Raw genomic sequence first — 115,343 nt, forward strand, 5'->3', positions numbered from 1 at the left:
AGAGATAACTATAACCAACTAACGTCTCAACTGAATAAACATATTGAAGTTGAATGGGGAAAATTCCCTCTGATAAGCTCAACAAAAGAGTTCAGCAAGCAGATGGATTTCATCAATGGACTGCTCGGAGTTGGCAGATACACATTGGAGATTCCTGAAGACAAGGCGATGCGTGATCTGTCTCGTCAATTATTGGATACCATTACGTGCTTCATACCTGAATATATTCATTTGACGTCAAGAGTAGGTTCGGCTTCAATCCATCTAGGTTTGGCGCATGGTATTACCGGAATACTTGCACTGCTTGTCACTGCCCTACAAAAAAAGATCGAAGTTGAAGGAATACATGAGGCTATAAAACATATAGCCGATTTTTTGCTTATTCAAATTCAGGAGGATCAATATGGTTTGTATTGGCCTGTAAACTCTCAAGTGGCTTCAATAAACAAGATAGAGAACAAAGAAGGAATGAGAGAAATTGAAGGCTGGTGCCATGGAACCTTTGGAATAGCCTGGACTCTATTCAGAGCAGGAAATGAGTGTAGTAATGAAGAATGGAAAAAGATAGCGGAAAAAGCTGTGGAATCCATATTTTGCTTAGATGATGAGCTATTAAATGCGTTATCCCCCACTTTCTGTCACGGATTGGCGGGTTTGCTTCATATGGCTCATAGATTCTATTACTTAACCGGTAATATAGCAGCGTTACACTTTGCCGATCAGATAGCATTAAAGTTAGTGAATTTATACGATGAAGAGCTTCCGTTTGGATACCAGGATTTGGAGGGGACAACTCATGTTCATAATATAGGAATATTGCAAGGGGCAACAGGGATTGCATTAAGCTTGTTGGACTATGGAATAGGGAAGGAACAACCTAAATATTCAGGGAGATGGAGTGAATTGTTTCTAATTTCGTAGCGGCTCGGTCTTAACTGCTTTATCTGAAGCATTGGTTTTGGGGGGATTAGATGAAACATAAATTTATGGTTATATCATCCTTTAAGAAAATTAAGCATTTTTTTGAGACTTTAAGAACTCCAGAAAACGTTCAAATCATGTTTTATGATTCGCTTTACCAGGCTCTACCGGAGATTGATGAGCAGTGCATCGGTGTAGCTTTGAATCAGGATCATGTAACGCTAGAGGATTTGTCTTACTGGCACACCGTTAAAGAAAAATTTACGGTCCCATTTATCTTCCTGTCCTATCATTGTGATGACAAACGGCAATTGGATCTCCTCAACCAATTGTTTTCCATGGCTTCATCTGAATATGGAATGGAGAGAGACCAGGAGGTAATTAGTTTATCACCCAATGTCATTTTTGATCCTGCTGGAAAGGTTATTTGGAAGCAAGGGCATGAGCACATGCTGACTATGATGGAATTTCGATTATTAATGTATCTCCTTACAGCGAGAGAGCGTGCATTGACGATTGATCACATTATAGACAGAGTATGGGGGGTTGATGCTTTTACTACATCTAATACGGTGTATGTGCATATTCGAAAATTGAGAGAGAAAATAGAAGATGATCCAAGTCATCCGAAAATTTTAGTAACATGTCATGGAATCGGTTACAAGTTGAATATATTTCCTGAAAATTTGGAGGTGGTCAGTTGTGAAGAGCCAACTGCATTACACTGATACTCATAAACTACATAAAGAAGAAAGAGTTAAGGATGAAAGGTGGTTCAGTGCATGTGATTTCTTTCTATTCAGAGCCCCATTACTACCGATAGATCAATATTTTCAGGTATTTTCGGGCCAAGATTTGGACAGCGAGCTTACTTTGGAGGAAATAACTCGTAAACTAAAGCTGGTTTCCCAGGAAGCTGTTATTCAAGAAGCTATATCATTAGCCTCTCCGTCCCTTATGCAGTTTCTACACTACTTGAACGATGACAATGCATTGGATGATAAAGGAGAGTTACAAAAGTATGAGAAGACGTTGAACAGCTTTTATCGTTATTTTATTAGGATGACTACCCGAACGACCCCTTTTGGTTTGTTCTCGGGAGTAGGGCAGGGGATCTGCGGCAAGTCTACCCACTTGGATATCGGTACCTATAATAAGCATCTTAAGAGAGCTAGACCTGATATGGAATGGATATATAAACTTATTCAAAAAATCGAAGCTGATCCAGCTATATTTAATCAATTAAAAGTCTCCTTAAACAAAACGGTTATGATCAAAGGAAACCGAGCCAAATTACCTTTTAGACCTAAGCATGGAGCAGCAGAAGCTGATGATTCTACAGAAATTTTTAGCTCCATTCATCTCTCTGATGTCGTTCGCCTGACGTTCGAAGCTACAGAGTTTCCAATTCAGGTAATGGAACTAAAAGAAATACTATTGAAAGCATTTCCTGACGCTACTATGGAAATCATCGTTAATTATTTGCGGCAACTTGTAGAGCAAGAATTTATTTTGAGTGAGCTTAGACCTCCGTTAATGGATCATTCGTCCTTTCATTACATAATGGAAAAAATTAAAAAGTTGGATGTTACCGATCAATGGATTCATAATTTACATGAAATCGATACTTTATTACTTCGATATAATCAATGCACTATTGGGGAAGGAGCAGATGTCTATCGGAAGTTAAGTAGCAAAATGCTGAATATAATTTCTGTGAAGACACCTGTACAAGTTGATGTCAAACTGGAAAAAGAGGTCACTCTGCCGCGACATGTGTTGGATGATGCTGCAATAGGTGCTGAGATCATGTGTAGATTGTATGCACCTCCCCAAACTTATGAATTGGCAGAATACTTGAATCGTTTTTTGGAGAAATACGGTGTGTATCAGGAGGTCCCAATTAATGAATTGTTTGATGAGGATTGGGGACTCGGAATACCGGAGATGTACCGTACAAATATAGAGAAAAGTTCAATGGAGGATGTAGGGGCGTTTAAACGCAACGCTATTCTTTTTCAATGGGTTGCGAATGCAATTTCTAACCATGAAATAGAGCTTATCCTGACAGATGAGCAGGTAGAGGAACTTACAGTTTTTGATAATTTTGAAGCTTCTCCTGAAACGATGGAGATCTATTATAGCATTTATGCTAATTCCCCTGAAAAGGTTGATTCTGGCGATTATGCGTTGTTACTTGGAGCAAGTGCTGGTTCCAATAGAGCGGGTAAAACTTTTGGTCGTTTTCTGGATATGTTTAATGAGGAATTTGTCCAAAAATTCTCTGAAGTATATGATCATCACCGATGTTTCCATCCAGAAGCATTGTTGTCAGAGATGGTTTTTATGCCTGAACAGGGAAAAATATCAAATATATCACTAAGTAAAAATTTAATGGAATATGAGATTGTATCTGGAACTACCTCTTCTAAAGACAAGGAGCATACACTACACATTGATGACTTGCTGGTGGGTGCAACTCTTGACCGTTTCTATGTCAAATCCAAATCTTTAGGTAAAGAAATAATCCCCTTGCAAACACATATGCTTAATTATAAGCTTTCACCACATATATTCAGATTCCTAACGGATGTTACCAATAAAGAAATTGGCATGTGGTCCTATTTTAACTGGGGACCATTAGAGCAATCACCTTTTTTACCAAGACTAGTGTATAAAAAGGTTATTATTAGTGCTGCACAATGGAAACTGAGCAAGGCCACATTGAACATTTCAAAACTAAGTGAACCAAAAAAAGGAGAAGAGCTTTTTCATACATGGAGACAACAATGGAATGTGCCGCGCTATGTTTATTTAACGATGGGTGATAATCGTCTTTTACTAGACTTGTGCAATCTCTTTCATGTGAAAGAACTGCTTCGTGAGTTGAGCAAGACACGTGATGGACAGGCGCTTCTACTTACTGAATGTCTGGGTGACCCTTCCCACACTCCATTACATGGGGCAGCAGGTAAATATATGGGGGAATTTGTGTTTCCATTAAAGAAAAAAAATATAAAGGTGAAACCTGGTATCCCTAGTTCACATAATAAGATTGCACTCCAAAATTCTACTACCCATACTCCTGTCAGCATGAATAGAGGGATATTTCCAGGAGGGGATTGGTTATACCTTAAATTGTACGGAGTCAAGGAAAGAGAGACGGACCTTATTGGTTTAAGTTTGGGTCAGCTATTATACAAGCCCGATTTTGAGGACTGGAGTGAAAAAGCCTATTTTATACGGTATGTTGATCCTGAACATCATATCCGTCTACGATTCCAGGGAGACCCTGATAAGCTGTGGACAACTGGTTTAGCGCAATTAAATCAGTGGGCAGTCCAAATGCGTGAAGAAGGACTTATAACGAATATGATTTTGGACACATATCTTCCTGAAATAGAGAGATATGGGGGACAGACACTTATGGAACTGGCAGAACAAGTTTTTGACATAGACAGTAAATGGGTCGTCTCCTACTTGGGGGGAGTTCGTTCTAAATTTTTTAATTTGGACGTAGAGATTGCGGCGGTTATTAATATTATTCATTATCTGAGTGGCTTTGGTTTAACAATTCAACAGCAAGTCGACTGGCTTGAAGAGAGAATTGACAGCAAGCCGCATATGAAGGCATTCAGGGATATTAAAAAAACATTGATCACCTCTGTAGAATCGAACTATGAATGGATTCGGCAGGCAGATATGGTCTCACAGACCGCTTTTTTGGAACTTGTAGAAAAAAGACAAGCCAGCATTGAGCGGTATGCTCAAGCAATAACCCTTGCTAAAAATAATAATGTGCTCACTAATCATCCGAATGATATTTTGGGCAGTGTAATCCATATGCACTTGAATCGTCTGCTTGGTGTTAATAGGGAGCGGGAAATGAAATGTATGGCTTTAGCAAAGCACACACTAGCTAACTTGTTGCACCGGAAAGGGGTAGGCCATGTCACAGTCTAATGGGCAAAAAAATGATTTGGTGTCATTGTCTTATAAGAATATATTTCGTACTTTTTTATTTTGGCCTCGTATATTCAGATTACTATGGGATACTCATCCCGCCTTTCTAATTGCTATACTCATTACTAATTTGTTTAAAGGTGCGATTCCTGCTGTGATTCTTTTAGCTACGAGAGAATTGATCAACAGTGTGGTGGGAGGGGTGTCAGGAGGAAGCTTTCAACCTGTTTTTATTGCTTTTGGCGTCTTAATAGGCATCAACATTGTGTATGATTTGATAAGCATAGGAGAAAGTTTTTTTCGAAAAATGTTTCAAAGTCAACTATCAAACCAAGTTAATATCAGACTTATTGAAAAAGCACAGAAGATGTCTTTGCAGTCGTTTGAGGATGCAGATGTCCAAAATATGCTTCAACGGGCTCAGGGAGAGGCAGATTACAGGCCTTTTGAAATTTTTACTCAAATCCTGGCCATTATTAGTAGTGTTGTAACCTTATTTTCAGTGGGCGCTATTCTTATAGCGTGGAAATGGTGGGCGTTCTTATTTATTTTTCTTATTCCCTGTTTATCATTCTATTCTTTCTTACGCATCGGACAAAGAGAATTTAATGTTCATTTTCAAAGGGCAGGAAGGCAACGCGAATCCTGGTACTTGTCTTTTTTAGTTACCAGAGATAACAGTTTTAAAGAAGTAAAAATTTTTCAATTGGGAGACTATTTGCGAAAAAGATATAAGACTATACTTGAAGGATTTTACCGTGAGGATAAAGTTCTAGCAGTTCGTAGGTCATATACTTCTCTTGTATTTCAAATTGTAAACCAGGGGGCAGGTGGATTTATTATTTTCATGGCAGTACAAGCTACTTTTGTAGGCCAAATTTTAGTAGGGAACTTGGTAAGCTTAATTCAGGCTATAACGTTAACACAGTCAACATCCCAGAGCATCGTACAGGGAATTTTAAGCTTGTGCCAAAACAATTTATACATTAAGCAGCTATTCGACTTTTTAGATATGCCTGAGGAAGCGGAGACACAAACAATAAATCAGAGTTTGTCCGCCATTCAAAGTATTGAATTTCGCAATGTTTCGTTTAGGTATCCAAATACTGAGGTAAATGCAATTTCAAATGTTAGCTTCACTCTTTCTCAAGGAGAGAAGCTAGCCATTGTAGGAAGAAATGGTTCGGGTAAATCAACCATCGTTAAGCTGTTGACTCATTTGTACTCAGAATTTGAAGGGGAAATTTTAATTAATGGGCACTCTATACATGAAATGGATAAAGATAGCTTCAGAGAAAAGATAGGAGTTGTTTTTCAGGATTTTGTACATTATGAGATGGCTGTTAGAGATAATATAGGTTTTGGAAATGTGTCTTCTAGAGAAATGGATGAGGACATTTGGACAGCTATAGACAAAGCTGGAATTACAGATTTGGTAGTCAGTCTGCCCGATAAAATTGATACCTTGCTTGGAAAATGGTTTGAAGACGGACAACAGCTATCTGGAGGACAGTGGCAGCGTATTGCAATAGCAAGAGCTTTCATGAGGAACGCCGATGTATATGTCTTGGATGAACCAAGCTCGTTTTTGGACCCACACGCAGAGAAAGAGGTTTTTCAAAAGTTTGATCAGCTTGTAAATGAGAAATTAGGAGTGTTTATCTCTCACAGATTGTCCTCTGCACGCATGGCGGATACCATCATTTTAATGGAGGAGGGCAAAATCATTGAGGCAGGGAGCCATGAATACTTACTGGATATGAACGGGGTATATGCTGAAATGTTTCGGCTACAAGCCTCGTCGTATCTTCCACAACGAGAATGTGACTTTCAGGAGGAAAATACGTCGCCCTCTTTAGTAAGGACGTCAGGTGGATAATAATAAAGGACAAATACCCTCCTGTGTTGTAGGAGGGTAATTTCTATCCCATCCACAGCTGTCGAATTATAGCCATACTCACAATACCGACAATAATGGTAGCCAGCAGGTTTTTGCTCCATAAGGCAGTCACCAGTGTAGGAAGGATCGCAATAAGTACTTGCCAATTAAAAGTGACGGAGCCTTCCGTTCGGACGAGCAGATGTTCCATGACGAGCGCCGTAAAAATGCAAATAGGGATGTAGGACAGCCATTGGAGCACTGGTTTGGGCAGCGCCAGCTTTTGCAGTACGACGAAGGGAATGATTCTCGGGATGGCTGTGACGACCATGCCGCCGATAATGATGTACATGACGTTGGGATCAATGTTCATTTGTCGGTTAACACTCCAATCGTTGCGGTCATCACAGTAGCTACAATGACGGCGATATGCGACGGCACCCACCAGGACAAAAGGTACATCAGCACAGCCATACACAGCACGAGCAGCAGACGGTGCTTGAGCTTGGAGATCTGGACGCTTTGCAACTGGGAAATAAGCAGAGCTAGAAACATAGCTGGCAAGGCAAAATCCAGACCAAATGCCTCCGGCCGGGAAATCCAGTTTCCGAGAATTCCTCCTGCCACACAGGAGGCAATCCAGACGAGATATGCGGTGATATTAAGCCCGTTCATCCAGCGATCGCTTACCTGCCCGCCTTTAGCCAATTTATCCGACGCTACCCCAAAGGATTCGTCTGTCAACAGTACGCCGATGCCTATGTTTTTCCACAATGAATATTTTGAGAAATAAGGAGCCAACGATGCGCTTAACAACAGGTGGCGGGCATTCACAATGAATGTCGTTAAAATAATGACAGAGGGGGGACTGGACGCAGCCAGCATCGAACACATAATAAATTGGGAAGCTCCTGCGTACACAAGCGCTGACATCAGGGCAATTTCCATCGTGCCCACACCTGACGAGGCCCCCACAATGCCTGCCGCGAAGCCAATGCACACATAACCGAGCAACGTAGGGATACAATCCTTGACTCCTTGTAAAAAGTGGAGTGGATCGCGCTCCGTTTCGCTCAACCCCGAAGCTATAGACATTTCAACCTTCCCTCCATTCTAAATTTCATTATAGTATATAACGGAACCTCGAAATTGATCAATATATTATACAATTGTATGTTATGATGAACATCAACTTGATAATAAAATGTCATACATCTATATCAAATAAAAGGAGGTGATGAAGCGACTGAGCAATACCACACAGTATCTGCTGTTATGAACGATTGAATAGTACGATCCAGAATGACGAATCTCTACATAAAAAGGTGTCCAACGACCTTAGGATCGTCGGACACCTTTTGCTTTCTTACGCTTCAATCCTTGATTCACCCTGCTCTACGAATCGCTTAACTTCCTCCATCGACGGCAAGGCTGCAATCGCTCCAACTTTGGTGCATACGATGGCGCCGACTTGATTGGCAAGTGTTACAAATTCCTGCTGCTGCTTCCAGTTGGTAGTAAATGCCTTAGGCTGACTCAGCTGGCTGATTTGATACAGCATAGCTCCGACGAAGGCATCTCCGGCACCGGTAGAGTCGATCGATTTGACAGCAATACTGCCGATTAGCGAACGGGAGACACCGCTTGAGATGAGTGTTCCCTCTTTCCCCAAGGTAACTGCCACCGTCTTGGCTCCCAACCCATGCAAAAGATCCAATGAAGCATTGCGGTCAGCCAGCCCTGTAATGATGTTTAATTCCTCTTCGCTTACCTTTACCAAATCCGCATTGTTTATTCCTCTTCTGGACAGTGCGATAAATTCCTCCAGCCTGTCTTTCCATAGGTCCCCCCGGTAATTGGGATCAAAGGAGGTGAATTGCCCATTGGCCTTCGCCTCGTCCAATAAAGATAAATACGCTTCCTGGAAAGGATCGGCGAGCAAGGCCGTTGCCGAGCCAAAATGCAGAATGGCAGCCTGCCGAGTCCATTCTCTATCAATGTCCAGTAGAGACAGCTGACGGTCAGCTCCACGGTTGAACACGAAATCCCGTTCGCCGTTAGCGGCAAGGGAAACAAAGGCCAGTGTAGTCGGCGTTGCCGGATCAAAAAGGAGCATGGACGTATCCACGTGCTGCTCATCCAGAGTTTGTTTCAGGTACATGCCGAACGGATCGGCTCCGACTTTTCCCAAGAATGACGCTTTTCCTCCGAGCTTGGCTACGGCTGCGCTCACATTTGCCGGAGCACCGCCGGCCTGCTTGGAGAAATGCTGACCCTTGGCAAGATTGACATCAATATCCGTGCAGAAAAAATCAATGAGCAGCTCGCCCACACATAGAACCGTTCCGACATTTTTCACTTTGATTCACCTCTTGGCAGATTTAGTTTAAAACAGGCGTCGAGTCCCGGTATACGATATCCGTTGCAACATGGGTCACTCGGTACGGCATGGTATTATCTTTGATTCTGGACAATAACATTTCGGCTGAAATAATACCCATCTGACTACTGTAAATATGTACGGTAGTCAGATGTGGCTCGACTACCCGGGATTCTGAAGCATCATCGAACCCGCAGACAGCAACATCTTCCGGGACTTTAATCCCCTTGTTTTTCAAAGATTTTATCACGCTGATGGCAATGAAATCATTGGCGCAAATAAAGACGGAGGGGCACTCCCTCAGGGCATCCAATTGCTGCTCCATCCAGTTCTCCTCTATAAAGAAATTGCGGTCCGGCGCTACAATGCTATGGGCAGGGTCCAAGGTGATTCCGGCTTCTGCCAGGGCCTTATTGAATCCCGTCCAGCGTTCATTGAAGCTTTTGCAGTGATTGTAATCGCCTACAAAACCGAAGCTTTCATAGCCATGATCTATTAATTTCCGGGTAAGACAGTATGTGCTATGCTCATTTTCCATTAATACCAGATCTGCCTTCAATTCTGGATACACCATATCAGCAGCGCAATCAATAAAAATGGTTGGGATGCCAAGATCCGTGATCAGCTTGCTGTATTCCTTGCTGAACATTTCGATGCAGAAAATGCCAGCCACATTCGAAGGCTCGAAATTACCGGGTAGGGTCATCGTATTGATATCGTTCTCACGGACAAAATAAATGGATAAAGTATAGCCCTGGTTGCTGATTTCCTTCTCCAGCCCGCTGATCAGCAGCGATCCAAAGTGTGAGCTATTGGGAAGATTACAGGTCAAAAGTGCGATATTGCCCTGTTTTTCAGAGGCTGTTTCCATATAAGAAAATTGTTTGTATTTAAGCTCCACTGCTTTTTTGATCACCTTGTCCCTCGTTACGGCAGGAATATTCTCTACTCCATTAAGCGCCTTGGATGCAGTGTTTCTGGAAATTCCCAAGGCATCAGCGATGTCTTGAATAGTAACCTTTGACTTTCTCGTCATATTGTTCCACCTTATTCTTCCGAATTAAGATTCTTCATATTTCTAAATATATAGTATTTTCATGCTTTTAACAATGAAATTATTCAAATGAACAAAATAAGTTTACATTTACTCATTAATATGGTGCATTTTTAAGTATTTTTTGCTTAAAATATTACATTCCTCTTTAATCATGCATTTTTAATGAATTTAGTTGCCGAAATGTATTGACTTATTCAATTCTCACCTGTTAAATTGTAAGAGAAAAAATGTTCAAATGTAAAATTTAAACCCATTCATCTTGGGGGAATGTAAATTTCTAGTCATGTTGGAGGTGGGGAAATTACCAGTAAGGTATTTGCAAAACATCTTGCGTAATTATGTCAGAGAGATGACATAACATGGCTTATAGCTGTCTTAATAATAAGCCGTGAACAGTAGGGGGGGAAAAGATTGGCAAACTCGATCGCTCAAAAAAGGGGAGTTAAGGATTCAGAAACAAAAAAAAGAAACCATTGGCTAAGTTACATGGTTCGAAATTATATATTGTATTTGTTTCTGGTTCCGTCCATAATTCTTACCGTCATTTTCAAGTATGTTCCCATGTACGGCTCGATCATTGCGTTTAAAAATTTCAGTCCAAGAAAAGGCATCATGGGCAGCGAATGGGTTGGATTTGAACATTTTCAGCGGTTTCTTTCATCACCGAATTTTTATGACATTTTAATGAATACGCTTAAATTAAGCGCTTACGGTCTTATTCTCGGTTTCCCAGTACCGATCATTCTGGCCTTAATGCTAAATCTGATCAGAGGAGCGAAGCTCAAGAAGAATATTCAGCTTATTGTTTACGCACCTAACTTCATCTCGGTTGTTGTTGTTGCCGGTATGCTGTTTGTTTTTCTATCGCCGGCTGGAATAGTGAACGCTTTGGTAACAACCTTCACCGGCAAGCCGATTTCTTTTATGACTGATCCCGCCTATTTCCGAACGGTATATATTTTGTCCGGTATATGGCAAACAGCGGGCTGGTCCTCTATCATTTATGTGGCCACCTTAGCCAATGTGGACCCGCAGTTGCATGACGCTGCAACAATTGATGGCGCTTCATTGATGAAGAGAATCTTCCACATTGATCTGCCAGCTCTCAAACCTGTCATGGCGGTCCTGTTCATTCTCGCTGCAGGAGGCATTATGTCGATCGGCTATGAAAAGGCTTACCTGATGCAGACGGCTCTGAACACGCCAACCTCGGAAATCATCGCGACTTATGTATACAAGGTGGGGTTGCAATCTGGCGATTATGCTTATTCTACGGCAATCGGGTTGTTCAATTCCGTGATTAATGTGGTCCTGCTGATTTTCGTAAATACCGTCGTCAAGAAGCTGAACGAAGGGGAAGGGCTGTATTAAAGAAGGAGGTATTTATGGATATTCATTACACCGGGAAGGACCGGATTCTGCTCATCATCAATTATATTCTACTTGGTTTTTTTGTTCTCGCTATTCTGTTACCGCTGGTCTATGTGGTGCTTTCGTCCTTTTTGACTCCAAATACCCTGATTACCAAAGGGTTTGCCATTACATCATCAGACTGGACACTCACGGGATATGCCAAAATCCTAAGCAACAGTGCCATGATCCGCGGTTTTTTTAATGCTATTTTTTATTCAGCAGCCTTTGCGTTCGCAACCGTATTATTTTCCGTCTTCGCGGCTTATCCGCTTGCGATTGAAGAGTTGGTAGGGAAACGGCCCATTATGATCTTTTTCCTGATAACGATGTTTTTCGGTGGCGGTCTGATTCCTACCTATCTGGTGATTAAGGATTTAGGCATGTTGAATACGGTGTGGGCCATTATTCTGCCCGGCTCGATCAGCGTATTCAATATTATTCTGGCAAAGACTTATTTCCAGGGACTTCCGAAAGAGCTGTTCCAGGCGGCGAGTATAGACGGAGCTTCGGAGCTCAGTATTTTCTTTAAAATCGTCCTGCCGCTTTCGAAGCCTATTATTTTTGTTTTAGCTTTATACGCTTTTGTCGGACAGTGGAATTCTTATTTCGACGCCATGATTTATCTGGATGATCCGAAGCTGTTTCCGCTTCAACTGGTGCTGCGCTCCATTTTGATACAGAATCAGGTTCAGCCCGGCATGATTGCAGATGCGATGGCACAAGCGGAGCTTAAGAAATTGTCTGAAATGATTAAGTACTCTGCCATTGTCATATCAAGTTTGCCGTTGATTGTCATGTATCCATTCTTCCAGAAGTATTTCGAAAAGGGTGTCATGGTAGGTTCGATCAAATAACAAACCGGGGGAATAGAGATGAAAAAAACATTACTAACCTTGTCTGTGCTGGTGCTTTCTACTTCGCTGCTTGCCGGATGTGGCGGTTCAGGCAATAATTCTGCGGCATCCGAAGATTACAAGCTGGAAAATGTCACTCTGCCGCTCAAAGAGAAAGTTACCTTGCATTTTATGACACAAAGCTCGCCGCTGGCACCTTCCGATCCAAATGAAAAACTGATTTATAAAAGACTGGAAGAAAAAACAGGGGTGCATATTGATTTTACCAACTTCACCTCCGATTCCTTCATTGAAAAAAGAAACCTGGCTGTTGCCAGTGGAGATCTTCCAGATGCCATACTGGATGCCGGCTATTCCGACTATGATTTGTTGAACCTCGGACAGGATGGAACCATTATCCCTCTGGAGGATTTGATTCAAAAATATATGCCGAATCTACAAAAGGTATTGAAGGAAGCACCTGAGTACAAATCCATGATAACCGCACAGGACGGGCATATTTATGCTTTTCCCTGGATTGAAGAGCTGGGGGCCGGGAAGGAGAGCATTCATTCTGTAAACGACATGCCTTGGATCAATGTGGAGTGGCTAAAAAAGCTGGGGCTTAAAATGCCAAAAACGACTGAGGATTTAAAAAATGTGCTGCTCGCATTTAAAAATGGCGACCCTAACGGAAATGGCCAAGCGGATGAAATCCCGCTGTCCTTTATGCTCAATAACGGCAATGAGGACCTGAATTTTCTGTTCGGTTCATTTGGTCTTGGGGACAATGGCGATCATACGGTAGTGACCAATGAGGGGAAAGTGGTCTTCACTGCCGATCAGGACGGCTATAAAGAGGGGATCAAATATCTTAATGAGCTGTATAAGCTGAACCTGATCGACGAAGAGTCATTCGAGCAGGATTACAATACGTATCTGGCCAAAGGCCAGAATGAAAAATACGGTCTCTACTTTCAATGGGATAAGGCGAATATTTCGGGAGACAACGATAAGTATGAATTGATGAATCCGCTCGCAGGGCCAAGCGGTGAAGTCAATGTGACCCGCACGAACAATCTCGGCTTTGACCGGGGGAGAATGGTGATTACCAGTGACAACAAAAATCTTGAGCTTACGGCAAAATGGATTGACCAGCTGTATGATCCCATCCAGTCCGTACAGGACAACTGGGGCACCTACGGCGACAAAACTCAGCAGAACATTTTTGAATACGATGAAGCGAGTCATATGCTGAAGCATCTTCCGCTTAAGGGAACGGCTCCTGTCGAACTGCGGCAAAAAACGAATATCGGTGGTCCATTGGCAATTCTTGACGAGTATTACGGAAAAGTAACGACCAAGCCCGATGATGCAGTAGGGCGGCTCAAGCTCATGAAAGAAAGACTTGTTCCTTATATGAAGGCTGACCACAATTTCCCGAAAGTCTTCTTCTCGCTGGAAGATCAGAAGCAGATCTCTACCTTGGAAACAGACTTATTTGCCTACGTTAACCGCAAACGGGCGGAATGGATCAAAACAGGCAAAGTGGAAGAAGAATGGGCGGAATATAAGGCCGAGCTTTCCAGACTTGGATTGGACAAATGGCTGGAAATCAAACAGAAAGGCTATGACAGATATCTTAAAGATCAAGGCTGAAACATATAAAAGGTGGTTGGGGCTGTTAAACACCTTATCAACAATCAATAGGAGAGTGGATACCATTAAAGACATGCACCTAACGAATGACAATAGCAGGAGCAGAAAAGGATTACGAAACAGTAATTACAGGGAGGCATACAGGCCTCAATTTCATTATTCACCGGAGAAAAATTGGATGAACGATCCCAACGGCTTGGTTTACTATGAAGGAGAGTACCACCTGTTCTACCAGCATACGCCCCATGATACGCAGCCTGACTTTGGCCGCATGCATTGGGGGCATGCGGTAAGCAAGGATCTAGTTCATTGGGACGAACTTCCACCAGCAATTCCGCCTGGAGAGGACGGAGCGATCTTCTCGGGAAGTGCGGTGGTGGATAAGAACAATACAAGCGGATTTTTCAACGAAGAAGGATCAGGATTGGTTGCCATTTATACGAATGAGGGCAACAGGGCTCAGCCTGGCAAGCCACAGGTGCAAAGCATTGCTTACAGCAAGGACAAGGGTCGAACCTGGACGAAATATGAAGGTAACCCGGTTTTATTCCCAACGGAAACGCTAGACTTTCGTGATCCGAAGGTGTTTTGGCATGATGAATCGTCGATGTGGATAATGGTCCTTGCTGTAAGAGACCGTGTAGAATTTTACACATCTCCAAACCTTAAAGAATGGTCTTTTGCAAGCGAATTCGGTTCCGACATTCCGGGTATCCACCGGGGAATTTTTGAATGTCCTGATGTATTTCGAATCCAAGTGGATGAGGACCCTAATACCAAGAAGTGGATTCTAATGCTAAGCGTGGGGGATAGAAATGGTGTGAATCCAGATGATCCGGAACCACCAGCAGGCGGTTCTGGTATGATGTATTTCATAGGCAACTTTGACGGTAAAGCATTTACTCTGGATGAAACGCTAGAATCTTTCGATGCTATTAAATGGGTAGACTATGGATCAGACTTTTACGCGGCCGTGACCTGGAATGGCATTCCAAACGAGGACGGACGAAAGATTTGGATAGGCTGGATGAACAATTGGCGTTATGCTGCCACGCTGCCTTCAGAGGAATGGCGTGGCAAGATGTCAATTCCCCGTGAGCTACAGCTTAGGACTTATGCAGAGGGACTTCGCTTAATCCAAGTACCCATAAGTGAACTAAGTCAGCTCAGAAAACCGATTTTGTCTCTGCAAGACTTGACAATTAAGCCAGGTATGAACGTGTTGTCTGATCTTTCTGCTGCAAAGGTAGAAATTATTGCAGAATTTGAAGTCAGTACAGCCGTGGAATTCGGGTTCAAAGTGCGGAAGTCTTCCAATCAGGAGACGATCATCGGATATAATATCTCGAATGGGGAGCTGTTCGTCGATCGGACGAAGTCGGGCGCCATTGATTTTCATTCCGATTTCACAGCGATACACAAGGCCCCTATGAAGCCAGAGCATGAACGGATACAGTTGAGTATTTATGTGGATTGGTCAAGTGTTGAGGTCTTCGGAAATCATGGAGAAACAATCATTTCAGACATGGTTTTCCCTGATTCGGAAAGTAGAGGGCTGGAGCTTTATACCATTGATGGAGACCTAAGGGTCGTATCGCTTCAAATTAATGACCTAGTAAGCATTTGGGGAAATGAGACTGTTTAGACTTTAGTTACCGTTATCATTCAAATTAAAATTATCTCACGACTTTACAAAAGGCAAGGCACGAACCTTCAAATGATAAATATAGTTTAATTAACCACGGGGATTACTCTGGTAATTCACGACGTGTAGAAAAAGTGTCACATTGAATTTTCAATTTGACACTTTTTTATATTGGATAAGATAATGAGTTTGTGTAGATAGCAAAAGGTCTGTTAAGACTTATGTGTAGATTATTTTCGAATGGACCTCTCCCAAGTGAAATTTTTTATTTTTTAGTGTAGGTGGTTGCCAATTAAGGATTTGACCTCAATTTTAGACACGTATAGATTTTTTGGATACAAGGAGGCAGGGTCTGTGGATTCAATGCAGTATATCATCGGCTCAAATTTGGCTCAAATCAGGAAGACTAGAGGACTTAGTCTGGATAAAGTGGCTGAAATGACGGGGGTCAGCAAAGGAATGCTGGCCCAGATTGAGAAGGGAAAATCCAATCCTACGGTGACCACACTTTGGAAAATTGCCAACGGTTTGCACGTGTCCTTTTCCACATTCCTCAAAGAGGACTCCCCGCAAATCACTAAAATCAGCAGGGAAGACCTGCATCCGGTGATTGATGAGAACGGCAACTATTTTGTGTACCCTATATTCCCGTATCATTCGGAAAAAAAGTTCGAGGTGTTCACCGTAAGCCTGAAGCCAGGTTTTACACATCATGCGGAGAAGCATTTGGGAGAGGAATCCATTCTCATGATCCGTGGGGAAATGTACTTTGAAATGCAAGGACAACGGCTTAAACTGAGCGCAGGAGATGCTGTGCAATTTCAAGTCACTGACCTTCATACTTACTGTAATGAGTCGGATGTGGATGCGGATTTTTATGTCTTGATTTATTATGCGGATTAGTGGGATGATTAGCACAGTCAGTCTAACACAGGCTTTCACTATATAAAAAGATAGCTACGAGGAAAAGAGAGGAAAGAGAACCCATGGAAAGCAAGTACATCCGAGAAACCTACTGCTTCAAGACGTCCCGTGTATTTCCCAACGATATCAACAATCATAACACGCTCTTCGGAGGCCGATTGATGTCGTATATCGACGATATTGCGTCTATCGCAGCCTCCAAGCTATGCCGCACGAATACGGTCACAGCGTCTACGGATTCAGTGGATTTTTTGCTGCCCATCCATCCGAGCGATTCAGTCACGTTGGAGGCGTTCGTAACCTGGACAGGCCGCAGCTCTATGGAGGTCTTCGTGAAGGTAATTCGTGAAGGACTAATGACTGGCGACCGGAAAGTCGCAGCCACCGCTTTCCTGACCTTTGTGGCACTGGACGAGAACAACGGTAAAGTGATCGTACCGCAGGTCATTCCGGAGACGGAAGAAGAAGTACAATTGCACCAGACCGCGCCATCGCGTGCAGCGATACGACGTCAGCGCAGGGAGGAAAGCAAGCAACTGGCGAGCTTCCTGACGACAGATTATCCGTGGGAGCTGTAACGCCCTGACGCGCCTCAAACCGATCTGGACAAGGGATAGCCTACGTACAGGTTCAACTATCATTTTATTACAAAAAGAAGCCGTTCTTCCGTTAGCAGAGATCTGCTGGGAAGACGGCTCTTTTGAAATAACTGAAAATCAGAGATTCTTGCTTCAATGACGATGGAAGATGTCCGTTCGACGTTGAAAGAACTAATCTACTTTCACTACACGAAAATGCTGATTGGTTCCGCCGTTATCTCCCCATTGAATCGCTTTGGCACCATCGGCGGTAGTGCCTTCGGAAATGTCGATCAGTTTGCCCGTTGCCCGGTTTTTCAGCTTGTAATAACCTCCCGTTACAGATACCAGTTGCCATTGCTGGCTGGACCAGCCTCCATCGCTCCACTGCTCGATGACTGCGCCGTCCGCAGTAGCTCCGTTTTCAACGCCGATCAGCTTGCCACTGTTGCGGTTGACGATTTTGTAATATCCGCCGCCCGCGTCCTTGAGCTGCCATTGCTGGCTGGATGCTCCCGAATCCGCACGCTGCTCCAGATCCGCTCCATCTGTGGTTGCACCGTCAATTACATTCAGCGGCTTGTTGCTCTTGCGGCTTACCAACTGATAGTATCCGTCCGGGTCAATGACGATTGGCGTGGTTACGCCTTGAACCACCCCGCTGGCAGTGTCGATGTTCATACTGTCGAACCAGTCCATAGCCAAAGAAGTTCCGGTTGGAAAACGCAGCGGCAGCCATACATATTGTGAATCCTGCACTGGACCGCTCCACGCTCCCGCCCAGCGGTCGCCTAAATACAGGTACGAGGTCGTCTGAGTACCTTCTACCGGAATGACATAGGCTGACTGTGAACCGTAGGTCGTGCTGTCTCCGAAGTTAATGGTGTTGCTCCACGTTCCCTCAATACTGGATGCAGTAGCATACTTGGCCTGGTTGGGATTCCAGCTCGTTGCCCCGGATGTGATCAGGAAGTAGACGTCTCCTTTCTTGAACATCGCCGGAGCTTCACGATATTGTCCCGGCCAGAGTGTGGTCACCAGCGATTCAACTTGCAGAAAATCCGGTGTCAGACGATAAATGTTCAAGTCGGCATTCACACGGGTAGCAGAAATCAGGTAAGCCGTGCCATTGTCGTTGTACACAGTCATATCCCGGGAATCGTAATCCAGAGGACGGAAGCTGCCCTGATAGGTGTAATCGCCGTCCACAGTATCGGAAGAGGCAACGGCCACCCGGGCTTCGTTGTAATTAACTCCATTTTCCTTGTGCATCCACAATACGTATTTACGTGTTTTTTCATTATAAATAACCTTTGGACGTTCAATATTCGAGACATTCAGCTCTACTGCTGAGCTGCTGGTTAACACGTTTTTGCGGAACTCCCAGTTTTTTAAATCAGAGGAACGGTAGGCCGATACCGCTTTGAACGTGCCGTTGGGGTTGCGATTTTCACCAAACCAGTAGTAGTAACCGTCTACCTTAATCATACCGCCCCCATGAGCATGAACCACGTTTCCAGCGCTATCTTTAAACTGAATGCCATTCACAACATTCGCTGGGGCCGCTGAAGCAATCTTCGGTGAAAACATCTGGAAAATGCTCAACGACAGCAAAACAGCGAGCATAATACACAGTAAGGTGGCAAAATCATATTTCATTGTTTCGTCCTCCTCTGTATGTTTTTAAAGCGCTTACAAAAGGATTTGTACTGAATAGCTCTCTATGCTGATGCCTATCACCTGTCTGATGATACGAAGTGAGCAGCAAGAGGATTATATCCCAATTGTATCCATATTGAATTGAAAGTGCTAGAGTAGTATATTGACCATGTACGCCGCAGATGATAAACTTCCAATGAATTTCCAATAGAGCGGTGAAGTTATGAATGGGCTGATATTTATTACGGTATAGGGGGCCGACCATGGAAATATATGCGATTGACACGAGCAAGCCGGAGGCAGACGGTCATTACGGGTCACTGATGAACCGGGTTTCGACTGAAAAGCGACAGAAGCTGGATCGTTTTTTACATCGGGAAGATGCTTTAAGGGGCTTATACGCCGATGTGTTGCTAAGGTGGTTGGCCTGTCGGCAATTGAAGGTATCCAACGCCAGTCTTCAGTTTACATATAATGCTTTCGGCAAGCCTTCCTTGTTGAATGCACCCGCATTCCATTTTAATGTTTCTCACTCGGGAAAATGGGTGGTATGCGCCGTGGATGATCATTCGCTTGGCATCGACATTGAACAACTTCGTCCTATTGATTTTGAGGTGGGAAGGGTGTGCTTTTCGGACACGGAGTATGATGCGTTGATGCACCAGGAAGCGGAGAGCCGCTTATCCTATTTTTATGATCTATGGACGCTCAAGGAAAGCTTTGTGAAGGCCGAAGGACAGGGATTAACGCTGCCGCTAAAGTCATTTTCATTCGATTTAAGTGAGCGTCCGCTGATCGGTTTTACGACGGAAGGCTTTACCACCGAGTATTGTCATTTTAAACAGTATGAGATCGATGAACACTATAAAATGGCTGTCTGTGCAACGCATGGCCACTTTGCCGATCTGGTGCAGCAGGTAGACATACATACACTATGTTTGGAATCGGCAGCACAGGCGTGATATGAAGCACCATCCGACTGCACAGTGGCGCTATAGTAGCTCTTTAGTTTGGTTTATATAGTTGAAAAAAAGGGAGATGAGCTGCGTTGACACTAACATTGTTCAAGCATGGCAAGCTGTATGGGGAATGGGCTGCCAAGGGAGATTCAATCATAGTACAAAATGGCATCATGCAGGCCATTGGACAAGCGCGGGAGCTTGAATTGCAATTGTCGGGTAAGGAATATGACACGGTGGATTGGGAGGACGCTTATGTGTTGCCGGGCTTGACCGATTCACATATGCATTTGTCCATGCATGGCATGAAGCTGGCGATGCTGGATTTTACGTCGGCTACCTCGAAGGATGAGATGCTTGATATGCTGCGCAAACGGGTTGCGCTCACACCGCCGGGAGAATGGATTTTAGGGCTGAACTGGAACGAAAATGCGTTTATTCCTGTTGAGATTCCGACCATCTCAGAGCTGGATGCCATTACGGATCAGCACCCGGTATATTTGACTCGTACATGCTTTCATACGTTTCTGGCGAATTCAGAAGCGTTTCGGCGTGCAGGTATTGGGGAGAACACTCCTGATCCCGCTTCGGGAGCCTACGGAAGAAATGCGGATGGACAGTTGAACGGATTGATTTATGAGGAAGCGTCCACTGCCTTTACAAGTGTGCAGCCAGAGCCGGATTATTCGGTTAAAAAAGATGCGATCCGTCGAGCCTGTCTGGATGCACTACGACTCGGTCTGACGGCTGCACACACGGAGGATTTGCGTTTTCTGGGCAGCGTGGACACCATGCAGCGGATTTACAGGGAGCTGAGGGAGGAAGGCATTGCCTTTCGCACGCATCAGCTTATCTATCATCCGTTCATGGAGGAAGTCAAAGCGAAAGGGCTGCGTGCTGGTGACGGAAATGAGTGGTTTAAAATCGGTGCGGTAAAAATGTTTGCCGATGGTGCGATTGGTGGAAGAACTGCGCTATTGTCTGCACCCTATAGCGATGCTCCGCATACCAGTGGCATGGCGATTCAACCGCAGCCAGAGCTGAATCAGATGGTGGCTGCTGTCAGATCCGCAGGTTTTCCGGTTGCTGTACATACGATAGGGGATGGGGCGGCGCATATGATTTTGACCGCGATGGAAGCCCATGCTCTAACGGAGGAAAGCGGCTTGCCGGATCGTCTGATCCATGGTCAGGTGCTGACTGCCGATTTGGTCAAGAGAATGGCGAAGCTGCCGCTGATTGCGGACATCCAGCCGCGTTTTGTAGCAAGTGATTTCCCGTGGGTGCTGGATCGGGTTGGCGAGGGACGTACTGAATATTTGTATGCCTGGAAGAAGCTGCTGGACGCAGGTATTCCATGTGCTGGCGGCAGTGACGCGCCGATTGAGCCTTTGGACCCTTTTCTCGGTATGCATGCCGCTGTGACCCGCACCAAGCCGGGAGAGACGCATGAGGGGTATCTTCCCGATGAAAAGCTGGACATTCACGCAGCGATTCATCTGTTTACCCTTGGAAGTGCAGTGGCTGCGGGAGAAGCGGATGAACGGGGTTCGCTGGCTGTCGGGAAAGCCGCTGATTTTACGGTTATTGACCGGGATTTATCGGAGCGTCCAGAGGCTTTGCTTGACGTTAAAGCACGTATGACTGTTGTGAACGGAATCGTTGCGTACCGGGCATAGACGGAAATAGGGATTTGTGCAAAAAACCTTCAACCTCACGCTAAAAGTGGAGTTGAAGGTTTCTTGGCTTTTACAAACCACGCTGTGCGAAACGGTCTGCATTTTTCACACTGGACCATAGATCAGAGCTTGCCCCGCCCGGATACCAGTAGGCGAAGCCTGCGACTCCTTTATCCTGTCCCAAACGGTATTTACGGGTGAAGGATCGCCCTTCCTCCAGCCATAGCTTATGAAGCTGAGTATCCTTGTAGGAAACGGTGTACTGCTGAATATCCTCATGCCAGACCGGTTTGGAGGTGGAACGGGATACAAACTGATTTTGCTCAATCAGTGAAATATCCGACGAAGCGACCGATTGACCACTCGCATTGAGGGTCCAGTTTCGTGTGAATAAAGGCAATGCCAATATGGCTTTATCCGGGTCGGTGGTTAGTAGAAAGCGCCGTACGCTTTCACGGAGCCATGGTAATGAGGATACGGAGCCGGGAGTTGAGCCGCCTCCCCAATGTTCGTCATATCCCATCAGAATCAAATAGTCTGCCGCAGCGCCAAGCTGCTTATAGTCAAAGGCGGCTGTCCAGTCTGTACCGTAATCAGGAGATACGCAGATCGCCAGCACAGCATTCAGGCTTTTTAACTTGGCTTTTAATTGTTGGATGAACAGCGTGAGCTGGGTACGATCCTGCCCATCCACATTTTCAAAATCAATCACAAGCCCATCCAGATGATGTGTAGATACGGCATTCGCAAGCTGAGTTATGGTTTTATTCCGTAAAACATCATTGGACAGGATTTGGTGCGTCATCGTTAGATTGGAACGGTTGCCTACCATCGCCCAGACTTTTTTTTGATGCTGTTTGGACCAGGTGAGGAGCGAGGTGTTTGTAAGATCGCTAATATTACCCGTTTCGTTTAGAAAAAACCAGCGCGGTGATAGGGTGTTGATGTTAGATTGAAGCACTGAGCTTTCAAACTGTTGAACGCTCTGATCATATTGCCAGCCTAGTCGGATGGAAGATGCTGTGGACGCTGTTTTGGAGGCATGCTGTGTTGAATACGTCAGTAGCCGTTCCAGAAGTGCTGCTGTTTCTTCGCGGGTCAGGGAAGATGTCGGGCGAAATTGGTTGTCTTCCCCTTTCATAAAGCCGTAACGGTTCACGGTGGTTACAGCTTCAAGAGCCCAATCTGCAATCTGGTCGGCGTCTGTAAAAGTGGAAACCGCTGCTCCTGATCCCGTCGAGCGTATGAGGCGCGCGATCATCAAGGCTGCTTCTTGCCGGGTTACAGGGCTGTTGGGTTGAAACGTGGCGGACGTTCCGCCCTGCACCACGTCAAGCTGGGAGGCTGCTTCAATCCATCCGTAGTACCAGGCTTGTTTGGATACATCCCGATAGGAGGAGACCGATGCTTGTACAGGCTCCAGACCGAGTGTGCGATCCAGCGCGGTAACCCATTCGGCTCTTGTAACCGCCTTTTTGGGAGAAAAGTAGCCGGGCTGTGTACCTGCCAAAATTCCTTTGGCGTGCAGAGAAGTGATAGATTGATAAGCATAGCTGTCTGAAATATCCTTAAACGCTGTGCCAACCGCGGTTGCGGGAACGGTTAAACATGAAGCGAATGTAGTTATTATCGTCATGGCGGCAGTCGCCAACAGAGTAAGTTTGGTTAGCAAGCGTGATCGTATGGGGCTCATACACTATAACCTTCTTTTTATGATAGATTGTCAGACGAATCATTCGTCACATGACGACTAATACTATCAAAAATAGTAAAGTTATTCATTGCTAAATTGTTGGAAAACGCAAAAAAGCCCTTACCTGTAAAGGCAAGGAGCTTCACATTCGAAACTATTCTTTTTTGGCATACATTATACCAATCGTCTGTGGACCACAATGACTGGAAATCACACAACCGGCTGTTGTCAGCAGCACCTCTTGCGCTCCCGTCTCTTCCTGTAAACGGGCTTGCAGCATCAGCGCATCTTCCTCAGCCAAAGCATGTACGACAATAATGATATCGTTATCCATATGTCCCCGCTGGTTCAGGGCATTTTGCAGCATCTGTTCCAGCGCCTTCTCACGTTTGCCACGTACTTTGTACGCAGGTGTCATTTTTCCGTCTATTACTTTGATCACCGGACGAATTTTGAGCAGACTACCGATCAGATTTTGCATCCCTGAGCATCTTCCGCCCTTGTACAGATACTCAAGCGTATCAATCACGAATTCCGTGTCGATCAGGGGGCGGGTTCTCGTCAACATGTCCACAATCTGTTCCATTGTACTGTCGTTGGCTGCAGCGCGTGCGGCCTTCATCACGAGCATGCCAAAGCCGCACGACAGATTCAGGGAATCAAAGACGGTAACACGACCTTTCGGGAACTCGGAAGCAGCGAGCAGCGCATTTTGATAGGTTGAGGACAGCTCGGAAGACAGACTGATATATAAAATGTCGTCCCCTTGTTCTATGTAGGGAGCAAAGGCTTGAATAAAGTCCGATGGAGAAGGTGCGGCGGTTCGCGGCAAATGTCTCTCACGACTTACGCGCTGAAATAACTGCTCTGGCTGGATATCCACGCCATCCCGTAATGATTCATCCCCAAACACCGTATACAATGGTACAATGCCAATCTCGTACTGTTCGCGCCATTGGACTGGGATATCACTGGTACTGTCCGCAAAAATTTTGATTTTGTTCATACATTGAATCCTCTCTGTGTGATGCGGAGAAATTATAAGGATTGCACAGAGGAAGGATAGATATCCGCTGTGTTACTCGGAACGGCAAGACCCATGGCCAGAAGTGCAATGAAGCCCAAAATAATGAACGCATTAATGATTAACCCTGCAATGGCAAATGCTTTCTTACGGTTCTTCAACGCAATTCCAATAATGCCGACCACAAGCCCGGCGCAATTCAATAACAGACTGCCTAAAAATACAAAAGGAAGCAGGACGGTTCCCGTTTGTTGCAGAACAACTTCCGGGTTCAGGGTTTGGTATTGGCTGAAATGAGCCAACAGATTAATGACCATAACAGCCAGAATGATATACCCGATCAGGCTGACGAGCGACATAATAAAAGAAGCAATACCGGGACCGGAATGCTTGAGCTTGACTGGAGGCTGGAAGGCGGGAGCTTCTGAAAAAACAGGATGCTCCTCAGACGCAACAGGCTTTTGCAGATTAGGATCTTGGTTACTCATCTTTTCAACTCCTTGAACATTATCCGAACAGGTACTAATTTTCCACAAAATGAACAAAAAAGCAAGGGACCTTACACATTACCCTCCAAAAGACAGGGTTTAATCATGGAATTCTGTAGGGTTTAAATTTAAATGGAGTGGCTGGCAAACTTCATATGGATTCGATAAAATAAGGAGATAGCTTGGATGAGAGTATAAGATGAAAAGGAGTACACAAACATGCAACGCAGATGGATAATTGTAGGATCTATAATGATGCTGCTGGCGGTAGCTATTGGAGCGTTCGGGGCTCATATTGTGAAAACACGGATCGACGCAGATGCTTTGGCTGTGTATGAAACTGGTGTGAAATATCATATGATTCACGCTGTCGGTTTGCTGATCATTGCATTGGCTGCGGGACAGTGGGGAGCGTCGACTCGTTTAAAATGGGCAGCGCGACTGCTGTTTACGGGAATCATTTTATTTTCCGGCAGCTTGTATGTGCTGAGCTTGACCGGGATTCGTGTGCTAGGTGCCATTACCCCGCTGGGGGGCGTGTGTTTTATCGCAGGTTGGCTTTTGCTGGCATTAGCTGCCTGGGGTTTGAAGAAAGAGGATTAATTTAACTTTCCAGATCATATCACAAAAAAGAGAATCGCTTGGAAAGACATAACGTTTTTCCGGCGGTTCTCTTTTTGCGTGTTTATTTCATGCTGTAAGGACTTTACATTTACGATGTGATTTCATCGATTTCATTCATTTTAAAGGAGTATACTTGCTTCTCATCTACATGGTACACACTCAGTAAGTTATTCTCATGATCCAAATTAAGGATGCGACATGGGATGCTTCGTTGTCCGCCATAGCGATTTACGATTAGCCGTACAAGCGTATTATCTTGTATATAGCGTTTGATCCAGTCATAGGTGCTAAGTTCTTGTTGTGTTGCAGGCTTCGGCTGTACGTGGGATTGTTTGATCTCTTGAACGACAGGTGGCTTGTTCATAGCCGCGTCTAATTTTTTTTTGGAGAACTTCTCCGCAAGCTTAGCGGCAGCGTCAGATGAGCCGTTAGCGGCTGACTGTTTTTTTAGATACAGTGCAGCTTCGATTAAATTACCAAGTTCGATACCGGACTGAATCCGGCTATCCGCAATTTGTTCGTTTTGGCTCAAGAGGTTAAGCAGGAACTGAAGGGCCTCTACATTGGAACGACCTTTAACTAATACATCTACATTAAATAAATAACTGGCTTCGTCTTGATTTGATTCTTTTTTCATACATCCTCCAGCCCAAGCCCTGGGTAATTAGTCTTTTATAGTACATATCAATATATCATTAAAACGTAATCTGTCATAGTACCTTAGGCCCTGTTATGGAGATTAACAAAATAGGCTCTGTCTAAACTTATATTGATGGTGTGTCCATAGGAACCCACACTAACATGCAAATATTTCAAAATATATCCAGGGTAAATTATGGGTAGTACTTGCTTGAACATTACACAGATATGCTTAACTTGCTGATCCTGGCGGATGGAATATGTAAATCCCGCATATGGCTATGCATTACGATCGAAGTTGTGACCGATCCTATACATATACATATACAGAGAATAAATGAGACTGAGGTTGAAATCAAGCGGTTTAAATTTTAAATATTTTCATTATGCATCTTTCAACGCGGATTTAATTTCACCTGCGAGCCCTTGCCGCCTGTCTGGATTCCGGTTTCCTTCATTCCGGCTTCTTTCAGATCGACCAATAGTCGCTCTAACACCGCTTTGGCAGCGGCAGCTTCCTTCGCTCCAGACGATTTTACGACCAATTGCACCGGCTTGCCGGAGCGCAGATGTTTGTCTGCTTGGCGCAGCTTTGTATCATAATCATGCTCCTCGATATGAGCAGTGAAGCGAAGCTCCTTGACCTTTTCCTTACTGCTCTTTCCAGTCATGTTGCCACCGCTCGCCTTACGTGTTCCGGTTTCCTTCTGCGCGAGCGCTTTTCCCTTGCCCTTAGCTACTAGGCTGCATGGCGGAGGACTGCTCATCAGTGATGTACAGACCAGATCCATTTCTTTGGATCGGGCCATAGCCAAGGCTTCCTCTATCGAGACGATACCGATCTTCTCACCGTTGAGTCCAGTGAGCATGACTTCGGAAGCCTTTATTTGCTCGTTGATTAATACTGCCACGTAAATGAAACCTCCCTTAGAACAATGATAAAACTATCATATACGGAACCCGTTTGCGATTCAATTTAGAATTCCGGGTAGCGGGAAGATGGAGCTTTCCAATGAGACCTAGCCACTTTTCTTTAGTACAATACTTTGTTGACAAAAATAATCAACCCTTATACTCTTTTACTGATAATGATTATCATTTTCTGTTTAAACATATACGTACAGGGGGGAATGAAAGAAATGAAAAAGATGTTGAATGGTCTATTATTGATTATGGTTTTTGCAATTGTATTGGCGGGCTGCGGATCGGTAGGGGATAGCTCGAAGCCTGAAACCAGTTCCGGGTCTGAGCAGACAACCAAAGCGGTCAGATCGGTTACGGTTAAAGACGATCACGGGGAAGTCAAGCTGGACAAGCCAGCGGAACGTGTCGTTGTTCTGGAGTGGGCGTTTACCGAAGACCTGATCGCGCTAGGCGTGCAGCCTGTTGGTAATGCGGACAACGAAAACTACAGGCTGTGGATAACGCCGGAGGCGAAACTGGCTGATTCGGTCACTGATATCGGTACACGGGGCGAACCGAATTTGGAAGCGATTGCGGCGCTCAAGCCGGACCTTATTATCTCAAACACAGGCAATAATGCAGCGATTTACGAACAGCTTAAGGGAATTGCACCAACGCTAGAATACGATTTTTTCAAGGGAAAAGGTTATGATTATGATCGCATGGTTGAAATCTTTAAGCAGATCGCTGTGGCTACTGGAAAAACGGAGCAGGCTGATAAAGTCTTAAATGACCTTGACCAGCATTATATGGAAGCAAAGACTACATTGAAAAAAGCGGATAAAGCAGACTTCCACTATGTGCTGACTCAGGCTTTCACAGTTCAAAATGCCGCCACCCTACGAATGTTCGAGGATAACTCGCTTGTAGTAGAAACGCTTGCGAAAATCGGTATGGTGAATGACTGGAAGTCGGACAAAACCGAGAAATATGGATTCAGCACTGTTGGCATCGAGGCTCTTCCTGCGGTACAGGACACCCATTTTATCTACATTACGCAGAAGACGGACGATATATTCGGAGCAGCGATGAAGAACAATTCAGTCTGGAAAGAGCTGAATTTCGTCAAAGAAAAACGGACCTATCCACTGGACGGAACAACGTGGACATTCGGGGGCCCAATCTCATCTAAAGTGCTGGTTGACCAGGTGGTGGGTGTTCTGACGAAATGACCCGAACAGGTACAGCGGATTTATCGAAGGCTTGGCGTGTAGGAGGCATTTTTGGGGGTGGCTTGGCGGTCCTTATTGCGCTTTTTTTTGTAAGCTTGTGCTATGGAGAGGCGTCGATCCCGCTGCACACAGTAATTGAGGCGTTGACCCAGCGTCAGAATACGCTTGAGCATAATATGGTGTGGGATCTGCGGATGCCGCGTACGGTCATTGGAATCTTGGCTGGAGGTGCGCTTGCGATCGCCGGTGCATTGTTGCAGGCCATCACCAAAAATCCGTTGGCGGCTTCTGATACGCTCGGAATCAACGCCGGTGCCTACTTTGTGGTTGTGCTTGGCGCGGTGATGTTTCCCGCATTGCTGCATCAGGCTCCGTTTCTGTTTGCCGCCATCGGCGGCCTGCTGGCAGCGGTGCTTGCTTACTTTATGGGCGGCGGGCGAGCTGGCAGTCCGATCCGGCTGGCGCTTGCTGGCCTCATCGTGTCTATGGTACTCGGTTCGTTTACCGGAGCATTACATATTTTTTACTCCTTTGAAACGCAGGGATTGTTTCTCTGGGGTTCCGGTTCGCTGGTGCAAAACGATTGGAGTGGTACTACTTATGCTTGGCCCTGGGTTGCAGGGCTCTCGGTTATCGCGGTTTTGCTGTCGAGGCAATTCGATGTGCTGGATCTGGATGAGTCCACATCCACGTCTCTCGGGCAAAAGGTGGGCTTGACCCGGGCGGCGGGAATTGTATTGGCAGTTCTGCTGTCGACCCTTACAGTCAGCGTCATTGGGCCCATCGGGTTTGTAGGTTTAGTGGCTCCGCATTTGGTGCGCTTAAGCGGCCTGAAAATGCATCGCTGGGTACTGCCTGGTTCCTTCCTGTGGGGGGCACTGTTGTTGACGGGCGCTGACGTGCTGGCGAAAATGGTCCACCAATCCAGCATGGATCTGCCGACCGGAGCGGTAATGGCATTGATCGGAGCCCCTTGGTTAATTTGGCTTATCCTGTGGAGGATGAAACTGCCTTCCGGCATCGGCGGACAGTCTTCAATGAACATAGGTGTGCGCTCTCGGAAATTACCGTATGGCAGGCTGGTCACATTGCTTGCGTGTGGGGCCGTGCTGCTAACCGTATTTAGCCTGATGTTTGGAGGAATGCGCATTCCGGTGGGCGATCTGCTGTCCGGGCTGTTTGGCGGTGCGAGCGAGAATTCGGCTTTGCTGCAATTTAGAATTCCACGCACGCTGGTGGCGGCCGGGGCTGGTATCGCGCTTGCGGTGAGCGGTGTCTTGATCCAACTAGCCGTTCGCAATCCCTTGGCGGATGCCTCGATCATCGGGGTTTCTTCTGGAGCGGGATTCGGCGCGCTTGCAGTGATTATCGTCTGGCCTGGGCTGCCTGTTTATGTGCTGCCAGTCGCGGCGATCGCCGGAGCGGCAGTTTCGGCGGCGGTGATCTTCTTTCTATCCTGGAAAAAACATTTGAATCCGTCTGTTGTCATATTACTCGGCATCGCCGTATCAGCGATCGGAGCAGCCGGAATTCAGGTGCTAATTATCCAAGGCTCGCTGTGGGGCAGTACGGGCTATATTTGGCTGACCGGTAGTACCTACGCTCGAAGCTGGGCGCAGGTGACAACGATTCTGGCCTTTCTGCTCGTGTTGTTGCCAGTAGCCTGGTGGCTAGCTCGCCGTTTCGATCTTTTGGTATTTGACGATAGCAGCGCCATGGGACTGGGGCTTCCGGTGCGTCGCACCCGGTTGCTGGCGATGGCAGTGGGTGTGCTGTTGGCGGGAGGAGCAGTAGCCTGCGTGGGTACGATTGGTTTCATCGGGCTGATTGCTCCGCATATCGTGCGCACATTGATCGGGCACCATGTGCGCCGTTCCATTGTCTTGTCGAGCATCTTGGGAGCGGTGATGCTGGTGTTGGCAGATACGATTGGACGGACGATTCTTGCGCCGACGGAGATTCCTTCGGGGCTGCTGATCGCTCTGATCGGTGCGCCGTATTTCCTGTACTTGATGTATCGTTCCAATCGTAGTAAGTCAGTGTAGTTGAAGTGGTACACAAATCTGGATTTTATATTTACAAATCTAATAAAGTAGATATAATGTACTGTATGGAACCGTCATTGATTTATAAAGCTTTGTCTAATGAGACACGCCGTCTAGTTATGCTGTGGTTAAAAAATCCAGAGGAATTTTTTGATGAACAGGCTTATTTAAAGCAAGGGCTTAATTTTCGAATTGGTGTATGTGTGGGGGATATACAGGCTAAAGCAGGACTTGCGCAGTCTGTTATCTCAAGTTATTTATTAACGATGCAAAAAGCTGGTTTGTTGGAGTCTGAGCGAATTGGGAAGTGGACGTACTATCGTCGGAACGAAAAGACAATACAGGAATTTGCAGAGTACATCCAAAAGGAACTATAACAGAAAGGAGGTTTTTTTTCGTAAAATACATCTATAAATCTGTATATATGAATACAATGGAGGCTTACTTTTAAAATGAAACAGGTTAACTCTTTGCTTATTAACGGGCAGGATAGCGTGGCGGAATCCTCTATGTTAATTCTCTGGTGATAAAAAGTGTGGAACCAGTAAAAAAATACTTACCTTTATGTAAGTATCTGTACTAAAAGTGCATACTTTCAATATTTCTAGCGTTCATTTTATTATCAAGATATAAATAATACTTAAGGAGGACAAATCTTTGAAAACTCTTGTTATTGTAGCGCATCCCAGCATGGAAACATCCGTCATTAATAAGCGATGGGTAGAAGAACTGAAAAAATATCCAGAAAAGTATACTGTTCACGAGTTGTCTAAAGTTTACCCTGATGGAAACATCGACGTGGAAAAGGAACAAAAATTGGTTGAATCTCATGGTAATCTTGTTTTGCAGTTCCCTATATATTGGTTTAATTGTCCGCCTCTCCTAAAAAAATGGTTTGACGATGTTTTAACTTATGGATGGGCTTTTGGTTCAAATGGAGGAGATAAATTCAAGAATCGTAAAGTTGCTTTAGGTGTATCTGCAGGAATCGAAAAGCTAGATTATCACGAAAACGGAAGATATCAATATACGCTTGAACAAATACTGGTTCCATTTAGAATGACATTCCTATATTGCGATGCAGATTATCGTTCGTTCTTTGCATTTTATGGTGAGGAATATGATCGATCTGAAGAAACTGTGGAAAAAAGCACTGAAAATTATTTGAATTTTGTTGATAACCTATAATATGCATCTATATTTCGTTTTTTCCGGAGGGCTTATTATTAGCCAAGCATGGCTAACGACAGAGACGAAAGAAGCTCCCGAATTTGGAAACAGCTTGTTTGTCTCATTTTCTAATCTTGGCATTACTGCGGGGGCTTCAATTGGCGGTTGGTTTATCTCTCACTTGGGAATACACCAGCTCATCTGGAGCGGAATGATGTTTACACTTCTGGCTTTTTTAACAATCATCATAAAAATGAGCATTTTGCATAAATCCCAAGAGCGATTTCAAATCAGCAATATATAGATCGAAACGGTTTAGTTCGTCTATATATTGTACTTTCGAGCGTTGGGAATCGAATTATGCAAAATGCTGAAGTAAAAATGTTCAAATCGAATGCAGAGGAAGTAAACGTGGGACCCGTAAAAATAACTCTTTTCAGAGTCTATATTTTACGGGTCCCTGTTTTATTTAGAGCTTACGAATTTCAAATAAATCATTGGGAGTGATATCGAAATAGATACACAATTTAGTGATAAGAGAGGCAGGTATACGCTTGTTCTCCATGTCTTTATTATGCATTAAATCCATAATCGTTGTTCTTCTATGGTTAATATCCTCAGATAGCTTCAATACAGACAAATCGTGCTTTTCAATTATTTCTCCCAGTTTACAGTATAAGACCCAATCCTTATTATCCATTAAAAAACCTCCAGAGGTTCCGTCCAAACTGTATGACACTAAATGTTATTCATTAAGTTTACGAATTTCAAATAAATCGTTAGGAGTGATATCGAAATAAACACACAATTTAGTGATTAAGGTTGCTGATATTTTCTTTTTTTCCATATTGCTATTGTGCACCAGCTCCATAATTGTAGTTCTGCGATGTCCAATTTCCTCAGATAATTTCAGAACAGACATGTTATCGTGCTGTTTTAAAATCTCATCCAACTTGCAATGTAAAATGTAACCTTGTTGATCCATAGGAGCCTCCAGATGACTTAGAATAAAATATTGCACTATGAAAGTGCATGTGATATATTGTGTTTATATAAAGTTGCACCATGAAAGTGCAATTAGTTCGTAACATATTATCATTTTATCAAAGGGATGTACAACATACCCTTGGTTTTGCTATTGCCATTTTTCCAAAAATAGAATTGGGGGATGATACCATGATGCCAAATACTAAAGCCAACAAACAAGCCGTCAAAACCATTGTTCGTATGGGACAGGTTTGGGAGCAGACAGAAGAAAACGAAGAAACCGGGCTGCACTACTATCACATTACAGGTGCCCTCGACCGCCAATGGCAGACCATTGGGATGAATGTAACGGATGCAATTCAAGTGTTTGAGCATGGGAGCGATAAAGTGTGGACACGAATCATTCAGTCAGCCCCATTTCATCCTGACCTGACTACGAACGATTTAATTCATATGCTCAGTATTGGCCCAAAGGCTTGGCGTATACGCAACGCTATCCAAATCATATTGAATAACGTGGAAAGACGCAATGCATTTGTGAATCGTATTGTGAATGTGAATGACGAAGCTGTATTCAATCTATTATACAATATGAAAAATGAATTTCTTAGGCGCGATCAGCTTTCAAACCAGAAGTTCATGGATTTATATGCTGTAAACCCTGTAGAGGCGTTATCGGTCTACTTTTTGGAGTCTGTGGATGTTCATACATATTGGGAGTGGAGCGAGGCAGGGGGTACATATAGCAAAGCCATTCAGTACAAACAAGTGAAACCTGAAATGACTTTAGCCGAAGCTATTGAAAAGGCAGAAGCTGAAGCCAGAGACTTGGTTTCAGGCTACTAATATCGTGTGCTATCATGTTTTTAACCATTCTATTGGCTTAGATGGGCGGTCGGTTCGTCTCCTGCAAAGGAGGTGACGCCTGTGGAGATTAAAGAGGCGCTGACATTAATGATAATGTTCGGTACATTGCTGGTGACGCTGATCGGATTAGTCATCACAATTGTCGTTGCATTGAACCATAACCAAAAGAAGTAGATGAAAGCGGATGGGGTATTGATGTTTTGAAAATAGCAAAAAGTAAGGTATTGGATGAAGAGGATGTGCTGCTTCAATTTTCAGCGTTGAATGTAAATAACAAGTTTTTGAGTGAGATAAAAGGAGATAAATAAAGAAAAGATGAGCGGTGATTATCCATGAGAATTAGCATCAAGCTGAAATTTAGTCTGTTCCTGGCTGTACTGCTTATTCTCGCTCTAGGCGTGCTAAGCTATTTTGTTCTTCAAGGGGTGGAAAGGAACCAGCTAACTCAAATCGAGGCTTATCTGGCCCAACACGTCAAAACGGTTAATCTGCGAGTGAAGCAGACTTTCTATACAGGAACGAGGTTGGAGCAGCAGATATTTATGAGGCAGCGGGGCCGGGGATTGGCTACGGAGCTGGCCGGATTTACCGGATTGGGAGTCACGCTTTATGATGGGCAGGGACTCCAGGTAGGCACCACTATTCAAGACCCTCCAGTGGTAGACCAGCAAAGTGAAGTGAATGCTGCCCTGGCCTATGCGTTGCACAATAAAATAGCATATGAGGTTGTGGGGGACACACTCCTGTATCTGGCTCCGCTCCAAGGGCCTGAGGAGCAAATGGGGGTAGTAAAGTTGCAATATTCACTCAAAAACTCGCAGAGTTTTCTGCGAACCCTCCAGAATTTGTTCCTGACTACAGGGATCGCGGTGCTTTTACTAAGCTTCATCATCGGATATTTGTATTTTAACCGTGCAGCCGCAGCCATTGGACGGTTGAAAAAGGCGGCAGAGGATATCCGCCGTGCCGAATATATCCAGGCTCCTCCAGTTGGGCGAAAGGATGAACTGGGCGAGCTGGCCGAGGGCATTTACTTTATGAGCAAGGAGATTGAGCAGAGTATTGCTGCCAAGGATGAAGAGCAACGGAAGCTGCAACTGGCCATCCACAAACTCCAGGCGCTGGAGAAGCAGCAGAAGCAATATATCGGCAACATTAGCCATGAATTCAAGACGCCACTGACCTCCATTAAAGCTTACGTGGATTTGCTGAATATGTACGACGATGATCCCAAGCTACTGCTGGAGGCCAAGGCCAGCATCACCAAAGAAACTCAGCGGCTATATGAAATGGTGGAGAAGGTGCTACAGGTGTCGGCGCTGGAAACATATGATTTTGAGTCACAGGCCGAGCTGTTGGAGGTTGCAGAGGGGCTGAGGGATGTTTGTGCACGTATGAGCGGCAAGGCGGAGCGCTTTGGTATCACTATTTCCTGCGATGCGGAGCCAGCCCATATCTGGATTGATAAAGAGAGTTTTATGCATATTTTTATTAATTTGCTGGACAATGCGATCAAATATAATGTTCCTCAAGGAACGATTCATGTTCACAGCGAGCTTAGGGACAATCGGGTAACGATCACGATCCGTGATTCCGGTATAGGCATTCCTGATGAATCCAGGGAGAGGATTTTTGAGCCCTTCTATACGGTCAACCGCGACCGATCCAGGCAATCGGGCGGCACGGGACTGGGACTGTCACTGGTGCGCAATCTGGTTGAGAAGCAGAATGGAAGCATTACGCTGCTGGAGACGGAAGGCAAAGGCTCGGTCTTCGAGCTGACTTTTCCGGCCACATCTTGATAGGTCTGTACTCTGTATCAAAGCTACTCCATAAGTTTACAACTTGGAAACAAGTAGCCGTGGTTTGGAAAAACTTCTACGGTATGCTTAGAGCAAGCTAAGGTTACACACCACTCAAGATTAGGTTTCCAAAGCGAGGTTTGTACGAAACGAATTCAATCAGTCCATGCTCTACAAATCTTTAGGGGGAATCATGCAATGAACGCAAATATCTACAGCAAGCTGGTCAAGACAGGACTCATACTGCTCGCCACGGCGACTCTTATGTCGATGACTGCTTGTTCTACGGGAAACACGGAGGCCCGGCAGGTCGTAGAGAAGTCCGGTAAAAAGATTACCGTGATGGATAACACCGCTGAATCCGTATACACTAAGTTAAAGCTGGAGGGCATTTCCAAGATTGAGGGTGTGCGCGGGATGGATTGGGTGAGTGAAGACACGCTTGTGGTTGATAAAGAGAACAGGAAGCTGTCCCCCGTGATGATTGAGGGAGAAAAACGTTATCCACATAACCTCTATCAATATGATCTTGCTTCCAATGGGGAGACGCCGCTGCTGAAGGGGGAGAAAAGCTATGGATTTGCCAAGCTGTCCCCTGACAGGAAGCATATGCTCTATCAGCAGTTGTATGAGTCCACAGGAATCGGCTACATCATGAATCTTGAAACTGGCGTTTCCGTGAAAATGGTCGATGCAGAGTTTATGGCCGGGGAAGGCGTATGGGAGGATACAGGTCACGTTATTTTTCCCAATATGGAAGGGGACATTATCAGGGCTGATGTGAATGGAAAAAGTGAGGTCGCGGTCAAGACTGGACAGAGAAGTGTTTCTAGCGTGGCTCAGTCGGGAAATACGATCTACTATGTCGCTATGGGGGAAATGATCGCCTATGATACAGAAACTAGGCAATCCGAAGTCCTGAAAAAAGATGTCTGGGTGGTCCTTCCTTCCCCGGATGGCAGCAAGCTGGCGGTTGTTAAACACACCAAACCCGGGGAGAACGTATTGGTTCTCTGCGATATCAAAGGGAAAGAGCTGTCCACATTGGCTACGGGTATGCAACTGTTCGGTACAAGCTGGTCGCCGGATGGCAGCAAGCTGGCCTATGCGGTTTCAGAGGATGGAGATAAATACCGTATTTTCATTACAGAAGCAGAAACAGGGGAGCAAACTCCGGTCTTGGGCGATAATGGTATAAGTGACCAGCTACGCTGGAGCCCTTTCGGTAAAAAGCTGCTCATTCCAACAGGGGTCTTGAAGGGCACTGGATATCAATCTACGGCTTATGTAATCAAGTTGTCTTGAACCAAAATCATTCATTTTGGGAATATTAAGAGGAGGATGAATGCGATGAAAATAACAGAAGTGCTCTTAAATACACACAGATTCGAAGCCACGAAAGCTTTTTACGGCTCTCTCTTGGGTATGGAAGTTCTAGAAGAAACCGCTTCACGGTTGTCATTTGGAGCTGGCGATTCAGTTCTTGCTTTTCAGGAAAATTCCCTCATGGAGAATGAGTTTTATCACGTTGCGTTTGCGATTCCAACCAATAAGTTCATAGAGGCAAAACAATGGGTGATTGAACGGGGCATCTCATTGATTTCAAGAAGCGGAGAGGATGAGTTTCTTTTCGAAGGCTGGAATGCAACAGCACTTTACTTCTATGATCCGGATCATAACCTCATCGAGTTCATTGCTCACCATTCGCTCGACAACGGAGTAGATGAAGCCTTCGGGTCAAAGCATCTACTTCGTATAAGTGAGATTGGCCTTCCAGTCGATAATGTTCCAGAATTTTGCAAAAAAATTACAGAAATGTTCCAAATTGATTCATGGGGTGAGGCCGGGCAGCAATTTACTCCGCTCGGGGACGCGGAAGGACTATTGATTGTCATAGACAAGGAGCGGCCTTGGTTCCCGGACGATAGGGTGCCATGCGGGTTCAACACCAAGGTCGTGATTAAAGGTGCAGGTTCTGCCAGTCTTTCGCTTCAAAATGGCTTGTACGAATTGAGATCAATCTGATTAATTAGATAAAGGGTATTAGCCCAAAGGCATACTTTTGTAAACAAAGTGGCCCTAAAATGGGCCACTGGTATAATATTATATACAGTATAAGCTATTTGATTTCTGTACTCTGCATATGCTCTAAGTCGTTTCTCCATACTATTAACATAAAATATAAAAGGTTTGTTATATCTATAATTATCCCGAAATAAATAGGGCTCAGAGAACCATTTTTATATCTTTGGCAAGCTCGGATAACTTTTGATTCCTGAGATGCTCATCCATTTTGGTCTCCGCTGTAACCATTACTTTTTGAATTAAGCATTCTGCTTCATGATTCATACAACAGTCGAACAAAGAAGTTGTGCCTTCAATCGCATGAATAACATCTAGAAACGAAATATCCTCCCAGTTCCGCTTTAATCTATAACCGCCATTGGCACCCGAAGTAGATTCAATCATTCCCGCCTTGACCAGCTTGGTCAGTATTTTGGACAAGTAAGTAGGGGAAACCCCTTGTTGATCCGCCAACTGTTGTACACCAACAGGCTTATTTTTAGGGGTTGATACTACCAGAAAGAGCATGGTGTGAAGGGCATAATTCGTCGCTTTAGAATACTTCATGCTCGTTGATCACCTCAATTCAGGATTTAATCTATATATAATATCCTTCATAATGTGGCATCGTCAAATTTCGAATGCTCTTATTTAATACGTATCCACAGGTGTCCACACTCACCCGCAAATACTGCATAAAATATCCCGGATGAACAAAGAGGAGGTGCAGTGAGAACAATGATACACATGGAACCCGTACAAGTGGGTGAGCATACATTTATCGGAGTTGAGGTCAAACTGCCTAAAACAACGCTGTTGACCATCTCCAACTCCCGTGGTTACATCATGTGCGGCGCACTGGATGTCGGATTGCTGAATGAACGGCTGGGAGATCGGAAAATTCTTGCCGCACGAGCTGTGGGGGTAAAAACGCTGCGCGAATTGCTGGAAGCACCCATGGAGTCGGTGACGACGGAAGCGGAGCAGCTTGGAATTAAGCCGGGTATGCCGGGGTATGAGGCACTTTTGAAGCTGGTCTAAGTGGAGCATTTGCTGCACGAAGGTAGAAAAACGCGAAAAAACCGGGGCTACTTCGCTCCGGTTTTTTCAATAGAAAAGTTACATTTTATCGAGTAAAACGATTTCGCTTTCATATGGGCTGCATGCCTGGCAGATGAATTAATCCGCAAATAAAGCGGGCAGGCTGTCGCTAAAGGGAGCTTTGACGATCCCTTTTTCGGTAATGATGGCGGTAATGTATTCATGAGGCGTAATGTCGAAAGCAGGGTTATAGACCTTGATGCCCTGTGGGGCTGTCCTTTTGCCGAAGCTTTCGGTGACTTCCTCCGCAGGACGCTCCTCGATGGGAATGTCTGCGCCTGTAGCAGTATGCAAATCAATCGTAGATAGCGGTGAAGCTACATAAAAAGGGATGCCATGTGCCTTGGCCAGCACAGCTAAGCTGTAAGTGCCGATCTTGTTGGCGACATCGCCATTAGCCGCCACTCTGTCCGTGCCGACGATGACGGCCTGAACCCAGCCTTTGGCCATGACCATCCCTGCCATGTTGTCACACAGCAGGGTTACATCAATGCCAGCCTGCTGAAGCTCAAACGCGGTCAAGCGTGCGCCTTGGAGCACGGGACGTGTTTCGTCGGCAAACACTTTCAGGTGTATGCCATTTTCATGTGCAAGGTACATAGGAGCGAGTGCCGTCCCGTATTTCGCTGTCGCCAGTCCGCCTGCATTGCAGTGAGTGAGCACGCCCATACCGTCTTGGAATAGAGGTAAAGCATGGACGCCGATCAGGCGGCATACTTCCTCATCCTCTGCCTGAATGGATATAGCTTCACGCTCCAATCCGGCATTCCAATCCTCGACCCGTCCTTCCGTCGCTTCGGCGGTTAGTTCTTTGGCCCGCTTCTTCATGCGGTCCAGCGCCCAGAACAGGTTCACTGCGGTCGGTCGTGATGTAGCCAAATGCCCGCAAATGCTGTGTACATGTGCCAGCCATCCAGCAGCATCGGTTCCGCCGTAAGCGGAAGCACCCAGCACGACGCCGTAGGCCGCAGCCATTCCGATGGCTGGCGCACCGCGTACCTTCATGGCATGGATGCCATCCCACACTTCCTCGGCTGTGAACAGCTCCAGCATCACGATGGATTCGGGCAGCAGGCGCTGGTCCAGCATGGACAAGTAGTCACTTTTCCACACCAGCGACGAGAGAGCCTGACCAGGCACGATTGCTTCATTGGAAGCTTTAGTCGCAGATTCTTTATTTTCACTCATATCCATTAAGCTCCTTTAGTTTGGGCAGCCGTTGCTGTCTGAATAATGTCTCCCAATTCACGGATCGAATGCACCTCGCGATTGCGGAGAACCAAGGCTTTTCCTATAGATAACGCCAGTCTTTCCGCTGCTTCCTTGACCGCAGGATCGGCAATCGTGTCTATATCGGCCACATGCGACAAGCTAATAATTCGTCGGATGACCTTGCAGCCTGCAAAGCCAATCGTATCTTGCAGCACTTTCTGGAGGTACAAGTCCTGATATCCCGGCGTGCGGGCCATGTGGTCAGTAACATGCTCGTCCCACAGTTTGCGGAACCCGCTCTCAAACTGCTCCCATACCTGAATGGAAGTCTCTAAAAGCCAGTCACGGCGTTCCTGTACAGCTATCTCGCCAGAAGTCCATCCAGGCTGTGCTACATAGTTCAACAGCAGGTTGGCAATCACCGCTCCGATATCAAAGCCCATCGGTCCGTAGTAGGCAAACTCGGGATCAATGACTTTAGTGGACTCCGCTGTTACAAAAATACTGCCTGTATGAAGATCACCGTGCAGAAGCGCTTCTGTCCGCGTCAGAAATTTCTCGCGCAGCAAAGCTACTTCCAGATGAATGGCCTGATCTGTACGAAGCGCCTCTGCTTCGTCTTCGATATAGGAACCATAGTTGTTATTGTCTGAATACCGATAGGGCTCGTCCAAAATAAGATCCTCGGTGATTTTACAAAGATCCGGATTTATAAAGCGCTTGACCAGCTCTTTTTTGTCCTGCTGATTCATGCCCAGATCCGAGGTGAAAAAGAGCGTACGTGCTAGAAACTCTCCAATATGGTCAGCAAAATGCGGATATGTGTTTCCTTCAATTAATCCTTTGCGCATGATTGTATACGAGCTTAGATCCTCCATCACGGTCAAGGCGAGTTCATCGTCATAGCCGAGTACCGCAGGAACCAGCTTAGGGCAAATGTGGTGCTCCTGCTGAAGCGCCTCGCGTTCAATACGGGCACGATCCAGTGACAGCGGCCAGGATTCCCCCACGATTTTCACATAGGGAAGCGCCTGTTTGGCAATGATACTCTTGTCAGATTCAGAATCCGTTATATGAAAAACCAGATTCAGGTTGCCATCACCGATTTCGCGGCATTCCAGACGAGCATCCTGACTAAAAAATCCGGGGATGTTCTTCACAAATTCTATTGCTTCTTCTGTCGTTAAAGCATGATATTGGGACAACGAAGTCACCTCCATAAATTGTGCATACATCAATGATGAGAAATACTACAAGATTAAACCAACCATTTTGCTTGGATAGAGCCAAGTATAACGAAAATCGTTTGAGTTTTGTACATTTTTTTTTGTGGGGCGGCGGAATAGGAGGAAGGAACGTTAGATTTTGTTTCGTCTTCATATGAGAAGGGTAAATAATAAACAGACGTCCGGCAGGCGAAATATCATGCCCGCTGGCGTCTTCCCGTCAGCAGGACGGTGGATGAAACGTAAACGTTCCTGAATGATCAATTTGATGAAAAAGGAAGGGATTTATTATGGCTAAAACAACAAGCAACTCGAAAAATACGCAAACGAAATCGGTGGAAGAGCTATTAAACCGCCAGGTCGCTAACCTGAATGTACTATATGTGAAGATTCATAACTATCACTGGTATGTGAAAGGCTCCAATTTTTTCACACTCCATGTTAAATTTGAAGAACTTTATAATGAAATTACGCTAAAAATGGACGAGATCGCCGAACGCCTTCTGGCGCTGAAAGGTTCCCCTTCCGCAACGCTAAAAGAATATTTGGAGCTGTCCTCCATTCACGAGGCAAGTGGCAATGAGGATGCACCGAAAATGGTGCAAACGCTGATCGAGGACTTTGCCACTGTCTGTGAGGAATTCCAGGAAGGAATTGAGCTGGCTGAAAGTACATCTGATCAGCCAACCGCAGATTTGCTGATTGGTTATAAGGCAGATCTGGAGAAACATATGTGGATGCTTCGCTCTTATCTGGGCTAATCCCAAAAAATGATGCTGGAGGCTTAGATGGGTTTTTGTTCTGAAATAAGCGCTACATGTAAAAACGCTACTGACGTCAAATTGTCGGTAGCGTTTTTATGGATGAAAAATACAATTTACAGTATTTTAATGCTTTTTCATAGATCAGGATTTTGAAAAATTCGATTCCATTCGCTTATTGGATTTTAGCAAACTCCCAAATGGGAAGCGATTATGATTGGATATGCGGTATGATGAAGAATTACGCTATAATAAAAATAGGAGGCAGACAATCACGACAACAGTGCTGAGTAGCATGAATATTTTATGAAGAAAGTCGCATAACGTGTGTCTATTGGTTGCACCCTTAAAGATATTTATTATAAAATAGCTTGAGAATCATTGAGAATCAGTTTAGAATGATTATAAATAAATTTTTAAATATTTCGTTTGTTTGAAATCAGGGGGCTCCCCTGTTTGAATATACTTTCTGATTTCGACACCACACTACTAATTTTGGAGGGTATTCCGAATATGGCTACAAACTTTAAAATTGAAGGTCTCAAAGCGACCATTGAAGGCAAGGAAATTCTGAAAGGCATCAACCTCGAAATGAAAGGCGGAGAAATCCATGCCATCATGGGTCCTAACGGAACGGGTAAAAGTACATTGGCTTCTGCTTTGATGGGGCATCCCAAATATGAAGTCACAGATGGCCAAGTAACTTTGGACGGAGAAGACGTTCTAGACATGGAAGTGGATGAGCGCGCACGTGCGGGATTGTTCCTGGCTATGCAATATCCGAGTGAAATTGCAGGGGTAACCAACTCCGACTTTTTGCGAAGTGCAATTAACGCACGCCGTGAAGAAGGACAGGAAATTTCCCTGATTAAATTTATCCGCCAAATGGAAAGCAAAATGAAGGAACTTGAAATGAATCCTGAGTTTGCTCACCGTTACCTAAATGAAGGTTTCTCCGGTGGTGAGAAAAAACGGAATGAAATTTTGCAAATGATGATGATCGATCCGAAAATCGTCATTCTTGACGAAATCGACTCTGGTTTGGATATTGACGCTTTGAGAATCGTGGCTAGTGGTGTCAATGCTATGCGTTCCGAAGAGCGCGGTTTCCTCATCATTACTCACTACCAGCGTCTGTTGAATTACGTCAAGCCAGATTTCGTACATGTCATGATGCAAGGACGTATCGTTAAATCCGGTGGACCTGAGCTGGCTGAGCGTCTGGAAGCGGACGGTTACGACTGGATCAAGGAAGAACTGGGTATCGTTGATGAAACTGTAGGACAAGAGGCGTAAGCCGGAAGCGAGGAGGAAAACTAATGAGTACACAAACAATCCTTCCGGTAGATTCCGAGCAACTGCGCGTTCTGTCCGAACGTAACGGCGAGCCGTCATGGCTGACCGCAGACAGACAAAAAGCACTTGAGCTTGCAGGCAAACTGGAGCTTCCGGTATTTGAAAAAACCAAAATCGAACGTTGGAATCTCAACGATTACGGTCAACATAAAAACAGCGAGGCGATTGCGTCGGTGGGGCAGGTTCCCGCAGCGATTGCCGATCTGGTCAAAGAGCAGCAGGAGGGCGGTCTGATTATCCAGCGCAACTCCGGTGCGGTATATGTGAAGCTGAGCGAGGAACTGGCAGCGCAAGGCGTTATTTTCACGGATCTGCAAACGGCGGTTAAGGAGCATGGTGATCTAGTTAAAGCTCATCTGAATACGGTTATTAAGACGGATGAAAATTCATTGTCCGCGCTGCATGCAGCACTTTGGAACGGTGGAGTATTTGCTTACGTGCCGAAGAATGTGGAGTTAAATGTTCCGCTTCAGGCTGTTTTCCTGACAGATGATGCGACAGCAACCTTTGCCCCTCACGTACTGCTCATTGCTGAAAGCCATAGCTCCGTAACGTACGTAGACAACTATGTATCTGCGGATTTGGCAGCACCTGTCATTCATAATGGCGCAGTAGAAGTGGTAGCGAATGCAGGAGCCAAGGTGCGTTATGCATCGGTGCATCAGCTTGGAGAGCAAGTAACGGATATTTCGATCCGCCGTGCTACGTTGGGTAATGACGCAGCTATTGAATGGATTGTCGGAGAAATGAACTACGGCAATACAGCGAGCAACACGATGTCCGTGCTGAAAGGCAACGGCTCCAACTCGGATGCCAAGATTATTGCTGTAGGCTCTGGCTCGCAAAAGCTGAACTATACGACACAAGCACAGCATTTTGGCAAAAATTCAGCTAGTCAGATGATTACCCGCGCAGTTATGCGTGAAAATGCATCTTCCATTATTAACGGTATTACGAAAATTGAAAAAGGTGCTACCAAAGCAGACGGTCAGCAAACAGAACGTGTTCTTATGCTTAGCCCGAAAGCGCGTGGTGACGCTAACCCAATCCTGCTGATTGATGAGGATGATGTGACCGCAGGTCACGCAGCTTCGGTCGGTCAGGTGAATCGTGAACAAGTGTATTACTTGATGTCCCGCGGGATTAGCCGTGCAGAAGCTGAACGCTTGATTATTTATGGCTTCCTGGCACCTGTCGTTTCTGAAATTCCGCTCGAAGGACTTCAACAGCAGCTGCAAAGCCTTGTTGAAAGGAAGTTAGGCCAATGAATACTGCATTGATCCGTGAACAATTCCCGATTTTACATCAGGAGATTAACGGTCATCCGCTGGTTTATTTGGATAATGCGGCCACTTCGCAAAAACCGCTGGCGGTCATCGAGGCGATCAAGCATTACTACGAATATGATAATTCGAACGTTCATCGTGGAGTGCATACCTTAGGTAGTCGTGCTACGGATGCTTATGAAGGTGCGCGGGAGAAGGTAGCCCGCTTTCTGAATGCGAAGCGTAGCCAGGAAATTATTTTTACAAGAGGAACGACAACGGCGCTGAATCTGGTTGCTTCTTCCTATGGCAGAGCCAACTGTCAGGAAGGTGATGAGATTGTCATCACACCGATGGAGCATCACAGCAATCTGATTCCGTGGCAGCAGGTAGCCAAAGCCACAGGCGCAACTTTAAAATATATCCCGCTTCAAGAGGACGGTAGCGTTGATCTTGCTGACGTGGAGAATACCATCACTGAAAACACAAAAATTGTAGCGATCACGCATGTCTCCAATGTGCTTGGTGTTGTGAACCCGGTCAAGGAGATTGCCGCTATTGCCCATCGCAAAGGTGCGATCATCGTCGTAGATGGTGCGCAAAGCACGCCACATATGAAAGTAGACGTACAAGATATAGATGCTGATTTCTATGCCTTTTCGGGTCACAAAATGTGTGGTCCTACAGGGATCGGGGCATTGTACGGCAAAAAGGCGCTGCTGGAAAACATGGAGCCGATTGAGTTCGGCGGGGAAATGATCGACGATGTGGGATTGTATGAATCCACATGGAAGGAGCTGCCTTGGAAATTCGAAGGCGGAACCCCGATCATTGCCGGAGCTGTCGGCTTGGGAGCTGCCATTGATTTTCTGGAAAGCATCGGATTGGACGCAATTGCACAGCATGAAAGCCGTCTGGCCAACTATGCTCTCAAACGTCTCCGTGAAGTGGATGGCTTGACGATTTACGGTCCTGCTGAACGTCATGTGGGACTCGTAACATTCAATCTGGATGATGTACATCCGCATGATGTAGCGACCGTGCTGGATAGTAAAGGGGTAGCTGTACGTGCAGGCCACCATTGCTGCCAGCCGTTGATGCGCTGGTTGAAAGCCAGTGCAACGGCGCGAGCCAGCTTTTACCTCTATAACACGGAAGAGGAAGTCGATGTTTTGATCAGCGCCTTAATCCAAACGAAGGAGTATTTTGGCGATGCAACTTGATGACTTGTACCGACGTGTAATTATGGATCATTATAAAAATCCGCGGAATCGCGGACGTTTTGAGGATGACGCGGTCACGGTGGATTTGAACAATCCTACATGTGGCGACCGGATTTCTCTTCAGCTCAAGACGAAGGACGGCGTCGTCGAGGATGCCCGTTTTACAGGGGAAGGCTGTTCAATCAGTATGTCCTCGGCTTCGATGATGACAGAGGCGGTTAAGGGAAAAACGATTGATCAGGCGCTGGATATGGCGAATCGCTTCTCTTCTCTGATGAAGGGTGAAGCGGCCGAATTCGACGATTATGAAGAGCTGGAAGCTTTGTCAGGTGTTAATAAGTTCCCGGCCCGTATCAAATGTGCGACTTTGGCTTGGAACGCGCTGCGCAAAGGAATAGATGAAGAATAATAATTTTACTAGAATAGAGGAGGTTTGAGAAACATGGCCAAAAAAGCACCGGAAATGGAAGAGTATAAATATGGCTTTCGTGACGAGCACAAATCCATTTTCCAAACAGGTAAGGGTCTCACTCCGGAAATCGTAAAGGAAATCTCCAAAATTAAGGATGAGCCAGAATGGATGCTGGAATTCCGTCTGAAAGCACTAAAACAGTTTGAAAAAATGCCTATGCCCAACTGGGGCGGGGACATGAATGAGCTGGATTTCAACGATATCCAGTATTATGTAAGACCTTCCGAGAAGCAAGGGAAAACGTGGGAAGAGGTTCCTACAGAAATTAAGGAAACCTTTGATAAACTGGGGATTCCTGAAGCGGAGCAAAAGTTTCTGGCTGGTGTATCCGCACAGTATGAATCCGAGGTTGTTTACCATAGCATGCAAAAGGAGCTGGAAGATCAGGGCGTTATTTTCATGGACACCGATACGGCGCTGCGTGAGCATCCTGAAATTCTGAAAGAGTATTTTGCGACAGTTGTGCCTCCTGCGGACAACAAGTTTGCAGCACTAAACAGTGCGGTATGGTCAGGCGGAAGCTTTATCTATGTACCGAAGGGTGTAAAATGTGAAGTTCCATTGCAGGCTTACTTCCGTATTAACTCGGAAAATATGGGACAATTCGAGCGTACGCTCATTATTGCCGACGAAGACAGCTTCGTGCATTATGTAGAAGGCTGTACGGCTCCGATTTATAGCACGAACTCGCTGCATAGCGCCGTGGTGGAAATCATTTGTAAGAAAAACGCGCGTGTTCGTTACACAACGATCCAAAACTGGGCGCCAAACATCTACAATCTGGTGACCAAACGTGCGGTTGCAGAAGAAAATGCAACGATGGAATGGGTCGATGGTAACATCGGTTCCAAGCTGACGATGAAATATCCGGCGGTTGTACTGAAAGGCCGTGGAGCTAAAGGTATGGTCTTGTCCATTGCAGTTGCAGGCAAGGGCCAGCATCAGGATGCAGGGGCGAAAATGATCCACTTGGCACCTGATACGACATCGACGATTGTATCCAAGTCTATCAGTAAGCATGGCGGTAAAGTAACGTATCGCGGACTGGCTTCATTCGGTCGTCAGGCTCAAGGGGCAAAATCGAATATCAAGTGTGATACGTTGATTTTGGATAATCAATCGACCTCGGATACAATTCCTTATAATGAAATCATGAACGACGATATTACGCTGGAGCACGAAGCAACGGTTTCCAAGGTATCGGAGGATCAGTTGTTCTATCTTATGAGTCGTGGCCTGACCGAAGCGGAAGCGACACAAATGATCGTTATGGGCTTTATCGAGCCGTTCACCAAAGAACTGCCGATGGAGTACGCGGTCGAGATGAATCGTTTGATCAAGTTTGAAATGGAAGGTTCCATAGGATAATTCTCGCTTTACGAGGGTTATGTTGGGGCTGAGCCATGATGCGATGATGTTTATCAGGCGTTTGTCCGTAACATAAAAAGAGACTGTCCTTCGTAGGGAAGAACCTGCGGATCAAGGACAGTCTCTTTTTATTCGCGTAGTCTGTGTATGAGCAGAACGAGTTCGCAGATTAGGATTCCAGATAAATTTCATCAATGGATACATGTCGCTCTTTGGACAAGTCTATATACTCATTTTCATTAATTTTCACTAAAGGTCTGAAATAATCGGCAGGATTGTTCAAAATAATCGTTCCCGTCTGACCCGAAGTCAGAAGGACCTGCTTGTTTATAAAGTTCGGAAGCATATGCCGGATGAAGACTTGGGTGGCTTCTGGGTTCAGATGTCCGAAGCTCATGCTGTGCAGCTCGCGCAGTACGGTGAGCAGCTCCTGCTTCGTCTGGTACACACGGTTGGAGATCATAGCGCTATATACGTCTGCAACTGCCGTAATACTGGCGAAAGGATGAATATCCTTCTTGAACAGTCCGTTCGGGTATCCGCTTCCATCTTCTCTTTCGTGATGCTGCAGGGCGACGATTGCCGAAATCTCATCACTTGTTGAGTTGCGAATGATATCATAGCCGTAGAGGGAATGTTTTTTCATTTCCTTAAATTCTTCAGGCGTCAGCTTACCAGGTTTATTCAAAATCTCATCCGGTATCATGGACTTGCCTATATCGTGTAAATATCCGGCTTTACCAGCGGTATAGGCCTCTTCTTCTGTGTATCCAAGCCATGTGGCAATGTAATATGACAGTACACCCACTTGGAGAGAATGATTGTACGTATAGTGATCTCCCCGTTCCATGATGAGCAGCAGAGATACGACATCTTTTTGATGAGCCAGCTCTGAAACGAGGGGGCTGAGCAGCTCATCGACTCGAGATTCATCAAATTTGCCGGTTGAGGCAGCTTTGAGAAACATGCTTTCAAAGCCATGAATAGTCTGCTCCATGAGGGGAACGGCACGTTTAAGGGATTCGGGAGAAGCGGGAACATCGGGGGCAAAGTCAACCGGAATACTCGCTGAACCGGCATCAATGTCGATGTACTCAACACCATGCATGATGAGCTTGGAGATATCGTCGTGCTGAAGCTGGGTACCCCGAATCATGACGGGTACACCGTGTTCATTGTATGTATCGGATCTGAGAAGATCTCCTGGCTTGGCATCGGTAACGTGAACTCTCATGCGCTTAACCTCCTTATTGTCGTAAATTTGTCGAAAATACGAAGCAAACCTAATATATCAAGAATAATATGGGATGACAACGACTAATTCACTATTATTCCTAGCTGTAAAATAGGTCCCAGGAACCCGTCTCTTCTCAGAGGCATACGAGGCATTGTGACTTTGCTTCTCCCGTGTCTGTATCTTGAGACAACACAGTAGCTAAATTGTCAGTTGTAGCGCCCCCCCCACTGACATGTACCATAATGGGAAATAACATGGTATGCTTAAACATTAGAAGCAACAGAGTCGATATATAAACTATAGAGGAGGGCGGTTATGGAGATGACGACGCAGCAAACGTTAACCATTTTGCATACCAATGATATACATAGTCATTTTGGCAGTATGCCTTCGATAGCCGCGATGATTAATGAACGGAGATTCACATCAGGAGATGCGCTGCTTGCGCTGGATATGGGAGACCACATGGACCGGATGGCCCCCGAAACGGAAGGAACGCTGGGTGGGGCAAATGTAGATGTGATCAATCTAACAGGATATGATGCGATTACGATCGGTAACAACGAAGGACTGACGTTTACCCCGGATATTCTTGCACAAGCCTATGCGGAAATTCACTGCCCGGTCGTATGCGGCAATATGATAGAGAGTGCCACGGGGGTAAGACCATCGTGGATGAAGGAATCTCTGATTTTGGACAAAGCAGGGATCAAGGTCGGTTTGCTTGGCGTGACAGCTCCTTTCGGCGAGTTCTATCAATTGCTGGGCTGGGATGCACTCGATCCGTTTGAGGTATTGGGCGAGCAAATTCCGTCCCTGAGAAAGCAGGTCGATGTTCTGGTTGTGATGTCGCATTTGGGTTTACCTTCGGATAAGAAACTGGCATCGCGGTTTCCTGAGATTGACGTGATTCTTGGAGGGCATACCCATCATGTGCTGGAGGAACCGCTGTGGATCGGAAGCACAGCTCTATGTGGGGCTGGCAAGTATGGAACGCTACTGGGTGAAGTGGCGCTAAGCCGCAACAGTAGTCATGAGCCATTTCGGGTTACGTCAGGCGGCGTAGTTCCTGTAGATCACACACTGCTGGACGAAAAGGTGGCATCTGCCATTGTACTGCATCGCAGACAGGCAGAGCGTGCCATGGAGAGTACGGTGGCGGTGGCGAATCGGAAGCTGGAGATTGCGTATGATCGGGAGTCTCCTTTCGGAAATTTGCTGGCACAATCGGTGTCACATTTTACGGGAACCGCGATTTCTCTTGTGAATGCGGGCCAACTGCTTGGCCCTTTACCTCAAGGTGATATCAGCAAAGGAATGCTGCATTCCTTATGCCCTTCGCCAATTAATACCTGTGTCATGAAGCTGTGGGGAAGAGACATCCGGCTGGCGCTGGAGCAGTCCTTGCTACCGGAATTTGCGGACAAGAAAATAACGGGATTTGGCTTTAGAGGTAAAGTCCTTGGTACGATGTGTGTGGAAGGTCTGGAGATTCAATATGATCCGGCACGCGTTCCTTATGATAAAGTGACGGATATACGTGTAGCGGGTCGTTTATTGGAAGAAGATGAGCAATATGCGGTAGGTACGTTGGATATGTTCACTTTCAGAGCAGGTTATGAAGTGCTTGCGAACGGAACGGAACTCCGATTTATGCTTCCAGAATTTTTGCGGGATTTGATTGAAATGGAGTTGAAGCGTCCGGGCGCGATGGAAGAGTGTTTTGCAGCTAGGTGGCTTCAGGTATCACAACAATCGGGAGAGGATTAAGTTGCGACTGGTACCTGTTACATTATTAAGAGCCGGCATGAAGCTGGGCAAAAAAATATACAATGAAAATGGAATGGTGCTGCTCTCGGAGGGTGTTGAGCTTACTTCGCGGTTGATTGAACGTCTAGGTCAAGTCGGAATTGGATATGTATACATTGAGGATGCGGTGACAGAAGATATCGTAATTCCCGAGATGATCCATGAACAGACGAGGAAGATGGCGCTACAGGAGATCAAGAAGCAGTTTCAGGGTCTGTCATCCTACTCCGTAGATCATAAGCACCAATACTTTGGCAAGTCATTTTATAAGGTGATGGAGTCCATTCTGGACGATATCGGAGGCCGTCAGGATGCCGTCATTATGCTGATGGATATCGGGGCGGCAGATCAGGATCTGTATCATCATTCATTGAATGTATGTCTGTATTCACTTGTACTGGGAATATCCAACGGATACAATAACAACCAGCTTATGGAGCTGGGCATAGGTTCACTATTGCACGATATTGGTAAAATGAAAATTTCACCTCAAGTGCTCTATAAGCCGGGCAAATTGACGGACGAGGAATACGAGCACATGAAAACGCACACGGTGATCGGCTATAAGCTGCTTAAAGACGAACCGGGGATTCCCCTGCTGTCGGCTCACTGTGCATTACAGCATCATGAACGTATCGACGGCAGCGGATATCCGAATGGCTGGAAAAAGGACCAAATCCACGAGTACGCCAAATGGATCGGTCTGGCAGACTCATACGATGCGATGACAGCAAGTCGAATATACAAGCAGCCATTGTTGCCCTATGAAGCAATGGAGGTGCTCTATGCCGGTGCGGGCACGTTGTATGAGCAACGGATGCTGGAGGCATTCCGCGATTGTGTAGCTATATACCCGCTGGGGCTCTCCGTGATGCTCAATACGGGGGAAGAAGGGGTTGTGGTACGTATACACTCCAAAATCCCGCAAAGGCCTGTTATTCGCATTGTGAGGGATCGCGATGGACAGGAACTGAAAGCGCCTTACGATGTGGATCTGTCCGTATCTCTTTCGGTGATGATTACCAACACTCTGGATGCTACGGCTAACCCCCTTGGAGCAATACATGTGGATTAGCAGATGAAGTGGAAGAAATCATGCAGACACTTTACACATCATGATATGATATTCATACGTCTTTTGAGGTTAATAACAGAAATAAGGTGAAAAATAATGACAGTTCTACAAAACAACATACTTCCACAAATATCGCCAGCGTATGATCCGTGGGACCCGATTGTCTCTCTGCGTACACATGGCCGTCATTTGCTGACAAGTGTGGAAATGACCGTGACGCATCTGTGCAATATGCGCTGTGAGCACTGCGCTGTAGGCGACATGCTTGTTATGAAGGAGGCTCCCTTCCTTCCATTAGATATGATGCTGAAACGACTGGATGAAGTCGAGCATCTGGAGACGATCAGTATGACAGGCGGAGAACCCGCTTTGCTCGATAAAACGGTGGACGAAGTGATCGTTCCGCTACTGAAATATGCCAAAGAGCGTGGCATTCGCTCGCAAATCAACTCCAACCTGACCTTGGATATCCGTAGATATGAGAAGATGCTTCCCTATCTGGATGTCATGCATATATCGTTTAACTATTTGAATGCCGACGATTTTTATGAAGTGGGCTTTGCAAATACCGGACGTCCGACCCCTCGCGCGGGGGCTGTTCGCCTTTATGAGAAAATGGTGGAAAATGCCCGCAAGCTGAGCGAAATGGGGATGTTCATTTCTGCCGAATCCATGATTAATTACCGCACACACACGAAGCTGGATGGTATTCATCAATTGATTAATGAAATGGGCTGTCAAAGGCATGAGGTTCATCCGATGTATGCATCGAATTTTGCCTCTGCCTTGCCTGTCCTTTCACTTGACGATATGCGCAGCTCTATTCATAAGCTGCTGGATGTGCGTAATCAGGATATGTGGATGCTGTTTGGTACGCTCCCGTTCTTTGCTTGTTCAGATCGAGAGGAAGACCGCAAGCTGCTTCGCCGACTGCGTCAGGAACCGAATATTACGGTGCGTAATGATCCGGACGGAAGAAACCGCGTAAATGTGAATATGTTCACGGGCAGCGTATATGTGACGGATTTCGCAGACATTCCGGCTTTCGGAAATATTCAGGAGCGCGGTCTGGACGATATTTTCGGTGAATGGCTGAATGAGCATCCGTTGAATCAGTCCGTGAACTGTCATTGTGATGCCGCTGCCTGCTGCGGACCGAATCTGCTTGTAGCGGATATGTATTACAAGGGAGTCGATTTTAAATCCAGAAAAGCATTACAACTATGAGCATTTTGCATAAATCCAAATTAGCGACTTTCAATCATACCATGGAGCGTTGCAAGTCAAATGATGCAAAATGCAAACTATAGAAATGGGGAGTTCGTATTGGAAGGTCATACCGAGTTTCATTGGGGATTGCTAACGGTGAATCTTCTTTTGGTACTGCTGCTCGTCTTTCTGAACGGTGTATTTGTGGCGGCGGAATTTTCGCTGGTCAAAATGCGCCAATCCCGATTGACGCAGCTCCAAAGTGAGGGGCATCGGATGGCAGGCTATGCGTTAAAGGTAAACCAGAAGCTGGATGCGTATTTGTCCGCCACCCAATTAGGCATTACGCTGGCTTCATTGGGCTTGGGCTGGATTGGTGAACCAGCAATATCCGGCTACCTGATCGAGCCACTCATGCACAAACTCGGTGTAACTGACAGTACACTGATTACAACGGTATCCGTTGTCGTCGGATTTTGCGTGATTACCTTTTTGCATATTGTACTGGGTGAGCTGGCTCCAAAGTCTTTGGCGATCCAGAAAACCGAAGGTGTGGCCTTGTTTTTATCCGCTCCTTTGCTGCTTTTTTACAAGATCTTTTTGCCCGTCATCTGGGTGCTGAACGCTGCTGCCAATTTGTTATTACGGGCGTTCGGTATCCAGCCTGCAAGTGAAGCGGAAGCGGCGCATTCGGAGGAAGAGATCCGTATCTTGATGAATCAGAGCGCCAAAAGCGGTGTTATTGATAAAGACGAAATCAAGCTGATGGACAATATTTTTGATTTTTCCGATTTGCTGGCCCGTGAAATTATGCTTCCACGTACGGATATGGACTGCTTGTATACGAATTTATCGTATAAGGAAAATCTGAAAATCATTAGTGATACCAAGCATTCTCGCTACCCGGTAGCGGTTGAGGATAAGGACCAGATTATCGGCTTTGTTCATATTACAGATTTTCTGTTGGCAGAGCAGGGCGAGCAATTGGATCTGGCCTCGGTGGTACGTCCTATTTTGAATGTGCCAGAATCTATGGAAGTGAGTCACGTACTGCGTCTTATGCAGAAAAAGCATTCCCAGATGACTCTCGTGGTCGATGAGTACGGCGGAACAGCCGGGCTGCTGACAGCGGAGGAAATATTGGAGGAAATCGTCGGGGATCTCTACGATGAATTTGAGGATGAACGCCCGAGCGTGGAGATTAAGGATAATCTCATTTCGGTGGATGGCCGTATGCTCATTGAGGATGTTAACGATCTGACCGGGGTGAACATTGAAGACGACGAAGTGGATTCCATCGGGGGCTGGCTGTTTAAAGAACTGGAGGGCAGCCCGGTGAAGGGGAAAAAGATTGAGTTCTATAACCTGACCTTTGAGGTGGAGGAAGCGACAAGGCTTCGTATTATGAGAGTGAGGATTCACCGCAAGCCCGACCCTGTGATCGAAGATGAACTTTCCGCCGATGAGTCCTGATCCATAGATATTGGTTAGGGTCGGTTCCGGTATGAAAGCTATTATAGAGTGTAAAAGCAAGAGCCTTTATTTCCACGTTATCGTGGTTTTGAAGGTTCTTTTTTTATCTGTAATTTTGTGTTCGAGACTTGGGCCATGCAGCATATGATGAATAGTAAAGCAGATGGATCAACTAAAGGAGGTCCCGGCCCGTGAAATTTCCACAGCAAGGTGAGTTTGCCCCGTTTGTCGGTCCGTTCGATCCGTGCCCGCCCGTTTTGTGCAAAACCTTTGTGCTACCACCGAACCTGTTTGTACAATTTCAGCCCCCAGGTCTGCCTCAATTCAGTCCGGAGGAGGCGCTGAGGAAGGGAACGCTGTGGCCCTTATTGTACAGCCCTTATGACTGTAGGAGAAACCAGGGGGGAGGCGAGTAAAATGGATTATCCAAATCAAGGTCAGGCCCAAAACCAACCTCAGCATCGAAACCAGATTGAGAACCAGCAGCAGAGCCCGTACCAAAGCCCCTATGCAAACCCGTATCAACAGCAAGACCATACTGAGGGCTACAATCAGAACGACAGAAACCCGTACCAAGGCTATGCGCCTCAGACCAAGCCGGGTAATGCACAGTTTTATGCGCTGCTGGAGAAGCTGCAGACGGTGGATTTTGTATTGGTGGAACTGAATTTGTATCTCAATACACACCCAGATGATTTACAGGCTATCGAACAGTTCAATAAGCTGACGCAGGAAAGGACGGGGATTGCCAATGAGTACCAGATCCTGTACGGACCTCTGCAAAATTTTGGCCGTGCCTATTCCAAGTACCCTTGGGAATGGAGCCAATCCCCTTGGCCGTGGCAGGTATAGGTAGGTACAACCTTTTATAAAGGAGGAACATGAATGTGGGTATATGAGAAAAAGCTGCAATATCCCGTACGTGTCAGCAAATGTGATCCTCATATGGCCAAACTGCTCATGGAGCAGTATGGCGGGGCGGATGGCGAGCTGGCGGCGGCTTTGCGGTATCTGAATCAGCGGTATACGATTCCCGATAAGGTGATCGGCGTACTTAATGATATAGGTACGGAAGAATTTGCGCACCTCGAAATGATTGCGACTATGATTTACAAGCTGACCAAGGATGCGAGTGTAGAGCAAATGAAGGCGGCGGGGCTGGGAGAATATTATGCGGCACATGATCATGCGCTGTATTATCAAAGCGCAGGCGGAGTTCCTTTTTCAGCGACCTATTTTCAAGCCAAGGGCGATCCAATCGCGGATTTGTATGAGGATATTGCGGCAGAGGAAAAGGCGAGAGCTACATATCAGTGGCTGATTGATTTGACAGATGACGTGGATTTGCAGGATAGTCTGAAGTTTCTGCGTGAGCGCGAAATCATCCATTCGCTCCGTTTCCATGAGTCTGTGGAAATTTTGAAGGGGGAACGAGACCGGAAGAAAGTGTTCTAAAGGGAGTATTGTGAATGTCTCTTGGTGAGCTAAAGCTTGCAGGAGACATTTTTCTTTTGAAAAACTGTAATTTTTGCGAAGGGCACCTCAGCCTGGAAACACCCTTCATATTGTCTTGTTTATATAGGTGAACAGAAATGATCTCGGGAAACAGATCAGGAAGGGAGTGAGCCAGTTGCAGATCATGACATCTTAATTAAGTCGGATGATGGTTAGTGACGCGCCTGTTGCGCCCCCTCCAATTAGGGTAGCTGCACCTACGGCCCCGAAAAATTGTACGCTGACGGTTGTTGCGGCGGCTACGTTAACGATAACGTCATTAATGTAAGAAGACAGGGAGACCACAGGCGAAAGGACGGAGCCTGGAGCCTGCACGCCGTTAATGAGCAAACGGCTGCTCAACAGAAGACCAACCGTCGTGTTTAACTCATAGTTGATGTAATAGGTTCCGGCGTTCGTCAGAGTCAATACATCATTAGTACCGTTGATGGTAACGCCTCCGCTCAGCGTCTGAGGCGGACCGGGGAAGGTAACGTTCGTTCCACCAAGCAACACGGTTATTAGGCCACCCGTTGTATTCGCCACAAAAGCATTCGTAGCGGTGATATTGATACCTGTGGCTCCGGTTACGCCCGTAGCACCAGAAACACCAGTAGCCCCTGTTACTCCGGCACCTGTGGCACCTGTCACCCCAGTAGCTCCCGTACCTCCGGCAGGTCCTACTGGTCCGACTGCACCCGCTGAACCCGCAGGGCCTGTGTCTCCTGTCAAACCTGTCGCTCCCGTTGCTCCTGTCGCGCCCGTGGCCCCTGTCGGTCCGATCGGACCGCCCGCAGGTCCAGTCGGACCGGTCGATCCGGTGGGTCCGGCCAATGTGGGAGCGGCCAGCACATTTTCGAGCTTTGCTTGCAGCAGCAGCTCTTTCTTCACGGTGGTGTCCAGTACACTTTTGACACTTTGGTCCACGGCAAGAACATCAGCAATGGTAGCCGTTCCTCCGGTCAGTCCAGGTATCGTACCGAGTACATATTGAATTTTTTCACCCTCGGCATTGATGATGTGACTAAGTCCCAATTCCTCAAAGGCAATGGATGACAGCAACAGATTAATCGCGTCATCCCGTGTTAGGTTAATCGTAGGTGTTACGTTGGGGATATTAGGAAAAGACATGTGAATCCTCCTTATGTTATAAATCTGGTGTGCTTCATACGTGGTGACTCAACGAAAATGTATGGAAAGCGGAAGTAGAGGGGAAAGCCATACTTTTCCAAATGTAGGCTGCCTTTTGGGGGTGCCCGTTTTTTGTTGCTGTACATAGGCGTCAAAGCCAGCGAGATCGCCTGAATAAATGTTGTAAACGGATTGCAATTGCTCGATTGCTTTGGGTAAATGATTCATTTGCCCCGGTGGTAGCATGGAGGCCGCATGGCCTGATTCCCATTGGATTTTTAATAATCGCAGCCAGCCCAGACTGCTCGCTCTTCTTGCTTGCTGAACCTCCGAAGGAAACTGTGAGTTCTCTGAGGAAGGGGAGGAATTGCCCTGATTTTTGATCCAATGCATCAGATGCTGTCCATGCTCCAAAAGGTGAAGGGCGCGTTCAATTTGATGGTAGAGTCTCTGTGAATTCTGATGCACATCCTTGTACAGGTGGGTGGAAGGGTCGACGGACAGAAGAAATTGGAAGCGGATGATTTGTTCGAATAAGAGGGACATTGCCGTTTCCAGTGCATCTATGGAAGTAGAAATTTCGGACAGGACACTCCTGTATTCCCGGCGGAGCTGAATGTCTTCATGGAATATGGATATAAGGGTGTTCCAATGATTCCCGATTTCCATTTGGAAAAGGAGCGATGTCTCCAATTGCTGGAGTATAGAATGATTCAATTGCAGCCACAAGGGAGAGGAGCTGTTTTCGTTTGTTTTGTCCGACAAAAAGGAAACCATCCGGCTTTGGGATTTGGCTAATGCGGCTAAACCTGTGTTGAGATGGGCTGCGGCTCGCAAAAGCTGGAGGGCGTAAGGTTCATTTGGCAGCTTGCTGCTAAGCCCTTTATTCTTCATTACATTCAGAATCTCCGCGGCATTCCCAATGGTCTGTTTTGCTGCATGAATGGTGACCACCACCCTTTTTCGGACACGACCGCCCGTTGGGACCAGAGTCAGGGCCGTGGTAAGAGCTGCTATCTCCATCAAGTAGTAATACGTCCTCCAGCTTGTGCTGAAGCAGAATCTGGTTGTTCACCACCCCCCGCAATACTCGTTCCACGCTTCGATTCAATTGCAGGATATCTTGCAGACAGACATCCTCATCGTTTACAAAACGTTGTATTTTTTCACCTTCAGCATGAAGTATGTTGGACAGGCCCAATTCCTCCAGAGCAATGGATGCGAGTATCATATGAATAACTTCTTTTCTCGTTAGAGAGATGAGGGGATTGATGTCGGGAATACCAGGCATAGACAAGTGCAATCTCTCCCTTCACTCCGAATTTGCATCATGGCTATGGTCAGCTGCATGGAATGCCACACCTGGTCCCTGTCTTCCTCATCCCTGTTGTAGCTGTGAGAAATACTGTTCATTATATAAAACGCTGGGATGAGTAGGATGGTGCAACTGGGACATACGGTGATGAAACTTTGCTTTATCAATGTCACCCATCCGGTCGTAGCACAGACATAATTGCAAGTGGGGGAGCCAGGTGGAATAGGACGAATTGGTTAAAGCCATCGCATCTTGTGGTGGCTCGATCAGCGTAGCCTGACGGAACCAGTAAATGGCTTGAGCATATTGCTCCGCTTCAATGAACAAATTGCCAAAGGCACAGCAAAACTGGGCGCGTGGTGTATCGAGATTAAGCGTGCGAAGCAGAGCCATGCGTTGCTCCTGTTTTTGACCTTGTCGGCCGTAGCAATCTGCAAGCTTAAAGCAAGCACCAATCCGATCCTCAATCCATCCCTGATTCAGATTTAGATAATGTTCGTACTGCTGTATAGCTTCTACTGTCCGTCCGTTGTCATACAGTTCATTGCCAAAATAGTAGTGATCTCGCTCAGAAAATGCGGTACCCTGCTCCTGGTGCTGGAGATAAATATGTAAATTACGGTCAGTGTAGGCACGTGTCTTTTTATGAGTCACCGCCATATTGCTGTGAAAGGTGCTTCCGGTTACATGCAGGAATTCATGTACAAATCCAATCCATCTGAAATGGCGGTCCCGGCGCACAATCCGGTTTCTTTTGAGCTTATGTAGCGGTTGACCTTGTTCATCTACGGACAGCACATAATCCATCGTAATGCTGTCATAGGAGAGGCTGGCCTGCTTTTTCCAGTCGAGAAATGCCAGTCGGTCTTGTTCTTCCAGAATGTCATCTGCATCCAGCCAAAATTGATAGTCCTGTGTTGCCTGATCAAATGCATAGTTACGGGCTGCGGAAAAATCATCGCACCATTCAAAATCGTATATCCGGGCATTAAACGACGCAGCCACCTCTTGGGTGCGGTCGGTAGAGCCAGTATCGACAATAATGATTTCATCCACCAGATCATGGACTGATTTGAGGCAGGTGTGAAGTGCTTCTTCTTCATTTTTGACAATCATGCATAAGCTGACGGTTACCATGCTCTTTGTCCCTCCCAAAAAACTTGGTGTGATTCCCATTTTATTAGGATAGCTTGCTCATTATGTAGGAATTTAGGTTGAACCATTGATGGGTATGGTGATGATCATAAATGGAGTAGCGCTCTAATAGATTAGAAAATCAAAGTCTGATGCAAGGGGGGAAGGCATGAGCCGGCCGTTCATTTCACTGTGCATGATTGTCAAAAATGAGGCGGAACGGATGGAAGCTTGCTTGCAAAGTGCCAGGGATGTTGTGGATGAGATTATTGTTACGGATACGGGGTCCACGGATGGGACGATAGACATTTGTCGTTCCATGGGGTGTTCTGTTGATTCGTACGAATGGGATGACAGCTTTGCAAATGCACGCAATGCGGGAATAGCCCGCGCGACAGGAGAATGGATTTTATGGCTGGATGCGGATGAAGAACTGGATACCGATGAGAGTGGACAGTTGCATGAGTTTGTAATGGCGATTCATGCAGATACGGCTGCTTTGAAGGTACTCAATGAAATGGATGGTTTTGTATACAGTTGTCCACAAATTCGTTTGTTCCGAAATGACATCGGGTATCAGTTTGTGCGTGATATTCATGAAAGGCTGCAACCTCCAGCGGGAAAACAGGATACCCCGGAAGCCCCACTGCTGCCCGTAACGGTACACCATCATGGATATGCAGAGAAGGTCGTAGAGGAGAAGGAAAAGTCAAAGCGGAATATTCGGCTGTTGGAGCGGGAAAAGGCACAGGCTGAATATGATCCTTGGTGTGATTACCATTTGGCGAGTGAATACAGCCGTTTGCAGCAATGGGAGCGGGCTTTTGAACTGATCAATTTGGCGGTTACCGGTTTTCTGGAACAGGGAAAGCTGCCACCCGCGCTTGTTTACAAGCTAAAATACGATACCTTAATTCGTCACGGAAGCCTGAAGGGCATATGGCCGGGAATTGACAAGGTGCTGCAACTGTACCCGGACTATGTAGATTTGTATTTTTATAAAGCATTGTATTTGTTGGATCAGGGGCTATTGCTGGAGGCTTATTATGAATTCGAAAAATGTACTCGCATGGGTGATAATTCATGGAAATATGTGACTTTACGAGGAGTCGGCAGTAATTATGCATTGTACTATATGTCTATTTGTTTGGAGAAAATGGGGCGGCCTGTGGAAGCACAGGCCACCTTGGAGGCTGCTGGAATACGTCGTTCGTTATCGGATCAGGTGTTGACCACCCAGGCTTGAATAACAGAGTTAGGAGGAAATGTATTCGATGACGATCATTGAACTCGTCCCTCCTGCAAGGGATAAGGTCAACCCGGATACGAGAAATTGTAAATTTCCGGGTACTGTAACCTGAAACAGCAGAGATGCGACGATTTCGCCACCTGCTAGAACAGCCGGGAAAGAGTAGCTTCCCGGGCTGGGAGTAGCTGTTCCGGTGAATGAGGGAGTAATGGTCGACAGCAGGGTCAGGGTCGCTGTGCTGAGCACCAGACTTACTTTGTAAAAACCTGGTTGGGTCAGGCCGAAGGTAGTGTTGTTGACGACGGTGATAAACGTTCCCGTAGAAGCCCCTGCTGTAGCAAAGGTGATAGCGCCGCCTAGCAGGATGGTATTAGGTCCCGTATTGGTACGGCTTAGTGCGCTGGCTAAACCCCCAGAGGCCCCGGTGGGTCCGGTAGGTCCCGTGGCGCCGGTAGGGCCCGTAGCGCCTGCGGCGCCTGTGGCCCCGGTAGGGCCCGTAGCGCCTGCGGCACCCGTGGCGCCGGTAGACCCAGTAGCGCCCGCGGTACCCGTGGCGCCGGTAGGCCCAGTAGCGCCCGCGGAACCTGTGGCGCCAGTAGGCCCGGTAGCGCCCGCGGTACCCGTGGCCCCTGTGGCGCCAGTGGGGCCCGTAGCGCCCGCGTCACCTGTTGCGCCAGTAGTGCCAGTATCACCCGTAGCTCCGGTGTCACCCTTAGCTCCCGTAGTCCCAGTGGTCCCCGTAGCCCCCGTGACTCCCGTAGCTCCAGTTGCACCTGTGGCGCCAGTAGGTCCTGTACTTCCAAATGGAAAACAACAGGTTGCCCCGGTAATGCCTGACGGATTGAGCAGGCACTGGAGCTGAGCCAGCAGGGCGAGTTCGTTTAAAAACGCACAATTCAGAACAGATTGTACACTGTTATTTACCTCCAGCAGCTCAGCAATGCTCCCTGCGGGTGGTGTAAGGCCGGGGAGGGTCCCGACGGCATATTGTATTTTTTCACCCTCAGCATTAATCAGGTGACTTAATGACAGCTCTTGAAAGGCGATGCAGGCAAGCAGTGCATTGATATTGTTTTCATCGATATTTCCAGGTGTAAGTCCATTCATATCACGCTCACTCCCTTATCGCTTCATCGCAATTATCGTATGCGTCAGAGCAAGCAGGAGGAACGGTTATGAGGCTTCCGCCTGATGGGAGGCGTCGACTCATGCGTATATTAATCGGCAGCCCGGTGCATCAGAAGCCCGAAATATTAGCTTTATTTCTTCAAGCTTTGGAGCGGCTGGAAGCACCCGATGTACTGCCAGATTATTTGTTCGTCGATGATAATGACAATCCAGCCTCAAGCCAATGGCTGGCTGATTTTGCGGACCGGCTTCCGGGACGTGTTTTGCCCCCGCTGTCAGGCTTGCAGCAATACGAGAACCGAAGCGATGAGCATACCCATTACTGGCCGCCTTCCCTCGTCTGGAAAGTGGCCGGGTTCAAAAATCGTCTTATTGACTATGCACTTCAACATCATTATGACGCGCTATTTTTGGTGGATTCAGATTTGGTTCTTCATTCCCGCACTTTATGCAGACTGGTCGAAACAGAGAAGGATATTGTATCCGAGATTTTCTGGACACGCTGGCAGCCCGAGGGGGCATTATTGCCTCAGGTATGGGTCAGTGATGAATACAATCTGTTCCATCGTGAGGAAGGGGAAGTGCTATCGGCAGAAGAGCGGGCACATCGCGAGCTGCTTTTCATTCATCAACTGCATGTTCCCGGTTTATATGAGGTGGGCGGTCTGGGGGCTTGTACCTTAATTCGCAGACGGGCACTGGAAGCGGGAATTCATTTTGGCAAAATCCCGAACGTTACCTTTTGGGGAGAGGATCGACATTTTTGCATTCGGGCGGCAGCGTACGGGTTTCCTCTTTTTGTAGATACGCACTATCCAGCCATGCATTTGTACCGGGAAGCGGACTGCATTAAGGCAGAACAACTGTTACTGACCCTGAATGGAATTACGCAGTCAGAAAATTCTCCGTCTAGCACTGCCTCTACACTCCCTGAAATTACCATTCCATCGGATCTCCGCGAGTCTGCTGTCTTTGCAAAGCATGCTGCGGAATCTTTTGTCGTCCCGCCAGCATTCTCCGGTCCACGACATAGTGAGCTTCATGCTCCCTCTGTCTCCAGACCTAAGCTGACACTGAGCATGACGGTATGCAATGAGACAGATCGCAAGCTCGCTGAAGTGCTTCAAAGTCATCGGGAATATATTGATGAAGCGGTCATCATTGATGATGGCAGCCTTGATGATAGCGGTGAATTGTGCCGGGATCTGTTAAAGGGGATTCCACTGCGTTTGATCCGTAATGAGAGAGCCTCCTTTACGAATGAAGTGGAGCTGCGAAAGCAGCAGTGGAGAGAAACACTGGCATCTTCCCCGGAATGGATTTTAAACATGGATGCTGACGAAATGTTTGAATCCCGATTTGCTCAAGCTGTGCATGCTTTGATAGCTGGAACGAAAGCCGATACCATTTGTTTCAGATTATTTGATATGTGGTCTTCTACGCATTACCGTGATGATGATTACTGGCAGGCTCATCGTTATTACCGCCCTTTTTTGACTCGATACCGGGATAACTTCTCTTATAAATGGAAGGAGCAATATTTGCACTGCGGGAGATTTCCCGATAATGTGCTGGAGCTTCCCACTGAAATTAGCGACTATCGTATCCAGCACTGGGGCTGGTACACACCAGCTATTCGCACGGCCAAATACGAGCGTTATCAGCAGTTGGACCCGGATGCCCGTTATGGGTGGAAGGAGCAATACGAGTCCATATTGGACCCGACTCCTCACCTCAGTCTCTGGATAGACCCAGACCAGGATGATGTAAAAAATAAACATGAAGCTGAATCCGGAGACACTGGCGGTGTAAAATCCGATGTGAATACGGGAGCGAACATCCAAGATGCGATTGCCGAGGATACCTATGCTTCTAGGACTGGGAATAAAAATGAAGCAATTCATACCGCTGAATCTGTTCAAGTGGCTAACGTTGCCCATCCCGTTGAACCTGCTCTTGCTCATGAAGCTGTTAACCCTTCAAACCCTGTCAACACGAGTGCTGTTGCTAAGATTGCCGGTGTTCATGCTATTATTGGCTCCCATACTCTTACCAAAGGCGAAATAGAGGACGCACTTTATGGAAAAGGGAAAGGAGAAGAACAGGGCATGGCATGCAAACTGTGCGGCTCGTCCAATACGGCGGTGTTTCATCGGTATGAACATTTTACATTGATAGGATGTGGCTCATGTGGGCTTATTTTTCGCAATGATGTGGATCGTATCCAGCCTGAGAATATGATCGCAGATATCTATAACGTCAAATGGGTCGCCATGCGCGATAGTGCAGCCGCCTCAACCTACGGGGATCATGCTCTTTTCGGGCTTATGCTGCTGGATATGTTCAGTCCTGGTAAAGGTAAATTACTGGAAATTGGATCGGGTACGGGAGAATTTATTCATGCTGCCCTTCAGAGTGGATGGAATGCTGTGGGCATTGAGCCTTCCATCGACTCGCGCGCATATGCCAAATACAAATATGACGTGGATCTACTACCTGGCTTCTGGAATGGCGATACAGAGACAGAAACGGCAACAGATGAAGAAGCGGCGAATGAAGCGCCAGAAACAGAGGGAGATACTACCTTATCACTGGATCACGAATATGAGGCCGTTGTATGCTGGCATGTGCTGGAGCATATTGTAGACCCGGTAGCATTTTTAACAGATTTACGCGAGCAGCTTCAACAGGATGGAACGTTATACATTACAGTACCCAATAAAAACTCGTTTACAAATGAGGCTTATGGTGTCCACTCGCCATTATTTACCGAGGAGGATCATTTGTATCATTATTCAGAGCACACGCTGACACGTTTGCTGGCGGAGTCCGGTCTGCACCCGGTGGCCCTGTTCACCCGTCAGCTCCCTTCCGGTCTGGACACCTTGATAGAGGCGCATCCTTTGTATGGCGAGCTTACGTTCACGGAGCGTATGGGGCTGTTGGCCAAACTTCAAGGCGAGAAACGTGGTCATGAGCTATGCTGCGTGGCAAGGGCGATCTGAACTGGCTGGGGGAATATACGATCTGAATCCATACCGTTTCACCTTTCATTTAAAAGGAGGCTATATCCCATGAATACAGCTGATCCGTACCTCTCCCGCTTTTTCGTACATTCTGATCCCAATACCTCCAGCCTGATCTACAGGCTGCCCCAAAGCTGGTGGAGCCGTCCTTATGAGTATGAGTGGTGTCTGCACTTTATGTCCGGGGAGGATACGGTGCTTGACGCGGCATGTGGTATCCCGCATCCGTTCAAGTTTGAGCTGGCCCGCCGCTGCGCTCAGGCTTATGCCTGCGATCTCGATATGAGGATCGTTTCCGTGGATGCTATATTGGCCGAGGTGCGCCGGGATATCGGAGAGGAGGCTGCCGAGCGTGTTCAGGAGATGTTACCGGCTCGTCTTCACTCCGCGCATGCTAATCTAACCGCCTTGCCTTATGAGAAAGCCAGCTTTGACAAAATTGTATGTATATCAGTGCTGGAGCATCTAACCCCGGATGACTCGCTAGCTGCCCTGCGTGAATTTCACCGGACTTTGCGGGATGACGGAATGCTTCTGCTGACGTTTGATTACCCTACAGTTAATCTGTCCGCGATGGAGCAATGGATAGGTGGGGCGGGGTTTTCGTACTGGAACGATGTTGATCTCAGCCTTCCGCCGGACGCCTTGCACACGGATTTGTGGGGCGGTTTGCATTGTTTCAGGGCTGTTTTGAAAAAATACAAGAGCTAACGGTATGCGCAATGAGGTTTACACGGACCTCTCTTATTGCTTATCATGAGAGGGGTCGAACTGTAAACCTACATAGGAAAGGAATGACTGACAATTACATGAGCAATGCACCTGTGTTGAAGAAACCTGAGGCTATGGTATTTGATATGGATGGTACACTTTTTCAGACGGAGACGCTGCTGCTTCCTGCTTATCACAAGCTGTTTGATACGCTGCGCGCCGAAGGGCTTTTTGAAGGAGAGACGCCACCCGAGGAGCTTATTTTGAACAGTTTGGGGATGCTGCTGGACGAAATCTGGAGAAGAGTGATGCCAGAGGCCAGCGAAGCGGCCCATAGAAGAGCGGACGAGCTATTGCTCCAACTAGAGCTGGAGGGATTAAAGAACGGTAGTCATGCCCTGTATCCACATGTAAAAGAAACCCTCCAAGCCCTCCACGAGCAGGGTGTAAGGCTGTTCGTAGCCAGTAACGGGCTGGAGGATTATGTGAAAGGGATTGCGGCTGCATATGAAATGGTCCCGATCTTTGAAGGATTGTATAGTGCGGGTGAATATAGCACACTTTCCAAAGTGAATTTGCTGGAGATTTTGTTAAGCAAGCACGGGATTTCGAACGTATGGATGGTAGGGGATCGGTCCTCTGATGTGGAGGCAGGCAAAAAAAACGGGCAGACCGTCATTGGCTGCGCCTATGCCGGATTTGGCGTAAACGACGAATTGAAGGGATCCGATGCGATTATTACGGACTTCACGCAATTGCTCACACTGTACAACAACGCAAAGTAATCTTTAGGTATGTTGGGCAGATCTAAAAACAAAGGAAGGCGGCCGCCTTTACGCGGAGCCTTCCTTTGTTTTATTCTCTGTTTTATTCTCTGTTTTATTCTCTGTTTTGCTCTCTGTGTTGTGATCCGTCAGAGGTTTTGGATTAATTTGTGTGTGATAGATCCATAAGGCGTATTCTATGGGCTTGGCGATAGAGCGGCGATAGGTTTCTTTTTCACCAATACGTGCAAATACCTCGCGTGCTGGCTTCGGATTGACCTCCAGTACGTAAATGTGACCATCCTTGTTAATCGCCAAATCGAGCGCAAGCTCGCACAATGCCCCGTAGCTCTCCTCCAGATAAGCTGCGATATCCAACCCGAGCTTTTCCCCTTGCTTGATGATCTTCTCTCTCTGATCTTCATTACGAATCCATTGTGTCAGCAGTTGATTCATCGGTACCGCCTTGCCTCCGCCATGCAGGTTGGAAGTGACACTGCGATGTGCCCCGATCCGTCCTGCACATCCGGTTAACTCCCATATTCCCTGGCCATTTTTTTGAACCAGCATGCGGTAATCGTGAACCCTGCCATTGGGCAGCTGCACAGGAATGCCCTCCTGAACAATGTAATTATCCATGTGCCAGCTACTTAGACGCGGCTCCAGTCGATCCAGACGCACCCGCTGCTGGGGAATAATACGGCGCTTGCGGTCGCGGCCCTCTATCAGATACAGGCCGCCTTGCTTGTTAACAGGCTCAATGCGTAAAATACCGCGTCCTCCTGTACCGTTAATCGGTTTGAGGTAGACCAGTGAATTTTTTTTGAGCATTCGCCTTACACTATGAAATCCTGTGAACGGCTCCGTTTCGGGCAAATGGGATCGAAAGGCGCCCCTTCTTGCAAGCTGCTGATGAATGGCCCATTTGTTACTTAATGGTCTGTTTAAATATACGAGATCTGTATATTGCACCCGAAATTGCTTCAACTGACGATACCGCTCACTGCGCTGTACCCGACAACGGTCGAAAATCATATCCGGGAATTCCCGCCATTTTCGGGTCCATTTACCGCTGTGTGGATCATACATTTGGGCAAGCAGCAGCCTGCGATCCTTGTGGACATCGGCGGGAGTGAATACATACATATCCAGTCCCAGTCTGTTCCCTTCTGTAATCATGCGCTCATATATGGCGCGTTCCTCCAATTGCTTCTTGTTGTTCAAATACAAGGTCATGATGCCTAGGACAGGTTTTGGCACAGCATTCCACCTTCCTCTGCCGTCTGCTCATCTTCGGATAGCTTCCCTCGAAATACAAGGGTGGGCTTTCCGGTGGGCCCAGTCGTCATTTCATGCGCCACAAGTCCCGCGCCAAAGCAGGTTTTGAGACTGGCCATATTGTCGGCGGCCACGCTGCATGTCAGGCGACGCAACTGTTTGAGCTGGGCGGACAGCAGTCTAGCGCCCAATCTGCGGCCCCGGTAAAGCGGACGAACGACCACGATACACGCTTCCTCACCGTAATTCAGAGCGAGGCAAAATCCCGCAATCCGCAGCCCTTGCTCCGTGCGCAGATAAGCGCACAGGAGAGAGGAGCCGGGGGAACTCAATTGCTCGGGCGTTAAAACGGCCAGCTGCCGCAAGGCATTGCGGTTAATGCGCATGCCCCCCGAGCTGCGGGCCAAAAACAGAAGTTGCCGTCGTCTCAGCAGCCAGCTCCGGGCAGGCAAATGTTGAACATCACTAATTTGCGGCATGATTCCACTTCCTTGACTCATAATCTCATTCGTCCGGCCAAATAGGAGCTGTACTGGAATATGCGTCTCAGCGACTTTTGACGGATTTCCGGCTCGTCGAATTTCATCGGTTTGGCATTGGCTTCAAAAAACCATAGGATTCCGTTCGTATCTACGCCCAAATCCATGGACATTTCGCCGTGGGAAAGGCTGGAGCCTCGTTCAATTTGGCGTGCGATCTGAACGGCGGTGCTTTTGATCTTGTTCAGCATCTCCGTGCTGTTTTCAGGGCCAAACAATGCGGAGAGCAGCTTGAATGGGTCCTCGATACTTCCGCCGCGCGGGACATGTGTCGTAATACTTCCCTTACCTGCCAGTCTGGCCCCGACTCCCGTAACACTCCAGAAGCCACGGGCGTTTTTTTGCACCAGGAGCCGCAGGTCGAAGGGTTTTTTCTGATAGGTAGCCAGCTCGATGCCCTGCTGAATGATATATGGGGAAGCGCCTGCTTCCCGGCGAATACGTCTCCACAGTCGGGATAGCGATACAGATCGGTAGGTTACGCTTTTTTTATCATGCTGAATCGTCAGCCTGTAGGCCATCAGATGGTTCGGCCGATACTTAAGAATCATAATCCCTTTTCCAGCCTTGCCGTTCTCCGGCTTGAGATACAGGTATGGATACACGGATAGCATTTTTCCCAGGGAGGACAGGTTGCTTAACCGCTTGGTAGCCGGGACGAGTTTCCGGGTAGTTTCCGAGGTGCGGAGCCATTTGAACAGCTCCCATTTGTTAAAGAAGCCCGGATTGTACAGCTCAATGCCAGAGGCATGTGAAATTTCATCCAGTTTTGTGCGCACAGAGGCTTTCAGTTCATAGGTGCGGTTAGGAATGCGATTATAGATGACCTGTGGTTGTGGAAAATCCCGTACCTCCCACGTCTCTGAGTCTTTATTGAAAATATAGCCCTTGACCGTTTCGGATGCCAGCTTCAGGTCCCTGACAGTAACGATGTACACCTGATAGCCCATCTTCGTTCCCGTTTCAAAAATATCCCTGAAATTACGCTGATTACCCTTGAAAAATTGTCCTTCATCGTGCACGGTCAGTACAGCAACGACTGGTTTATGCTCCGCCCGGGTATTCATAGTTCCTCTTTTCTGCGGAATTTACTGAGGTAAAGACAGTGGTCCAAAATATGCTCCACGGATGCTTTACCCTCCGCACGCAACGATGGATGTTGAAAAATAGATCGCCCGGGCTTGGAGTTGGCTTCGAACATCCATACCTTTTCCTGCTGGTCAATACCCAGATCAAATCCAATTTCACCCAGCAGATGATGGTGATGGTGCTCGATAGCTTCTGCGAGCGTAACCGCTGCGTTCTTGGCACGCTGAAGCACCTCGCCCGCCCGGTCTCCGAATACCCGGTTCAGCGCCTGCTCGGGTGTCATGAGGGAGCCGCCGTTTTTAATATGGGTCGTGACACTGCCGCGTCCGGATTTTTTGGCTCCAATTCCGACGACAACCCACTGGTTATTGCCATTCTTATGCATATGAAACCGGAAATCAATCGGGCAATTGTCAATCTCAATCAGTTGGATACCCTGCTGAATGACATAGCCTTTCAACGACTGGCCCCGATTGGATTGAAGCATACGAAGCATGGAGTTAAAAGAGGTGAATCGCAGCAAGACATTGCTGTTTTTCTTTCGGTACCTAACATAATAGCCCTGCTTGGGAACATGAGAGAGACGGTAGATTCCTTTGCCAAGACTGCCTCCGCTTGGCTTGTAATAAGCAAATTGATGACGCTCCAGCATACCTCGGATACGTTCAGAGCTGGGATTCGTATACGATTCGGGGACATAACGGTTAACCTCCGGATTGTTTTCCAGCAGATGATAGATATCCGATTTGTTGAAGAAGCTCCAGTTGAAGAAGGGAATCCGTTTGCGGGAAAAGCGTTCGCGCAGCTGATTGATCGCCGGGGAAAAATCAGAGCGGCGGCTCGGCAGCCGATTGTAAATCACGTCCGGTAAAGGAACGACTTTGCGTGAAAATACCCCGCTTGATGACAGGAAATAGCCGTTAATCGTATCGTTTTGCCAGTTGATATCCCGAGGAGTGAAGGCAAAAATATAAGATTTATTGCTGCCTTCCTTCAGCAGTTGCTTAATGAAGCCCGTGCGTGAGCCAAAAGGGCGGGTGGTGGAGGTGGTGCCGTCAGACAGCACACCAATCAACGGCCCGAGCTGTATATCTCCGTCCAGATTCCGCAAATAGATGGACCCGCTTTTAGGAACACGGATGGCATTACGCAAGCCTGAGGTCAGGTACAGATGGCGCCCCGCCTTTTGGATCGGTTTCACTGTGGCGGGAATTTGATCCTTACCGAGCCGCAGACGAATGGACTTGGTTCCGGATAATTTAAGACTTTTCAACAAGGCAGTGGATAAATACGCCACCTTGTCGGGCTGCTGTGAGAAATGCACATTGCAATGCGTTAAACTCATCTGTTTATCCTCCTATACCATATGTTCAAGGGAGGCGCCCGCGCCCTTCGACCCCGTCGTTTTCGAATGAGTCATTAAATACCGGGCATATTCGAGCGGGCGGTTGACCGAATGGTAGGCGCACTCTGGCTGACGGGTCTGAAAGAAGGAGGCCCGACCCGGCCGGGAATTAACCTCTAATAGCCAAATGTTCCCACTCCGGTCAATACCATAATCAATTCCCAGCTCGCCAAGGCGGCCATATCGTTCCTCCAGCGCCCCGGTAATGGTTAGGGACAGCGCCATCATCTGCCCGATGATGAGACGCGTGCTGTCCGCGCCATATTGTTCGCGAAGGTAGGGCTCTGACGGGTGAGCCTTGCCCCCTCCGTGCAGATTGGAAGTCAGGGTTCCTTTTCTGCCTTCTCTCACGGCAAATCCCGTCAGGCACCAGCATCCATTGCCGTCCTTTTGCATGAGCGCGCGGACATCAAAGGGATGACCGCTTTGACTCGTTAATTTCAAATAAGGCTGCACAATATAGGAGCGTCTGCGTACAATCCCGTCGACCCATGACAATCCGTCATCCAGCTCGGAGAACAAGCGCCGGAACGGACGATTTCGGGAATCTCTGCCCTGCACGAGCAGTCCGGTGTCTCCATCCGAAAGCCGGAGATACAGCGTACACTTGCCATGCGTTCCAGCCTGGGGCTTCATAAATAGCGCTGAATGCCGATGTAGCCATTTCATAAGCTGAGCCGTGCCCTGGTAAGGCGCCGTAGGCGGAACAAAGGGACGCACTTCATCTATCGTGTGCAGTGCACGGTACACTTGCCATTTGCCAGGCAGGTTACGCGACCAGTAGATGAGCTTGCGTGATTCCTGCTCTGCCATGTGCTTCAGTGCATGCCCTGCGCTCTGACTGCTGTGAGCATGGAAACAGCGGTTATACACAATATCTGGCAGGGGGAAGTGGTCAGATGTCCATACTCCGTCGCGATAGGCATAACCTTGTATGGAGCGATCTTCGGGCGAAATTCCTTCGGCGGTAAACGCTACTACGTTGAGACCGGAGCGCTTGCCCAACAGACTTAGCCTGCGGCAAAACTCCGCTTCGGTAATCGGGGGAATCGCCGCCTGATTCCGGCTGACGAGCACGCCCAGCGTGTCTGAAATGACAAGAGACACCGATAACAGCCTCCTTTGGGAGCCGGACTCTGTAAGAGACGAATTCATTTGAAACCGGCTGAATAGCAGCAATATTCAATCATTTTCTTTACGGAAGGACGGGTTTTCTGATCATTTAATGGCGTATTGTCATTTTTCGACGGCTTGGAGTTGACCTCCAGCAGCCAGATATGCCCCGTGCTGTCAATCGCCAGATCAATGCCAAACTCCGCAAAATGGGCAGGAATGGCCTTCTCCACGCCGTTTGCAATTTCGAGCGCGGCTGTCTTCAGATGGGTTTGGCCGTTTGACTTGGTTAAGGCAGGCAGCGTGGTCTTGGCCAAGGCCTCCTTGACCGTGCTCAGCGTGCCACCTCGCGCCAGATTGGACACAAAATGACTGCCCCCGGCAATTCGGGCGACGATGGAGGTCACGGTCCATGCGCCAGAGGCGTTTTTCTGCACAAGCGCACGAAAGTCAACCGGACGCTTGCCGTGATCAATCAAAGTCAGGCCCTGCTGGAGCTGGAAGCGCGTCGTTTTCATTTTTCCTGCCATGCCTTTGTACAGCTTTTCGATGTTCGCATACGTTTGCTTTCGTGGTGCGCCGGCGGTAGTGGACAGCACGGAAAAGGCGCCATCGGCTTGCTTGGTAATGCGCATAATGCCTTTGCCCAGACTTCCCCGCACAGGCTTGAGAAAAACAGTGGGGTACTGGTTGCACATTTTTTTGAAGACCGCAAAGGTTTGCAACAAATGAGACTCGGGTAAATACTTGCGCAGGGATGAGTTGGATTTAAGCGCATCGAACACTTCATTTTTATCCAGAAACTTTTCATTGAAAATGGCCGTGCCGTACTGTGATTTTACTTCTTTCATAAAATGCTGTACGCTAGTTCTGTTCTCAAGTTTACGAGAGGTAAGCCGGTTATTGACGACATCCCCGGCGGGCATGACCGTCTTTTTCCAGCCTCCGTCATAGACCCATCCCTGAACGCGTCCGGGCTGGCTTCCGATATGCTCCGGGGTGAAAAAATACACATATGCTCCTTGTCTGCGGCATTCCCCGATCAGTTCACGGCAGAACAGGGTGATCGACCCGAAAGGCTTGTCGGGCTGTTCGGGATAGTCCCGACTGACCAGCACGCTAATAAGTGGGCCCACTCGAAGTGTCCGGCGTCCTCGGCTGTAGGTTACTCGCAGCTCACAATTGGCATGAATTCCCATTTTGCGGGCCAGCACGCTTCCCACACGCAGGCCCCTGTAACGGGGTACCGATATAACGGTAACCTGCTGGCGGAACGAACCGAAGGCGAGCTGTACAGGGTGGCCTTCGGATATTTTCCATTTGCGAAGCAAGGACTCGCCAACCATGAGTACGTCATCCTGCAAGATGCCCGATCCGATGATTTGAATCGTTGTTTTTTTGATGGACATCGTGGATCTCCTTCCAGGCAGCAACTTGATGTCTTAAAAGTAACGGGAAACGTGAAGGGGCTGTAATAGCACTGATTCATCATATGAGGACATATATCCCTTGGTGATTGACGGACAATGTGAAATGTTTGCACGATGATTTGAATTGGAGGAAATAACGAATATGAATATCTATGACAAAGCCCATGATCTGGCAAAAGCGTTAAAGGAAAGCAAAGAGGTAGAGGAAATTACGTCAGCGATGAAGCTAATTGAAACCGACCCGGAAGCCAAGAAAATGCTCGATGATTTCCGTGAGCGCCAAATGGAAGTACAGCAGCGGATGATGAGCGGTGATATGCCGGCACAAGAAGAGATGGAAAAAATGGAAAAGCTGTTCGAGGTGCTTAGCCTGAACCTGAATATCCGCCGTCTGTTCGACGCTGAACGCCGCCTGAGTGTGATTATTGAGGATGTCAACAAAATTATCGCAGACAGCCTTCAGCATTTGTACGGTTCGTCTCTGTAAGTTTGTCTCATATTCCTTCCTGCCCTCTCATAGACTAGATACATAGAGTCACAGGGAGAGGAAGGGATAACATTGGGTACTTTTAAAAAATGGAAACACGGCTTGTACACACTGATTGCGCTGGCTATGGTGCTTACCGCGTTGCCGCGCATTTCGCTTACGGGCGGATTGAACTGGGTCAACGGCTTCGGTATCGTATGGGTATTGTTTGCACTGCTTGTCATCGGAGCGAATCTTCACTTTTTGCTTGGTGTGGATGAGGAAAAAAGGAAAACGCTGGAGCGTGTGCGGCGGGCCAAAATGAAGCAGTGGCAGATGAAATGGGAAAAAGAAGCTGATAAAGGCAGCACGCTATAAAAAGTTTCCTCCCGGCTTGTCATGAGCATGCTCTGATGCTGCCGATCCGTGATAGTTAAGAAGCGGTCTCTGTAACAAGGAGATCGCTTTTTTGCTATTTCCGGCTCTGATATGTCGTGATTAACGAAGGTCTAAAAAGATGGGATTTTGTGCTATAATAGATACAGAATGATACAGATTGAACGTTGGGGGTGTAACAGAGTTGGATGGGCTAGATGAAGCAGTTACGAAGCATGAGCAGCTATTGCGTCATATCGAGCAGTTGAAAATAGGCTCCAAAATTTCTGTGCGCAGGTTGGCTAAAGAAATGAGTGTCAGCGAAGGAACGGCCTACCGAGCCGTGAAGGAAGCGGAGAACCTGGGAATTGTCATTACCAAGGAACGGATCGGGACGGTGCGGGTAGAAAAGCGCCCACGGGGGTTGTCCGAGCAGCTGACCTTTGCCGATGTCGTGAATATTGTGGAGGGACATGTGCTGGGAGGAAGCGAGGGGCTGGAAAAGCCCTTGCACAAATATGTCATTGGAGCGATGCGTGAAGAGGCTATGGCCCGATACATTGATGCAGGCAGCTTGCTGATCGTTGGTAACCGTGAGGATGCACATTCCCTTGCGCTAGAGCAGGGAGCAGGCGTGCTGATTACAGGCGGCTTCGGTACGAGCCGGGAGGTTAAGCAACTGGCGGACCAGATCAGTTTGCCGATCATTTCTTCGCGTCACGATACCTTTACGGTGGCCTCTATGATTAATAGAGCGATTTTCGACCGCTTGATCAAAAAGAAGATTATGCTGATTGAAGACATCGCGGCAGGTAAACCGAAGACGCAGACCTTGAAAATCAACAGTACCCTTACCGAATTTGAAGAGCTTTCGGTGACGACTGGAAATCACCATTTTGCGGTGGTGGATGAATGGAACCGCCTGATCGGTATCGTCAGCCGCAAGGATGTGGAGGGACTGCAGCCCGAGCATACGATGGACAAATGCCTGATCCGCAATCCCGTAACAGTGACCTACCAGACCTCGCTCGCTTCGGCTGCGCAGATGATGGCGTGGGAAGGTGTGGATTATTTACCGGTCGTTGACCGCAACCGCAAGCTGCTGGGTTCCGTTACCCGGCGGGAGGTACTGGACGCACTGCGCAACGCCCAAAAGCAGCCACAGCTTGGCGAGACGTTCGACCAGCTCATTTGGAACGGATTTGCAGAGGAGCGTGATGAGGACGGATCATTATTTTTTCGGGGCTTCGTCATTCCTCAGATGGCGACCAATCTGGGTACCATTTCAGAAGGCGTGCTGGTCAATGTGATGACACAAGCGGGCTACCGGGTGGCCAGAGACATGAGCGGAAAGGATTATGTGCTGGACAATCTAACGACCTATTTTATCCGACCCGTACAGATTGAGGATGCCATAGTCCTTCGTCCATTGATGCTGGAAACGAGCCGCCGCACCTGCAAGCTGGAAATTACAATTTCACGCGAAAATCAATTGGTATGCAAAGCGGTGATGACGCTCCACTCCATTGAACACGGTTAATTTCCATATGTGTGTAGTAAGTGGAGTCGGAGTAGAGCGCTCAATGACTTTCTGGAAGTCTTTCTTTTGCCTCCAGCCAAATTTGCAGGACACCTTCCATTACAAGCATCGTTTTGACCTGGATCGTATACTCCTTGTCACGAACGGTGTATTTTTTTTGGTGAAGCAGCATGCGTACCAGCTTGCTGTCGGAATCAATCTCGAACATGTCCCGGCCTCGCAGTACCTCCAAATCCCGGCTGACGCGGCGAAGAAGCTCCTTCAGATTAATAGAGTCAATTTTTTCGGCCGAGGTTTCTTCTGCGATTAATTTGATTTCTTTCACAACAGTCTGGCGTTTGCTGTATTTGCGCAGTGTTCTATTGTCCTCCTGCGCTTGCTGGAGCTGGAATTGCAGGTCCTGATTGTTCGTCCACAGCTCGTTGAAGCTGGCGTGCCAGATGGCATTGTAGACCATTGCTCCGGTAATCATGCCCAGCACGAAGACGGAGGATAATTGCATAAAAGGGCGCAGGCGCTCAAAGGGGGGGACTCTCATGGTCGTTTCACCTCACGGCCGTCCGTTGCCGCACACCCACTTGACCAGCTCTGCACCCATATGAGCGCCTAAAAAGGCGAAAATCAAATACAATATCTGCTTAATGGCAGGCGACAAATTACCATCCAGCATATTGCTTTCAATGACCCTGATCGGGTCCATCGTTCCCCCCACAGCGGCGGCAAGCGCCCATATTTTAATTCTCCCGGCAACCTCCAGCATCGTCTGGGTAGGCGGCTGAAGCGATACCACAGCTCCCATTCCGCCGAGCATGGCTCCCCCGAGCACGATGCCGAAGGCAATGAAGAAGTCGAGAATCGCTTTGGATATAAAAGTGCTCATGCTCTTTTCCTCCTTTAAGGTGTACGAATCAGGACCGCGCTTGTCCGCCCGGGTCTGTACTTTTATTGTATGGGCGCTACCAACGCGGATATGATAAAATAGTTTGAAGAAAAACAAGCGGTGAAAGGAAGAGAAGCGCATGAGTTCATTTGTGCATTTGCATGTTCACAGCGAGTACAGCCTGCTGGACGGCGCGGCTCGTACCGCGGAGTTGGTCAAACAGGCATCAGCTTACGGAATGAAGGCACTTGCCCTTACGGATCACGGGGTGATGTATGGTGCCATTCCTTTTTACAGAGCGTGTGTGGAGAACGGCATTAAGCCGATTATCGGGTGTGAGGCCTATATGACGGCAGGCTCGCGCAAGGAGCGCGGCAGCCGGAAGGATCAGCCCATATATCATTTAATTTTGCTCGCCAAAAATAAAACAGGCTATCAAAATCTGATGAAGCTGTGCTCTATCGGCCATTTGGAGGGCTTTCACTACAAGCCGCGCATCGACATGGAAGCGCTGGCTGCTCATCATGAAGGCATCATATGCTTGAGCGCATGTTTAGGCGGTGAAGTGCCGCAGCATTTGCTGCATGGCCGGGAAGCCGAAGCACGACGGGCAGCGGAACGCTATCGCAACATTTTTGGTGATGATTTTTATCTGGAGCTTCAGGATCACGGTCTATCGGAGCAAAAGCGCGTAAATCCTCTTCTGATCGCTTTGGCGAAGGAGTTGGATATTCCGCTGGTAGCCACCAATGACGTGCATTATCTGACCGAGCCGGATGCAGATGTACAAGACGTTCTGATCTGTATTGGGACAGGCAAGACGGTCGACGACGAGGAACGCTTGCGCATACCGACACGTCAGTTGTTCCTGAAAAGCCAGGAGGACATGGCTCGCTTGTTCCCGCATGTGGCGGAAGCGATCGATAATACGGTGCGTATTGCTGAAAAGTGTGAACTGGAGCTGGAATTTGGGCAATCTATTTTGCCAGAATATCGTCCGCTACCGGAAGGCATGACTCCTTCGACCTATCTGCGCAGTTTGTGTGTGCAAGGGCTGGAGCGTCGTTATGGGAGTGGTCTGTCGTGGGGACAACCGGAGCAACGGGAAAGGCTGGAACAGCGGCTCAGTTATGAGCTCAACACGATTGACAGCATGGGATTCAGTGATTATTTTCTGATCGTGTGGGATTTTATCGCTTTCGCTCATAAGCATCATATTGCTACCGGCCCGGGACGGGGTTCCTCGGCGGGCAGTCTGGTCGCTTATGTACTTAATATCACGAATGTTGATCCGATGAAATATAACCTGCTGTTTGAACGGTTTCTGAATCCTGAACGGATCAGCATGCCGGATATAGATATTGATTTCAGCGATGAACGACGGGATGAGGTTATTGACTATGTGGTGCAGAAGTACGGCAACGAGCATGTAGCGCAAATTATTACCTTCGGAACGCTGGCGGCAAGAGCCGCAGTGCGTGACGTTGGGCGTGCGTTGAACGTGCCGTATGGCGAGGTGGACAAGGCGGCCAAGCTGATTCCTGCGCAGCTCGGGATTAATATCCGTCATGCGCTTGAGATCACCCCGGAGCTGAAGACGCTGTATGAAACCAAGCCCAAGACGCGTGAGCTGCTGGATATGGCGATTAAAGTAGAGGGCATGCCACGTCATGCTTCGACCCATGCGGCGGGTGTCGTCATTTCGCGGACTCCGCTGACTGATGCAGTTCCGCTTCAAGAGGGGAGTGAAGGGGTTCCCCTGACACAATACTCGATGGAAAATCTGGAGCGGATCGGTTTGCTGAAAATGGATTTTCTTGGGCTGCGCACCCTTTCTATTATTGAACGCTGTATGCGTTGGATTACCGAAGAACATGGGGAGACACCTGATTTTAGCCGCATTCCCGACAATGACTCACTTACCTATGACATGCTGGGCAAAGGCGACACAGGCGGTGTATTCCAGTTGGAGTCGGCAGGGGTACGCCGGGTGCTCAAGGATCTAAAGCCAAGTGTGTTCGAGGATATTATTTCTGTATTGGCCTTGTATCGTCCAGGTCCAATGGGCTTCATTCCTAACTTTATTCAGGCCAAGCACGGGGAGATTGAGGTTCATTATCCGCATCCTGATCTGGAACCCATCCTGAAGGATACGTACGGCATTATCGTGTATCAGGAGCAAATTATGCAGATTGCTTCGCGCATGGCGGGCTTTTCCTTGGGAGAAGCGGATTTGCTCCGCCGCGCTGTGTCCAAGAAAAAACGCGAAGTGCTGGACCTTGAGCGTGGCCATTTTGTGGAGGGCAGTGTCAAGCAGGGCTACACGGAAGAGGAAGCCGGAAGGGTCTACGATATGATTGTCCGTTTTGCAGACTATGGATTTCCGCGTGCACATGCGGCTGCTTATGGTGTGCTGGCGTTCCAGACGGCGTATCTTAAAGCCCATTATCCGGTGCAGTTTATGGCTTCCATGCTGACAGCAGTGATGGGTAGCCACCGCAAAGTGGCAGAATATGTCGTCGAATGCCGTCGTATGGATATGGCGGTTCTGCCGCCTGATGTGAATGAAAGCGGGGTGCTGTTTACCCCGTTGCAGCAGGGTAATATCCGCTTTGGGCTGGCCGCGATTAAAAATGTCGGCACGCAGGCGATGGAAAGTATTCTCGCCGTTCGCAAGGAGCGTCCTTTCGACAGCCTGCTCGACTTTTGTCGTCGCGTGGATTTGAGGGTATGCAATAAGCGAGTGATCGAATCGCTCATTCAGGCAGGGGCGTTTGACTCGTTGCCGGGTCATCGGGCACAACTGCTTGCCATGCTGGATGAAACGGTGGATGCGGCGGTCAAATGGCGCAAGGAACGTGACGATTTGCAAATTGATATGTTCGGTTTTGTGGAAATGCCCAATTGGGATATCGAATATCCCGAAGTTCCGAAATTCAGTGCGGGTCAGCAGTTAGAGCTGGAACGTGAGCTGTTGGGACTGTATCTGTCCGGGCATCCGCTGGATGATTTTGAGACGTTGCTGGAAAGCACCGATGCGGAGCGTCTGATGGAATTGGGCGATGTGCCGGATGAAGCGGTTGTTGTGACCGCAGGTATGGTTGTGTCGCTCAAGACGATTACGACCAAGCAGGGGAAGGCTATGGCCTTTATCGAGCTGGAGGATCAGATTGAGCGCTGCGAGGTTGTGTTATTTCCCGAAGTGTGGAAGCGAAGCCACCAGTGGATTGAAAAGGGAGCACTGCTTGCGTTTCGTGCCAAAATGCAGCACCAGGACGAGCATTTCAAGCTCCTTGCGGACGAGGCCGCCCCGCTGGCGGAGGATTCGCTGGCGCGGCTTCTCCAGCGCCGACGTGCCGGAGCGCGTTCGTCCGCCGCGGCCGGAAAGCCCGCGTCAGCGACTGGCTCTGCCGCTGGCGGCGGACGAACGCCGCGCGTGCCGTCGAGTCCGTCGGCAGCCGAGTCGTCTGCGCAGCCGACTACGGCGCCAGCGGTCCCGCCCGCTGCGGCGGCTCGCCCGGGCACGGGCACTTCGCCGCACGTCTCGGAAGCGGCTCCCGGCGAACAAGCCTCGGCTCCGCGTGGTTGGGAGCCGACGGCCCGTCAGCGGGTGTTTGTCAAAATCACCCGCCAGGCCGAGGAGGACGCCAGCTTGCTGGTCAGCCTCAAGGCGCTGCTACAGGAGCATCCCGGTGCGTTGCCTACCGTACTCTTTTATGAGAGCAGCCAGCGTTTGCTGGCGTTGAGTGATGCTTACAGCATCAAGCCTTCGCCTCAGCTTTTCGACCGGATGGAGTCCATGCTGGGTGCAGGCACGGTGAAAGTTAAATAATGAACATTTTCCTCCCCTCCCGCATACACTTGGAACACTGGCGGAACAGGAGCATCAGCACTTATCCAACACTATAAGGTTCCGCAAGCTGGAAGACAGAACTGTATGGTGAAGGCGGGAGGGAAATCATGTCCTATGAATACGCGGAAACCCTGTTAATTCGCAGAGGGATTAGTATCGAGTCCATAGCGGACATTGTTTTTCAGCTTCAGCTAAAATATTACCCTCATTTGACCATTGAAGAATGTGTGGACAGCGTAAAGGCAGTTTTGCAGAAGCGGGAAGTGCAGTATACGCTGTTCACGGGTATTGCGCTTGATGAGCTGGCCGAAAAAAAACTTCTTCCCCAGCCGCTGCAAGCCATTATGGAGGCAGATGAACCCCTGTACGGAGTGGACGAGACACTGGCCCTCGGGATTACGAGCGTGTATGGTATGATTGGCTTGACCAGTTTTGGTTATCTGGATAAAGAAAAGACGGGAATCATTGAACAGCTAAACCGTAAAGGCAGCGGTATTCATGTATTTCTGGACGATCTGGTCGCCGGATTGGCAGCTGCCGCTTCTTCGCGCATTGCTCATCGCAGTCCTCATGCCAAGCAATACCCCGTGTCATTGGAAACTTGATTCACCTGCACGACAGAGTCAATGATTTTCTGGGCCCTCTGACCGATCTTGACCGAGCAGAAGGGCTTTTGTTGCGGGAAAAAAGTAAGGTATGTTATCATGAGTCTATTATATGGGCTCAAAACTTGAGGCTTAGGGGGTAGAAACAAGGCATGTGGACGGTGATCTATATTGCACCGACGGCCAGACTGGCTGACATGATTAAGCTCAAACTGTCGGAAGAAGGTTTTATGGTGCAGGCCCGGGCCATCAGCGCGTCCAAGCAGCAGTTTGAGATACTTGTGCCTTCGGGTGAAGTCGAAGAAATACAGGAAGTGCTTAATTCGATTTTGCGCCCTTGAGTCCGGAACGGCGGAAGTGATACAGCAGCATGAGTGGAACGAAGGATGCACGATTGGCGGTAATGTTTTGCAAAACAGGCGTTGACGTGTGTATAAACATAATGCTAAGAGATGCCGCACAGACGGCAGAGGACCTTGTATCGGTTACGGCTGACAAATAAACGGCTGGAGAGGTGTAGTTGTGTTTAAAGATTTATTCCAAAAGAAGCGTAAATACGCGACCATCCCTTCGGAACGGGCGCTGAGCGGCGATCAAGCGGACATGCCGGATCGTCCCAAACGGGAAATTCCCGAAGGTCTTATGACCAAATGTGGCAAATGCGGAAGCATTCAATACAGTAAAGAGTTGGAAAAAAATCTGAAGGTGTGCCCGGTTTGTGGATACCATATGCGTCTTAATGCTATGGATCGTATTCGCATGGTGCTCGATGAAGATACATTTACGGAATATGATGCCGATATGATTTCGGTTGATCCGCTAGGTTTTCCAGGTTATGCAAGCAAGCTGGAGCAGCAGACGCTGAAATCCGGTTTGCGAGAGGCTGTCATTACGGGCGATGGGCTCATTCATGGGCTTCCGGCTGTTGTTGCAGTGATGAGCTTTGACTTTTTTACCGGCAGCATGGGGTCGGTCGTCGGGGAGAAAATTACCCGCGCCATTGAGCAGGCGATAGACAAGCGTCTTCCACTTATTATTTTCTCCACATCTGGTGGGGCGCGTATGCAGGAAAGTATTTTGAGCCTGATGCAGATGGCCAAAACCAGTGCAGCACTCGCTCGTATGGACGAGCAGGGATTGCTCTATATTTCCGTTATCACCGATCCGACTACAGGTGGAGTATCCGCTAGCTTTGCTACGCTTGGAGATATTAACATCGCGGAACCGGGAGCAGTGTTCGGTTTTGCCGGACGTATCGTGATCGAACAGACGATCCGACAGAAGCTACCGGACGATTTTCAAACCTCCGAATTTAATTTGCAGCACGGACAATTGGATATGGTTGTACATCGCAAGGAACTGCGCGATACACTTGGCCAACTGCTCGATTTGCACAGCACGAAAGAGGTGGAATAGATGGCTGGCGAATTGCCTTATGAAAAGCCCCTGGTCGAGATGCGACAGAAGATCGAAGAACTCAAGCAATTCGGACAGGATAAGCAAATTGATTTTACCGATGAAATTAACCGTCTGGAGGAACGCTATCTCCAGATGGAGGAAGAAATATATACAAACATTTCAGCACCGCAAAAAATGCACGTGGCTCGTCATCATCAGCGACCGACGTCGCTTGATTTGATTGGGCAGGTGTTTACGGACTTTATTGAACTGCACGGCGACCGCCTGTATGGCGACGATCTTGCGGTCGTGGGTGGAATTGCCAAGTTGAATGGTATTCCGGTAACCGTCATTGGGCAGCAACGCGGCAAGGATACGAAGGATAACATCGCGCGGTTTTTCGGGAGCGCGCACCCGGAGGGATTCCGTAAAGGCTTGCGTCTAATGCAGCAGGCTGACAAATTCAATCGCCCAATCATTACATTTATTGATACGAAGGGCGCTTATCCGGGTAATACAGCAGAGGAGAGAGGTCAATCGGAAGCGATTGCCCGCAATTTGCGGGAGATGGCAAAGCTTTCGGTGCCTGTTATTTGTGTGATCATCGGCGAGGGAGGAAGCGGCGGTGCGCTTGCGTTTGCCGTCGGCAACCGTGTGCTGATGCTGGAGCATGCCATCTACTCGGCCATTTCCCCTAACGGAGCGGCCTCGATTCTGTGGAAGGATGCCTCCAAGGCGGATCAGGCTGCCGAGGCCATGAAGATTACGGCGAATGACCTCCTTCGGATGAAGATCATTGAGGATATCGTGCCAGAGCCGAAGGGGGGCGCGCATCGTAACTATGAAGTAACCGCTGCCGCTATCAAGGAGTCTCTGGAACGCCATTTGGCTGACCTTTTGAATATGAGTTGCGACGAATTGAGGGAAGATCGGTATCAAAAGTTTCGAAAAATAGGCCAATATACCTTTTTGAAAACTCGGCAATAGATCCCATGTTGTAATAAGCTGGAAACGGGTAACAATAAATATGACGAACTTCCTATACAAATAGGAAAAAGTGTAGTAGATTTAATTGTTGGAAAAAGTTATAAAGTAGCACCTTTGAAAACGGAGGAAAACCCAAATGCGCAAAACTAAGATTGTATGTACCATCGGTCCTTCCAGTGAGTCATTGGAAAATGTGAAGAAATTGATTTTGGCTGGTATGAACGTAGCCCGCCTGAATTTCTCTCACGGTGATTTCGAGGAGCATGGCAACCGGATCAAAAATATCCGCCAAGCTTGTAAGGAGCTTAACAAAAACGTTGCTATTTTGCTCGATACGAAGGGGCCGGAAATTCGGACAGGAAAGCTCGAAGTTGAACCTATTGAGCTTGTTCAGGACGAGTATATTACACTGACAACGGAAGAAATCCTGGGTAACAAAGATCGTATTTCAATTACGTATCAGGATCTTCCTTCGGACGTGGAGCCCGGCTCCACCATTCTGATCGACGACGGTCTGATCGGACTCACCGTTATTGAGGTATCAGGCAGTGAAATCAAATGCCGCATCGTCAATGGCGGAACGATCAAGAGCAAGAAAGGCGTTAATGTTCCCGGCGTGAACATTTCCTTGCCAGGTATTACAGAAAAGGATGCTAACGACATCACTTTCGGTATTGAGCAGGACGTTGATTTCATCGCAGCTTCTTTTGTTCGTAAAGCGAGTGACGTACTGGAAATTCGTGAATTGCTGGCGAAGCATAATGCAAGTCACATTCAAATTATTTCCAAAATCGAAAATCAGCAAGGTGTCGACAATTTGGACGAAATTTTGGAAGCTTCCGATGGCCTGATGGTTGCCCGTGGTGACCTCGGTGTTGAAATTCCTGCTGAAGAAGTGCCATTGGCACAAAAATTGATGATTACCAAGTGTAATGTTGCTGGCAAGCCGGTTATTACCGCGACACAAATGCTGGATTCCATGCAACGTAACCCGCGTCCGACCCGTGCGGAAGCGAGTGACGTAGCGAATGCCATTTTTGACGGGACAGATGCCATTATGCTGTCCGGCGAAACAGCTGCGGGTAAATATCCGGTAGAATCGGTATTGACGATGTCCCGTATTGCAGAGAAAGCAGAATCCGCTCTGAACTACCGTGATTTGTTCAAAAAACAAAGAACGGCTCAGGAAGTTAGTATTACGGAAGCGATCAGCCAATCCGTTTCCATTTCTGCGCTGGATCTGCATGCCAAAGCCATCCTGACGTCCACACAAAGCGGAACAACGGCACGTATGATTTCCAAATATCGTCCACAAGCTCCGATTATTGCTGTGACAACGCAGGAAAGAACAGTTCGCCGCTTGGCTCTGATCTGGGGAGTACATGCAGTACAAGGCAGACCTGTCGTAGACACGACGGACAAACTGATCGAGAACGCACTGGAAGGCGGTCACAAATCCGGTCTCGTTAAAGAGGGCGATTTGGTTGTTATTACCGCAGGTATACCGCTCGGTGCTTCTGGTTCTACGAACCTGATTAAAATTAGCTGTGTTCCTGCACAAGCGTAGCTCCAGCTTATTCATAATAACAGACAGGCTGTATCTTTTAGGTACGGTAGAGAGAGCATTCAAGTCACTTATGACATGGATGCTCTTTTTTTATGTTCTCTAAACTTCTCTATCCTCCAGACCTTCTATCCGTGTAAAATCCAGAAATGCCTGTTGGATCATGCTGAGGTTAGTATCGCTTTGATACAGTATATTTATGTGATAACGTTCATTCTTCCCCTCAGCATCAGTCCATGGAAGCCACTCGACCGACGGAACGTCACTGCCATCGTTGCGAAGAACGCCACAGGCAGGAAAGAAAGCAAGTGCTTCTCCGTCGCTTACCACCTGCTTTACCGCCTCCCATGAATTCATTTCCAGGTGGGGCTTGATCAGCGAGGAGTACGGATCTGCAACAGATGTTTCGCTATATCTAACCCATCTATGCTTGTCCAGCATTTCAGTGCCCAAAACATCCGTTAGCTTGGAGATATGCTGCGCAGACATAGACCTGATAACTCCAATTCGATCCGAAGCGACAGGCTCTACCACCGTATGCTCGGAAGAATACTCTCCGTCATTCAAAAAAGCAAAATCAATCTCCCCTTGCTTTAGCAGTTGTCTGACTTTATCCGGGGATTGAATGTCTAGCCGAATTTGGCATTCGGGATATTGTTGAGCAAATGTAGCAATCATAGAGGGGAGTACATACGTGCCCGAGATGGACTCGGCGCCGAGATGTAATTGTCCCTGCGACTGCTCTGCCAGTTCATTCACGGTTTGTCTTGCTTCTTGCTCCAGAGCAACCATCTGCTTTGCGTAAGGCAGCAGTTTTTTGCCAGCTTCGGTCAGCATAATTCTTCCTTGTTGGGAGATGAACAGGGAGACTCCCAGTTCCTTTTCCAGACTTTTCATATGAAAGCTGACGGTAGGCTGTTTAATTTGCAAGGCTTCGGCCACATCCGTCGCCTTGTGGAATTTATCGATCATCATTAAAATGCGCAATTTTAAAATATTCATGGACTTGAACAGCTCTCCTTACATGGCATTCATGTATAAAAAATAGACTATAGATTAATTATATACTGAAAAACAAATTATCTATCAATATTTAATATTTCTTTTACAAAACCAAGTCGTTCATCTAACATTCCAAGCCTACAATGTAAAAGTGTTGATGGTCATAAATAAAAAACCGTCACTTAAATAAGGGGAGGACAATAAAAAATGTTGAAAAAATGGCCGTTCATTCTGATGACTCTTACCATGGTATTTGCACTTGCAGCTTGTGGATCAGCTAACAATGCTGCACCACAAGGAGACGCTGCTACAGGAACAGACAATAAAGCAGCTACTGAACTGACAGGTAACATTCTGGCTGTTGGCTCCACTGCACTTCAACCATTGGTAGAGCAAGCGGGACAAAAATTTATGGCTGTAGATAAATATAAAGGAATTGCGGTTCAAGTGCAGGGCGGCGGTAGCGGTACTGGCTTGACTCAAGTTTCTGGCGGACAAGCGGATATCGGTAACTCCGATGTGTTTGCAAAAGAAAAATTGGAGAGCGGCGCAGATGAACTGGTCGATCACCAAGTAGCTGTTGTAGCTATGTCAGCAGTAGCGAATCCTAAAGTAGGCGTAGCAGATTTGAAGAAAGATCAATTGGTACAAATTTTCACAGGTAAAATTACCAACTGGAAACAAGTTGGTGGCGCAGATCAAAAAATCGTTATCGTAAACCGTCCAAGCAGCTCCGGTACTCGTGCAACGTTTGAAAAATACGCTTTGGGACAAAAAACGGAAGATCTGCCAGGCTCCATTCAGGAAGATTCCTCCGGTACTGTGAAAAAGCTGATTGCTGAAACACCGGGTGCTATTGGTTACCTCGCCTTGTCCTACATCGACAACACAGTAACAGCATTGAAATACGATGGTGTTGAAGCTAACGTGGAAAATGTAGAGCAAGGTAAATATCCAGTATGGGCTTACGAGCATATGTACACCAAAGGTGAGCCAAAAGAGCATGTAAAAGCATTCCTGGATTACATTCTGTCTGATGAAATCCAAAAATCCGATGTCGTAGACCTGGGATACATCCCGGTATCAGGCATGCAAGTTAAACGCGATGCTGACGGTAATATTACGAAATAAGGAGATCACCTCCAGTTTGGGTAAACGCAGCTAACGCGAGTATATTCACGGAGAAGAGGCGGACTAGCGTCCAGCCTCTATTCTTCGGTTAAAGGAGTCACAGTATGGAACCAATTGAAGGGAAGGCATACATGGAACAGAATAAACGATCCCGAGGTATGAAAGAAAGGCATTACTGGGAAGAATGGACCGGCCGCATTTATACGTCGGTTTGTGTCGTTTTTTTGGTTGCAGTCATTGTCTCCATTGTATATTTTGTCGCCTCCAAAGGTGTAGCTACATTTGTGGTGAATGGAGTCAGTCTGCAAGAGTTTTTCTTCGGAACCAAATGGAGCCCGGATGGTGAGCCCATGTCCTTCGGTGCCCTTCCGTTTATTACAGGCTCTTTTGCTGTAACCGTTCTGGCGGCCTTGATCGCCAGCCCGCTCAGCTTGTGTGCGGCTTTATTTATGACCGAAATCGTACCCAAATCCGGTAAACGTATCCTTCAACCTGCGATTGAATTGTTATCCGGTATTCCGTCCGTAGTATACGGCTTTGTCGGCTTGACCGTAATTGTTCCGTTGCTGCGGGACGTGTTCGGGGGACAAGGCATCGGGATTCTCGCTGGCTGTCTCGTGTTGTCAGTGATGATTTTGCCGACGATTACGAGTATTATGGCGGATGCGTTGTCATCCTTGCCAGGTGGCCTGCGCGAGTCCTCTTACGCCCTGGGCGCTACTCGCTGGCAGACAATTGCACGTGTTATTATTCCGACACTGCTGCCTGCTCTGTTAACAGGAATTATTCTCGGCATGGCTCGTGCCTTCGGGGAAGCTCTGGCTGTACAGATGGTGATCGGGAATGCTCCGCATATACCGCAATCCTTGCTGGAATCCGCTTCGACCTTGACCAGTGTCATTACACTTAGCATGGGCAATACAGCTATGGGCTCGGTTCATAACAATGCTCTCTGGAGCATGGCGCTTGTTCTCCTGCTCATGACATTCATCTTCGTGCTGCTGGTAAGGCTGCTTGAAAGGAGAAACCGGATTTGATGAAAGCTAAAACGACCGACAAAATCGCTACATTTGTAATCTGTTTCTTCGCTCTATTCATTGTCGTACTTCTAGTGGGCTTGCTGGGATTCATTTTGGCACGCGGAGTCAGTCACATTTCCTTTGACTTTTTAACCAGTGCTCCCCAGACGCTACGCGCAGGCGGGGGTATCGGCCCGCAATTGTTCAACTCTGTATTCTTACTTATTTTAACCTTGATTATCACCATTCCGATTGGCTGGGGTGCCGGTATATACATGGCGCAATATGCAAAGCCTGGGAAAATTACGGACTTCATACGACTTGTCGTCGAGGTATTGTCTTCGTTCCCGTCCATTGTCATCGGTTTGTTCGGACTTTTACTGATCGTAAATACGTTTAATTTTGGTTTTTCCCTGTTATCAGGGGCATTGGCTTTGGCGGTATTCAACCTGCCGCTGATGGTTCGAACGACAGAGCAGGCTTTCCGGGCTGTGCCCAAGGAGCAAAAGGAAGCCGGACTTGCGCTCGGATTGTCCAAGTGGAAAATCATTACCTCTATTTTGCTGCCTGCTGCGCTGCCAAGCTTGATTACAGGGACGATTTTGGCCGCAGGCCGCATTTTCGGGGAAGCAGCAGCGTTGCTGTTTACAGCCGGGATGAGTACACCGCCGCTTGATTTTACTGACTGGAATCCATTGCATGCCAGATCGCCCATTAATCCGATGCGTCCTGCCGAGACACTGGCTGTGCATATCTGGAAGGTTAACAGTGAAGGCATCGCTCCTGATTCCAAGGATATTGCCGCAGGCGCTTCCGCGGTATTGGTGCTGCTCGTACTTGCCTTCAACCTGATCGCAAGATGGTTCGGAAGAGTTGTCTACCGCCGCCTGACAGCTGCCAAACGGATGGATTAGAAAGGGGATGGGAAACATGGAACAAGTCATTACGCGAACGGCAACACCTGCAACACCCATACAATCTACGCGCTCGGAACAACTTGCGGGGCAAGCTCCACAACCATTCAGTACCGAGGATTTAAGTATCTATTACGGCAGCTTTGAGGCTGTAAAAAAAGTAAATCTGGCCTTTCCCGAGCAGACAGTGACCGCCCTGATCGGGCCTTCCGGCTGTGGTAAATCGACCTTTTTGCGCTCGCTCAACCGAATGAACGATGAGATTGCATCCTCCTCTACGACAGGACACATCTGGATGGATGGTCAGGATTTGACTGCACCGGGGACAGACGTGATCAAGCTGCGTCAGCAAATTGGAATGGTGTGGCAGCGGCCTAATCCGTTTTACAAATCCATTTACAATAACATCGCCTTCGGCCCCAAATACCGGGGTGTTCGTAACAAGAAACAGCTTGATGAAATCGTCGAAAGTAGTCTGCGTAAAGCGGCGTTATGGGATGAGGTCAAGGACCGCCTTCATGATTCCGCCCTGGCGTTATCAGGTGGACAGCAGCAGCGGCTTTGTATTGCGCGTGCGCTATCCGTCCAACCGAAAATTTTGTTGCTTGACGAGCCAGCCTCCGCGCTGGACCCTGTGTCTACAGGCAAGGTGGAAGAGCTGATTACCGAGTTGAAAAAAGAGCTGCGCATCGTCATCGTAACGCACAATATGCAGCAGGCCGCTCGGATTTCCGATTACACTGCTTATTTTTATATCGGGAGTCTGGTTGAGCATGGCAAAACGAATGATATTTTCACTAATCCTGAAAATGAGCTGACCCAGGAGTACATTATGGGGCGGTTTGGGTAAGCGAGACCGTTCGTCGACTTACTATATATGAGATAGGATAAATCCTCTTACTAATCTAGTATTAGTAAGAGGATTTTTTATTAGTTTAGTAAACTCTTTCATTTGTATATAATAAAAAATATTGATTATTTGGGTATATTTTCATATAATACATGTGTTTAATCGTTTTTGAGGTACCTACAATCATATTTAAGGAGAGGTTTGGAATGAGGTTTAATGTTAAAGAATCTGTCAAGTGGATCGCTCTTTCAGGAATGGCGATTACAGTAACAACAGGGCTTATTAACCCTTCGTGGGTGGCAGCGGAGCAGGATGCAGCTGATGCGGGGGTGAATGTTATCCAAGCAGTGTATGGTGATACGGCCATTTACAAAAATTCTGTTGTTCCAATGGCTAGTGTGAGTGCGAGCAGCCTGCTGGACAAGTACCGTGATTTTAGTAAATTTTCTACTGGCGATGTATCTAAGGATACCAAACTCGCCTTGAATATCGTATCGTGGCAATTGCCGCATGGCGGATTCTTCAAAGCTATGGAAAATAATTATAAATCCAAGTGGGACGGTAAAACTGCACGCTCCACCTGGAAGAGCAAGGATGGCGTAGAGCTGGGGACATTTGATAATGAGGCTACGACAACTGAAATTCGCTTTTTGGCGGATGTATACAAAAAAACAAAAAATAAAGACATTAAGAACAGTGTACAAAAAGCAGTTGACTTCGTTTTAACCTCTCAATATTCCTCTGGTGGCTGGCCGCAAGTATACCCTAAACGTGGAAATTATTCTGATGCTGTAACTTACAACGATGATGCAATGGTTAGAGTTATGGTTTTGGCTGACGATATTGTGAACAAGAAGCAGCCGTTTGATAGTGACATTCTGGACGATTCATATCGCTCCAAACTGCAGCAAGCACTAAACAAGGGCATCCAATATACAATTAAGTCGCAAATTGTAAATAATGGCACACCGACAATCTGGGGTGCACAGCATGATCCGTCTACTTATGCATCTGTTGCGGCCCGTGCATTTGAGCTTCCTTCCAAAACAACCACAGAATCTGTAGGCATCACGGCTTTCTTGATGTCCCAACCGCAAACGGCTGAGGTGAAAAAAGCAGCTCAGAGCGCTTTGAAATGGTTTGATAGTAACCGGATCGACGGGATCAAATACAACCGTCAGGGTCCGGAGTTTTTCCAAAAGGACGCATCGAGCGTAATGTGGTATCGCTTCTACAATGTGGAAGACAATAAGTACTTCTTTTCAGACCGGGATGGCAAAAAGTATACGGACATCATGAAAATCAGTGAGGAGAGACGACTTGGTTATGCTTGGGCAGGAAGCCAAGCGAAAAGTCTGTTGAATGCGGCTTCGGAAAGCGGATATTACAAATTGTCCAAGCCGTTGCCAAAATGATAAAGCCATCATTATAAAATGCTTGGGAGGGCGGAACCATCACGGTTCGGCCCTCTTTTTGTTCCGGGGCGGTAAATATGGTTTAATGGAGAGAGGGCAAATATAGAGATCAAGATGCACACAGATAGGAGAGCTTGTATGACACAAGAGGAGAAACAAACGGAATTACGCTGGTATGGAGCACCGCTGCGTGTCCGTTATCAGGAAAGCGACCAAATGGGGGTCGTATATCATGCCAATTATCTGAACTGGTTTGAGATTGGGCGTACGGAAATGATCCGACAGGCAGGTTTTAACTATCGGAGCATGGAGGAACGAGGTGTTCTGTTGCCCGTTATCGAAATCAATGCGAAATATGTGAGTCCTGCCCGATATGATGATTTGATTACTATTTATACCGCGATCACGGACTTCTCCAGACTGCGTCTGAATTACACTTATGAGGTCCGGCGTGTAACGGCTGAGGACCATAAAAGCCAGATTGGAAAGGTGTGGACACAGGCAGACACACTGCCTGGAGAGCTGCTCGTAACCGGGGTGACACGCCACGTATGGGTGAGTACCGAATGGAAGCCCGTCCGGCTGGATCAGGTGCTACCTGATCTGTACACCGCGCTATGGTCTGCTATGACAGCCGGGGAGGGAGAGAAAGCATGATGATGCGCAAACGTCTGTGGCTGTTATTGCTGCTTATCCCTTTGGCGGAGCTGTATGGGTTTATATGGGTAAGTCACTGGATTGGAGCGGGTAAGACGATTCTGCTTATCATTCTGACGACCCTGATCGGAGCCGCCATGATGCAATTTGAAGGTCGCAAGGTCATTGCCGATGCGAAAAATGAAATGAATCGGGGACAAATGCCCGGCCGCAAAATGCTGGATGGACTATGTGTTTTTTTTGGCGGAAGCTTGCTGCTTATCCCCGGATTTTTAACGGATATTATCGGTTTTACGCTGGTTTTCCCTTTGACCCGTGCGTTGTATCGACGCTTTTTATTGAAATGGCTGGAGAAAAAAATGAAAAATGGCAGCATTACGTTTCGGCGGTTTTGACGTAAGCTGCCGTTTTTCTTACTCACATGATCTTAACGGACTCTTCCGTAGACAATATAGTTGCGCAAGTCCTGAATGACATTGGCGCGATTGAGCGCGTCCACTACAATAAGGGACACAGGTCCGATAATCAGCCCCAATACACCAAACAGCTTGAGCCCGATGAACATCCCAATAAGGGTGGGAAGCGGGTTCAGACCCACGCTGCTGGCCAGCACCTTAGGTTCTACAATTTGCCGTCCAATCAACAGGATGATATAGAGTATCGACAATCCTACCCCTAATGCCAAATTACCCGACATATAGGCATATAAAATCCACGGAATCATCACAATGCCAACCCCTAAATAAGGAAGCAAATCAACCAGCCCGATCATCAAACCGATAGTGAAGGCGGATTCTACACGCAAAATGAACAGTCCAATAATGACGGTCGCCGCAGTAATGGAGATGATAATAAACTGTGCGCGCAAATAACCAAATAACGCCTTGCGCAGATCGTGCCATATCCCCGACAGGGGCTTGCGAATCGTATCAGGAACCATATTCGAGAGCATTCGACTATGTTGGTCCCAGTCCTTACTGATAAAAAATGCCGCTAATACAATAACGATCAGTACCGTGCCCATATTAGGCAGAGAGGTCAGCAAATTCAGAATACCATTAAAAAATTGGGCAACCAGTGTGGTGACAGCCGAGCTGACTGTTTGGGTTGTTTTATCAATATTGCTGTTAATTGTATGGTAGTAATCAGGGTTATTGCGGATAAATTGATTAATTTCATTAATCACATTTTGGATCAGATCGCTCTGGGTCCAGTCGATAAACAGGCTTTTAAAATGTTCAATATGTCCGTCAAAGGTCATGGTGAGCCTGATGACCTCCCGAACCATCCGCGTGATGGCCGCAGAGAGGACAACGGCGATTCCACCTAAATATACAAATAACGAGACCGTGACAGCCATCCAACGTGGCAAGCGGGTCTTGCTGCGCAGAAATCGAACCAGCGGATTCATGGCATAGGCCACAAGCCAGGCGAACAGGAAGGGATAGATGAAAGGGAACAGCACATATATGCCCAGCAACAGAGCTGTAATCACGACTGCTACCCACAGAGCGCGAAATATGCGATTCAAAATCAAGCTGCTCAAGTTTCCACGTCCCCCTTTCTTTTACAGTTGTATTCCATGCAATAAGTGCTTTACTATACATATGCGCGAAGGGGGTGAGACAAGACCTGTGTAAAAAAGTGCAAATGGATTAAAAAATTATGTAAGGGGTTTCAAAAATTTCTTTATAGAACCGATAAAACATTTGAATGTGTCGGAATAGCCCTAAATGTTCACATAAACGACAAAATCCAGTATAGTGAAAGAAGGTTTAAATATTGACATATGGCGTTAACATTACTTATCTATTTAAAAGGCAAAACTTACTTTTGAAAATGTTTACATTGCAAGTCCGTTCACAATGTTTTTACAAAGGAGAGATGTAACGATGACAGCGACTAAAGGTCTGGAAGGGATCGTAGCGACCACTTCCTCCATAAGCTCTATCGTAGATGGCGTTCTCACGTACCGGGGTTATAACATTGATGATTTGGCTGTTAACGCCGCTTTTGAAGAGGTAGCTTATTTGTTATGGTTCGGAAAACTGCCTGATCAAGCCCAATTGCAGGAGCTTCGCGACCAACTAAGCGAATATGCTGCCATTCCGGATGAAATTATTACTCAATTAAAGCTGTACCCGAAAGATTTGAGCACGATGGCTGCCCTGAGATCAGTCGTATCGTCTCTTGCCTTGTATGACCCACAGGCGGATGATATGTCGAGAGAGGCCAATGTGATCAAAACCGTCAAGCTTCAGGCGCAATTGCCCACAATTGTGGCGGCCATAGCGCGTGTGCGCGAAGGGCTGGAGCCGATTGCGCCCAAGAAAGGTGTTTCTATCGCCGAAAACTTTCTGTATCAGCTTACTGGAAAAGACCCGGAAGAGACGGCTATCAAAGCGTTCAATCAGGCTCTTGTGCTGCATGCCGATCATGAATTGAATGCATCGACCTTTGCTGCACGCGTGACGGTAGCAACACTATCCGATATTTATTCCGGCATTACGTCGGCAATCGGAGCTTTGAAGGGACCACTCCATGGCGGAGCCAACGAAGCTGTTGCCAAAACCCTGGAGGAAATCGGCGGTTTGGATCAGGTGGATTCGTATATTCAGACCAAACTGGATAACCGCGAAAAAATTATGGGCTTTGGACATCGTGTCTATAAAAACGGTGATCCGCGTGCCAAGCATTTGCACAAAATGTCCCGCGAACTGGGTGAAATGAACGGCGATACGACGTTGTTCGATATTTCGGTTCGAATCGAGGAAATTGTGACAGGACAAAAGGGCTTGAAGCCGAATGTTGATTTTTACTCTGCCTCTGTTTATACCCAACTGGGTATCAAAAGAGACCTGTTCACACCGATCTTTGCCGTGAGTCGTGTATCGGGGTGGACTGCGCACATTTTGGAGCAGTACGAAAATAATCGTCTGATCCGTCCGCGTGCTGAATACACAGGTCCGATTGACCAAAAGTATGTGTCTCCGGAATTACGCTAATCACTTGTTGTACGAATATTGAGGCTGTATACCCTGAATTAAAAAAATAAGGTACAATAGAAGGGACGGCGAGAGATGCGTGTTTTTGTCTATGATGAAGATCACGTCTTTCGCCCTGTACCCATTCATATCTGAGGAGGAAAAGGAACTTATGGCGAAATTTGAAAAGTTTGAGCTCCCAACTGAAGGCGAAAAAATTACGATTGATAACGGTCAACTACAGGTTCCGAATCATCCGGTTATTCCGTTTATCGAAGGCGACGGCACAGGCCGAGACATCTGGAAAGCATCCAAGCGCGTACTGGACGCAGCTGTAGATAAAGCATATAACGGCACTAAGAAGATTGCTTGGTATGAGGTATTTGCTGGTGAAAAAGCTTTCAATACATACGGCGAGTGGTTGCCTAACGATACTTTGGAAGCCATCCGCGAGTATATTGTAGCCATCAAGGGTCCGCTCACGACACCTATTGGCGGAGGCATTCGCTCTTTGAACGTGGCATTGCGTCAAGAGCTGGATCTGTACGTATGTCTGCGTCCTGTTCGTTACTTTAACGGTGTTCCGTCTCCGGTGAAGCGTCCTGAATTGGTAGACATGGTTATTTTCCGTGAGAATACCGAGGATATTTATGCTGGTATCGAGTATGCGGAAGGCTCCGAGGACGTGAAAAAAGTCATTCAGTTCCTCCAACAAGAGCTGGGTGTGAACAAAATCCGTTTCCCAGAAACGTCGGGTATCGGGATCAAGCCGGTTTCCTTGGAAGGATCGAAGCGTCTGGTGCGTGCGGCCATTCAGTATGCTGTTGACCACGGACGCAAGAGCGTAACGCTTGTACACAAAGGCAACATTATGAAATTTACCGAAGGTGCCTTCAAAAACTGGGGTTATGAAGTAGCTGAGGAAGAATTTGCAGATAAAGTATTCACTTGGGCTCAATATGATGCTATCAAGGAAAAAGACGGTGAAAATGCGGCAAATGCGGCTCAAAAAGCGGCTGAAGATGCAGGAAAAATCATTATCAAGGATGCGATCGCTGACATTGCACTTCAACAAGTGCTGACTCGTCCTTCCGAATTTGATGTTATTGCTACGCTGAACCTGAACGGAGACTACCTGTCCGATGCCCTGGCTGCTCAAGTTGGTGGAATTGGTATCGCACCAGGTGCGAACATTAACTATGTAACTGGGCATGCTATCTTTGAAGCTACACACGGCACAGCGCCAAAATATGCTGACAAAGATGTTGTAAACCCTGGTTCCGTTATTTTGTCAGGCGTGATGCTGCTTGAGCATTTGGGCTGGCACGAAGCGGCAAATCTGATTTACAAAGGACTGGAAACGTCCATTAATAAGAAAATCGTAACTTATGACTTTGCCCGTCTGATGGAAGGCGCTACACAAGTGAAATGCTCCGAGTTCGCAGATACCATTATTAGTAACCTGTAGAGAGGGGAATGCCACGTGACCATTCAACGTAAAAAAATATCCATTGTTGGCGCCGGTTTTACCGGTGCCACTACCGCATTGCTTCTGGCCCAAAAGGAGCTGGGTGATATCGTTCTGATCGATATTCCACAACTTGAAAATCCAACCAAAGGCAAAGCGCTTGATATTTTGGAGGCCAGTCCGGTCCAAGGATTTGACAGCCAGGTCACAGGCACTTCCAATTATGAGGATGCAGCCAACTCGGATATTGTCATTATTACAGCGGGGATTGCGCGCAAGCCAGGCATGAGCCGTGACGATTTGGTAAATACGAACGCAGCCATTGTAAAATCCGTATGTGAAAACGTGAAGAAGTATGCGCCAGATTCTATCGTCATTATTCTGAGTAATCCGGTCGATGCGATGACCTATACCGCATATCAGACGCTCGGTTTCCCGAAAAATCGGGTCATCGGCCAATCTGGTGTGCTGGATACGGCGCGATATTGTACCTTTATTGCACAGGAATTGAACGTATCCGTCGAAGACGTGCGAGGCTTCGTAATGGGTGGTCACGGTGATGATATGGTGCCGCTTGTACGCTATTCCAGCGTTGGTGGTATCCCCATCGAAACACTGATTTCGAAGGAACGTATCGAAGCGATCGTACAGCGAACGCGTGTAGGTGGCGGGGAGATTGTTAACCTGTTGGGCAATGGTAGCGCATACTATGCTCCGGCGGCATCGCTTACACAAATGACAGAAGCGATTGTGAAGGACAAAAAGCGTATCATTCCGGTTATTGCCTATCTGGAAGGGGAGTACGGATATCAGGACTTGTTCCTCGGCGTACCGACACTTCTCGGTGGCAATGGCATTGAAAAAGTATTCGAGCTGGAACTGACAGCGGAAGAAAAGGCAGCGCTTGATCAATCCGCCGAATCGGTTCGTAATGTAATTAAAGTAGTGACCGTATAGGTTCGGTTATCTACTACAACGGCATATTTTTACTAGCGGAGGTGTCCGTCAGTCATAGTCATGGCTGACGGACACCTTTTTAAATAGAATTTAATTAATTTCCCCGGTATAATAGACTTTGTATGCGTTGAGAGTGTACATAGAAAAGCATGTCCCAAAACACTGAAATGATGACAGTCTGATCTTTGGAATATGACCGTTCTATGGAAAAATGAATTTGCAGGTAATCAAAGAAATGGAGGTTGTAAGCTATGTTTTTTATTCACATGATCGGATCGCTGGCGCTGGGCTTTTATATTCTGCTCCCCTTCGTAGTTGGCAAAATCGATAAGCTGGCTCCCACTGTGCAGGAAGGAACGATATCGGCTGTTCAGCTATTGAACCGTTTGGCTCAATTTGCAATGATCATTTTGCTCGTTAGCGGCATCTATATGATTTTTGCCTGGGGCCCATATTCCGTAGCATGGATCGTCGTAGTCTTGCTGCTGTTTCTGGCTATTTCCGGCATCGCAGGTGCTATGGGCAAGCCGTTACGGTTGTCGCTGGAAGCGATTCGTAACCAGCAGCCCATTACGCAATACGCTGGAAAAATGCGCATGTTCAGTACACTGCTGGCTGTATTTCTGATCCTAATCACGTTTTTAATGGTATACAGCCATATTATTTAATGGAGCATTGAACCGAATGGTATAACATGCTGAATGGAAGAAAGACGGTTTGTGCTGAATAAGCACAAGCCGTTCTTTTGTGTGTCCAGCGAACTTCATGATCTTTTCTCGTTTAACGAACATGCCAGCGTGGTAAATCAGGAGTAGAGTGGGTGCAAATGTTGCATCCTATAAAATATCTAATCTTGAAAGGAGCATGCACGATGGCCAAAAGCAATCAGACCCAACAAACCTTGCCCCCGCAGCATCAAGAACAGCAACCGGGGGTTGAATCCAAAATGTCGCCTGCACCTCAGTTTGAGAAGGCTAACTATAAGGCGGCTGGCAAGCTATCAGGCAAAGTCGCACTTATTAGCGGTGGAGACAGCGGAATCGGACGCGCTGTAGCCGTTACGTACGCCAAGGAAGGTGCTGACGTAGCTATCGTCTATCTAAACGAGCATAAGGATGCTGAGGAGACGAAACGTCAGGTAGAGCAGGAGGGGCGCAAGTGTGTGCTGATTCCCGGCGACATCGGAGATGACCAATTTGCCAAAAAAGCAGTTCAGCAGACGGTTAACGAGCTAGGCAAGCTGGACATTGTCGTGAACAATGCCGCAGAGCAGCATCCGCAGCAAAAGCTGGAGGATATCACGAAAGAGCAGTTGGAGCGTACATTCCGCACGAACATTTTCGGCATGTTCTTCCTGACGCAAGCGGCATTGCCGCATTTGAAGAAAGGCAGTGCTATCGTTAATACTACGTCGATTACGGCCTATGCCGGGAACAAGACACTCATTGATTATTCATCCACCAAAGGGGCGATTACTTCATTCACCCGTTCCCTTTCGCTGAATTTGGTCGATCAGGGCATTCGGGTAAACGCTGTCGCACCGGGCCCGGTCTGGACACCGCTGATCCCTTCCACCTTTGATGCCAAGACCGTCAGTGAGTTCGGAGGCGCACAGCCGATGAAACGTCCCGGTCAGCCGGAAGAATTGGCACCAGCCTATGTGTATCTCGCCTCAGATGATTCATCTTATGTCAGCGGGCAGGTCATTCATATCAACGGCGGCGAAGTCGTAAACGGATAAGAGAGAGGTTGGGTCAGGGCGTGCCCTGACCTTTTTCCTTTTTAACAGTGGAACAAAAAGCAGGTAGCCTGTAGAATGGGACTTAACTTCAGGATTTTTGCAACTCTTCACTTACATAGCTTTTATGATCAAAAAATTTCTACTTAACTAAAGGATGGGCATATTTATGAAGTCGTTTCGTTTCAGGCTTACCTTGATGATGCTGATTATGATTGGCGTTTCTGTCCTTGCGGCCGGCATCACCATGGGACAAATTTTTAAAAACTCAAACATGAAGGTGCTTGAGGAAAATATGGGACGTGAGATCGACCTGCTTCGCGCTACATTTCCTTTTGTCAACGCAGACGCTCTTTCCAGTAGTGATTATGTCTCTTACTATTCGGAAAAAGCAAAGGAAATTGCTAAACTGACCGATTCACGGGTGACCTTCATTCGCAAGGATGGAACGGTGGTGGGCGATTCGCTAAGCGATCCGCGCAAGATGGAGAATCATGCCTCACGTGAAGAAATCCGGGAAGCCGCGTCGGAAGGAATCGGACGGACGATACGCTATAGTGAAACTTTGCAGCGAAATATGCTGTACGTGGCAGAGCCTGTCGTATCCGACAAGGGTTTCGACGGATATATCCGTTTGTCCATGAACCTGAAGGCAGTGGAGGAAGGTGTGCAGCGTGGCTGGACGGCGATTGGCATTGGTCTGGTTTTGCTGTTTCTTGCCGCTGGTTTGGTCAGTTACCGCATCGCGCGGGGCCTAACCTCACCTATTGAGCATATTACAGGCGTAGCCAACCGCATTTCAAGCTTGGATTATGACGCAAGAGTTGGCGTACAGCGCCGGGATGAGGTAGGGCAACTGGGTGAAGCCATTAACCGTATGGCGGACAGCCTGCAAAACCAAATGAAAACGATACGTGATAATGAGGATTTGCTTCAGAGCGTCATGAGCAATATGACCGGAGGGATTCTCATGATTGATGCCGGGGAGCGCATTGCGCTTATTAACCGTGAGTCTGAGCGAATGCTCGGAGTCACTAGCAAACGGGTGACGGACAAGCCATATCACGAGCTGAAAAAGCACTACGAGCTGACAAAGCTGATCGAGGGCAGTATACAAAGCCGCGAAAGACTGCACGGTGAGGTTCATCTGTATAATCCCGAGGAACGGCTGATTCTGCTTGATGGTGTGCCAATGTATGAGGATGAAGGTGGATACCGGGGCATGCTGTTCCTCTTGCAGGATATTACAGCTATTCGGCGACTGGAAAATATGCGGAGCGAATTTGTAGCGAACGTTTCTCATGAGCTAAAAACGCCGATTGCCGCAGTCAAGGGCTTTGCTGAAACGTTGCTCGGCGGCGGGGTTAAGGATGAAGAAACATCCCGTTCCTTTTTGCAAATTATTTATGATGAAAGCGAACGGCTGAATCGGCTGATCGGCGACATTCTGGAGCTATCCAAAATTGAATCCAAGCGTTCTCCGCTGGATTGTTCTCCGGTTCATGTGTCCTCGTTTATAGAATCATTGCTGGGAAAATTAAATAATGTAGCTGCCAAAAAAAGAATTACACTGCATATGGATGTCCCGGATGAACTGTTTATGGAGGCGGATGAAGATAAGCTCCAGCAGATTTTTCTGAACCTGCTGTCTAATGGCATTAACTACACACTCGACGGCGGCAAGGTGAAAATCAAGGTTGTGACAGTACAACGGGAGAATGGCACAGAGAAGGTCGTATTTACGGTTAGTGATACGGGCATAGGGATTCCGAAGAAGGACCTGCCGCGCATCTTTGAGCGCTTTTACCGGGTGGATAAAGGGCGTTCGCGCAACTCGGGTGGAACTGGTCTGGGATTGTCCATCGTCAAGCATTTGGTGGACCTGCATCATGGGGTGCTTTCCGTAGAAAGTGAGCTTGGCCTGGGCACGACATTTACGATTGAATTGCCGTTGCTGCAACAGGAAGAATGAACTAGATCGGTTTTTACATTCTGTTAACAATGCCGTGATAAAATATACGGGTGTTGCATGAGTATGGAAAAGATTTTGGAATTTTGACCAATGCGCCTTTAAAAGGTAAACAGGAGATGAATTTATTTATGGGACAACGCTTGCTGGTTATTGAGGATGAACCAACGCTTGCCAGATTGCTATCCTACAATTTGATACAAGAGGGTTTTGAAGTAGATACGGAGGATCACGGCAGTGCAGGGTTTGAAAAAGCCTCCAGAGAGTCCTACGATTTGATCCTGCTGGATTTGATGCTGCCCGGTATGAACGGGCTGGATATCCTGAGCAGACTTCGCCATCAGGGCCTGACAACTCCGATCATTATTTTAACAGCCAAAAACGGCGAAGCCGAAGTTGTCCAAGGATTGAAATCAGGAGCGGACGATTACATCACGAAGCCTTTCGGTGTTTCCGAGCTGCTGGCCCGCGTAACTGCGGTGCTGCGTCGTACTTCCGGCGGGGATGAAGGTGTGCTATCCGATCAGAAAGACGGCTCCAAAATTCAATTAGGCGAGCTGGAGATTTATCCTGAAAAATATGAAGTGATTCTCGGAGGACAATCCATCAGCTTAAGACCCAAGGAATTTGAGGTGCTCCTCTATTTGTCCCGTAAGCCGGGCGTGGTATTGACTCGCGACGATCTGATGAACGCGGTCTGGGGCTTCGACTACATTGGCGGTCAACGGACGGTAGATGTGCATGTTAGCTCATTGCGCAAGAAGCTGGAGCTGGACCCCGATTCGGTTCATATTGATTCGATTCGTGGAGTCGGATACAAGCTGGTTGTTAATAAAAAAAGAAGCGCTTCTCATTTGCTATAAATGAGGAGCGTTTTTCTTTATGTTCGATTTTGTATGCGACGATTTTTGTGTCCATTTCGTGATTTTACATTTCGTTAACATAAACAAACGTTACAATCAACAAATGACCGATATGATGTTCCCGTCACTTCAAGTAGTCAAAAAAAGGGGACTTCAGAACGATGATAACGGAACCAAAGACCCAGCCGAGTTCCACTGCCGTGATTGAACGTGAATCTAACAAGCCCATTACTACCTACGTGCCTTGCCGGGAGGTTCCGATCATTGGTACGGATATGTCTTGTAAAGAGCTATTAGCACTTATGAAAACGCAGGAAGACATTCCTTGCGTCATTGTCATTGATAAAAATGGCCTTCCGTTGGGCATTATTATGAGAGATGCGTATAACCGCCATTTTACGGGCAGGTTTGCTGCGGCTCTGTTTTATGACAAGCCTGCGGCCATATTTGCCGACCCCGATACATTAATTGTGGATCTGGAAAGCCTGGCATCGGACATTGTAGAGCAGGCGATGCTGCGCGAAGATCAACGATTTTACGATTGCCTGCTGATTAAGGAAGGTACGCGGTTGCTTGGCGTACTGACCATTCGTGATATTTTGTCCGTCGTTCAGCGAATGCAGAGAGAGGCGGACGAGCATCGGGGTAACGTGGTTCGGCATAGCTATGATGGTGTCCATCGGATTCAGACAACTGTGCTGGATGCCGCTAAAGAGGCTGGTGACAGTGTGCGTCTAACTCGTTCGATGAGTGAATTATCCCGCCGTGGCAAAATGGAACTGGAAGATGTTCTGCTCTCCTACCGGGCAGTCACAGAGCAAATGAAGCGTCAGCATGAGCAGATTACAGCGCTAACTCAATTGCTGAATGACATTGCAGGCATGGCTTCCTCCATCCGCGGACTCGCGGATCAAAGTGGACTGCTGGCGATCAACGCATCGATAGAAGCAGCACATGCTGGAGAACATGGGCGTGGCTTCCAGATCGTATCTCAGGAGGTGCGGAATATGTCACTCCAAACGAAAGCCTTTTCCGCACAGATTACAAGCTTGCTTACGGATATTGAACAAATGCTGCGTGATACTGCCGATCTGACGGATACGAGCATGCAGCAGATTAATACCGGCTCACGGTATATATCCGCTGGAACCCAAACGTTTACCCAACTGTTGCAGGCCGTTGCTGAAATTGAGATCAAAAACAACGACGTGTCTCGTTCCGCAGAGGAAGCGGCTTTGAATGCAGCCGGGATTGCACAGGAGCTGGAGCTTATGCTGAATTCCTGATCATTTTACATACCGTTAACAAATCCACCACACTGAATTTACACACAGCTTATATAATCTTCATATTGTGCAAATCAGGTGCAATGCTTGAGGACCATAACTGCAACACGAAGGAGATCATAAATCAATGAATGATTCCGTTATTCGGATTGATAAGCTGAACTTGTATTATGAGAATTTTCACGCGCTGAAACATATAAACCTGGATATTCCTGAAAAAACGGTAACAGCCTTCATCGGACCGTCCGGCTGCGGTAAATCTACTTTGCTGCGTACGCTGAATCGGATGAATGATATGATACCGGGAACGCGTATTGAAGGTACGGTGAGTATCGCAGGTCAGGATATATATGGCGATACGATGGAAGTAGAAGCTCTGCGCAAGCAGGTGGGGATGGTTTTTCAACAGCCTAATCCGTTTCCTAAATCTATTTATGATAACGTGGCATACGGTCCGCGTCTGCATGGAATCCGGCAAAAGGACAAGCTGGACGAACTGGTTGAGCAAAGCTTGCGGCAGGCGGCACTCTGGGAAGAGGTTAAGGACTTTCTCAAGCGTTCAGCCCTGAGCTTGTCCGGCGGACAGCAGCAGCGGCTGTGTATTGCTAGGGCGCTTGCTGTGCAGCCAGATATTTTGCTTATGGATGAGGCAACGTCAGCGCTGGACCCGATCTCCACGATGAAAATTGAAGAACTGGTTCAAGAACTGCGTGACAGATATACGATAGTCATGGTAACGCATAACATGCATCAGGCGGCTCGTGTGTCCGGCCGTACTGCGTTTTTCTTGAACGGTGTCGTGGTAGAGGCGGCGGATACAGAGACGATGTTTTCCACGCCGCAGGATTCCCGTACGGAAGATTATATTTCCGGCCGATTCGGCTAAAGCCAACCAGATAGTAATGCCAGGAGGGGTGACTTCAAAATGATTCGCAGAAAAGGTTTTGATGAAGGATTAGATGAACTGAGAGCTGTACTGCGTGAAATGGGTGCACATGTATCGAAGGCACTCGATCAGGCCATTGAATGTTTGCAGACCAATAATACGGAATTGGCCCAGCAGGTGGTCAAAAATGATGCATCCCTCAATGCGCTGGAAGAGAACATTCTCGATATGGGCTCCAAGCTCATTATTACCCAGCAGCCGGTAGCCAAGGATTTGCGTCGGATCATTGTTGCCTTTAAAATTTCCAGTGATCTGGAAAGGATGGGGGATTTGGCACTCGATATTGCCAAGGTCACGCTGCGTCTGGAAGGGCAGCAGGTCATCAAGCCGCTGGTGGATATTCCGCATATGGCTTCAATCGTCAAAGAAATGATTGACGACGCGATTACATCCTATCTGGATGAAAATACAGATTTGGCTTATAAAATGGCCAAAGAGGATGATCGTGTAGATTCCATATATAGCCATATGATCAGCAATCTGTATGTGTTTATGGTAGAAAAGCCTGAGGAAGCTCCGCAAGGCATGCTGCAACTGCTCGTCGGACGTTATATTGAACGGATTGGCGACCATGCGACGAATATCGGTGAAAGCACTGTATATCTCGTGACAGGGGAGCGACCAGATTTGAACCAGTAGGACTTTGAGGAATATAACGGTTGTTTCTGACCCAGACTTGTCTTTGAGCAAAAGACGAATTTGGTTAGGAAGCAGCCGTTTTTTTCTGAAAAAGGAGCCTTTATGTTAAGATAGGAAAAGGAATGCGTAAAACGAAAGAACGTTTCGAATGCATTGATGAACTTGCGAGGTGCTAAATGGATAAACTCATGCTTATAGATGGCAACAGTATCATTTACCGGGCGTTTTTTGCTATGCCGCCGTTAACCAATTCGAGCGGACAGCAGACGAACGCGGTGTACGGATTTACAACGATGTTGCTGCGGCTTTTGGAGGAGCATAAGCCGACGCATATACTGGTTGCCTTTGATGCTGGAAAAATAACGTTTCGCCATAAAGGATACGAGGATTACAAGGGTGGACGGGAGAAAACACCGCCGGAGCTGTCCCAACAATTCCCGCTGCTGAAAGAGCTGCTAACCGCCTTCGGGATTGCCCAGTTTGAGCTGGATGGTTATGAGGCGGACGATATCATTGGAACCCTGTCTAAAACCGCGGACGAAGCTGGTTTTAACGTGCTGGTGGTTACCGGAGATAAGGATATGCTTCAGTTGGCTTCGGACAACGTCACTGTCGGATTGACCCGCAAAGGGGTTACCGAGGTGGAGGCATACGGACCTGAACAGATTCAGGAGCGTTATGGCTTGAAGCCGCTGCAAATTATCGACCTCAAAGGTCTGATGGGCGATACGTCGGACAACATTCCCGGGATTCCGGGTGTGGGGGAAAAGACAGCGCTCAAGCTCCTGCATCAGTATGGATCAGTCGAAGAGGTGCTGGCGCATACGGATGAGCTGAAAGGCAAGATGAAAGAGCGCGTCGAAACGCATGCAGATGATGCACGGATGAGCAAGGATTTGGCGACCATCTATCGGGATGTAACGCTGGACAAGCAGCTGGAGGATGTTGTCTTCGGCGGGCTGCAAGCAGAAACGGCGGGGCCTGCTCTGGCGAAGCTGGAGTTCAAGTCCTTGCTGGAGCGGTTATCCTTTTCGGGAGAGGTTGGCAGTGCAGGAATAGACGTAGAGGAAGCCGCGGCTGACGTGACCGTACTGGACGAGCAGCGGATTGGCGAGCTGGTACATGTACTGGATACCGTCGATCTGCTGCATGTCGAGACCCATGGCGACAATCCGCATCATGCTGAAATTGTGGGGCTGGTCTTTGGCGGAGCGGGACGACAGTTTTTTATGACCTTGGATGTACTGCAAACTGATGCAGCCAAACCTGTCCGCGAATGGCTCGCCGATGCTGGGCGTAAAAAGCGGGGGCATGATCTGCACCGTACGGATTTAGCCTTGCATTGGCACGGGATCGAATTTGCCGGGGCCGAGTTCGATGTCCAGTTGGCCGGATATTTGCTGGACCCAACGGATGCGAACCAGTCACTGAGCGGATTGGCAGCCAAATATGGCTTGTCTTCGATTCGTCCGGATGATGAAGTCTTCGGCAAAGGCGCTAAATATAAAGTGCCTGATGTGGATGTGCTGTCCGATCATGTGGCGCGTAAGGCGGCGGTGATTGAAGCGCTGGTGCCTGTACAGCAGGCCGAGCTGGAAAAAACGGAAATGCACAAGCTCTTCCATGAGCTGGAAATGCCGTTGTCCCGCATTTTAGCGGATATGGAGAAGCAGGGCATTTTGGTTCATGTGGAAGAATTGCGCGCTTTGGGTAAAGAATTTGAAGCCCAGATTGAAACGCTGGTGCGCGAGATATACAGCATTGCCGGTGTGGAGTTCAATCTGAATTCGCCCAAGCAGTTAGGTGAAATTTTGTTCGATAAGCTGGGCCTTCCTGTTATTAAAAAGACGAAAACCGGGTACTCCACCGATGCCGAGGTACTGGAAAAGCTCGCCCCATATCATGATATTGTGCAAAACATTTTGCAGTACCGTACCATTGCGAAACTCCAATCCACGTATGTGGAAGGATTACTTAAGGAAATTTCGGATAAAACGGGCAAGTTGCATACGTATTTCCGGCAGACGGTTGCAGCAACCGGACGCTTGAGCAGCCAATTTCCTAATTTGCAAAATATTCCGATTCGTCTGGAAGAGGGACGTAAAATCCGTAAGGTATTTGTGCCGTCCGAGCCGGGCTGGTCTATTCTGGCAGCGGACTATTCGCAGATCGAGCTGCGAGTGCTGGCTGATATTTCGGATGATGAGCGCTTGAAGGAAGCCTTCGTCCACGATATGGACATTCATACGAAGACCGCGTCCGATGTTTTCGGCATCCCTGCGGAAGCCGTAGATTCTAACATGCGGCGTTCTGCCAAGGCGGTTAACTTCGGGATTGTCTACGGGATCAGTGATTACGGTTTGTCGCAAAACCTAAATATTACGCGCAAGGAAGCGGCTCGCTTTATTGACCAATATTTTGACGTGTTCCAGGGCGTTCGTCGTTACATGGATGATATTGTGAAGGATGCGAAGCGGGACGGATACGTAAAAACGCTGCTGGAGCGCAGACGTTATTTGCCGGAGATTAACGCCAGCAACTTCAACCTGCGTTCGTTCGCGGAGCGTACCGCAATGAATACGCCGATTCAAGGTACCGCAGCCGATATTATCAAACTGGCGATGGTACAGATGGATGTGGCGCTTCGCGACCGTAATCTTCGCAGTCGTATGCTGCTTCAAGTACATGATGAGCTTGTTTTCGAGGTTCCGCCGGAGGAAATGGAAACGATGAAAGAGCTTGTCCCGGCTACGATGGAAGCGGCGCTGAATCTGTCTGTACCGCTCAAAGCGGAAGTTAGCTATGGAAGTAATTGGTATGAAGCGAAATAGGTTATTTCAACGAGTAGATAGTCCCAATTTAACGCTGCTTCCGTTATAATATAGGGTGAGGTGAAGACATCATGCCGGAATTACCGGAAGTAGAAACGATTAAACGAACGTTAAACGAGCTTATCGTCGATAAACATATAGATCATGTGACCGTGAATCTGCCGCGCATTATTCAGCGGCCTGATGATATACACGCTTTTGCTATGGAATTGGCTGATCATCGCATTATAGGAGTGGAGAGACGCGGGAAGTTTTTGCGGATTCTGCTGGACGGGCTGGTGCTTGTTTCCCATCTCAGAATGGAAGGGCGATATGGCCTGTATTCGGAAAATGATCCTGTGGAAAAGCATACTCACGTTATCTTTCATTTTACGGATGGTACGGAATTACGCTATCAGGATGTTCGCCAATTCGGCACGATGCATTTATTTACGGAAGGACAGGATTTGCTGGAAAAGCCGCTGAACAAGCTCGGTTTGGAGCCGATGGAAGAATCCTTTACGCCGGAGGCGCTTCGCGCCGCTGTCGGTACCCGTTCAACCTCGATCAAGGCTGCCCTGTTAAACCAGTCATATGTTGTAGGCATCGGGAATATTTATGTGGATGAGTCGTTGTTTAAGGCGGGTATACATCCGGCACAGCCAGCCAAAAGTTTGGATGAAAACCAGTTTCGTGTGTTGCACGAAGCTATTATCTCCACTTTAAGCGCGTCGATTCTGGTCGGAGGTTCGTCCATCAAATCATTCGTCAACGGGCAGGGTGAAGCGGGCGATTTTCAGCATCAATTGCAAATCTATGGACGTAGCGTTAAGCCTTGTGTTCACTGTGGTACATTGATCGAAAAATCCGTCGTAGCCGGACGTGGTACACATCATTGCCCGGTCTGTCAGCCCCTGCGTTGAACAGGTACAGTCACCCAAAGCCCATTCCTCTCATATATTGATTCCAAGTACCAATACTGCGAAGGGTTCCGGCTGCTTTAGGGCCCTTCCTTCGCAATGGGGGGAATTGGAGTGGCTAATCATTGGGGAGCCCTGCTGCTGCTGGCATTTGCGCTAAGTCTTGACAGTTTCGGAGTCGGTGTTACATATGGGCTACGCAAAATGAAAATTCCACTGCTGTCCATTGTTATCATTTCAGTATGCTCAGGTTTGGTCATTGGCATATCCATGCAGCTAGGCGCATTATTGTCCCAGGTTCTGTCTCCTGTATATACGACGGTTTTTGGCGCTGTCATTCTGATTGGGATTGGCTGTCACTCTTTGTATCAGTCTCTGCATCGCAAGGAAGATTTGATTGATGATCCTGATCCTGTGAGCAGAAATGTTCTGGAGGCTGAGAAATCCTTAGAAGTGCAAGAGGAACGGACTGTATTTTCTTTGGAATTCCGCAAATGGGGTCTCGTTATTCGGATTCTCCGAAGTCCGTCTGCTGCAGATATGGACCGTTCAGGCAGTATATCCGCTACGGAGGCGATTTGGTTAGGGATCGCTTTATCGGTAGATGCGTTCGGTGCAGGATTGGGAGCAGCTATGTTGGGCTTCCAGCCACTCGCTACCGCGCTGGCTATTGCATTTTTCAGCGGGACATTTTTGATTGCAGGTATGAAAACAGGTTTCTGTCTATCGGCATTTCGATTTATGAAGGCGCTGGGTGTGTTACCGGCATTATTATTGATTATGATGGGTATATTGAAGCTGTTATGAGGTGAAAGAGCATGAATATCGGATTAACCGGAGGTATTGCTACCGGTAAAAGCACCGTGTCGGCTCTACTGGTCGCCAAGGGTGCGCTGCTGATCGACGCAGATGCCATTGCCCGGGAAGTAATGCTTCCGGGGCACCCGGTGCTGATGGCGGTCATACAGCATTTTGGACAAGCTGTGATGAACAGTGATGGAACTTTGCACCGCAAAAAGCTGGGCGAGATTGTATTTGAAGACCCTGCTCAGAGGCAGGCGCTTAACGATATTACACATCCTGCGATTCGTGAGGAAATGCGTACGCGCATGGGATCTTACGAACGCGAACATCCAGACAAACTTATTTTGGCGGATATCCCGTTACTGTATGAGTCAGGGCTGGAAAGCTTGTACGATGAAATTATGGTGGTATACGTACCACGCGATGTGCAGCTCCAGCGTCTGATGCTCAGAGATGGATTGACCGAGGAACAAGCCGGACTTCGGTTATCCGCGCAAATGGATATTGAACAAAAAAGAAGCCTGGCCGATATCGTCATCGACAATAGTGGAACACAGGCTGAAACAAAACAGCAAATTGATCAATTCTGGCAGCGAAAGGGACTGGCATGAATATTTTGCGCAAAAAAAGAGTCCTGCTGACTTTGTTTGTTGGGTTTGTCTTGATTCTGTTTTTTAATTCAAACTGGATGTCGTGGTTCTATCCGATTCAATATAAGGATGAGATCCGGCAATACTCGCAGACGTATGAAGTGGATCCGTTTTTGGTGGCGTCCATTATCCGTGTTGAGACGAATTTTAAGGCCAGCAAGCAGTCGCACAAAGGTGCACTGGGACTCATGCAGATCATGCCTGATACAGCGAATTGGATTATGGACAGCACCCAGATCCAAAAGGTTCCGCTGGATAACGTCAAGCACGAGCCCGGCACCAACATTGAGCTGGGAACCTGGTATGTGCATAACCTGTCGGTAAAATTTAAGAATAATCCCATAGCTATCGTTGCAGCTTACAACGCAGGCCCCGGTAAAGTGCAGGAGTGGCTAGATAAGGGCGTATGGGATGGGAAAGAAGAATCCATTAAGCAAATCCCTTTTGGCGAGACACGACATTATGTACAGCGGGTTATATACTACTACAGGCAGTATACGAAGATTTATAATCAGTTTTAATGGGTGACGAGGCAGCATGTAAATATATCATGACAATATGGGCCTTTTTCCATTAAAATGAAAAAAGTGCAGGACAGACTGTGTTTGGCAGCCCATCCGTACACTTTTGCTTGTTACTTCTGCGTTACAACGATTATTGGTATTGACCTGCCAATTGTTGTTCGGCGATCGTTACGAGGCGTTTTGTAATGTAGCCCCCGATCGAACCGTTCTCATAGGAAGTCATGTTACCTTGGTATCCATCTTGAGGAATGCTGATACCCAGCTCTTGAGCGATTTCATATTTCATTTGCTCCAGAGCGCCGGAGGCTTTGCTGACTACCAGGTTGTTGGAGTTGCCATTGTTTCCTTGTGCCATTGTTGTTCACCTCCTCGCGACGTGGTAAACATATTATGAACCGTTTTGACAAAATTATTACGAAAAAGTATAGAGAATTTATTGGAAAAAGGAAGTGATGAATTTATGAAATGTCCGTACTGTACTTACAATGGAACAAAGGTGCTGGACTCGCGGCCCGCGAATGACAACAAGTCCATCCGCCGCCGCCGTGAATGTGAGCAATGTGCTAGGCGTTTTACCACCTTTGAAATGGTGGAGGAGACTCCGTTGATGGTCATTAAAAAAGATGGCAGCCGTGAAGAATTCAGCCGTGATAAAATGCTGCGCGGTCTCATTCGGGCCTGCGAGAAGCGTCCTGTATCAGTCGAGCAGCTGGATATGATCGTATCCCAGGTGGAAAATGCTATCCGCAACACAGCCGCCACTGAAGTGGACAGCCAGCAGATCGGCGAGCTGGTCATGGAACAGCTCTATCCTGTTGATGAGGTCGCCTACGTACGCTTTGCGTCCGTATATCGGCAGTTCAAAGACATCAACATGTTTATGAAGGAACTGAAAACACTTTTATCCAAAGATGCAGCCAGCGACTAGATCGCTGACTGTATCTTTGGTTGATGGAGGAAGGGGAATTATAAATTTTTTATAAAAGTATTGACACAGGGGTAATAATTTTATATGATATAGGAGTCGCTTGAAACAGATGATTGAAATTACATAAAATGGGGCCTTAGCTCAGCTGGGAGAGCGCATCGCTGGCAGCGATGAGGTCAGGGGTTCGATCCCCCTAGGCTCCACCATAATAATATGGACTCTTAGCTCAGTTGGTAGAGCAGTTGACTCTTAATCAATTGGTCCAGGGTTCGAGTCCCTGAGAGTCCATCCTTTAGAAAAACGGCAGAAATGCCGTTTTTTTGTTTTGAATTTAGCTTTGTTTTCCTTCGTGGTCACACGTTTGGTCACAGGAGGCTCTATATTTCTTGATGAAAAATAAACGCCATGTTCTCTCTAATCAGGACACGACGTTTATTTTAGTTTTACTCCATGCTTTTAAGAAAGGCAGTCATCAACCTATGAACTTGTTACTGGTGATCAAATCCGTTAAAGTCCCTGAGCATTCCGATAAAATGTTCAAGTTGTTCATCGTCCCATCTTGAAATGTGTTCGTAAAATACAAATTCTTTCTCTTTTAGAGCATCAATCGTCTTTTGTTGTCCAAGCTCAGTGAGGGATAGAAGTATTCCTCGACGATCATCAGGGGAGGCTTCCCTTTTCACATAACCCAAAAGCTCAAGTTGTTTGACGAGACGGCTAACCGAACTGCGATCCATAGCTGTTGATTCCGCCAGCATAGTGGCGCTTGTTGGCCCATATGAGTACAGCCAACGGATAATATGGAAACCCGCAGGTTGTATTGAAGGGTCAAAACGTGCTGCAGTTTTGACATTTAGCGCATGTGAGGCGCTTATGAGCGCATTGATTTGCTCGCCGAGTTCCAACTCCAGTTGTCCTCTCTGCGTATTTTTGTGTTGATCATCATTCATCCTATTTCACCTAACCTTAATTGATAAATTAAATCATTCAAGTTAATTAATTGACATATATCAATCAAAGTAATATAGTTGATTTATATCAAGTATATAGTCACGCCAACTGAATGTCAAAACTTAAGACGGGTCTAACGGAGCAAAGCAATGAACGGCCCATTACATTGACAATGACTATTTCTGCACAAAGGAGAATCAATATGACGGCTAATCCGATTGTTGTAATAACTGGCGCAACAAGTGGTTTGGGGCAACTCGTTGCGATTGAATTGGCTAAACGTGGTACTCATCTTGTCCTGACAGCCAGGAGCAGGGATCGCGCTGAAGCTACTAAAGAAATTATTAAAGGTATGAGGCCCTCAACAAAAGTAGACTATTTTTTAGGGGATCTATCTTTAATGAAAGATGTCAGACGTATGGGAAACGAGATTTCAACTGCATACCCCAAAATAGATGTGCTTTTGAATAATGCAGGATTGCATGCATTCGAACAACGGGTAACCTCCGAGGGATTAGCAGAAATGATGGCTGTGAACTATTTAGCACCGTGGTTATTGACGCACGCCTTACAGCATTCCTTGAAAAATGCAGGAAGCGCCAGAATTGTCAATGTTGCCTCTGAGGCTTCACGCAATCATGGCGAGCTTGAGCTCCCTGAGGATTTGACCAATATAGCCCCTTTTACTGCCAGAGGCTCGTCTGAAATTTATGGAAAAACCAAGCTGTTTAACATTATGTTTACGGGTGAACTGGCACGTCAATGGACTGGTACGGGGGTCAGTGTTAACGCTCTGAATCCGGGGTTTAATGTTACTGGTCTCGGACGTGAGCTCTGGTTTGCATCAATGCTTGAGCGTTTATTGAATTTTTTTCATATTGGTGATCCACGCAGAGGAGCTGATATTATGACTCGTTTAATTGTGGATCCGCAGTACCAGGCAGTTACAGGAGGGTATTTTAATGTCGGAACCGGACATTCGATTGTACCTGTACACCCCGGTGGAGATATTGCTATGCAAAATAAACTGTGGAACTGTACGAAAGAATTACTACAACAAAGAGGTTTTCTTAACAATATGACCTGATTTTATGGATTACAGCGGCTAAACTGAGGACTGTATTGTAAAAATCCAAGGTGGGGTAGCATGAGCATAGTATACTCTTGCGAAATACATGATCTGCATAAGATGTGGAATTTGGAGAATAGCAGTAGCATGAAAAAGGTTTGATCATTTATAGTGTAGATATCGTTTTTATGCTATATAATTGGACTTTTTTGCTTAATACAACGCAGAGGACTGAAAGACATTCCTCAATATTTTGTAATGGAGGCTTTGCTTGTGGATAACGTTGTCTCGGAGTGGGCAGAGTCCCATTTTCCTTTATATACTGCTGACAGCATCCATTCGCTGTACAGCACCTCTAATTTTCCGATGTACAAGATTCATGAGAGTGTAACCGTGCTGATTGCGATTGCCAGCGGCAAAGGCATTCTCAGGATTCATGACCAAATGTACGAGCTTGTGGAAGGGAGCGTCATCCTTCTCCCGGCGCATAGCCATGCCGCTTTAATTACGAATCTCCAGCAACCACTTCATGCTTATAAACTTTTAATCCGTACGCTTGAGCAGGTGAGCGCTCTGCCCGCAGGCGCAATGATGCGGAAAAGCGAGGTGGCCTCCAATGCCAATATTCAGTTTTCCCATTATGAGCCTGCGATTGTGGCTAATGTGGAGGAGCTGTATATCCATCGTTTACCTGCTAGTGAAGCCCGTCATGTGCAGAATCAAATTATCTTTCACCAAATCATTCTTCAACTGTTGAAACAGCAGGAGGCCAAGTATGCTGCCAGTGAGCAGCCGTCGATGGAACACAGCATTACGTATTTGGAAAATCACTATAACGAGAAAATAACGCGTGAGCAGTTGGCCTCGATTGCAGGCGTAAGCCGATCACATTATTCTATCCAGCTTAAGCAGCTTACCGGTTTTTCCCCGAACGAATATTTGTCGCGGCTGCGCGTTCATCGAGCCAAAGAGCTGTTAATTAACGGATCAGGCACGCTCCGGGAAATTGCAATGAAGGTAGGTTACAAGGATGAATTTTATCTAAGCCGTCGTTTTAAGCAGCATACAGGAGCATCACCTTCAAGCTACAACCGCGGATCATCCCAGCGTGTGGCTGTATTGCTTATACCTTACGCCAGCCATCTGTTGCTGCTTGGGTTGGAACCTGCTGTCACCATTTCGGAAAGCAGCGAATATGTGAAGACGAATGGTCTGGAGCCACCGCAAACGATGAAGTTTATAAGCACGAACTGTTCTGCTGAACAGGTGAACTCAGTATTGCTCGATACCAACATTGAGTTGATCATTGCAGCCAAACAGCATTTGCACCAATATGGGCTAAATCCTGAGCATTTGCGAGTTGTAGCGCCTATCGTGGAAATTTCATGGATGGAAATGGGATGGAAAGAGCATCTGCGTCGTATTGCACATGCTGTTCAGCGGAGCGATCGGGCAGAGCAGTGGCTGGCTGCTTTTGAAAAGGAAGAACAGGCAGCCCGTTCACTGATCCAGCAATGCGCAGTCGCTCATGAAATTATAACGATTCTGGTGATTAAGCCAGATAAGCTGCTCGTTTACGGAGCGAGAAATGTCGGATATATTATCTATCAATCGCTTGGACTACGGCCTCCTGAATTGATTGGGCAGGAGATGAAGAAGCGTGGGGATCAATTTCATTCTATTCCCATTGAGATATCCGAACTTGCGGCTTATGCTGGGTCTCAATTATTGGTTGCTGTGTTTCCGGATGAGAAGGGCTCCACCGCACATAGTGAAAAGATATTCAGGTCCTCCTATTGGAGCAGCCTTCCCGCTGTACAGCGGAATAATGTACATCTGCTTGACCTGGATGAATGGTTGCCCTACAATCCGGTTTCTATTCGTTTGCAGCTTCAACGCGCGGTAGCTTTATTTACAAGTAACCAATAGTCCAAGTCATTTTCCAAACAAAAAGGCATGGCTCGGCGCATAGTGGTTCCATATAATTAGTTCATACAAATGAGAATGAATTTCATAATCAATGAAAGAGATACTAAGTTTAAAATTAGCATCTCATGCACGATATGAAGACTCATTGAACATAGCGTTTTGAAAGGGAGAGAGTTATTTTATGAAAAAGCTTTTTATTCCGCTGGTACTTTTACTTGTGGTTGTATTGAGTGCTTGTGGCGGAAACCAAGCGAACCATACCCAGAATAGTAAAAGTTCGTCCTCTGAGGCTGCTTCGGACTCTAAATCGGAATCTACCACATTCGTCTACCAATCCGAGAATGGCCCCGTGGAGGTTCCGACCCATCCACAACGCGTCGTTGTGCTTACCAGGTTCTTAACAGGTAACGTTATGGCGCTCGGTGTGCCTCTGGTCGGTGTGGACGAAATGTCCAAGACCAACCCGAATTTTGAAGAGAAGCTCGAAGGCGCCGAGGCGGTTACAGATGAAAGTCTGGAGAAGATCATCGAGTTGAATCCGGATCTTATTATCGGGCTTTCAGATATTAAGA

Annotated in this window: 108 protein-coding genes, 2 tRNA genes and 1 pseudogene (2 of these 111 cut by a window edge); 78 read left to right on the forward strand and 33 right to left on the reverse strand. The window is 47.2% G+C overall.

The genetic code is table 11. The features are described from left to right. The 4 genes in view from NST83_RS08025 to NST83_RS08040 are tightly spaced (at most 50 nt apart) and all read left to right on the forward strand, a layout consistent with a single transcriptional unit that may run on beyond the window. Window positions 1-921 carry the 3' portion of a lanthionine synthetase C family protein gene (locus NST83_RS08025; protein WP_137062364.1) on the forward strand. The gene continues 342 nt to the left of window position 1, outside the view, so 921 of the gene's 1,263 nt are visible here — the last part of the coding sequence; its start codon lies off the left edge, out of view; its stop codon occupies window positions 919-921. Window positions 922-971: 50 nt separating this feature from the next. Next, complete coding sequence (locus NST83_RS08030) at window positions 972-1,649, forward strand: winged helix-turn-helix domain-containing protein (RefSeq protein WP_342417239.1); 678 nt, start codon at window positions 972-974, stop codon at window positions 1,647-1,649. Next, a complete protein-coding gene (locus NST83_RS08035) occupies window positions 1,624-4,884 on the forward strand; it encodes a lantibiotic dehydratase (RefSeq protein ID WP_342417240.1) in 3,261 nt (1,086 codons plus the stop codon). Before NST83_RS08030 ends, NST83_RS08035 begins: the two co-directional genes overlap by 26 nt. Then, entirely contained in the window at window positions 4,871-6,763 is a 1,893-nt protein-coding gene (locus NST83_RS08040) for an ABC transporter ATP-binding protein (protein ID WP_342417241.1), read from the forward strand. The genes NST83_RS08035 and NST83_RS08040 overlap by 14 nt, the downstream gene beginning before the upstream one ends. 43 nt (window positions 6,764-6,806) lie before the next feature. Here NST83_RS08040 and NST83_RS08045 read toward each other — a convergent pair whose 3' ends face one another. The 4 genes from NST83_RS08045 to NST83_RS08060 form a co-directional block, all read right to left on the reverse strand. Further along, window positions 6,807-7,136: an AzlD domain-containing protein gene (locus NST83_RS08045; RefSeq protein ID WP_342417242.1), complete on the reverse strand. Its 330-nt coding sequence runs from the start codon at window positions 7,134-7,136 to the stop codon at window positions 6,807-6,809. Then, complete coding sequence (locus NST83_RS08050) at window positions 7,133-7,858, reverse strand: AzlC family ABC transporter permease (RefSeq protein ID WP_137062369.1); 726 nt, start codon at window positions 7,856-7,858, stop codon at window positions 7,133-7,135. The genes NST83_RS08045 and NST83_RS08050 overlap by 4 nt, the downstream gene beginning before the upstream one ends. Window positions 7,859-8,129: 271 nt before the next feature. Beyond that, window positions 8,130-9,122 carry a carbohydrate kinase gene (locus tag NST83_RS08055; protein ID WP_342417243.1) on the reverse strand — a complete coding sequence of 331 codons (993 nt, stop codon included), beginning with the start codon at window positions 9,120-9,122 and terminating at the stop codon, window positions 8,130-8,132. Window positions 9,123-9,144: 22 nt separating this feature from the next. Further along, entirely contained in the window at window positions 9,145-10,179 is a 1,035-nt protein-coding gene (locus tag NST83_RS08060; RefSeq protein ID WP_342417244.1) for a LacI family DNA-binding transcriptional regulator, read from the reverse strand. Window positions 10,180-10,686: 507 nt separating this feature from the next. Between NST83_RS08060 and NST83_RS08065 the strand changes: the two genes are divergently transcribed. From NST83_RS08065 to NST83_RS08090, 6 genes are all read left to right on the forward strand, one after another. After that, window positions 10,687-11,571 carry an ABC transporter permease subunit gene (locus NST83_RS08065; protein WP_252361723.1) on the forward strand — a complete coding sequence of 295 codons (885 nt, stop codon included), beginning with the start codon at window positions 10,687-10,689 and terminating at the stop codon, window positions 11,569-11,571. Between the two features lie 14 nt (window positions 11,572-11,585). After that, window positions 11,586-12,467: a carbohydrate ABC transporter permease gene (locus NST83_RS08070; RefSeq protein ID WP_342417245.1), complete on the forward strand. Its 882-nt coding sequence runs from the start codon at window positions 11,586-11,588 to the stop codon at window positions 12,465-12,467. Between the two features lie 18 nt (window positions 12,468-12,485). Continuing rightward, the gene (locus NST83_RS08075; RefSeq protein WP_342417246.1) at window positions 12,486-14,105 is read left to right on the forward strand and encodes an ABC transporter substrate-binding protein; all 1,620 of its coding nucleotides are present in this window, start codon (window positions 12,486-12,488) and stop codon (window positions 14,103-14,105) included. Between the two features lie 73 nt (window positions 14,106-14,178). Further along, the gene (locus NST83_RS08080) at window positions 14,179-15,750 is read left to right on the forward strand and encodes a glycoside hydrolase family 32 protein (protein WP_342417903.1); all 1,572 of its coding nucleotides are present in this window, start codon (window positions 14,179-14,181) and stop codon (window positions 15,748-15,750) included. Between the two features lie 354 nt (window positions 15,751-16,104). Then, the gene (locus NST83_RS08085) at window positions 16,105-16,653 is read left to right on the forward strand and encodes a helix-turn-helix domain-containing protein (RefSeq protein WP_137062376.1); all 549 of its coding nucleotides are present in this window, start codon (window positions 16,105-16,107) and stop codon (window positions 16,651-16,653) included. Window positions 16,654-16,736: 83 nt separating this feature from the next. Next, window positions 16,737-17,252, forward strand: a complete 516-nt coding sequence (locus NST83_RS08090) for an acyl-CoA thioesterase (RefSeq protein WP_342417247.1) — start codon at window positions 16,737-16,739, stop codon at window positions 17,250-17,252. Window positions 17,253-17,444: 192 nt separating this feature from the next. On the opposite strand, the gene NST83_RS08095 is transcribed toward NST83_RS08090, so the two are convergent. After that, window positions 17,445-18,911, reverse strand: a complete 1,467-nt coding sequence (locus tag NST83_RS08095; protein WP_342417248.1) for an RICIN domain-containing protein — start codon at window positions 18,909-18,911, stop codon at window positions 17,445-17,447. 263 nt (window positions 18,912-19,174) lie between these two features. Here NST83_RS08095 and NST83_RS08100 point away from each other — a divergent pair, with 263 nt between their 5' ends. Further along, on the forward strand, window positions 19,175-19,873 hold the full coding sequence (locus NST83_RS08100; protein WP_342417249.1) for a 4'-phosphopantetheinyl transferase superfamily protein: 699 nt from the start codon (window positions 19,175-19,177) through the stop codon (window positions 19,871-19,873). Window positions 19,874-19,959: 86 nt separating this feature from the next. Then, window positions 19,960-21,549 carry an amidohydrolase gene (locus tag NST83_RS08105; protein WP_342417250.1) on the forward strand — a complete coding sequence of 530 codons (1,590 nt, stop codon included), beginning with the start codon at window positions 19,960-19,962 and terminating at the stop codon, window positions 21,547-21,549. Between the two features lie 70 nt (window positions 21,550-21,619). Here NST83_RS08105 and NST83_RS08110 read toward each other — a convergent pair whose 3' ends face one another. From NST83_RS08110 to NST83_RS08120, 3 genes are all read right to left on the reverse strand, one after another. Continuing rightward, a complete protein-coding gene (locus tag NST83_RS08110; RefSeq protein WP_342417251.1) occupies window positions 21,620-23,242 on the reverse strand; it encodes an S-layer homology domain-containing protein in 1,623 nt (540 codons plus the stop codon). Window positions 23,243-23,396: 154 nt separating this feature from the next. After that, window positions 23,397-24,248, reverse strand: a complete 852-nt coding sequence (locus NST83_RS08115) for a DegV family protein (protein WP_342417252.1) — start codon at window positions 24,246-24,248, stop codon at window positions 23,397-23,399. Between the two features lie 32 nt (window positions 24,249-24,280). Beyond that, on the reverse strand, window positions 24,281-24,754 hold the full coding sequence (locus NST83_RS08120; protein ID WP_342417253.1) for a hypothetical protein: 474 nt from the start codon (window positions 24,752-24,754) through the stop codon (window positions 24,281-24,283). Window positions 24,755-24,973: 219 nt separating this feature from the next. Between NST83_RS08120 and NST83_RS08125 the strand changes: the two genes are divergently transcribed. Next, on the forward strand, window positions 24,974-25,357 hold the full coding sequence (locus tag NST83_RS08125; protein WP_342417254.1) for a DUF423 domain-containing protein: 384 nt from the start codon (window positions 24,974-24,976) through the stop codon (window positions 25,355-25,357). A 109-nt stretch (window positions 25,358-25,466) separates the two neighbouring features. Here the strand turns inward: NST83_RS08125 and NST83_RS08130 are convergent, their stop codons facing one another. Together NST83_RS08130 and infC are read right to left on the reverse strand one after the other, a co-directional pair. Further along, on the reverse strand, window positions 25,467-26,015 hold the full coding sequence (locus NST83_RS08130) for a hypothetical protein (RefSeq protein ID WP_342417255.1): 549 nt from the start codon (window positions 26,013-26,015) through the stop codon (window positions 25,467-25,469). Window positions 26,016-26,412: 397 nt separating this feature from the next. Further along, window positions 26,413-26,928, reverse strand: a complete 516-nt coding sequence (gene infC / locus NST83_RS08135) for a translation initiation factor IF-3 (RefSeq protein WP_342417256.1) — start codon at window positions 26,926-26,928, stop codon at window positions 26,413-26,415. 228 nt (window positions 26,929-27,156) lie between these two features. Here infC and NST83_RS08140 point away from each other — a divergent pair, with 228 nt between their 5' ends. From NST83_RS08140 to NST83_RS08160, 5 genes and pseudogenes are all read left to right on the forward strand, one after another. Continuing rightward, on the forward strand, window positions 27,157-28,152 hold the full coding sequence (locus tag NST83_RS08140; RefSeq protein ID WP_342417257.1) for an ABC transporter substrate-binding protein: 996 nt from the start codon (window positions 27,157-27,159) through the stop codon (window positions 28,150-28,152). Continuing rightward, window positions 28,149-30,197: an iron ABC transporter permease gene (locus NST83_RS08145; RefSeq protein ID WP_342417258.1), complete on the forward strand. Its 2,049-nt coding sequence runs from the start codon at window positions 28,149-28,151 to the stop codon at window positions 30,195-30,197. The genes NST83_RS08140 and NST83_RS08145 overlap by 4 nt, the downstream gene beginning before the upstream one ends. Window positions 30,198-30,262: 65 nt before the next feature. Next, window positions 30,263-30,574, forward strand: coding sequence for an ArsR family transcriptional regulator (locus NST83_RS08150; RefSeq protein ID WP_342417259.1), 312 nt, complete (start codon window positions 30,263-30,265; stop codon window positions 30,572-30,574). A gap of 280 nt (window positions 30,575-30,854) precedes the next feature. Then, on the forward strand, window positions 30,855-31,385 hold the full coding sequence (locus tag NST83_RS08155; RefSeq protein ID WP_342417260.1) for an NAD(P)H-dependent oxidoreductase: 531 nt from the start codon (window positions 30,855-30,857) through the stop codon (window positions 31,383-31,385). 16 nt (window positions 31,386-31,401) lie between these two features. Next, window positions 31,402-31,671, forward strand: a pseudogene (locus NST83_RS08160) (MFS transporter); the annotation flags it as partial. A 165-nt stretch (window positions 31,672-31,836) separates the two neighbouring features. On the opposite strand, the gene NST83_RS08165 reads toward NST83_RS08160, so the two are convergent. Then, window positions 31,837-32,067, reverse strand: a complete 231-nt coding sequence (locus tag NST83_RS08165) for a helix-turn-helix transcriptional regulator (protein WP_342417261.1) — start codon at window positions 32,065-32,067, stop codon at window positions 31,837-31,839. Between the two features lie 45 nt (window positions 32,068-32,112). Beyond that, on the reverse strand, window positions 32,113-32,352 hold the full coding sequence (locus NST83_RS08170; protein ID WP_342417262.1) for a helix-turn-helix transcriptional regulator: 240 nt from the start codon (window positions 32,350-32,352) through the stop codon (window positions 32,113-32,115). Between the two features lie 191 nt (window positions 32,353-32,543). On the opposite strand from NST83_RS08170, the gene NST83_RS08175 reads away from it, so the two are divergent. From NST83_RS08175 to NST83_RS08195, 5 genes are all read left to right on the forward strand, one after another. After that, on the forward strand, window positions 32,544-33,200 hold the full coding sequence (locus NST83_RS08175; RefSeq protein WP_342417263.1) for a hypothetical protein: 657 nt from the start codon (window positions 32,544-32,546) through the stop codon (window positions 33,198-33,200). A gap of 81 nt (window positions 33,201-33,281) precedes the next feature. After that, window positions 33,282-33,395: a putative holin-like toxin gene (locus tag NST83_RS08180; protein ID WP_342417264.1), complete on the forward strand. Its 114-nt coding sequence runs from the start codon at window positions 33,282-33,284 to the stop codon at window positions 33,393-33,395. 158 nt (window positions 33,396-33,553) lie between these two features. Next, the gene (locus NST83_RS08185) at window positions 33,554-35,023 is read left to right on the forward strand and encodes a HAMP domain-containing sensor histidine kinase (protein ID WP_342417265.1); all 1,470 of its coding nucleotides are present in this window, start codon (window positions 33,554-33,556) and stop codon (window positions 35,021-35,023) included. A gap of 198 nt (window positions 35,024-35,221) precedes the next feature. Further along, complete coding sequence (locus NST83_RS08190) at window positions 35,222-36,328, forward strand: hypothetical protein (RefSeq protein WP_342417266.1); 1,107 nt, start codon at window positions 35,222-35,224, stop codon at window positions 36,326-36,328. 45 nt (window positions 36,329-36,373) lie between these two features. Beyond that, window positions 36,374-37,048: a VOC family protein gene (locus NST83_RS08195; RefSeq protein WP_342417267.1), complete on the forward strand. Its 675-nt coding sequence runs from the start codon at window positions 36,374-36,376 to the stop codon at window positions 37,046-37,048. A gap of 201 nt (window positions 37,049-37,249) precedes the next feature. Here the strand turns inward: NST83_RS08195 and NST83_RS08200 are convergent, their stop codons facing one another. After that, complete coding sequence (locus NST83_RS08200; protein ID WP_342417268.1) at window positions 37,250-37,654, reverse strand: RrF2 family transcriptional regulator; 405 nt, start codon at window positions 37,652-37,654, stop codon at window positions 37,250-37,252. Window positions 37,655-37,825: 171 nt separating this feature from the next. Between NST83_RS08200 and NST83_RS08205 the strand changes: the two genes are divergently transcribed. Beyond that, the gene (locus NST83_RS08205) at window positions 37,826-38,128 is read left to right on the forward strand and encodes a DUF1805 domain-containing protein (protein WP_134914362.1); all 303 of its coding nucleotides are present in this window, start codon (window positions 37,826-37,828) and stop codon (window positions 38,126-38,128) included. A 138-nt stretch (window positions 38,129-38,266) separates the two neighbouring features. Here NST83_RS08205 and mtnA read toward each other — a convergent pair whose 3' ends face one another. Next, on the reverse strand, window positions 38,267-39,376 hold the full coding sequence (gene mtnA / locus NST83_RS08210) for an S-methyl-5-thioribose-1-phosphate isomerase (RefSeq protein WP_342417269.1): 1,110 nt from the start codon (window positions 39,374-39,376) through the stop codon (window positions 38,267-38,269). 5 nt (window positions 39,377-39,381) lie between these two features. Next, a complete protein-coding gene (mtnK, locus tag NST83_RS08215; protein ID WP_342417270.1) occupies window positions 39,382-40,605 on the reverse strand; it encodes an S-methyl-5-thioribose kinase in 1,224 nt (407 codons plus the stop codon). 311 nt (window positions 40,606-40,916) lie between these two features. On the opposite strand from mtnK, the gene NST83_RS08220 reads away from it, so the two are divergent. The 6 genes from NST83_RS08220 to sufB all read left to right on the forward strand — a co-directional run bounded on the left by NST83_RS08220 (window position 40,917) and on the right by sufB (window position 47,071). Beyond that, the gene (locus NST83_RS08220; RefSeq protein ID WP_137062398.1) at window positions 40,917-41,387 is read left to right on the forward strand and encodes a Dps family protein; all 471 of its coding nucleotides are present in this window, start codon (window positions 40,917-40,919) and stop codon (window positions 41,385-41,387) included. Window positions 41,388-41,900: 513 nt separating this feature from the next. Continuing rightward, a complete protein-coding gene (gene sufC, locus NST83_RS08225; RefSeq protein ID WP_014280665.1) occupies window positions 41,901-42,683 on the forward strand; it encodes a Fe-S cluster assembly ATPase SufC in 783 nt (260 codons plus the stop codon). A 23-nt stretch (window positions 42,684-42,706) separates the two neighbouring features. Beyond that, complete coding sequence (sufD, locus tag NST83_RS08230; protein ID WP_137062399.1) at window positions 42,707-44,011, forward strand: Fe-S cluster assembly protein SufD; 1,305 nt, start codon at window positions 42,707-42,709, stop codon at window positions 44,009-44,011. Next, window positions 44,008-45,231, forward strand: coding sequence for a cysteine desulfurase (locus NST83_RS08235; protein ID WP_137062400.1), 1,224 nt, complete (start codon window positions 44,008-44,010; stop codon window positions 45,229-45,231). The genes sufD and NST83_RS08235 overlap by 4 nt, the downstream gene beginning before the upstream one ends. Further along, on the forward strand, window positions 45,221-45,640 hold the full coding sequence (sufU, locus tag NST83_RS08240) for a Fe-S cluster assembly sulfur transfer protein SufU (RefSeq protein WP_342417271.1): 420 nt from the start codon (window positions 45,221-45,223) through the stop codon (window positions 45,638-45,640). The genes NST83_RS08235 and sufU overlap by 11 nt, the downstream gene beginning before the upstream one ends. A gap of 33 nt (window positions 45,641-45,673) precedes the next feature. Further along, on the forward strand, window positions 45,674-47,071 hold the full coding sequence (gene sufB, locus NST83_RS08245) for a Fe-S cluster assembly protein SufB (RefSeq protein ID WP_137062402.1): 1,398 nt from the start codon (window positions 45,674-45,676) through the stop codon (window positions 47,069-47,071). A 169-nt stretch (window positions 47,072-47,240) separates the two neighbouring features. On the opposite strand, the gene NST83_RS08250 is transcribed toward sufB, so the two are convergent. Then, window positions 47,241-48,305, reverse strand: a complete 1,065-nt coding sequence (locus NST83_RS08250; RefSeq protein WP_342417272.1) for an HD-GYP domain-containing protein — start codon at window positions 48,303-48,305, stop codon at window positions 47,241-47,243. A gap of 318 nt (window positions 48,306-48,623) precedes the next feature. Here NST83_RS08250 and NST83_RS08255 point away from each other — a divergent pair, with 318 nt between their 5' ends. The 7 genes from NST83_RS08255 to NST83_RS08285 all read left to right on the forward strand — a co-directional run bounded on the left by NST83_RS08255 (window position 48,624) and on the right by NST83_RS08285 (window position 55,329). Then, on the forward strand, window positions 48,624-50,078 hold the full coding sequence (locus NST83_RS08255) for a 5'-nucleotidase C-terminal domain-containing protein (RefSeq protein ID WP_342417273.1): 1,455 nt from the start codon (window positions 48,624-48,626) through the stop codon (window positions 50,076-50,078). Then, complete coding sequence (locus NST83_RS08260) at window positions 50,032-51,192, forward strand: HD-GYP domain-containing protein (protein ID WP_342417274.1); 1,161 nt, start codon at window positions 50,032-50,034, stop codon at window positions 51,190-51,192. Before NST83_RS08255 ends, NST83_RS08260 begins: the two co-directional genes overlap by 47 nt. 96 nt (window positions 51,193-51,288) lie before the next feature. Then, entirely contained in the window at window positions 51,289-52,419 is a 1,131-nt protein-coding gene (yfkAB, locus tag NST83_RS08265; RefSeq protein ID WP_342417275.1) for a radical SAM/CxCxxxxC motif protein YfkAB, read from the forward strand. A 99-nt stretch (window positions 52,420-52,518) separates the two neighbouring features. Beyond that, window positions 52,519-53,874 carry a hemolysin family protein gene (locus NST83_RS08270; protein ID WP_342417904.1) on the forward strand — a complete coding sequence of 452 codons (1,356 nt, stop codon included), beginning with the start codon at window positions 52,519-52,521 and terminating at the stop codon, window positions 53,872-53,874. Between the two features lie 191 nt (window positions 53,875-54,065). Continuing rightward, window positions 54,066-54,290 (forward strand): spore coat associated protein CotJA, encoded by a 225-nt coding sequence (locus tag NST83_RS08275; protein WP_137062407.1) that lies wholly within the window; start codon window positions 54,066-54,068, stop codon window positions 54,288-54,290. Window position 54,291: 1 nt separating this feature from the next. Next, on the forward strand, window positions 54,292-54,726 hold the full coding sequence (locus tag NST83_RS08280) for a spore coat protein CotJB (RefSeq protein ID WP_342417276.1): 435 nt from the start codon (window positions 54,292-54,294) through the stop codon (window positions 54,724-54,726). Between the two features lie 33 nt (window positions 54,727-54,759). Beyond that, the gene (locus NST83_RS08285; protein WP_137062409.1) at window positions 54,760-55,329 is read left to right on the forward strand and encodes a manganese catalase family protein; all 570 of its coding nucleotides are present in this window, start codon (window positions 54,760-54,762) and stop codon (window positions 55,327-55,329) included. 192 nt (window positions 55,330-55,521) lie between these two features. Here the strand turns inward: NST83_RS08285 and NST83_RS08290 are convergent, their stop codons facing one another. From NST83_RS08290 to NST83_RS08305, 4 genes are all read right to left on the reverse strand, one after another. Continuing rightward, window positions 55,522-56,499: a collagen-like protein gene (locus NST83_RS08290; protein WP_342417277.1), complete on the reverse strand. Its 978-nt coding sequence runs from the start codon at window positions 56,497-56,499 to the stop codon at window positions 55,522-55,524. Between the two features lie 48 nt (window positions 56,500-56,547). Next, window positions 56,548-57,393 (reverse strand): hypothetical protein, encoded by an 846-nt coding sequence (locus NST83_RS08295; protein WP_342417278.1) that lies wholly within the window; start codon window positions 57,391-57,393, stop codon window positions 56,548-56,550. Continuing rightward, window positions 57,383-57,796, reverse strand: a complete 414-nt coding sequence (locus NST83_RS08300) for a hypothetical protein (RefSeq protein ID WP_342417279.1) — start codon at window positions 57,794-57,796, stop codon at window positions 57,383-57,385. The genes NST83_RS08295 and NST83_RS08300 overlap by 11 nt, the downstream gene beginning before the upstream one ends. A gap of 81 nt (window positions 57,797-57,877) precedes the next feature. After that, window positions 57,878-58,951, reverse strand: coding sequence for a glycosyltransferase (locus NST83_RS08305; RefSeq protein WP_342417280.1), 1,074 nt, complete (start codon window positions 58,949-58,951; stop codon window positions 57,878-57,880). 166 nt (window positions 58,952-59,117) lie between these two features. On the opposite strand from NST83_RS08305, the gene NST83_RS08310 reads away from it, so the two are divergent. Next, window positions 59,118-60,194: a glycosyltransferase family 2 protein gene (locus tag NST83_RS08310; RefSeq protein ID WP_342417281.1), complete on the forward strand. Its 1,077-nt coding sequence runs from the start codon at window positions 59,118-59,120 to the stop codon at window positions 60,192-60,194. A gap of 9 nt (window positions 60,195-60,203) precedes the next feature. On the opposite strand, the gene NST83_RS08315 is transcribed toward NST83_RS08310, so the two are convergent. Further along, entirely contained in the window at window positions 60,204-61,304 is a 1,101-nt protein-coding gene (locus NST83_RS08315) for a hypothetical protein (RefSeq protein ID WP_342417282.1), read from the reverse strand. A 101-nt stretch (window positions 61,305-61,405) separates the two neighbouring features. Here NST83_RS08315 and NST83_RS08320 point away from each other — a divergent pair, with 101 nt between their 5' ends. The 3 genes from NST83_RS08320 (at window position 61,406) to NST83_RS08330 (ending at window position 65,847) form a co-directional block, all read left to right on the forward strand. Beyond that, entirely contained in the window at window positions 61,406-64,330 is a 2,925-nt protein-coding gene (locus NST83_RS08320; RefSeq protein ID WP_342417283.1) for a methyltransferase domain-containing protein, read from the forward strand. 69 nt (window positions 64,331-64,399) lie between these two features. Beyond that, window positions 64,400-65,062 carry a class I SAM-dependent methyltransferase gene (locus tag NST83_RS08325; protein WP_137062421.1) on the forward strand — a complete coding sequence of 221 codons (663 nt, stop codon included), beginning with the start codon at window positions 64,400-64,402 and terminating at the stop codon, window positions 65,060-65,062. 83 nt (window positions 65,063-65,145) lie between these two features. After that, complete coding sequence (locus NST83_RS08330; protein WP_342417284.1) at window positions 65,146-65,847, forward strand: HAD hydrolase-like protein; 702 nt, start codon at window positions 65,146-65,148, stop codon at window positions 65,845-65,847. Window positions 65,848-65,895: 48 nt separating this feature from the next. Here the strand turns inward: NST83_RS08330 and NST83_RS08335 are convergent, their stop codons facing one another. The 6 genes from NST83_RS08335 to NST83_RS08360 are packed head-to-tail and all read right to left on the reverse strand — an operon-like array spanning window position 65,896 to window position 72,659. Next, entirely contained in the window at window positions 65,896-67,086 is a 1,191-nt protein-coding gene (locus NST83_RS08335; protein WP_342417285.1) for a YheC/YheD family protein, read from the reverse strand. Further along, entirely contained in the window at window positions 67,068-67,583 is a 516-nt protein-coding gene (locus NST83_RS08340; RefSeq protein ID WP_137062424.1) for a GNAT family N-acetyltransferase, read from the reverse strand. The genes NST83_RS08335 and NST83_RS08340 overlap by 19 nt, the downstream gene beginning before the upstream one ends. A 17-nt stretch (window positions 67,584-67,600) precedes the next feature. Beyond that, entirely contained in the window at window positions 67,601-68,710 is a 1,110-nt protein-coding gene (locus tag NST83_RS08345) for a YheC/YheD family protein (RefSeq protein ID WP_342417286.1), read from the reverse strand. Next, the gene (locus tag NST83_RS08350; protein WP_137062426.1) at window positions 68,707-70,077 is read right to left on the reverse strand and encodes a YheC/YheD family protein; all 1,371 of its coding nucleotides are present in this window, start codon (window positions 70,075-70,077) and stop codon (window positions 68,707-68,709) included. The genes NST83_RS08345 and NST83_RS08350 overlap by 4 nt, the downstream gene beginning before the upstream one ends. 12 nt (window positions 70,078-70,089) lie before the next feature. Further along, window positions 70,090-71,244 carry a YheC/YheD family protein gene (locus NST83_RS08355; RefSeq protein WP_342417287.1) on the reverse strand — a complete coding sequence of 385 codons (1,155 nt, stop codon included), beginning with the start codon at window positions 71,242-71,244 and terminating at the stop codon, window positions 70,090-70,092. A 44-nt stretch (window positions 71,245-71,288) separates the two neighbouring features. Further along, window positions 71,289-72,659, reverse strand: a complete 1,371-nt coding sequence (locus NST83_RS08360) for a YheC/YheD family protein (RefSeq protein WP_137062428.1) — start codon at window positions 72,657-72,659, stop codon at window positions 71,289-71,291. 163 nt (window positions 72,660-72,822) lie between these two features. Here NST83_RS08360 and NST83_RS08365 point away from each other — a divergent pair, with 163 nt between their 5' ends. The 3 genes from NST83_RS08365 to NST83_RS08375 all read left to right on the forward strand — a co-directional run bounded on the left by NST83_RS08365 (window position 72,823) and on the right by NST83_RS08375 (window position 75,061). Continuing rightward, entirely contained in the window at window positions 72,823-73,167 is a 345-nt protein-coding gene (locus tag NST83_RS08365) for a YlbF family regulator (protein ID WP_025685398.1), read from the forward strand. Window positions 73,168-73,239: 72 nt separating this feature from the next. Then, a complete protein-coding gene (locus NST83_RS08370) occupies window positions 73,240-73,524 on the forward strand; it encodes a hypothetical protein (RefSeq protein WP_137062429.1) in 285 nt (94 codons plus the stop codon). 202 nt (window positions 73,525-73,726) lie between these two features. Beyond that, window positions 73,727-75,061, forward strand: a complete 1,335-nt coding sequence (locus NST83_RS08375; RefSeq protein WP_342417288.1) for a DRTGG domain-containing protein — start codon at window positions 73,727-73,729, stop codon at window positions 75,059-75,061. 40 nt (window positions 75,062-75,101) lie between these two features. Here NST83_RS08375 and NST83_RS08380 read toward each other — a convergent pair whose 3' ends face one another. Continuing rightward, a complete protein-coding gene (locus tag NST83_RS08380) occupies window positions 75,102-75,599 on the reverse strand; it encodes a hypothetical protein (protein WP_137062431.1) in 498 nt (165 codons plus the stop codon). A gap of 12 nt (window positions 75,600-75,611) precedes the next feature. Continuing rightward, entirely contained in the window at window positions 75,612-75,941 is a 330-nt protein-coding gene (locus tag NST83_RS08385; protein WP_013309582.1) for a YtrH family sporulation protein, read from the reverse strand. Between the two features lie 139 nt (window positions 75,942-76,080). On the opposite strand from NST83_RS08385, the gene NST83_RS08390 reads away from it, so the two are divergent. The 6 genes from NST83_RS08390 to pyk all read left to right on the forward strand — a co-directional run bounded on the left by NST83_RS08390 (window position 76,081) and on the right by pyk (window position 84,351). Further along, window positions 76,081-79,773 carry a DNA polymerase III subunit alpha gene (locus NST83_RS08390; RefSeq protein ID WP_342417289.1) on the forward strand — a complete coding sequence of 1,231 codons (3,693 nt, stop codon included), beginning with the start codon at window positions 76,081-76,083 and terminating at the stop codon, window positions 79,771-79,773. A 128-nt stretch (window positions 79,774-79,901) separates the two neighbouring features. Next, the gene (locus NST83_RS08395) at window positions 79,902-80,399 is read left to right on the forward strand and encodes a phosphatidylglycerophosphatase A (protein ID WP_137062433.1); all 498 of its coding nucleotides are present in this window, start codon (window positions 79,902-79,904) and stop codon (window positions 80,397-80,399) included. 152 nt (window positions 80,400-80,551) lie between these two features. Further along, complete coding sequence (locus tag NST83_RS08400) at window positions 80,552-80,740, forward strand: hypothetical protein (RefSeq protein WP_013309585.1); 189 nt, start codon at window positions 80,552-80,554, stop codon at window positions 80,738-80,740. Window positions 80,741-80,921: 181 nt separating this feature from the next. Beyond that, a complete protein-coding gene (gene accD, locus NST83_RS08405; protein ID WP_137062434.1) occupies window positions 80,922-81,815 on the forward strand; it encodes an acetyl-CoA carboxylase, carboxyltransferase subunit beta in 894 nt (297 codons plus the stop codon). Then, the gene (locus tag NST83_RS08410) at window positions 81,816-82,784 is read left to right on the forward strand and encodes an acetyl-CoA carboxylase carboxyltransferase subunit alpha (RefSeq protein WP_342417290.1); all 969 of its coding nucleotides are present in this window, start codon (window positions 81,816-81,818) and stop codon (window positions 82,782-82,784) included. Between the two features lie 136 nt (window positions 82,785-82,920). After that, entirely contained in the window at window positions 82,921-84,351 is a 1,431-nt protein-coding gene (pyk, locus tag NST83_RS08415; RefSeq protein ID WP_137062436.1) for a pyruvate kinase, read from the forward strand. A gap of 99 nt (window positions 84,352-84,450) precedes the next feature. Here the strand turns inward: pyk and NST83_RS08420 are convergent, their stop codons facing one another. Further along, a complete protein-coding gene (locus NST83_RS08420; protein ID WP_342417291.1) occupies window positions 84,451-85,350 on the reverse strand; it encodes a LysR family transcriptional regulator in 900 nt (299 codons plus the stop codon). A 207-nt stretch (window positions 85,351-85,557) separates the two neighbouring features. Here NST83_RS08420 and NST83_RS08425 point away from each other — a divergent pair, with 207 nt between their 5' ends. The 7 genes from NST83_RS08425 (at window position 85,558) to NST83_RS08455 (ending at window position 91,731) form a co-directional block, all read left to right on the forward strand. Beyond that, window positions 85,558-86,481: a phosphate ABC transporter substrate-binding protein gene (locus NST83_RS08425; RefSeq protein ID WP_137062438.1), complete on the forward strand. Its 924-nt coding sequence runs from the start codon at window positions 85,558-85,560 to the stop codon at window positions 86,479-86,481. 104 nt (window positions 86,482-86,585) lie between these two features. Beyond that, a complete protein-coding gene (gene pstC, locus NST83_RS08430; protein WP_137062439.1) occupies window positions 86,586-87,518 on the forward strand; it encodes a phosphate ABC transporter permease subunit PstC in 933 nt (310 codons plus the stop codon). After that, on the forward strand, window positions 87,518-88,414 hold the full coding sequence (gene pstA, locus NST83_RS08435) for a phosphate ABC transporter permease PstA (RefSeq protein WP_137062810.1): 897 nt from the start codon (window positions 87,518-87,520) through the stop codon (window positions 88,412-88,414). Before pstC ends, pstA begins: the two co-directional genes overlap by 1 nt. Window positions 88,415-88,430: 16 nt before the next feature. Next, entirely contained in the window at window positions 88,431-89,264 is an 834-nt protein-coding gene (pstB, locus tag NST83_RS08440; RefSeq protein WP_137062440.1) for a phosphate ABC transporter ATP-binding protein PstB, read from the forward strand. Between the two features lie 206 nt (window positions 89,265-89,470). Beyond that, window positions 89,471-90,679: a pectate lyase gene (gene pelA / locus NST83_RS08445; protein WP_342417292.1), complete on the forward strand. Its 1,209-nt coding sequence runs from the start codon at window positions 89,471-89,473 to the stop codon at window positions 90,677-90,679. Between the two features lie 138 nt (window positions 90,680-90,817). Continuing rightward, window positions 90,818-91,336, forward strand: coding sequence for a thioesterase family protein (locus tag NST83_RS08450; protein ID WP_342417293.1), 519 nt, complete (start codon window positions 90,818-90,820; stop codon window positions 91,334-91,336). After that, entirely contained in the window at window positions 91,333-91,731 is a 399-nt protein-coding gene (locus NST83_RS08455; RefSeq protein WP_013309596.1) for an FxsA family protein, read from the forward strand. Before NST83_RS08450 ends, NST83_RS08455 begins: the two co-directional genes overlap by 4 nt. Window positions 91,732-91,763: 32 nt before the next feature. Here NST83_RS08455 and ytvI read toward each other — a convergent pair whose 3' ends face one another. After that, window positions 91,764-92,882 carry a sporulation integral membrane protein YtvI gene (gene ytvI, locus NST83_RS08460; RefSeq protein ID WP_137062444.1) on the reverse strand — a complete coding sequence of 373 codons (1,119 nt, stop codon included), beginning with the start codon at window positions 92,880-92,882 and terminating at the stop codon, window positions 91,764-91,766. A 346-nt stretch (window positions 92,883-93,228) separates the two neighbouring features. Between ytvI and citZ the strand changes: the two genes are divergently transcribed. From citZ to NST83_RS08535, 15 genes are all read left to right on the forward strand, one after another. Next, window positions 93,229-94,341 (forward strand): citrate synthase, encoded by a 1,113-nt coding sequence (citZ, locus tag NST83_RS08465; RefSeq protein WP_137062445.1) that lies wholly within the window; start codon window positions 93,229-93,231, stop codon window positions 94,339-94,341. 151 nt (window positions 94,342-94,492) lie between these two features. Further along, the gene (gene icd / locus NST83_RS08470; protein ID WP_137062446.1) at window positions 94,493-95,788 is read left to right on the forward strand and encodes an NADP-dependent isocitrate dehydrogenase; all 1,296 of its coding nucleotides are present in this window, start codon (window positions 94,493-94,495) and stop codon (window positions 95,786-95,788) included. A gap of 15 nt (window positions 95,789-95,803) precedes the next feature. Further along, window positions 95,804-96,745 (forward strand): malate dehydrogenase, encoded by a 942-nt coding sequence (mdh, locus tag NST83_RS08475; protein WP_137062447.1) that lies wholly within the window; start codon window positions 95,804-95,806, stop codon window positions 96,743-96,745. Between the two features lie 251 nt (window positions 96,746-96,996). Then, on the forward strand, window positions 96,997-97,413 hold the full coding sequence (locus NST83_RS08480) for a hypothetical protein (RefSeq protein WP_137062448.1): 417 nt from the start codon (window positions 96,997-96,999) through the stop codon (window positions 97,411-97,413). Between the two features lie 203 nt (window positions 97,414-97,616). After that, a complete protein-coding gene (locus tag NST83_RS08485; protein WP_342417294.1) occupies window positions 97,617-98,486 on the forward strand; it encodes an SDR family oxidoreductase in 870 nt (289 codons plus the stop codon). A gap of 166 nt (window positions 98,487-98,652) precedes the next feature. Further along, complete coding sequence (locus NST83_RS08490; protein WP_342417295.1) at window positions 98,653-100,455, forward strand: ATP-binding protein; 1,803 nt, start codon at window positions 98,653-98,655, stop codon at window positions 100,453-100,455. Window positions 100,456-100,583: 128 nt separating this feature from the next. Next, window positions 100,584-101,315, forward strand: a complete 732-nt coding sequence (locus tag NST83_RS08495) for a response regulator transcription factor (RefSeq protein WP_010349065.1) — start codon at window positions 100,584-100,586, stop codon at window positions 101,313-101,315. Window positions 101,316-101,476: 161 nt separating this feature from the next. After that, window positions 101,477-102,601 carry a methyl-accepting chemotaxis protein gene (locus NST83_RS08500; protein ID WP_342417296.1) on the forward strand — a complete coding sequence of 375 codons (1,125 nt, stop codon included), beginning with the start codon at window positions 101,477-101,479 and terminating at the stop codon, window positions 102,599-102,601. Window positions 102,602-102,728: 127 nt separating this feature from the next. Continuing rightward, window positions 102,729-103,487, forward strand: a complete 759-nt coding sequence (gene pstB, locus NST83_RS08505) for a phosphate ABC transporter ATP-binding protein PstB (protein WP_283655367.1) — start codon at window positions 102,729-102,731, stop codon at window positions 103,485-103,487. Window positions 103,488-103,526: 39 nt separating this feature from the next. Then, entirely contained in the window at window positions 103,527-104,186 is a 660-nt protein-coding gene (gene phoU / locus NST83_RS08510; RefSeq protein ID WP_342417297.1) for a phosphate signaling complex protein PhoU, read from the forward strand. Window positions 104,187-104,362: 176 nt separating this feature from the next. Beyond that, window positions 104,363-107,017 carry a DNA polymerase I gene (gene polA / locus NST83_RS08515; protein WP_342417298.1) on the forward strand — a complete coding sequence of 885 codons (2,655 nt, stop codon included), beginning with the start codon at window positions 104,363-104,365 and terminating at the stop codon, window positions 107,015-107,017. Window positions 107,018-107,088: 71 nt separating this feature from the next. Next, entirely contained in the window at window positions 107,089-107,919 is an 831-nt protein-coding gene (gene mutM, locus NST83_RS08520) for a DNA-formamidopyrimidine glycosylase (protein WP_342417299.1), read from the forward strand. 111 nt (window positions 107,920-108,030) lie between these two features. Further along, complete coding sequence (gene ytaF, locus NST83_RS08525) at window positions 108,031-108,723, forward strand: sporulation membrane protein YtaF (protein ID WP_137062456.1); 693 nt, start codon at window positions 108,031-108,033, stop codon at window positions 108,721-108,723. 11 nt (window positions 108,724-108,734) lie between these two features. Further along, window positions 108,735-109,331: a dephospho-CoA kinase gene (coaE, locus tag NST83_RS08530; protein WP_342417300.1), complete on the forward strand. Its 597-nt coding sequence runs from the start codon at window positions 108,735-108,737 to the stop codon at window positions 109,329-109,331. Then, window positions 109,328-109,891, forward strand: coding sequence for a lytic transglycosylase domain-containing protein (locus NST83_RS08535; RefSeq protein WP_137062458.1), 564 nt, complete (start codon window positions 109,328-109,330; stop codon window positions 109,889-109,891). The genes coaE and NST83_RS08535 overlap by 4 nt, the downstream gene beginning before the upstream one ends. A 133-nt stretch (window positions 109,892-110,024) precedes the next feature. Here the strand turns inward: NST83_RS08535 and NST83_RS08540 are convergent, their stop codons facing one another. After that, window positions 110,025-110,249: an alpha/beta-type small acid-soluble spore protein gene (locus NST83_RS08540; protein WP_137062459.1), complete on the reverse strand. Its 225-nt coding sequence runs from the start codon at window positions 110,247-110,249 to the stop codon at window positions 110,025-110,027. 105 nt (window positions 110,250-110,354) lie between these two features. On the opposite strand from NST83_RS08540, the gene nrdR reads away from it, so the two are divergent. The 3 genes from nrdR to NST83_RS08555 all read left to right on the forward strand — a co-directional run bounded on the left by nrdR (window position 110,355) and on the right by NST83_RS08555 (window position 111,110). Then, window positions 110,355-110,822 (forward strand): transcriptional regulator NrdR, encoded by a 468-nt coding sequence (gene nrdR / locus NST83_RS08545; protein ID WP_137062460.1) that lies wholly within the window; start codon window positions 110,355-110,357, stop codon window positions 110,820-110,822. A 130-nt stretch (window positions 110,823-110,952) separates the two neighbouring features. Beyond that, window positions 110,953-111,028: transfer RNA gene (locus tag NST83_RS08550), tRNA-Ala, on the forward strand. 9 nt (window positions 111,029-111,037) lie between these two features. After that, window positions 111,038-111,110: transfer RNA gene (locus NST83_RS08555), tRNA-Lys, on the forward strand. A gap of 200 nt (window positions 111,111-111,310) precedes the next feature. Here the strand turns inward: NST83_RS08555 and NST83_RS08560 are convergent. After that, complete coding sequence (locus tag NST83_RS08560) at window positions 111,311-111,772, reverse strand: MarR family winged helix-turn-helix transcriptional regulator (RefSeq protein ID WP_342417301.1); 462 nt, start codon at window positions 111,770-111,772, stop codon at window positions 111,311-111,313. Between the two features lie 203 nt (window positions 111,773-111,975). On the opposite strand from NST83_RS08560, the gene NST83_RS08565 reads away from it, so the two are divergent. From NST83_RS08565 to NST83_RS08575, 3 genes are all read left to right on the forward strand, one after another. Continuing rightward, window positions 111,976-112,860, forward strand: a complete 885-nt coding sequence (locus NST83_RS08565; RefSeq protein ID WP_342417302.1) for an SDR family NAD(P)-dependent oxidoreductase — start codon at window positions 111,976-111,978, stop codon at window positions 112,858-112,860. 255 nt (window positions 112,861-113,115) lie between these two features. Next, window positions 113,116-114,771: a helix-turn-helix domain-containing protein gene (locus NST83_RS08570; RefSeq protein WP_342417303.1), complete on the forward strand. Its 1,656-nt coding sequence runs from the start codon at window positions 113,116-113,118 to the stop codon at window positions 114,769-114,771. Window positions 114,772-114,952: 181 nt separating this feature from the next. After that, window positions 114,953-115,343, forward strand: the start of a protein-coding gene (locus NST83_RS08575; RefSeq protein ID WP_342417304.1) for an iron-hydroxamate ABC transporter substrate-binding protein. Its footprint extends 560 nt past the window's final position; 391 of the gene's 951 nt are visible here — the first part of the coding sequence; its start codon is at window positions 114,953-114,955; its stop codon lies off the right edge, out of view.

Origin of the sequence: Paenibacillus sp. FSL R10-2782, from assembly GCF_038592985.1 — a bacterium.
GTDB classification, from domain to species: Bacteria; Bacillota; Bacilli; order Paenibacillales; family Paenibacillaceae; genus Paenibacillus; species Paenibacillus terrae_C.

Excerpts from the sequence above, each read along its gene's own strand:
- NST83_RS08350 (WP_137062426.1), bottom strand. The coding sequence starts at position 70,077 with ATGAGTTTAACGCATTGCAATGTGCATTTCTCACAGCAGCCCGACAAG.
- NST83_RS08065 (WP_252361723.1), top strand. The coding sequence starts at position 10,687 with ATGGTTCGAAATTATATATTGTATTTGTTTCTGGTTCCGTCCATAATT.
- NST83_RS08200 (WP_342417268.1), bottom strand. The coding sequence starts at position 37,654 with ATGAAGTATTCTAAAGCGACGAATTATGCCCTTCACACCATGCTCTTT.
- NST83_RS08565 (WP_342417302.1), top strand. The coding sequence starts at position 111,976 with ATGACGGCTAATCCGATTGTTGTAATAACTGGCGCAACAAGTGGTTTG.
- NST83_RS08255 (WP_342417273.1), top strand. The coding sequence starts at position 48,624 with ATGGAGATGACGACGCAGCAAACGTTAACCATTTTGCATACCAATGAT.
- NST83_RS08100 (WP_342417249.1), top strand. The coding sequence starts at position 19,175 with ATGGAAATATATGCGATTGACACGAGCAAGCCGGAGGCAGACGGTCAT.
- NST83_RS08455 (WP_013309596.1), top strand. The coding sequence starts at position 91,333 with ATGATGATGCGCAAACGTCTGTGGCTGTTATTGCTGCTTATCCCTTTG.
- NST83_RS08250 (WP_342417272.1), bottom strand. The coding sequence starts at position 48,305 with ATGAGAGTTCACGTTACCGATGCCAAGCCAGGAGATCTTCTCAGATCC.
- mtnA (WP_342417269.1), bottom strand. The coding sequence starts at position 39,376 with ATGAGTGAAAATAAAGAATCTGCGACTAAAGCTTCCAATGAAGCAATC.
- NST83_RS08110 (WP_342417251.1), bottom strand. The coding sequence starts at position 23,242 with ATGAGCCCCATACGATCACGCTTGCTAACCAAACTTACTCTGTTGGCG.
- NST83_RS08120 (WP_342417253.1), bottom strand. The coding sequence starts at position 24,754 with ATGAGTAACCAAGATCCTAATCTGCAAAAGCCTGTTGCGTCTGAGGAG.
- NST83_RS08220 (WP_137062398.1), top strand. The coding sequence starts at position 40,917 with ATGGCTAAAACAACAAGCAACTCGAAAAATACGCAAACGAAATCGGTG.
- NST83_RS08380 (WP_137062431.1), bottom strand. The coding sequence starts at position 75,599 with ATGAGAGTCCCCCCCTTTGAGCGCCTGCGCCCTTTTATGCAATTATCC.
- NST83_RS08195 (WP_342417267.1), top strand. The coding sequence starts at position 36,374 with ATGAAAATAACAGAAGTGCTCTTAAATACACACAGATTCGAAGCCACG.
- sufD (WP_137062399.1), top strand. The coding sequence starts at position 42,707 with ATGAGTACACAAACAATCCTTCCGGTAGATTCCGAGCAACTGCGCGTT.
- NST83_RS08540 (WP_137062459.1), bottom strand. The coding sequence starts at position 110,249 with ATGGCACAAGGAAACAATGGCAACTCCAACAACCTGGTAGTCAGCAAA.
- NST83_RS08290 (WP_342417277.1), bottom strand. The coding sequence starts at position 56,499 with ATGTCTTTTCCTAATATCCCCAACGTAACACCTACGATTAACCTAACA.
- pstA (WP_137062810.1), top strand. The coding sequence starts at position 87,518 with ATGAAAGCTAAAACGACCGACAAAATCGCTACATTTGTAATCTGTTTC.
- NST83_RS08395 (WP_137062433.1), top strand. The coding sequence starts at position 79,902 with ATGTCCTATGAATACGCGGAAACCCTGTTAATTCGCAGAGGGATTAGT.
- NST83_RS08090 (WP_342417247.1), top strand. The coding sequence starts at position 16,737 with ATGGAAAGCAAGTACATCCGAGAAACCTACTGCTTCAAGACGTCCCGT.
- NST83_RS08080 (WP_342417903.1), top strand. The coding sequence starts at position 14,179 with ATGCACCTAACGAATGACAATAGCAGGAGCAGAAAAGGATTACGAAAC.
- NST83_RS08500 (WP_342417296.1), top strand. The coding sequence starts at position 101,477 with ATGATAACGGAACCAAAGACCCAGCCGAGTTCCACTGCCGTGATTGAA.
- NST83_RS08360 (WP_137062428.1), bottom strand. The coding sequence starts at position 72,659 with ATGTCCATCAAAAAAACAACGATTCAAATCATCGGATCGGGCATCTTG.
- NST83_RS08490 (WP_342417295.1), top strand. The coding sequence starts at position 98,653 with ATGAAGTCGTTTCGTTTCAGGCTTACCTTGATGATGCTGATTATGATT.
- phoU (WP_342417297.1), top strand. The coding sequence starts at position 103,527 with ATGATTCGCAGAAAAGGTTTTGATGAAGGATTAGATGAACTGAGAGCT.
- NST83_RS08320 (WP_342417283.1), top strand. The coding sequence starts at position 61,406 with ATGCGTATATTAATCGGCAGCCCGGTGCATCAGAAGCCCGAAATATTA.
- NST83_RS08125 (WP_342417254.1), top strand. The coding sequence starts at position 24,974 with ATGCAACGCAGATGGATAATTGTAGGATCTATAATGATGCTGCTGGCG.
- NST83_RS08280 (WP_342417276.1), top strand. The coding sequence starts at position 54,292 with ATGGATTATCCAAATCAAGGTCAGGCCCAAAACCAACCTCAGCATCGA.
- NST83_RS08185 (WP_342417265.1), top strand. The coding sequence starts at position 33,554 with ATGAGAATTAGCATCAAGCTGAAATTTAGTCTGTTCCTGGCTGTACTG.
- NST83_RS08050 (WP_137062369.1), bottom strand. The coding sequence starts at position 7,858 with ATGTCTATAGCTTCGGGGTTGAGCGAAACGGAGCGCGATCCACTCCAC.
- NST83_RS08150 (WP_342417259.1), top strand. The coding sequence starts at position 30,263 with ATGGAACCGTCATTGATTTATAAAGCTTTGTCTAATGAGACACGCCGT.
- coaE (WP_342417300.1), top strand. The coding sequence starts at position 108,735 with ATGAATATCGGATTAACCGGAGGTATTGCTACCGGTAAAAGCACCGTG.
- NST83_RS08390 (WP_342417289.1), top strand. The coding sequence starts at position 76,081 with ATGAGTTCATTTGTGCATTTGCATGTTCACAGCGAGTACAGCCTGCTG.
- NST83_RS08190 (WP_342417266.1), top strand. The coding sequence starts at position 35,222 with ATGAACGCAAATATCTACAGCAAGCTGGTCAAGACAGGACTCATACTG.
- NST83_RS08175 (WP_342417263.1), top strand. The coding sequence starts at position 32,544 with ATGATGCCAAATACTAAAGCCAACAAACAAGCCGTCAAAACCATTGTT.
- NST83_RS08400 (WP_013309585.1), top strand. The coding sequence starts at position 80,552 with ATGTGGACGGTGATCTATATTGCACCGACGGCCAGACTGGCTGACATG.
- NST83_RS08130 (WP_342417255.1), bottom strand. The coding sequence starts at position 26,015 with ATGAAAAAAGAATCAAATCAAGACGAAGCCAGTTATTTATTTAATGTA.
- mutM (WP_342417299.1), top strand. The coding sequence starts at position 107,089 with ATGCCGGAATTACCGGAAGTAGAAACGATTAAACGAACGTTAAACGAG.
- pstC (WP_137062439.1), top strand. The coding sequence starts at position 86,586 with ATGGAACCAATTGAAGGGAAGGCATACATGGAACAGAATAAACGATCC.
- NST83_RS08420 (WP_342417291.1), bottom strand. The coding sequence starts at position 85,350 with ATGAATATTTTAAAATTGCGCATTTTAATGATGATCGATAAATTCCAC.
- sufB (WP_137062402.1), top strand. The coding sequence starts at position 45,674 with ATGGCCAAAAAAGCACCGGAAATGGAAGAGTATAAATATGGCTTTCGT.
- NST83_RS08170 (WP_342417262.1), bottom strand. The coding sequence starts at position 32,352 with ATGGATCAACAAGGTTACATTTTACATTGCAAGTTGGATGAGATTTTA.
- NST83_RS08060 (WP_342417244.1), bottom strand. The coding sequence starts at position 10,179 with ATGACGAGAAAGTCAAAGGTTACTATTCAAGACATCGCTGATGCCTTG.
- NST83_RS08410 (WP_342417290.1), top strand. The coding sequence starts at position 81,816 with ATGGCTGGCGAATTGCCTTATGAAAAGCCCCTGGTCGAGATGCGACAG.
- yfkAB (WP_342417275.1), top strand. The coding sequence starts at position 51,289 with ATGACAGTTCTACAAAACAACATACTTCCACAAATATCGCCAGCGTAT.
- NST83_RS08070 (WP_342417245.1), top strand. The coding sequence starts at position 11,586 with ATGGATATTCATTACACCGGGAAGGACCGGATTCTGCTCATCATCAAT.
- NST83_RS08285 (WP_137062409.1), top strand. The coding sequence starts at position 54,760 with ATGTGGGTATATGAGAAAAAGCTGCAATATCCCGTACGTGTCAGCAAA.
- NST83_RS08450 (WP_342417293.1), top strand. The coding sequence starts at position 90,818 with ATGACACAAGAGGAGAAACAAACGGAATTACGCTGGTATGGAGCACCG.
- NST83_RS08425 (WP_137062438.1), top strand. The coding sequence starts at position 85,558 with ATGTTGAAAAAATGGCCGTTCATTCTGATGACTCTTACCATGGTATTT.
- NST83_RS08560 (WP_342417301.1), bottom strand. The coding sequence starts at position 111,772 with ATGAATGATGATCAACACAAAAATACGCAGAGAGGACAACTGGAGTTG.
- NST83_RS08165 (WP_342417261.1), bottom strand. The coding sequence starts at position 32,067 with ATGGATAATAAGGATTGGGTCTTATACTGTAAACTGGGAGAAATAATT.
- pelA (WP_342417292.1), top strand. The coding sequence starts at position 89,471 with ATGAGGTTTAATGTTAAAGAATCTGTCAAGTGGATCGCTCTTTCAGGA.
- NST83_RS08305 (WP_342417280.1), bottom strand. The coding sequence starts at position 58,951 with ATGGTAACCGTCAGCTTATGCATGATTGTCAAAAATGAAGAAGAAGCA.
- NST83_RS08045 (WP_342417242.1), bottom strand. The coding sequence starts at position 7,136 with ATGAACATTGATCCCAACGTCATGTACATCATTATCGGCGGCATGGTC.
- pstB (WP_137062440.1), top strand. The coding sequence starts at position 88,431 with ATGGAACAAGTCATTACGCGAACGGCAACACCTGCAACACCCATACAA.
- NST83_RS08140 (WP_342417257.1), top strand. The coding sequence starts at position 27,157 with ATGAAAAAGATGTTGAATGGTCTATTATTGATTATGGTTTTTGCAATT.
- sufU (WP_342417271.1), top strand. The coding sequence starts at position 45,221 with ATGCAACTTGATGACTTGTACCGACGTGTAATTATGGATCATTATAAA.
- NST83_RS08295 (WP_342417278.1), bottom strand. The coding sequence starts at position 57,393 with ATGAAGAATAAAGGGCTTAGCAGCAAGCTGCCAAATGAACCTTACGCC.
- NST83_RS08535 (WP_137062458.1), top strand. The coding sequence starts at position 109,328 with ATGAATATTTTGCGCAAAAAAAGAGTCCTGCTGACTTTGTTTGTTGGG.
- nrdR (WP_137062460.1), top strand. The coding sequence starts at position 110,355 with ATGAAATGTCCGTACTGTACTTACAATGGAACAAAGGTGCTGGACTCG.
- NST83_RS08145 (WP_342417258.1), top strand. The coding sequence starts at position 28,149 with ATGACCCGAACAGGTACAGCGGATTTATCGAAGGCTTGGCGTGTAGGA.
- NST83_RS08325 (WP_137062421.1), top strand. The coding sequence starts at position 64,400 with ATGAATACAGCTGATCCGTACCTCTCCCGCTTTTTCGTACATTCTGAT.
- NST83_RS08315 (WP_342417282.1), bottom strand. The coding sequence starts at position 61,304 with ATGAATGGACTTACACCTGGAAATATCGATGAAAACAATATCAATGCA.
- NST83_RS08340 (WP_137062424.1), bottom strand. The coding sequence starts at position 67,583 with ATGCCGCAAATTAGTGATGTTCAACATTTGCCTGCCCGGAGCTGGCTG.
- sufC (WP_014280665.1), top strand. The coding sequence starts at position 41,901 with ATGGCTACAAACTTTAAAATTGAAGGTCTCAAAGCGACCATTGAAGGC.
- NST83_RS08310 (WP_342417281.1), top strand. The coding sequence starts at position 59,118 with ATGAGCCGGCCGTTCATTTCACTGTGCATGATTGTCAAAAATGAGGCG.
- icd (WP_137062446.1), top strand. The coding sequence starts at position 94,493 with ATGGCGAAATTTGAAAAGTTTGAGCTCCCAACTGAAGGCGAAAAAATT.
- NST83_RS08075 (WP_342417246.1), top strand. The coding sequence starts at position 12,486 with ATGAAAAAAACATTACTAACCTTGTCTGTGCTGGTGCTTTCTACTTCG.
- NST83_RS08385 (WP_013309582.1), bottom strand. The coding sequence starts at position 75,941 with ATGAGCACTTTTATATCCAAAGCGATTCTCGACTTCTTCATTGCCTTC.
- NST83_RS08040 (WP_342417241.1), top strand. The coding sequence starts at position 4,871 with ATGTCACAGTCTAATGGGCAAAAAAATGATTTGGTGTCATTGTCTTAT.
- pstB (WP_283655367.1), top strand. The coding sequence starts at position 102,729 with ATGAATGATTCCGTTATTCGGATTGATAAGCTGAACTTGTATTATGAG.
- NST83_RS08495 (WP_010349065.1), top strand. The coding sequence starts at position 100,584 with ATGGGACAACGCTTGCTGGTTATTGAGGATGAACCAACGCTTGCCAGA.
- polA (WP_342417298.1), top strand. The coding sequence starts at position 104,363 with ATGGATAAACTCATGCTTATAGATGGCAACAGTATCATTTACCGGGCG.
- NST83_RS08485 (WP_342417294.1), top strand. The coding sequence starts at position 97,617 with ATGGCCAAAAGCAATCAGACCCAACAAACCTTGCCCCCGCAGCATCAA.
- NST83_RS08330 (WP_342417284.1), top strand. The coding sequence starts at position 65,146 with ATGACTGACAATTACATGAGCAATGCACCTGTGTTGAAGAAACCTGAG.
- NST83_RS08095 (WP_342417248.1), bottom strand. The coding sequence starts at position 18,911 with ATGAAATATGATTTTGCCACCTTACTGTGTATTATGCTCGCTGTTTTG.
- pyk (WP_137062436.1), top strand. The coding sequence starts at position 82,921 with ATGCGCAAAACTAAGATTGTATGTACCATCGGTCCTTCCAGTGAGTCA.
- NST83_RS08480 (WP_137062448.1), top strand. The coding sequence starts at position 96,997 with ATGTTTTTTATTCACATGATCGGATCGCTGGCGCTGGGCTTTTATATT.
- NST83_RS08235 (WP_137062400.1), top strand. The coding sequence starts at position 44,008 with ATGAATACTGCATTGATCCGTGAACAATTCCCGATTTTACATCAGGAG.
- NST83_RS08205 (WP_134914362.1), top strand. The coding sequence starts at position 37,826 with ATGATACACATGGAACCCGTACAAGTGGGTGAGCATACATTTATCGGA.
- NST83_RS08115 (WP_342417252.1), bottom strand. The coding sequence starts at position 24,248 with ATGAACAAAATCAAAATTTTTGCGGACAGTACCAGTGATATCCCAGTC.
- NST83_RS08365 (WP_025685398.1), top strand. The coding sequence starts at position 72,823 with ATGAATATCTATGACAAAGCCCATGATCTGGCAAAAGCGTTAAAGGAA.
- citZ (WP_137062445.1), top strand. The coding sequence starts at position 93,229 with ATGACAGCGACTAAAGGTCTGGAAGGGATCGTAGCGACCACTTCCTCC.
- NST83_RS08030 (WP_342417239.1), top strand. The coding sequence starts at position 972 with ATGAAACATAAATTTATGGTTATATCATCCTTTAAGAAAATTAAGCAT.
- NST83_RS08345 (WP_342417286.1), bottom strand. The coding sequence starts at position 68,710 with ATGAATACCCGGGCGGAGCATAAACCAGTCGTTGCTGTACTGACCGTG.